Source organism: Vibrio sp. MM46, assembly GCF_027587135.1.
Classification (GTDB): Bacteria; Pseudomonadota; Gammaproteobacteria; order Enterobacterales; family Vibrionaceae; genus Vibrio; species Vibrio harveyi.
This window is the reverse complement of record NZ_JAPPTO010000018.1, coordinates 1-115343: the sequence shown is the minus strand read 5'-3', so window position 1 is coordinate 115343 and position 115343 is coordinate 1. Positions and strand designations below refer to the sequence as shown.

97 protein-coding genes, 4 tRNA genes, 1 pseudogene and 1 other annotated feature (1 of these 103 running past the window's edge) are annotated in these 115343 nt (G+C 44.9%); of the genes and pseudogenes, 49 read left to right on the top strand and 53 right to left on the bottom strand.

Features of this window, described 5'->3' with window-relative positions; all coding sequences use genetic code 11:
* Nucleotides 1–1277: the 5' portion of an ATP-binding protein gene (locus OH459_RS19475; RefSeq protein WP_269988174.1), read on the bottom strand. The gene continues 424 nt to the left of window position 1, outside the view; the window shows 1277 of its 1701 coding nt (coding positions 1–1277); it begins with the start codon at nt 1275–1277; its stop codon lies beyond the left edge, outside the window.
* Nucleotides 1278–1283: 6 nt separating this feature from the next.
* A complete protein-coding gene (locus OH459_RS19470) occupies nt 1284–1823 on the bottom strand; it encodes a heme NO-binding domain-containing protein (protein WP_009698373.1) in 540 nt (179 codons plus the stop codon).
* Between the two features lie 113 nt (nt 1824–1936).
* Here OH459_RS19470 and OH459_RS19465 point away from each other — a divergent pair, with 113 nt between their 5' ends.
* The 5 genes from OH459_RS19465 (at nt 1937) to OH459_RS19445 (ending at nt 8103) form a co-directional block, all read left to right on the top strand.
* Nucleotides 1937–2536, top strand: coding sequence for a CoA pyrophosphatase (locus tag OH459_RS19465; RefSeq protein ID WP_005445194.1), 600 nt, complete (start codon nt 1937–1939; stop codon nt 2534–2536).
* 346 nt (nt 2537–2882) lie between these two features.
* On the top strand, nt 2883–4136 hold the full coding sequence (locus OH459_RS19460) for an aromatic amino acid transport family protein (RefSeq protein WP_005445192.1): 1254 nt from the start codon (nt 2883–2885) through the stop codon (nt 4134–4136).
* Nucleotides 4137–4233: 97 nt separating this feature from the next.
* A complete protein-coding gene (locus OH459_RS19455; protein WP_005445190.1) occupies nt 4234–5595 on the top strand; it encodes an L-serine ammonia-lyase in 1362 nt (453 codons plus the stop codon).
* A 217-nt stretch (nt 5596–5812) separates the two neighbouring features.
* Nucleotides 5813–7528: a cyclic di-GMP phosphodiesterase TpdA gene (tpdA, locus tag OH459_RS19450; protein WP_053052348.1), complete on the top strand. Its 1716-nt coding sequence runs from the start codon at nt 5813–5815 to the stop codon at nt 7526–7528.
* A 107-nt stretch (nt 7529–7635) separates the two neighbouring features.
* Entirely contained in the window at nt 7636–8103 is a 468-nt protein-coding gene (locus OH459_RS19445) for a GNAT family N-acetyltransferase (protein ID WP_005445185.1), read from the top strand.
* A gap of 60 nt (nt 8104–8163) precedes the next feature.
* Here OH459_RS19445 and OH459_RS19440 read toward each other — a convergent pair whose 3' ends face one another.
* The gene (locus OH459_RS19440) at nt 8164–8301 is read right to left on the bottom strand and encodes a hypothetical protein (RefSeq protein WP_005445182.1); all 138 of its coding nucleotides are present in this window, start codon (nt 8299–8301) and stop codon (nt 8164–8166) included.
* Nucleotides 8302–8558: 257 nt separating this feature from the next.
* Here OH459_RS19440 and OH459_RS19435 point away from each other — a divergent pair, with 257 nt between their 5' ends.
* Nucleotides 8559–9347 (top strand): response regulator transcription factor, encoded by a 789-nt coding sequence (locus OH459_RS19435; RefSeq protein WP_005445181.1) that lies wholly within the window; start codon nt 8559–8561, stop codon nt 9345–9347.
* A 77-nt stretch (nt 9348–9424) separates the two neighbouring features.
* Here the strand turns inward: OH459_RS19435 and queD are convergent, their stop codons facing one another.
* Nucleotides 9425–9787, bottom strand: coding sequence for a 6-carboxytetrahydropterin synthase QueD (gene queD / locus OH459_RS19430; protein WP_005376896.1), 363 nt, complete (start codon nt 9785–9787; stop codon nt 9425–9427).
* 362 nt (nt 9788–10149) lie between these two features.
* Here queD and OH459_RS19425 point away from each other — a divergent pair, with 362 nt between their 5' ends.
* The gene (locus tag OH459_RS19425; RefSeq protein WP_172580795.1) at nt 10150–11775 is read left to right on the top strand and encodes a methyl-accepting chemotaxis protein; all 1626 of its coding nucleotides are present in this window, start codon (nt 10150–10152) and stop codon (nt 11773–11775) included.
* Between the two features lie 186 nt (nt 11776–11961).
* Complete coding sequence (gene asnS / locus OH459_RS19420) at nt 11962–13362, top strand: asparagine--tRNA ligase (protein ID WP_005445169.1); 1401 nt, start codon at nt 11962–11964, stop codon at nt 13360–13362.
* Between the two features lie 85 nt (nt 13363–13447).
* Here the strand turns inward: asnS and OH459_RS19415 are convergent, their stop codons facing one another.
* The 3 genes from OH459_RS19415 to OH459_RS19405 form a co-directional block, all read right to left on the bottom strand.
* Nucleotides 13448–13807, bottom strand: coding sequence for a hypothetical protein (locus OH459_RS19415; RefSeq protein ID WP_269988163.1), 360 nt, complete (start codon nt 13805–13807; stop codon nt 13448–13450).
* 31 nt (nt 13808–13838) lie between these two features.
* The gene (locus OH459_RS19410) at nt 13839–14060 is read right to left on the bottom strand and encodes a hypothetical protein (protein ID WP_017817919.1); all 222 of its coding nucleotides are present in this window, start codon (nt 14058–14060) and stop codon (nt 13839–13841) included.
* A 99-nt stretch (nt 14061–14159) separates the two neighbouring features.
* The gene (locus OH459_RS19405; protein ID WP_269988161.1) at nt 14160–15551 is read right to left on the bottom strand and encodes an aminotransferase-like domain-containing protein; all 1392 of its coding nucleotides are present in this window, start codon (nt 15549–15551) and stop codon (nt 14160–14162) included.
* A 177-nt stretch (nt 15552–15728) separates the two neighbouring features.
* Here OH459_RS19405 and OH459_RS19400 point away from each other — a divergent pair, with 177 nt between their 5' ends.
* The 4 genes from OH459_RS19400 to OH459_RS19385 all read left to right on the top strand — a co-directional run bounded on the left by OH459_RS19400 (nt 15729) and on the right by OH459_RS19385 (nt 19986).
* On the top strand, nt 15729–15959 hold the full coding sequence (locus OH459_RS19400; RefSeq protein WP_026000256.1) for a hypothetical protein: 231 nt from the start codon (nt 15729–15731) through the stop codon (nt 15957–15959).
* Nucleotides 15960–16314: 355 nt separating this feature from the next.
* Nucleotides 16315–16614, top strand: coding sequence for a hypothetical protein (locus OH459_RS19395; protein ID WP_005445160.1), 300 nt, complete (start codon nt 16315–16317; stop codon nt 16612–16614).
* Between the two features lie 533 nt (nt 16615–17147).
* Nucleotides 17148–18614, top strand: a complete 1467-nt coding sequence (locus tag OH459_RS19390) for an HD domain-containing phosphohydrolase (protein WP_009698381.1) — start codon at nt 17148–17150, stop codon at nt 18612–18614.
* 181 nt (nt 18615–18795) lie between these two features.
* Nucleotides 18796–19986, top strand: coding sequence for an amino acid aminotransferase (locus OH459_RS19385; RefSeq protein ID WP_009700606.1), 1191 nt, complete (start codon nt 18796–18798; stop codon nt 19984–19986).
* A gap of 105 nt (nt 19987–20091) precedes the next feature.
* Here the strand turns inward: OH459_RS19385 and OH459_RS19380 are convergent, their stop codons facing one another.
* Nucleotides 20092–20733, bottom strand: coding sequence for an outer membrane beta-barrel protein (locus OH459_RS19380; RefSeq protein ID WP_005445156.1), 642 nt, complete (start codon nt 20731–20733; stop codon nt 20092–20094).
* Nucleotides 20734–20953: 220 nt separating this feature from the next.
* On the opposite strand from OH459_RS19380, the gene OH459_RS19375 reads away from it, so the two are divergent.
* Together OH459_RS19375 and OH459_RS19370 are read left to right on the top strand one after the other, a co-directional pair.
* A complete protein-coding gene (locus tag OH459_RS19375; RefSeq protein ID WP_005445155.1) occupies nt 20954–22843 on the top strand; it encodes a DUF294 nucleotidyltransferase-like domain-containing protein in 1890 nt (629 codons plus the stop codon).
* Nucleotides 22844–22854: 11 nt separating this feature from the next.
* Nucleotides 22855–23571 carry a 3'-5' exonuclease gene (locus OH459_RS19370; RefSeq protein WP_033001524.1) on the top strand — a complete coding sequence of 239 codons (717 nt, stop codon included), beginning with the start codon at nt 22855–22857 and terminating at the stop codon, nt 23569–23571.
* A gap of 71 nt (nt 23572–23642) precedes the next feature.
* Here the strand turns inward: OH459_RS19370 and OH459_RS19365 are convergent, their stop codons facing one another.
* Complete coding sequence (locus tag OH459_RS19365) at nt 23643–25526, bottom strand: methyl-accepting chemotaxis protein (protein ID WP_005445153.1); 1884 nt, start codon at nt 25524–25526, stop codon at nt 23643–23645.
* A 228-nt stretch (nt 25527–25754) separates the two neighbouring features.
* Nucleotides 25755–27326 carry a BCCT family transporter gene (locus OH459_RS19360; RefSeq protein WP_005445152.1) on the bottom strand — a complete coding sequence of 524 codons (1572 nt, stop codon included), beginning with the start codon at nt 27324–27326 and terminating at the stop codon, nt 25755–25757.
* Between the two features lie 396 nt (nt 27327–27722).
* On the opposite strand from OH459_RS19360, the gene cosR reads away from it, so the two are divergent.
* The gene (gene cosR, locus OH459_RS19355) at nt 27723–28199 is read left to right on the top strand and encodes a MarR family transcriptional regulator CosR (protein WP_005445149.1); all 477 of its coding nucleotides are present in this window, start codon (nt 27723–27725) and stop codon (nt 28197–28199) included.
* 48 nt (nt 28200–28247) lie between these two features.
* On the opposite strand, the gene OH459_RS19350 is transcribed toward cosR, so the two are convergent.
* The 6 genes from OH459_RS19350 to OH459_RS19325 all read right to left on the bottom strand — a co-directional run bounded on the left by OH459_RS19350 (nt 28248) and on the right by OH459_RS19325 (nt 34279).
* On the bottom strand, nt 28248–28886 hold the full coding sequence (locus OH459_RS19350; protein WP_269988155.1) for a response regulator: 639 nt from the start codon (nt 28884–28886) through the stop codon (nt 28248–28250).
* The gene (locus OH459_RS19345) at nt 28879–30234 is read right to left on the bottom strand and encodes a cache domain-containing protein (protein ID WP_005445145.1); all 1356 of its coding nucleotides are present in this window, start codon (nt 30232–30234) and stop codon (nt 28879–28881) included. The genes OH459_RS19350 and OH459_RS19345 overlap by 8 nt, the downstream gene beginning before the upstream one ends.
* Nucleotides 30235–30393: 159 nt before the next feature.
* Complete coding sequence (locus OH459_RS19340; protein ID WP_269988154.1) at nt 30394–31680, bottom strand: TRAP transporter large permease; 1287 nt, start codon at nt 31678–31680, stop codon at nt 30394–30396.
* A 12-nt stretch (nt 31681–31692) separates the two neighbouring features.
* Nucleotides 31693–32232 carry a TRAP transporter small permease subunit gene (locus OH459_RS19335; protein WP_005445141.1) on the bottom strand — a complete coding sequence of 180 codons (540 nt, stop codon included), beginning with the start codon at nt 32230–32232 and terminating at the stop codon, nt 31693–31695.
* A 132-nt stretch (nt 32233–32364) separates the two neighbouring features.
* Nucleotides 32365–33459, bottom strand: a complete 1095-nt coding sequence (locus OH459_RS19330; protein ID WP_005445140.1) for a TRAP transporter substrate-binding protein — start codon at nt 33457–33459, stop codon at nt 32365–32367.
* Between the two features lie 415 nt (nt 33460–33874).
* Complete coding sequence (locus tag OH459_RS19325; protein WP_005445139.1) at nt 33875–34279, bottom strand: hypothetical protein; 405 nt, start codon at nt 34277–34279, stop codon at nt 33875–33877.
* A gap of 270 nt (nt 34280–34549) precedes the next feature.
* Between OH459_RS19325 and OH459_RS19320 the strand changes: the two genes are divergently transcribed.
* On the top strand, nt 34550–35218 hold the full coding sequence (locus OH459_RS19320; protein ID WP_005445138.1) for a DUF2982 domain-containing protein: 669 nt from the start codon (nt 34550–34552) through the stop codon (nt 35216–35218).
* Nucleotides 35219–35229: 11 nt separating this feature from the next.
* On the opposite strand, the gene OH459_RS19315 is transcribed toward OH459_RS19320, so the two are convergent.
* The 15 genes from OH459_RS19315 to nrfB form a co-directional block, all read right to left on the bottom strand.
* Nucleotides 35230–35886, bottom strand: a complete 657-nt coding sequence (locus OH459_RS19315; RefSeq protein WP_005445137.1) for an MBL fold metallo-hydrolase — start codon at nt 35884–35886, stop codon at nt 35230–35232.
* 130 nt (nt 35887–36016) lie between these two features.
* On the bottom strand, nt 36017–36565 hold the full coding sequence (locus tag OH459_RS19310) for a DUF882 domain-containing protein (protein WP_005445130.1): 549 nt from the start codon (nt 36563–36565) through the stop codon (nt 36017–36019).
* A gap of 173 nt (nt 36566–36738) precedes the next feature.
* On the bottom strand, nt 36739–38331 hold the full coding sequence (locus OH459_RS19305; RefSeq protein WP_017817911.1) for a L,D-transpeptidase family protein: 1593 nt from the start codon (nt 38329–38331) through the stop codon (nt 36739–36741).
* Nucleotides 38332–38435: 104 nt separating this feature from the next.
* Nucleotides 38436–39518: a DUF1513 domain-containing protein gene (locus OH459_RS19300; protein WP_101960959.1), complete on the bottom strand. Its 1083-nt coding sequence runs from the start codon at nt 39516–39518 to the stop codon at nt 38436–38438.
* A complete protein-coding gene (locus OH459_RS19295) occupies nt 39499–40536 on the bottom strand; it encodes an imelysin family protein (RefSeq protein ID WP_269988148.1) in 1038 nt (345 codons plus the stop codon). The genes OH459_RS19300 and OH459_RS19295 overlap by 20 nt, the downstream gene beginning before the upstream one ends.
* A gap of 10 nt (nt 40537–40546) precedes the next feature.
* Nucleotides 40547–41929: a di-heme oxidoreductase family protein gene (locus tag OH459_RS19290; protein WP_029790970.1), complete on the bottom strand. Its 1383-nt coding sequence runs from the start codon at nt 41927–41929 to the stop codon at nt 40547–40549.
* Between the two features lie 92 nt (nt 41930–42021).
* Nucleotides 42022–43284 carry an imelysin family protein gene (locus OH459_RS19285; RefSeq protein ID WP_005445123.1) on the bottom strand — a complete coding sequence of 421 codons (1263 nt, stop codon included), beginning with the start codon at nt 43282–43284 and terminating at the stop codon, nt 42022–42024.
* 175 nt (nt 43285–43459) lie between these two features.
* Entirely contained in the window at nt 43460–44056 is a 597-nt protein-coding gene (locus tag OH459_RS19280) for a GTP cyclohydrolase II (RefSeq protein ID WP_005445121.1), read from the bottom strand.
* A 278-nt stretch (nt 44057–44334) separates the two neighbouring features.
* Entirely contained in the window at nt 44335–44511 is a 177-nt protein-coding gene (locus tag OH459_RS19275) for a hypothetical protein (protein WP_005445119.1), read from the bottom strand.
* Between the two features lie 145 nt (nt 44512–44656).
* Nucleotides 44657–45067, bottom strand: a complete 411-nt coding sequence (gene nrfF / locus OH459_RS19270) for a heme lyase NrfEFG subunit NrfF (RefSeq protein ID WP_269988144.1) — start codon at nt 45065–45067, stop codon at nt 44657–44659.
* Nucleotides 45054–45587, bottom strand: coding sequence for a DsbE family thiol:disulfide interchange protein (locus OH459_RS19265; protein WP_005445115.1), 534 nt, complete (start codon nt 45585–45587; stop codon nt 45054–45056). The genes nrfF and OH459_RS19265 overlap by 14 nt, the downstream gene beginning before the upstream one ends.
* Entirely contained in the window at nt 45565–47472 is a 1908-nt protein-coding gene (locus OH459_RS19260) for a heme lyase CcmF/NrfE family subunit (protein WP_269988141.1), read from the bottom strand. The genes OH459_RS19265 and OH459_RS19260 overlap by 23 nt, the downstream gene beginning before the upstream one ends.
* Nucleotides 47473–47482: 10 nt before the next feature.
* Entirely contained in the window at nt 47483–48454 is a 972-nt protein-coding gene (nrfD, locus tag OH459_RS19255) for a cytochrome c nitrite reductase subunit NrfD (protein ID WP_005445111.1), read from the bottom strand.
* Nucleotides 48451–49137, bottom strand: a complete 687-nt coding sequence (nrfC, locus tag OH459_RS19250) for a cytochrome c nitrite reductase Fe-S protein (RefSeq protein ID WP_017189460.1) — start codon at nt 49135–49137, stop codon at nt 48451–48453. The genes nrfD and nrfC overlap by 4 nt, the downstream gene beginning before the upstream one ends.
* Before the next feature lies 1 nt (nt 49138).
* Nucleotides 49139–49741 carry a cytochrome c nitrite reductase pentaheme subunit gene (gene nrfB, locus OH459_RS19245; RefSeq protein WP_050903323.1) on the bottom strand — a complete coding sequence of 201 codons (603 nt, stop codon included), beginning with the start codon at nt 49739–49741 and terminating at the stop codon, nt 49139–49141.
* Between the two features lie 450 nt (nt 49742–50191).
* On the opposite strand from nrfB, the gene nrfA reads away from it, so the two are divergent.
* Entirely contained in the window at nt 50192–51619 is a 1428-nt protein-coding gene (gene nrfA, locus OH459_RS19240; protein ID WP_005445107.1) for an ammonia-forming nitrite reductase cytochrome c552 subunit, read from the top strand.
* 96 nt (nt 51620–51715) lie between these two features.
* On the opposite strand, the gene OH459_RS19235 is transcribed toward nrfA, so the two are convergent.
* From OH459_RS19235 to gyrA, 3 genes are all read right to left on the bottom strand, one after another.
* Nucleotides 51716–52270 carry a hypothetical protein gene (locus OH459_RS19235; RefSeq protein ID WP_005445106.1) on the bottom strand — a complete coding sequence of 185 codons (555 nt, stop codon included), beginning with the start codon at nt 52268–52270 and terminating at the stop codon, nt 51716–51718.
* 214 nt (nt 52271–52484) lie between these two features.
* The gene (locus OH459_RS19230; RefSeq protein WP_005445105.1) at nt 52485–53108 is read right to left on the bottom strand and encodes a TPR domain-containing protein; all 624 of its coding nucleotides are present in this window, start codon (nt 53106–53108) and stop codon (nt 52485–52487) included.
* Nucleotides 53109–53229: 121 nt separating this feature from the next.
* Complete coding sequence (gyrA, locus tag OH459_RS19225; protein WP_005445103.1) at nt 53230–55869, bottom strand: DNA gyrase subunit A; 2640 nt, start codon at nt 55867–55869, stop codon at nt 53230–53232.
* A gap of 309 nt (nt 55870–56178) precedes the next feature.
* On the opposite strand from gyrA, the gene ubiG reads away from it, so the two are divergent.
* The 4 genes from ubiG (at nt 56179) to yfaE (ending at nt 61151) form a co-directional block, all read left to right on the top strand.
* A complete protein-coding gene (gene ubiG, locus OH459_RS19220) occupies nt 56179–56886 on the top strand; it encodes a bifunctional 2-polyprenyl-6-hydroxyphenol methylase/3-demethylubiquinol 3-O-methyltransferase UbiG (RefSeq protein WP_009698400.1) in 708 nt (235 codons plus the stop codon).
* A gap of 489 nt (nt 56887–57375) precedes the next feature.
* The gene (gene nrdA, locus OH459_RS19215) at nt 57376–59658 is read left to right on the top strand and encodes a class 1a ribonucleoside-diphosphate reductase subunit alpha (protein ID WP_005445098.1); all 2283 of its coding nucleotides are present in this window, start codon (nt 57376–57378) and stop codon (nt 59656–59658) included.
* A gap of 81 nt (nt 59659–59739) precedes the next feature.
* Complete coding sequence (nrdB, locus tag OH459_RS19210; protein ID WP_005445097.1) at nt 59740–60873, top strand: class Ia ribonucleoside-diphosphate reductase subunit beta; 1134 nt, start codon at nt 59740–59742, stop codon at nt 60871–60873.
* The gene (gene yfaE / locus OH459_RS19205) at nt 60873–61151 is read left to right on the top strand and encodes a class I ribonucleotide reductase maintenance protein YfaE (protein ID WP_005445095.1); all 279 of its coding nucleotides are present in this window, start codon (nt 60873–60875) and stop codon (nt 61149–61151) included. The genes nrdB and yfaE overlap by 1 nt, the downstream gene beginning before the upstream one ends.
* Nucleotides 61152–61250: 99 nt before the next feature.
* On the opposite strand, the gene OH459_RS19200 is transcribed toward yfaE, so the two are convergent.
* A complete protein-coding gene (locus OH459_RS19200; protein WP_269988134.1) occupies nt 61251–62483 on the bottom strand; it encodes a CinA family nicotinamide mononucleotide deamidase-related protein in 1233 nt (410 codons plus the stop codon).
* 199 nt (nt 62484–62682) lie between these two features.
* On the opposite strand from OH459_RS19200, the gene OH459_RS19195 reads away from it, so the two are divergent.
* Nucleotides 62683–63585 (top strand): DUF3943 domain-containing protein, encoded by a 903-nt coding sequence (locus tag OH459_RS19195; RefSeq protein ID WP_005445090.1) that lies wholly within the window; start codon nt 62683–62685, stop codon nt 63583–63585.
* Nucleotides 63586–63826: 241 nt separating this feature from the next.
* The gene (locus OH459_RS19190; protein ID WP_005445081.1) at nt 63827–64339 is read left to right on the top strand and encodes a glycine cleavage system protein R; all 513 of its coding nucleotides are present in this window, start codon (nt 63827–63829) and stop codon (nt 64337–64339) included.
* A 96-nt stretch (nt 64340–64435) separates the two neighbouring features.
* Here OH459_RS19190 and nspC read toward each other — a convergent pair whose 3' ends face one another.
* The 10 genes from nspC to uvrY all read right to left on the bottom strand — a co-directional run bounded on the left by nspC (nt 64436) and on the right by uvrY (nt 74605).
* Nucleotides 64436–65569: a carboxynorspermidine decarboxylase gene (gene nspC, locus OH459_RS19185; protein ID WP_017189453.1), complete on the bottom strand. Its 1134-nt coding sequence runs from the start codon at nt 65567–65569 to the stop codon at nt 64436–64438.
* Between the two features lie 204 nt (nt 65570–65773).
* The gene (locus tag OH459_RS19180; protein WP_005445078.1) at nt 65774–67027 is read right to left on the bottom strand and encodes a carboxynorspermidine synthase; all 1254 of its coding nucleotides are present in this window, start codon (nt 67025–67027) and stop codon (nt 65774–65776) included.
* A gap of 18 nt (nt 67028–67045) precedes the next feature.
* Nucleotides 67046–69937 (bottom strand): pyridoxal phosphate-dependent class III aminotransferase, encoded by a 2892-nt coding sequence (locus OH459_RS19175; RefSeq protein ID WP_269988133.1) that lies wholly within the window; start codon nt 69935–69937, stop codon nt 67046–67048.
* 747 nt (nt 69938–70684) lie between these two features.
* A tRNA-Gly gene (locus OH459_RS19170) sits at nt 70685–70760 on the bottom strand.
* Between the two features lie 10 nt (nt 70761–70770).
* Nucleotides 70771–70857: transfer RNA gene (locus OH459_RS19165), tRNA-Leu, on the bottom strand.
* A gap of 78 nt (nt 70858–70935) precedes the next feature.
* A tRNA-Gly gene (locus OH459_RS19160) sits at nt 70936–71011 on the bottom strand.
* A gap of 37 nt (nt 71012–71048) precedes the next feature.
* Nucleotides 71049–71122 (bottom strand) — tRNA-Cys (locus tag OH459_RS19155).
* Nucleotides 71123–71522: 400 nt separating this feature from the next.
* The gene (gene pgsA, locus OH459_RS19150; protein ID WP_005445072.1) at nt 71523–72080 is read right to left on the bottom strand and encodes a CDP-diacylglycerol--glycerol-3-phosphate 3-phosphatidyltransferase; all 558 of its coding nucleotides are present in this window, start codon (nt 72078–72080) and stop codon (nt 71523–71525) included.
* 46 nt (nt 72081–72126) lie between these two features.
* Entirely contained in the window at nt 72127–73959 is a 1833-nt protein-coding gene (uvrC, locus tag OH459_RS19145; protein ID WP_026138235.1) for an excinuclease ABC subunit UvrC, read from the bottom strand.
* A 1-nt stretch (nt 73960) separates the two neighbouring features.
* Entirely contained in the window at nt 73961–74605 is a 645-nt protein-coding gene (gene uvrY / locus OH459_RS19140) for a UvrY/SirA/GacA family response regulator transcription factor (RefSeq protein WP_005434947.1), read from the bottom strand.
* A gap of 431 nt (nt 74606–75036) precedes the next feature.
* Here uvrY and OH459_RS19135 point away from each other — a divergent pair, with 431 nt between their 5' ends.
* A complete protein-coding gene (locus tag OH459_RS19135; protein WP_269988129.1) occupies nt 75037–77400 on the top strand; it encodes a DNA polymerase II in 2364 nt (787 codons plus the stop codon).
* Between the two features lie 39 nt (nt 77401–77439).
* On the opposite strand, the gene OH459_RS19130 is transcribed toward OH459_RS19135, so the two are convergent.
* Complete coding sequence (locus OH459_RS19130) at nt 77440–78207, bottom strand: nucleotidyltransferase domain-containing protein (protein WP_269988127.1); 768 nt, start codon at nt 78205–78207, stop codon at nt 77440–77442.
* Nucleotides 78208–78393: 186 nt separating this feature from the next.
* On the opposite strand from OH459_RS19130, the gene efpL reads away from it, so the two are divergent.
* Together efpL and OH459_RS19120 are read left to right on the top strand one after the other, a co-directional pair.
* Nucleotides 78394–78960, top strand: a complete 567-nt coding sequence (gene efpL, locus OH459_RS19125; protein ID WP_005445063.1) for an elongation factor P-like protein EfpL — start codon at nt 78394–78396, stop codon at nt 78958–78960.
* Nucleotides 78961–78962: 2 nt separating this feature from the next.
* Nucleotides 78963–79283, top strand: a complete 321-nt coding sequence (locus tag OH459_RS19120) for an HI1450 family dsDNA-mimic protein (RefSeq protein ID WP_005431208.1) — start codon at nt 78963–78965, stop codon at nt 79281–79283.
* A 164-nt stretch (nt 79284–79447) separates the two neighbouring features.
* Here OH459_RS19120 and rluB read toward each other — a convergent pair whose 3' ends face one another.
* Nucleotides 79448–80386, bottom strand: coding sequence for a 23S rRNA pseudouridine(2605) synthase RluB (rluB, locus tag OH459_RS19115; RefSeq protein ID WP_269988123.1), 939 nt, complete (start codon nt 80384–80386; stop codon nt 79448–79450).
* A gap of 344 nt (nt 80387–80730) precedes the next feature.
* On the opposite strand from rluB, the gene OH459_RS19110 reads away from it, so the two are divergent.
* Entirely contained in the window at nt 80731–81441 is a 711-nt protein-coding gene (locus OH459_RS19110) for a calcium-binding protein (RefSeq protein ID WP_009698409.1), read from the top strand.
* 86 nt (nt 81442–81527) lie between these two features.
* Here OH459_RS19110 and OH459_RS19105 read toward each other — a convergent pair whose 3' ends face one another.
* Nucleotides 81528–82148 (bottom strand): L-threonylcarbamoyladenylate synthase, encoded by a 621-nt coding sequence (locus tag OH459_RS19105; protein ID WP_005445057.1) that lies wholly within the window; start codon nt 82146–82148, stop codon nt 81528–81530.
* Nucleotides 82149–82209: 61 nt separating this feature from the next.
* Entirely contained in the window at nt 82210–83067 is an 858-nt protein-coding gene (gene rnm / locus OH459_RS19100; protein ID WP_017189446.1) for an RNase RNM, read from the bottom strand.
* A 95-nt stretch (nt 83068–83162) separates the two neighbouring features.
* On the opposite strand from rnm, the gene OH459_RS19095 reads away from it, so the two are divergent.
* From OH459_RS19095 to OH459_RS19025, 15 genes are all read left to right on the top strand, one after another.
* Entirely contained in the window at nt 83163–83288 is a 126-nt protein-coding gene (locus OH459_RS19095) for a hypothetical protein (protein ID WP_005445052.1), read from the top strand.
* Nucleotides 83235–83338, top strand: a sequence feature (Trp leader region). (Overlaps the previous gene by 54 nt.)
* A 126-nt stretch (nt 83339–83464) precedes the next feature.
* Complete coding sequence (locus OH459_RS19090; RefSeq protein WP_269988118.1) at nt 83465–85030, top strand: anthranilate synthase component 1; 1566 nt, start codon at nt 83465–83467, stop codon at nt 85028–85030.
* 16 nt (nt 85031–85046) lie between these two features.
* On the top strand, nt 85047–85655 hold the full coding sequence (locus OH459_RS19085) for an aminodeoxychorismate/anthranilate synthase component II (protein WP_029790941.1): 609 nt from the start codon (nt 85047–85049) through the stop codon (nt 85653–85655).
* Nucleotides 85656–85693: 38 nt separating this feature from the next.
* The gene (gene trpD / locus OH459_RS19080; protein WP_009700797.1) at nt 85694–86704 is read left to right on the top strand and encodes an anthranilate phosphoribosyltransferase; all 1011 of its coding nucleotides are present in this window, start codon (nt 85694–85696) and stop codon (nt 86702–86704) included.
* Between the two features lie 13 nt (nt 86705–86717).
* A complete protein-coding gene (trpCF, locus tag OH459_RS19075; protein WP_047516454.1) occupies nt 86718–88157 on the top strand; it encodes a bifunctional indole-3-glycerol-phosphate synthase TrpC/phosphoribosylanthranilate isomerase TrpF in 1440 nt (479 codons plus the stop codon).
* 64 nt (nt 88158–88221) lie between these two features.
* Nucleotides 88222–89412, top strand: a complete 1191-nt coding sequence (gene trpB / locus OH459_RS19070; RefSeq protein WP_269988114.1) for a tryptophan synthase subunit beta — start codon at nt 88222–88224, stop codon at nt 89410–89412.
* Nucleotides 89412–90218: a tryptophan synthase subunit alpha gene (gene trpA / locus OH459_RS19065; protein WP_009698413.1), complete on the top strand. Its 807-nt coding sequence runs from the start codon at nt 89412–89414 to the stop codon at nt 90216–90218. Before trpB ends, trpA begins: the two co-directional genes overlap by 1 nt.
* Nucleotides 90219–90555: 337 nt before the next feature.
* Nucleotides 90556–91815 (top strand): dicarboxylate/amino acid:cation symporter, encoded by a 1260-nt coding sequence (locus OH459_RS19060; protein ID WP_005445037.1) that lies wholly within the window; start codon nt 90556–90558, stop codon nt 91813–91815.
* 162 nt (nt 91816–91977) lie between these two features.
* Nucleotides 91978–93177, top strand: coding sequence for an acyl-homoserine-lactone synthase (locus tag OH459_RS19055; RefSeq protein WP_017189433.1), 1200 nt, complete (start codon nt 91978–91980; stop codon nt 93175–93177).
* Nucleotides 93170–95719, top strand: a complete 2550-nt coding sequence (luxN, locus tag OH459_RS19050; protein WP_269988110.1) for a quorum-sensing autoinducer 1 sensor kinase/phosphatase LuxN — start codon at nt 93170–93172, stop codon at nt 95717–95719. Before OH459_RS19055 ends, luxN begins: the two co-directional genes overlap by 8 nt.
* A gap of 94 nt (nt 95720–95813) precedes the next feature.
* On the top strand, nt 95814–96056 hold the full coding sequence (locus tag OH459_RS19045; RefSeq protein WP_009698417.1) for a hypothetical protein: 243 nt from the start codon (nt 95814–95816) through the stop codon (nt 96054–96056).
* A gap of 393 nt (nt 96057–96449) precedes the next feature.
* Nucleotides 96450–97022 carry a septation protein A gene (locus tag OH459_RS19040; RefSeq protein ID WP_005445030.1) on the top strand — a complete coding sequence of 191 codons (573 nt, stop codon included), beginning with the start codon at nt 96450–96452 and terminating at the stop codon, nt 97020–97022.
* Nucleotides 97023–97132: 110 nt separating this feature from the next.
* On the top strand, nt 97133–97528 hold the full coding sequence (gene yciA, locus OH459_RS19035; protein ID WP_005445028.1) for an acyl-CoA thioester hydrolase YciA: 396 nt from the start codon (nt 97133–97135) through the stop codon (nt 97526–97528).
* A 120-nt stretch (nt 97529–97648) separates the two neighbouring features.
* Nucleotides 97649–97945 (top strand): YciI family protein, encoded by a 297-nt coding sequence (locus tag OH459_RS19030; RefSeq protein WP_005445027.1) that lies wholly within the window; start codon nt 97649–97651, stop codon nt 97943–97945.
* A gap of 3 nt (nt 97946–97948) precedes the next feature.
* A complete protein-coding gene (locus tag OH459_RS19025; protein WP_005445026.1) occupies nt 97949–98350 on the top strand; it encodes a GspS/AspS pilotin family protein in 402 nt (133 codons plus the stop codon).
* Between the two features lie 89 nt (nt 98351–98439).
* Here OH459_RS19025 and metE read toward each other — a convergent pair whose 3' ends face one another.
* The gene (gene metE, locus OH459_RS19020) at nt 98440–100722 is read right to left on the bottom strand and encodes a 5-methyltetrahydropteroyltriglutamate--homocysteine S-methyltransferase (protein WP_269988105.1); all 2283 of its coding nucleotides are present in this window, start codon (nt 100720–100722) and stop codon (nt 98440–98442) included.
* A gap of 264 nt (nt 100723–100986) precedes the next feature.
* Between metE and metR the strand changes: the two genes are divergently transcribed.
* Nucleotides 100987–101898 carry an HTH-type transcriptional regulator MetR gene (gene metR, locus OH459_RS19015; RefSeq protein ID WP_269988103.1) on the top strand — a complete coding sequence of 304 codons (912 nt, stop codon included), beginning with the start codon at nt 100987–100989 and terminating at the stop codon, nt 101896–101898.
* A 22-nt stretch (nt 101899–101920) separates the two neighbouring features.
* Here metR and OH459_RS19010 read toward each other — a convergent pair whose 3' ends face one another.
* From OH459_RS19010 to OH459_RS19000, 3 genes are all read right to left on the bottom strand, one after another.
* Nucleotides 101921–102121, bottom strand: a complete 201-nt coding sequence (locus OH459_RS19010) for a DUF4250 domain-containing protein (protein ID WP_005445023.1) — start codon at nt 102119–102121, stop codon at nt 101921–101923.
* A 185-nt stretch (nt 102122–102306) separates the two neighbouring features.
* Nucleotides 102307–103017 carry a hypothetical protein gene (locus tag OH459_RS19005; protein WP_017189428.1) on the bottom strand — a complete coding sequence of 237 codons (711 nt, stop codon included), beginning with the start codon at nt 103015–103017 and terminating at the stop codon, nt 102307–102309.
* Nucleotides 103018–103103: 86 nt separating this feature from the next.
* The gene (locus tag OH459_RS19000; protein WP_269988101.1) at nt 103104–105560 is read right to left on the bottom strand and encodes an EAL domain-containing protein; all 2457 of its coding nucleotides are present in this window, start codon (nt 105558–105560) and stop codon (nt 103104–103106) included.
* A 408-nt stretch (nt 105561–105968) separates the two neighbouring features.
* Here OH459_RS19000 and OH459_RS18995 point away from each other — a divergent pair, with 408 nt between their 5' ends.
* From OH459_RS18995 to OH459_RS18970, 6 genes and pseudogenes are all read left to right on the top strand, one after another.
* Nucleotides 105969–108335: a YgiQ family radical SAM protein gene (locus OH459_RS18995; RefSeq protein ID WP_269988099.1), complete on the top strand. Its 2367-nt coding sequence runs from the start codon at nt 105969–105971 to the stop codon at nt 108333–108335.
* Between the two features lie 274 nt (nt 108336–108609).
* A complete protein-coding gene (locus OH459_RS18990; RefSeq protein ID WP_269988097.1) occupies nt 108610–112131 on the top strand; it encodes a T6SS effector BTH_I2691 family protein in 3522 nt (1173 codons plus the stop codon).
* Nucleotides 112132–112134: 3 nt separating this feature from the next.
* Entirely contained in the window at nt 112135–113082 is a 948-nt protein-coding gene (locus OH459_RS18985; RefSeq protein ID WP_005445001.1) for a hypothetical protein, read from the top strand.
* 3 nt (nt 113083–113085) lie between these two features.
* Nucleotides 113086–114030 (top strand): hypothetical protein, encoded by a 945-nt coding sequence (locus OH459_RS18980; protein WP_269988096.1) that lies wholly within the window; start codon nt 113086–113088, stop codon nt 114028–114030.
* Nucleotides 114031–114033: 3 nt separating this feature from the next.
* Entirely contained in the window at nt 114034–114984 is a 951-nt protein-coding gene (locus OH459_RS18975) for a hypothetical protein (RefSeq protein ID WP_269988094.1), read from the top strand.
* 3 nt (nt 114985–114987) lie between these two features.
* Nucleotides 114988–115343: pseudogene (locus tag OH459_RS18970) on the top strand (hypothetical protein); the annotation flags it as partial.

Below are 115343 nucleotides of genomic sequence, written 5' to 3'. Positions count from 1 at the left end.
TTCAGTGGCAATTTGACTTTAAAAATAGTGCCCTTGCGCGGCTCACTGAAAAAGCTGATTTCGCCGTCCATCAAATCGACCAAATTCTTACAAATCGCAAGTCCAAGCCCAGAGCCTTCAAAACTTCGCTTGGTAGAGCGGTCGGCTTGCACAAAGGGGTCAAATAAAGCTTGTTGCGCTTCTAGCGGGATACCAATCCCAGTATCTTCCACTTCAAACAGAGCGTAGCCATCGCTCCATTCGACACGAAGCACCACACCTCCAAGATTGGTAAACTTAATCGCATTACCAATCAAATTGACCAGAATTTGCGTAATACGTTCAAAGTCTCCAATCAAGTACTCAGGAATACCCAACTTCTTATCAATAGAAAAGTGAATGCGCTTTTCCGCAGCTTTGGCTGCAAATACGCCGGTCAAAGCATTTTCTAGGTCTTTCCAAGCAAATACTTTGTTTATGATTTCCATCATACCCGCATTCATCTTACTGAAATCGAGCAAGTCGTTAATAATAACGCGTAGCAAATCGCCTGATTGACTTAGATTACCAAGGTATTGAAGCTGCTCTTCCTCCAAGGGGGTTTTACTTAACAGCTCCGCGCTGCCGAGCACACCATTTAATGGCGTTCGCAACTCATGGTTAATCATGGCAACGAATTCTTTGGTCGCCTTTTCCGATGCTTCGGCACGCTTACGTAATTCAACTTCGCGTTCTAGGCTCAAGTGACGGCTAATAACGCCATGAACTAAATCAGACACTAATACCATTTGCTTGGAAATGAATTCTTGGTCAACTTGTTCAAGATCCACGGAAAACACAAGCTCGCCTAAAATCATTGAATCGATAATAATTGGCAGGTAAAGCTTCTGCGCTTGCCAGCGAGGCTTGGCATCGATGGGCGCATCATGAGCAAGATTAAGATGACCAAATTGATGACGACGCAACGAAGATAAATGCATATCGCTCAAATACAGGTACGCACCCGACACAACCGAATTAGATGTCAGTTGCTCCAAAAAGCTGGCAATCATGGTTTCATCAAAGGTGCTAGAAAGGAAGGTACGACCAAACTTAATCAACGTGGCATCGATTTGCTCTTCAAACTCAAACTTGCGCAAGTCGTGCTCTGACTGCATTTCCAGCTTTTTTAAGGCTACGCTCAGTTGCTGATTCGCCTCGTACAACTCTAAGCTTTTTTGCTCCAGCAGTGTTTCTGCTGCTTTTCGCGATGCCACTTCTCGTTTGAGTTTCCTTTCTAATGAGGAACTTCCTGCCATATTGCCTTATTGAGCCTCCAGCCAAAAACGAACTTGGCTTCCATCTTGCGACTGATTTTGGTGCTTAATGATCACCGTTTCATCAAAGTGGGTGGCACATCCTTTAATTAACCCCACACACACATGCGCCATGCAGCGCGCACTCCGATAATCGAACACCATCTCCGATTGAGTTTCACTGATAAAGTCAAATTGCGGTGGATTGGCATCTGGATAAAGCTTTTTCACTTCCACGTGAATAAAGTCTTCCACATGACGCACAAATTGAAACGTAGTGGAGCATTGCTGCAAGCTGGCATGGTTTGGGATTGATTTGAGCAGGTTTTGAAACACACACTCACCAAACACTTCTTGTAACTGCTCCGGCGGAATGTTGGATATTTTGCTGAGGTTGACAATCAACTTGACCAAATCACGATGATCATAACTGCCGACGGAGGTGTAGATGCCTTCATCATTAGATAAGTCGAGCACTTGGTCCAAAACTTCCAGACCAAACTTCTCTTCCACTAACTCCATGAACTCTGTGAAAATAATCCCTTTCATCGTCTTCAACTAACCTTATAGTGACGCCTTAAAATAAAGAATGGTGTATAAAGGTATAACTTTCAAATTAATATGCTTCAGCACACAGGTGTTTTCGGTAAAAGGATTGAGCATTGGTTATTGATAAATCGACATTACTGCAGAACTTCCAACTGCAAATGCCCACAGGCTATCATCGTGAGTCTTTGGGACGCTTAGCGCACTTAGAATCATTGAAGTTGAGAGAAGCGGCCGTATTGATTGGCTTTGTTGAACGTGAACAAGGTCTGCAAGTGATTTTGACCAAGCGTGCCGAGCACTTAAAGCATCATCCAGGGCAAATCAGTTTTCCTGGGGGCAAATTTGAAGATGACGATCAAGTACTTGTAAATACCGCCCTTAGAGAAGCAGAAGAGGAAATTGGTATTCATCAAACAGATATAAGGGTGTTTGGTCAGTTGCCCAAGCTACCTACTATTAGCCAGTTTAATGTGACGCCATTTTTAGCCTTTGTCTCACCAGACTATTCGACTCAGATCGACCCAAACGAAGTCGCCGAGGTTTTTGAGGTGCCAGCAGATCATATTTTGAATCCCAAAAAGCTTTACAGTACAAAATTCAAACTAAAAAACACCAGTCACCGTGTGTTTGCAATCCCCTATCAACAGCATTTCATTTGGGGAATGACAGCACAAATTATCGAATCGATGCAAAAACACATCATTTCTAACTAACTGTCTTATCAATGATAATCTTGCTTCTATAGCAAACATCATGTGCATCAATATTAATAAAAGGTTATTTTTCAAACATTCGTTCACATTAGTTTAATTTGGATTTTATATCGCAAACGCTTGCGGTGAGATAAATTTATACAATCGCCCCTTCAGATAAGTTTTTCTAATTTTACTCATTAGCAATAATCACGTGTAGCACGCCGTTTTCGTGATAAAAAGCAGGTTTTTGACATATCATTCAATAAGCTCGAGCAATACATGATTTAGATCTAATTTTCCTAGTGCAAAATCTTGCAAAATTGCTCCCGACTTATTTCCTGTTCCCAAAATGAGTAACTCAAAAATGAATACAACTACTTCTGCGGCTTCGACCGCACAATCGTCTAGTAAGTTTTCTTACAAAGACTTCACTTGGTGTCTGTCCCTGTTTGGTACAGCAGTAGGTGCAGGTGTACTTTTCCTTCCTATTAAAGCAGGTGCTGGCGGTTTCTGGCCATTAGTTATCCTAGCGCTAATCGCGGCACCAATGACTTGGTTCGCACACAAATCTCTCGCTCGTTTCGTACTTTCTGCGAAAAACCCTGAAGCGGACATCACTGACACAGTAGAAGAGCACTTCGGTAAAACTGGCGCAAACCTTATTACTTTTGCCTACTTCTTCGCTATCTACCCAATCGTACTTATCTACGGTGTTGGTATCACAAACACAGTTGACTCTTTCCTAGTCAACCAAATGGGTATGGAATCTATTCCTCGCTGGCTACTGTCTGGTGCACTTATCGCAGCAATGACAGCAGGTGTAGTATTTGGTAAAGAACTAATGCTGAAAGCAACATCAGCAATGGTTTACCCACTAGTATTTATCCTACTAGCACTTTCTTTCTACCTAATTCCTGATTGGAATACATCAATGATGGAAGTATCACCAAACTGGGGCGAAATGCCGACCATCGTTTGGCTAGCAATTCCAATCATCGTATTCTCTTTCAACCACAGCCCAATCATTTCTCAGTTCTCTAAAGAACAACGTCGTGTATACGGTGATGACGCAGTGAAGAAAACTGACGCTATCACTGGTGGCGCAGCAATGATGCTTATGGGTTTTGTAATGTTCTTCGTATTCTCTGTAGTACTTTCTCTATCTCCAGAGCAACTAGCATCTGCGCAAGAACAAAACATCTCAGTACTGTCTTACCTAGCTAACGTTCATGAGTCTCCACTTATTTCTTACATGGGTCCTCTAGTAGCGTTTGCAGCGATCACTTCTAGCTACTTTGGTCACTTCCTTGGTGCGCACGAAGGTCTAGTAGGTCTAATCAAATCTCGCTCTCAAACTCCTGTCAGCAAGATTGAAAAAGTATCGCTACTGTTCATCGTAATCACAACTTGGATCGTTGCTATCGTTAACCCAAGCATCCTAGGCATGATTGAAACAATGGGTGCACCGATGATCGCGGCAATCCTATTCTTGATGCCTGTATTCGCAATGCAGAAAGTACCAGCAATGGCGAAGTACAAAACTTCAGCACCTGTACAGATTTTCACAGCAATCTGTGGTCTTGCGGCAATTAGTTCTGTAATCTACGGCGCTCTTTAATCACAGCTGCTTTATTTAGCGTGATTAATCCAAGAATATAACGATAATAAAAAGCCTCCCAACTCCCCTTGGGAGGCTTTGTTCTGAGGTAATCGATATGATTAGTGTTTTTGACATCTATAAAATCGGTGTTGGTCCTTCAAGCTCACACACTGTAGGTCCAATGAAAGCGGGTAAAGAATTTATTGATGATCTTCGTGCAATGGGAAAACTGCGCGACATCACTAAAATCACCGTTGACGTTTATGGTTCACTATCACTGACAGGGAAAGGTCACCACACGGATATCGCGATCATCATGGGTCTTGCAGGCAACTCCCCTGAGAAAGTAGATATCGACTCTATTCCGGGCTTTATCGCTCGCGTAGAAGAAACTGAGCGCCTACCTGTTGGCATGCACTGTCATACAGTATCGTTCCCGAAAGATGGTGGTATGAACTTCCATACCACTAACCTTGAGCTACACGAAAACGGCATGCAGATCCACGCTTGGATCGATGACGAAAAAGTATACTCAAAGACTTACTACTCTATCGGCGGTGGTTTCATCGTTGATGAAGAGAATTTCGGTAAAGAAGTAGAGAACCCTATCAAGGTTCCTTACGAATACACAACGGCAGAAGAGTTAGTTCACCAGTGTAAAGAAAGCGGTCTTTCTATCAGCGCACTTGTGATGAAAAACGAACACTCTCTGCACTCTGATGAAGAGACTCGTACATACTTCGCAAACATCTGGCGCACAATGCGCGAATGTATGGATCGCGGTATGAACGAAGAAGGCATTCTGCCTGGTCCACTACGCGTACCTCGTCGTGCGGCAGCACTTCGTCAGCAACTGCTTACTTCTGAAAAGACAACTAACGATCCAATGTCGGTTGTTGACTGGGTAAACATGTTCGCTTTCGCAGTAAACGAAGAAAACGCTGCCGGTGGTCGCGTTGTTACAGCACCAACGAACGGTGCGTGTGGCATCATCCCAGCGGTACTGGCTTACTACGATAAGTTCATCCAGACAGTAACTGAAAAAGATTACATCCGTTACTTTGCGGCTTCTGGTGCAATCGGTGGTCTTTACAAGCGTAATGCATCTATCTCTGGTGCAGAAGTTGGTTGTCAGGGCGAAGTTGGCGTAGCGTGTTCGATGGCTGCAGCTGGTCTTGCTGAGCTGATGGGTGGTAGCCCTGAGCAAGTATGTATGGCAGCAGAAATTGCGATGGAACACAACCTAGGTCTAACTTGTGACCCTGTAGCGGGTCAGGTTCAGGTTCCATGTATCGAGCGTAACGGCATCGCGGCAGTAAAAGCGATCAACTCAACTCGTATGGCACTACGTCGCTCATCTGCACCTACGGTTTCTCTGGATAAGGTTATCGAAACCATGCTAGAGACCGGTAAGGACATGAACGCAAAATACCGTGAGACATCTCAAGGCGGTCTAGCAATCAAAGTGATTTGCTAATCCTCCCCTCTCAATTGAAAAGCCCGAGCACATTGCTCGGGCTTTTTTTCGTTTCTGCATTCTTAATCCGCCGAAATACAACTAGATTGAGCTTTATAAAAAAATCTAAAATAGTCACTATATCCAGAAGTTTAGGATATGCCCGTAGAAGGTCACATACCTGATACATCAATATTGATAACGTATTCAAAAAATTAATCCTGGAGCGCAATAACACATGATTAGGTTTGAACTCGGAAACCAAATCTGCGTTTGCCTGACCGAAAAAGAACTTTCACTACAGCTCAATCATTCCATCCACTCTTCTATTCCTGTAAACCGAATCGAATATTTGATCCTTAGCACCATCGCCGCTTTTGGCAGCCTAAACGCGCCTATTAGCCAGAGGAAAATCGAAAAGAAGTTATCAGCGCAACATCATTTGATGTTGCCGGAAAATGGATTTAAGAACGCTGTTGCGTCGGTACGAAAGAAGTTCAGGCAACTGACAAAGAATCACGTAGAGGCACCTAAGTCTCTGATCGAAAACATCCACCGAAAGGGATATTTTGTGCCATACGATAGCCAACATGCACAAAAAGACGGACTTCTGCAGCAAGCGCGGATCCATCAACAAGCGACACACAGCATAAGAAGAGCAATAGGCATCTGCTTACGCAGCCGTGCGCTGTACTTGAATCTACTGTTTTTTCTCGTTTTTACTATCATCTTGTATGTTGCGATTTGCTTTTACACAATCAGTACGATTGTCAGGCAAAACTATTTTGATGATGCGATGGACTTTGCCCATGATCTGGCACAGCGTAGCTGCTTTGAGCATGAAGACCGCTTACGTGGTTTGTTCGATAATATCCAACTGGTCGAGTCCGCCTTAATGACGGACAAACACAATATTCGTTGTTTGGTGACACCAGAAGCCGTCGTGCCGGTCAACGAGAGAGACCGCAACCTTTGGCTCTATAACGAAAGTTACACCACGCATTCATTTTTCTTTGACGGCGCAGAAGTGTTGGTGCGAGTGAAAAACATCAATCTAGCGAATAGCATAGAGAGCCACATGTCGCGGATGTTTTTGTCGGGAATGAAAGTGTGTACTAACACCGGTACAGCGCTCGAAATTGGCGATACCCAGGGCAACTCGTTTTTATATAACGTCAATGATAACGGCTACAAAGAGATCTATTACGTATCCGGACCGATCACAAGCATTCTTGTTTTGAGCTTTATACTAATGTTTATTGCCAGGCATAAAAAGCTGCGTTCGCTGGTCTCCTACCTATGGGCAATTCGTCAGTTCACCCTAAAGCTTGAACCTATTCATAACACATCAAATCGGCAAAATATTCACTATGAGGTACTGTCACGTTTTAAAGTTAAAAACACTCAGCGATTTATTGAACGTTTGATTGCCAATGGCTTGCTGATCAATCACACCTTACTGGTGATAAAAACCGTCTATGGCGACGCAAAGTCATTACTCGCCCCCCTCAGCATCAACGTATGTCCTTCTCTTCTCATTGGGCGCAATTTTACGCGTCTTTATCGTCAGTTGTCTCAGTTAGACTGTACACTGCTGACCATTGAGATCACGGAAAATGCCTCGATGTATTACACGCGCGAGATATTTGACAACATCAGTAAGCTCAAACAGCTTGGTTGTAAAATCAGCATTGACGACTTTGGTACTGGGAATAACAATGTTGAGCTGATTAGCCACATTACGCCGAATTACCTGAAAATTGACCGTCTGTTTGTCATGAACTTAAAGCAAGACGACAAAAAGGTTGAAACTCTGCGCCAGCTAATCGCGATGGGACACACGTACCACTGCACAGTGATTGTAGAAGGTGTTGAAACTGCAGAATGCGCGCATCTACTCACCACTCTTGGCGCGCACATCCATCAAGGGTTTTATTACCCATTGTGTCGCTAGCGGCTTCTATTTATTGACAAAATCTGCACATAACCAGATTGCGTACTTTTTATATCCACAACTATAATGGCGGTATCGACTTTACCGCCTCTAAATAGATTCAGCACATGATCGCTATTAAACCAGCCAAGCTGAAAGATTTTGCCAGCTTGATGCAAATGGATGTGCACGACGATCAAAAAGGATTTTTCAAGCCCTTTGAACAGGCTTACCAACAACGCGCCAAATCGGAAGTGTTTTACACCATATTCCACGACTATTTGACTGTGGGGTATTTGGTGATTGATAAAGCATTTGCTCAACACGCGCCTTTTGCTAAACGTCATGAACTTGGGTTGACCTACCTCATGATTGATAAACGCTTTCAGCGTCAAGGGATAGGCAAAGCGACGCTGCAAAAGTTGATGGTGTATGGTTACGCTATTGATGCCGAAAGCAACTCGATATGTGCGACGATCACCAGCACCAACCAAGCGGCGATCAAACTGTTTGAGACAACTGGGTTTGAAAATACGCAAAAGACCATTTACGACGCTCAAGGTAAAGCGCTGATCATGCGCCATGCATTGAGTTAAGTCGAAAACAAACCACCGAAATAAAAAATGGGCAGTCTATATTGGACTGCCCATTTCACTTTAAACTGCCATGACTTCAGCTTGCCAGCCATAGCCAATGTATTCTTTCGCCAATTCTTCGGCAACAAACGTCGATACTACGACTTCCACCCACATGCTATGTGATCCCGCACGATAACGCAGTTTCATCATCTTCATTGTACACCTCTCCGCAAGGTGAAAGAGGCTTAACTTGCTCGCCATTCACCCAAATGATAATAAAAAATGACGGTATCCATGCAGTTGGAGCCCTTTGCCCATACGTGCGTGAACTCTCTCCTTGAGATAAAATGGATACCGTATATGTGATTCGAAAAACTTCGAATTATTGCGGGAGCAATTTTGCAAAATGATAGGGCAAGGGTGTAGAGTAAAAATACTGCATTTATAAAAAACGATAAGATGGGCCAACTTTTATGGGCAGTGATATAGGTAACACCACCAAATCCACCAGTTTTGATGCGTTGATGATACGTCAAGCGAAGCTTTTAACGTCCGCACATGCTGACGAATGTGAAAGCTACCTCAAGCAGTTTATGCTAGAAGCCATGGAATGGTTTGAAATCGATCGTATGACGATGTTTCCCAACTCCATGCTGTTTTTCAATCAAGGGAAAACGCTTTCTGTTGCTCGCGAGCCACACCAAGTTCTGACGACTAAGCAAGTCGGGGTCGAAGATGGCGAACGCTACCTGCGCTTAATTGGTAATTCTGAGAAAACCCAGTTTTTCGATAAAAACGCTTTAGCCAACAGTGATGTAGTGGTATTGCGCATGCTGTCAGCACAAGGCGCGTGTTGCCATTACACTATTCCACTCGTCCAATTTGGTCAGCGCTGGGGTGGTCTCTCTTTTACTCTCTTTGGTAGCAACAGTTGCGGCTTATCCGAAAGCCAGCTTGAACAGGTTAGCTTCATCTCTCATATGTGGCTGTCCTTTTGGCAACATTCAAAGCTACATCGTAGTTTGCACCGTCCAGACATGAAAACCGACCAAGAAAATCACCGCATGCTACGTTTGAGTCACCGTCAATGTGACGTGCTGGGTTTGCTGGCTAAAGGATTATCAGCAAAAGAAATTGCCACAGAACTCAATCTAAGCCCAAGAACGATCGAATCTCATAAATATCGGTTGCTAGACATGCTAGAGCTGGATAGTCATGCAGATTTAGTTCAGTTTGCACTGAGAAATGGCATAGGCTATTAAACGCCCACTAATAAATTCTTGATAAAGAAAAAGGCAAGCCGTTTGGCTTGCCTTTCTTGTATGCATGCAGAAGACGATTACTCACCTTTGTAAATACAACCTGCGGTACACGTCTCTTTGATCTCTACTTTACTAAGCAGAGGTAAGCTTGGCTTAAGTTGTTGCCAAATCCATTTTGCTAGAACTTCGCTGGTTGGGTTTTCCAGACCTTCAATGTCGTTCAAATAGTAATGGTCGAGACGGTTGTAGATAGGTTTGAATGCGGCTTTGATTTCAGCAAAATCTACAACCCAACCTGTATGAGGGTCTACTTCACCTTCTACATAAAGACGAACAAGGAAAGAGTGTCCATGTAAGCGTCCACACTTATGACCTTCAGGTACGTGTGGCAAGTGGTGTGCCGCTTCGAACATAAACTCTTTATACAATTCTGTTTTCATCTTGATTCTCAGGCTTTAAAAAGACACGCAATACTAAGGAATTCACCCTTTAATGACAACCTTTATCAATAGCGCCCGCTATGAATAGCAAGGCAAACGATAAAGCAGTAAATCATGACGTATTGAAATTGAAAACGCAGGCGCCATTATCTAACCAAGTAGAAAATTTTTGGCATTAAAAGATCTTAAAAAACACCGTGCCGTTTTTTTGTCACCACGTCAAAGTTTTGATTACACACTACTTACATCACATTTACATAACCACAAAATGTTTGGGGTCACATTCAGTTAGCCAATTCATCGCTCAAGTGCAACTAACCTCTTAATATTGTGGGGTTCGTTCCAATAACACTTATAAAAATATGCGCTCAACTATTACCTTTAAACTCCTACTCGCCCTGATCGTCGTGTTCACATGTGTTCTTGCCGTGTCCACTGGGTATCAGTACTACCAACAAAAAACACTTATTAATGATGTACTAAGCGAACAGTTACACGACAAAGCCAGTAACTACTTCGACAGCTTAAACATGATGATGCTGACAGGCACGATGTCGCAGAAAGAGACACTACGACAAAAAGCGCTGGCACAGGAAGGCATTGAACAAGTACGCGTGTTGCGTGCCGACGCCGTGTCAAAGTTTTATGGTCAAGGGCAAACCAACCAACAACCTCTCGACGACATCGATGAACGGGCACTGAGCGGGGAATTGGTCATTGAACCCATCAGTGCTGAATGGGGTAAGGGCTTGGTCGTCGCTCTACCAATGAAATCAAGTGAGGACTATCGAGGCACAAATTGCGTGTCCTGCCATATTGCTCCTGAGGGCGAAGTGCTTGGTGCTATTCGTCTTGAATACAACATGAGTCACGTCAACACACTGATTAACAAGCAAGCCGTGTTTGCGATGGGGATCATGTCAGTGATCGCATTTGTTGGCTTCCTCATCACTATGGGACTCATCCGAAAAATCATCGTCCGCCCTATTCAAAATACATCACGCTTTATGTCTAACGTTAGTGCCAGTAAAGATCTCTCCAAGCGTCTGTCGGGCACGCAAAATGATGAAGTCGGTCAATTGTCGGATTCCATCAATTCGTTTATGGATACGGTGTCAGAGAGTTTAGAACGCGTTCGAGATACCTCCCACTCTCTTGCAGGCTCAGCAGGAAGGCTGACTGATGTAGCTCAATCGACCGATGAAGCTGCTGATAATCAACAAGTCGAAACCAATGAAGTGCAAACCAATATTACCGATATGCTTGAGCAACAAAGCGTGGTGGAGCAAGCGACAGTCGATGCGACAACCTTAGTTAACCATACCGTTGACGTTGCAACCACCAGCGCAGGTCAAGCCCATCATGTCAGCGAAGACATCAAGCACCTTGTGACCGATATTGATAAAGTGCGTGAGAATATTGCGACGTTAAACCAACAAACTGATGAAGTATCATCAATTCTTGGCGTGATAAAAGGCATCGCTGAGCAAACCAATTTATTGGCGCTTAACGCCGCTATTGAAGCCGCCCGAGCCGGAGATCAAGGTCGTGGTTTTGCGGTAGTTGCCGATGAAGTGCGCAATCTTGCCTCTCGCACCGCCGAAGCCACCAGTAATATTGAGACGATTATTTCTCAGTTCCAACAAGGCAGCGAAGAGTCGTTAACCTCGGTCGATACAGTGTGCGAGTTTGCTCATCAGCGCTCAGTAGATGTCGAAGCATTGTCACAGACCATGCACAATGTGGTCGATGAGATGCATCAAGTACTTAAACACGCTGAAAATATCCAACATCAGACACTAACAACATCTGGGGTAAGCAAGCACATCCAAAGCAAAGTTGACACCATTACCTTACACGCAAACGAGACCTCACAATCGGCATCGCACACTCGCGAGATCAGTGTCGATCTGGAACATCTTTCAGAGCGTTTGGAGTCATTACTTAGCCAATTTACCCTTTCAGAGAGAGCGCAAGAGAATAAATAAGGAAATTCTCTCCTTCAAATTGAATATAAAGGTTGAAGCTGACGATTTGACAGGTAATATGTTTCGTTGAATCTAAAAAATTCTATCCAACTCAACACTTCGCTTGTTTTTTAAACAATTTTGTTGTGAGACAGGCACTTTTAAGTGTTGAGTTGAATTTTTACCTCAATGGAGAATATTGAAAACATGACTTACGCGCCTGTATCAGACGTTTTGAAAGGTCAGCTAGCAGTAGACAGTGAAGTAACTGTTCGTGGCTGGATCCGTTCACGTCGTGATTCCAAAGCTGGAATCTCTTTCCTTGCCATTTATGACGGCTCTTGTTTCGACCCGATTCAGGCCGTGGTCCCTAATAATCTTAATAATTACGACAACGAAGTACTTAAGCTAACGACTGGCTGCTCTGTTGAAGTAACTGGTAAGATTGTTGCCTCTCCTGCGAAAGGTCAAGACTTCGAACTAGCAGCAACTGACGTTAAAGTTGTTGGCTGGGTTGAAGATGCTGACACTTACCCAATGGCAAAAACTCGTCACTCTATCGAGTACCTACGCGAAGTAGCTCACCTACGTCCACGCACAAACGTGATTGGTGCAGTAGCACGCGTACGTAACTGCCTATCTCAAGCAATCCACCGCTTCTACCACGAGCAAGGTTACTTCTGGGTATCAGCGCCATTGATCACAGCTTCTGACGCAGAAGGTGCTGGTGAAATGTTCCGCGTATCTACGCTAGACATGGAAAACCTGCCTCGCACTGACGATGGTAAAGTTGACTACAACGAAGACTTCTTCGGTAAAGAGACGTTCCTAACGGTATCTGGTCAGCTAAACGCAGAAGCTTACGCTTGTGCACTAAGCAAAGTTTACACGTTTGGTCCTACTTTCCGTGCTGAAAACTCAAACACAAGCCGCCACCTAGCGGAATTCTGGATGGTTGAGCCTGAAGTTGCGTTCGCAGAACTAGACGACGTTGCAAAATTGGCTGAAGACATGCTGAAGTTTGTATTCAAAGCCGTTCTTGAAGAATGTCGTGATGACCTTGAGTTCTTTGCTCAACGTATCGACAAAGAAGCAATTACTCGCCTAGAGCAGTTTGTCTCTTCTGACTTCGCACAAGTTGACTACACAGACGCGATCCAAATCCTGCTTGATTCTGGTCGTGAATTCGAATTCCCAGTTGAATGGGGTATCGATATGTCTTCTGAGCATGAGCGCTTCCTTGCTGAAGAACACTTCAAAGCACCTGTAATCGTTAAGAACTACCCGAAAGACATCAAAGCATTCTACATGCGTGCTAACGATGACGGTAAAACAGTCGCAGCGATGGATGTACTAGCACCAGGCATCGGCGAAATCATCGGTGGTTCTCAACGTGAAGAGCGTCTCGACATCCTAGATGCACGTATGCGTGAAGTGGGTATCGATCCTGAGCACATGAGCTGGTACCGCGACCTACGTCGTTACGGCACAGTGCCACACGCAGGCTTCGGTCTAGGCTTTGAGCGTCTAGTATCTTACGTAACAGGTATGGGCAACGTTCGTGACGTGATCCCATTCCCACGTACTCCTCGCTCTGCGAACTTCTAATCACCTAGAGTGATACAGAATTAAAAAGACCTCCCAAGTGGAGGTCTTTTAGTTTGTGGCAGTTTCATCGTTTCTGTTATTTCAACTATTTCAGCGTCACACTCATTGCATTGTCGTTAACCGCACCAATCATGAGTGGCTTACCTACGTCACCCTCTTTGATTAACACTTGTGTGTTCACACTAGAGCTAGAATGCTGGGTTTTACTTTCTTGCATAGCAACAACATCAACGAGGTAGCCCGACGACTGTTTTCTCACAAAGCCAGAAAAATCAACCTGCTCTTGATCATTGTTGATTTGGGCTTCGAACTGTTCGTTGGCTTGTATTTGAGCAACAAGCTCCGACTTTCCGTAGTGTAAGATCACCGATTCGGGCTCATCACCTTGATTAGCCGTGCAACCAAAAGTGATAGCAGACAGTGCCAGTAGCCATGCACGTTTCATAGTGTTTATTCCTAACTTCTATCTCATGAATCTAAGGCTTATTCTCATCATCTTTATCTGCCTTGGCGGCATACTTAACACCCAGTACGCACAAACCAAACATAATAAAGGGGATCACAGCCGCGGTGTATTCCGTCCACGCCATGTGAGAGAACGATTTCGCCAAAATAAGGTGCGCAAATACCAACAGAAATGCGCTAAAAATGGCAACGGCGATCAATCTTAATTCATGTTTTACCAACTGCTTTTTCATTGTCACTCCAATCATCACAATATTTCTGTATTCGATTGAAGCACAACCCAAGTAAACCACTCTGATACAGTTAGGTCAAAAAAGGATTAAACAGTTTCTTTAGTGAAGTAACTCACCCAATTTCCGCAAAGCCTGACACAGATTGTCATCAATGGGCAGAGAAGTATTCAAACGCAGATAGTCCTGATATTGCTCATCGACCGAGAACAACGCACCATGCGCAACAGTTACCTGCTGTGATAGCAAGGTGTGATGAACCGCTTTACTGCCTATCCCTTGAGGCAACTTAAGCCATAAGAAATAACCGCCAGGAGGAAGATAGTACTCGATAGATTTAGGCAAACACTCTTTCATTGTTTGCACAAACATAGCTTGGCGCTGTTCAAGCCCTTTACGCAACTTTCTTAGATGATTGTCATAGCTGTCATTTTGCAGGTAATGCGCAACTCCCTGTTGAATAGGTGCACTGCCAGATAGCGTCGACATCAGTTGAAGCTTTTGAACACGCTCGTTAAAGCGCTTGGTGATCACCCACCCCAACCGATAGCCAGGACAAAGACTTTTTGAAAGAGAGCCACAATGCAAAACGCGCTCTTGGTCATCATAGGTTTTCAGCGATGTCGGCTTCTTGTCGGAGAAATACAACTCTGCGTAAACATCATCTTCAATCAGATACACATCATGTAGATTGGCAAGCTCAACAACACGTTGCTTTTGTTCGTCACTCAACGAAGTGCCTGTGGGGTTATGAAAGTTACTCATAAGCCAGCAAGCCTTAACATTGTGCTGTGCAAAAGCTTGTTCCATCTGAGCCAAGGAATGCCCTTTCTCGGCATCTACCGAGATCTCAATGGCATTCAACCCTAGTCGTTCAATTGCTTGTAACGCACCATAAAATGTTGGCGACTCAATGACAACCGTATCCCCTGGCTCAGTAACCACTTGCAAACTGAGGTTGAGCGCTTCTAACGCGCCAGAGGTAATAACGATATCATCATGCGTTAAAGTCATGCCTTGCTGTATATAGCGCTGGGCAATCGAGCGGCGTAGAGAAGCACTACCCGGTGGTAGGTTATCTAACAAGGTATCTGGTCCCATTTTTCGCCCGGAACTGGCAAGGTTACGGTTTAGTGCTTCGAGAGGAAAAAGTGCTGGGTCAGGAAACGCGGAGCCTAGCTTTGTCGCGTTTGGCACGGTTTGTTGTTTGAGGAAATCGTACAACTCATCGTTTAGTGAAGTGCGATACGTATTGTTATCAGCACCAGTAGCGTCGAGACGTTCGAGCTCAGCAGTAACAAAGTAACCCGACTGAGGTTTAGCAATCACCCAACCTTGCGCTTCGAGCAATTGATAGGCTTGTAACACAGTTCCTGTACTGACCGAATGGTTGCGGCTAGTGACACGCACGGAGGGCAACTTCTCTCCTGCTCTCCATGTATTTTGTTGAATTTGCGTTTTAAACAGCTCAGCCAGTTGGCGGTATCGGTTCATGCTTCCCTCATTTCTTACTACCGAGCGCACCTTAGCATACTTCACGCCCTGATTCCGATCTTCGACTTATCAAACTCGAAACGTAATTAATCAATCTTAGTGATATCAATTGACGTTACGAAATGAGAGTTTATGTTCCATACTTTCAAAGGTATGAATATTCTACGGGAGGAAATGATGAAAATGTTTACGATGGATGACCTCTCTTATCGAGGCATACACGAAGGAGTTCATAGCTGGGACCACCCAGAAGGCAATAACCCATATTATTGGCACCCAGATTGGTTGCACATCGCTGAGGATGCACTAGGGGTGCACCCAAAAGCAGAGCTCGATGTCCCAGAGGGTGAAGCAGCCACACCTGAGCATGCAAAGGCAGCAATTATCAAACATCTCAATGGGCAATAATATTGATTATACCCAAGTGACTTCAAGATGCGGGATTCAGTGCGCTGTCATTGATTCGAGGTCAAGGAGAACAACCGCTGCGGAATAGTTAGCTCTTTCCAAGTTGTTTGACTCAGAGATCGAATCAACGACACGCTCCCAAAGGGCGAGGTTACTTGGGCATAAATACCTATTTTTCAGGCGGTTATTGCTAGGTGGGATCAACAAATATATCTGAATGAGAGCTGTGCAACGGAATGGATCATTTATCAACAAGATAAATAGATAGCAGTCACATTAATTCCGATGACATCTGTTACATTTATAGAGTAATGGTGACGCACACCTCAACTCATGACTATGAGAGACGATAATAATGACGAAATACAACGAAAACGACATTCAATACAAAGGCGAATCTAATGGTGTTCACTCTTGGAGTACAACATCAGGTCAGCCTTACTACTGGCACCCAGATTGGTTGCACGTTGCTGAAGACGCAACGGGTTCTCATCCTAAACAAAAAATCGAAGTAGAATCCGCTGAAGCACCAACAGAAAAACATGCATTGAAAGCTATCCTTAAGCACATGAACGATTGGGCAACAGGCAAACTGTCTTCTAACCCAGACATCGAAACGAATGCACATGAATCACAAATGGATTTGAAAAAGTAATTCCTACCCTTTTTCATGTCGATGATTGAGACCAAGCCTCGCCATAGCGGGGCTTTTTTGTAAATCCTTCGCTATATCAATGTCACTTCAAGATGCTAGATTCAGAGTATTGTCACTATTCCCTCTTTACCAAAAGACAGCAAGGAAAACAACGAAGCGGAATTGCAAGCTATATCCAAGTTGTTTGACGATGCTATTTAGTTAGCAAAGAACGTACTTCAGTGACAGGCTCCCGAAGGGCGAGTGGCTTTAGTTCACATGCTTCTTTAACAATTTTCGAATTAGCCCCCCTAGATCTTCAAATTGTTGCCTCACCTTCAAACCAAGCCATCCTCGCTGAAGCAAGCATCTCAAGGTTACTTGAGCATATACATAACAAATTTCTATCATTTATAAGAATCTATCGATAAAATTTCAGGTCTCGATTTTACTAGTGACAGATCAATCAACAGACATCAATTCCACAGTACCTCTCTCTTCTTGCTCAACTAAGAGAGAAAACGATGCTGAGATTTGTCCAAAAAAGGATAATCATGGTGAATACTAACTACAATGCACCACTTACATTCCAACTTTACCTAGCTGCGGCGTTCTTTTTCGGCACATACGGTGGACGCGTCTGCCCGATGCTCAGCACGCTGAGCGTATACGAAGTGATCTTACATTGCGCGGTGGTTTTTACGTTCCTCTATCTTGTTCGCCACTTTATTCTTGTCTCACATCCTTTGATTGCACAAAACCGACAAGCCAAGCTTGATACTGTGTTGTTTACCGCTGTAAGTATTCCTTTTGCTGCGTACTATAATCTTCAATATGACTTTACCTTCGACAGCAATGTGAAAGTGTTATTTGGTATGGCGCTCTTTGGCTTTTTAACTGGTTCTATCTTGCAACTGCAAAGCAAGCTGGTTCAATTTGACAGCCTACGTCAACAAAACCAATTTGGCTTTGCGTTATCAGGTCAGCGCCAATCCATGGTGAAACAAATGATAGGCATGATGATCGCCTTGCTCATCACCTTGACCACCATTTTGACCATGGTCGCAGTCAAAGACATTTATTGGTTGGAGCAAAACCCAGAGCAAATCACCAATGGGCTAGGCAAAATCAGCTTCATTAAAGAGTTGGTTTACATCGCACTTGTCGTCGGAGGCTATGTAATCGCGATTATGGTGCTTTGGACTCGCTTGATGCAAAAAATCTTGTTTAGCCAAGAGCAAGCTTTGCTGGAAGTGACACAAGGGAAAATTGCGCAACGTTTACCAGTTTTCCAACATGATGAGCTTGGCTCGATGGCCTGTTTAACTAACCAAATGCTCGACAGTTTGCAAGTTTCGCAAGATGAGGTCAAAGCCACGCGAGATGTTGCCATTGTCAGTTTGTCGGCATTGGCTGAATCACGTGATAATGAAACCGGTGCGCACATTATGCGCACGCAACAATATGTAAAAGTATTGGCTGAACATTTAAGCCAATTTGAACAACATTGTTCATTACTGACTCCAAATTATATCGAACTACTTTACAAATCGGCGCCGCTGCATGACGTCGGAAAAGTCGGTGTGCCAGATAGCGTGTTACTGAAACCGGGAAAACTGACCGATGAAGAGTTTGAGATCATGAAAGGACATGCACAAATTGGTGCCGAAGCGCTGTCAATTGCTGAAAAACAGCTAGGAAGTAGTTCGTTTTTGCGCGTTGCTAAAGAGATTGCCCTAACACACCATGAAAAGTGGGATGGTAGTGGCTATCCAAATCAATTAAGCGGCGAGAACATCCCTTTATCCGGTCGTTTAATGGCATTAGCAGATGTGTATGACGCTCTTATTTCTAAGCGTGTATATAAGCCTGCTTTCAGCCATGACAAGGCGAAAGCCATCATCCTAGAGGGTAAAGGCAAACATTTCGATCCTCAAATCGTCGATGCATTTCTTGCAGTTGAAACTGAATTTCAACATATCGCACATCAATATCAAGATGAGCAAAACATCGCCGCTTAGCCAATTATCCCCCTCTTAAAACGCTTGTTAAGAGGGGTTTTTATATCAAAAGCCTCCGTTATGTTAGATTTCTGTTTCAAATCAAAACTTTTTTAAGTTTTCTTATCACTAACTGTTGTAACGAATATTGCTGAAAGGTATAAATGTCAGCAGACCCCTTCGATTAACATGGATGAAGATTATGTTTGAAAAAGTAGTTGCCGCTCCGGCTGACCCTATTCTTGGACTTACTGAAGAGTTTAAAAAAGATGCTCGCGCCGAAAAAATTAACCTAGGCGTTGGTATTTACAAGAACGAACAAGGTGAAACCCCTGTTCTTGCGACTGTTAAAAAAGCCGAAGCCGCACTGATTGAAACTGAAAAAACCAAATCTTACCTAACAATCGAAGGTACAGCAGAATACGGTCTAGCAGTACAAAAACTGCTTTTCGGTGCAGACGCGGAAATCGTTGCTGGCAAGCGTGCTAAAACAGCACAAGCACCAGGTGGCACAGGTGCTCTACGTGTAGCAGGTGAGTTCATTAAGCGTCAGCTTGGTGATGTGAAGATCTGGATCAGCAACCCTACTTGGGCAAACCACAACGGCGTATTCACTGCAGCTGGTATCGAAACAGCACAATACAGCTACTACAACGCAGAAACCAAAGATAAAGACTTCGCTGCTATGGTTAACGACCTGCAAGGTGCATCTGAAGGTGACGTTGTTCTTCTGCATGGCTGCTGTCACAACCCTACAGGTATCGATCCAACAGCTGAAGAGTGGGAAACGCTGGCTAAGCTGGTTGCAGAGAAAAAACTGCTTCCTCTATTCGACTTCGCATACCAAGGCTTTGCTAAAGGTGTAGAAGAAGATGCAGCAGGTCTTCGTACTTTCGCTAAGTACAACAAAGAAATCCTAGTCGCGAGTTCTTTCTCTAAGAACTTCGGTCTATACAATGAGCGTGTTGGTGCATTCACTCTGGTTGCTGAATCAGAAGACGTTGCAACAACGGCGTTCTCACAAGTAAAAGCCATCATCCGTTCTATCTACTCTAACCCACCAGCGCACGGTAGCGCTGTTGTGACTCACATTCTTGGTGACGCAGACCTGCGCGCAGAATGGGAAGCGGAAGTAGCGGAAATGCGTGACCGAATCCAAGAGATGCGTGAACTATTCGTTGCTACTCTTAAGGCAGAAGGTGTGGATGCTGACTTCAGCTTCATCGAGCGCCAAAACGGTATGTTCTCGTTCTCTGGTCTATCCAAAGAGCAAGTAAACCGTCTAAAAGAAGAGTTCGGTATCTATATCGTAGGCTCAGGTCGTATCAGCGTTGCAGGTATGACAAAAGCAAACATGGGTCCTCTATGTAAAGGCATCGCTGCGGTTCTGTAATCGCGTCGAAAGTCACAAATTAAAAAGGTCAGCACTCGCTGACCTTTTTTGATTCTACCGCTTGTTGAAACGCCACTATACAAGGTGGCGCTACACTCCTATGAACTAATACACAAACTTAAAGCTAATTCCAACTTCATTGATGTGATCTGACGGTTGACCTTGATAATCGGTGTCACGGAACTGGTAATAAAGACCGGTACCAATCACGCGATGCCATTGGTAGTTAAAGGCAATCTTATAGTTGTTCTCGTCGACGATATCACTTCGATTCAAGTGCACTTCTGCCGTCCCCATTAACTTTTCACTAAATAGGTAATTTGCGCCAAACGTGACGCCTTGAATAAACTCGCTATCCGAGGACAGTGTACGGTCGGTTTTATCATCAGTCGCTTTGGCTTTAATTGCGCCAAGCCCATAAATCCCGTAGATATCAAACTTCTCGTTGACGCCATAACGATAACCACCACCGAACAACAAACGGTCAATACGCAAAGTGAAATTGTCTGGGTGGAAAAATTGCGCCGAGTAGTCAACGTTAAACAGCCAGTTATCGGTAAATAGGTAATTACCGCCAAGCCCTAGAGTGGTAGCGTTAGAATTATCGAGCCACTCTTCATTCGTTGTCCCGGCACCAATGTCTAAATTAATGTGCTCGTAACCAAACTTCTCTACCTGTTCTGACTCTGAGGCAACGCTCATTAGTGGTAATGCTACAAGAGGTGCAGCGAATAATAGTCTTACCATTCTACTTCCTTCCATGAGTGTCATCCAAAACTCTTCTTTAATACGCCCATTGTATTGATTTAATTCGGCATCTTGATGACAGCGTAGCCGAATTGATGACGATTTGCCGTGCGACTTGTCCGAATCTTATCATTGCGCACGAAAAACAGTGATCCGATAAGATTCTGTTTTAAAACTAAGTTAAGATTACCCTATCACTTGCAAACCAAAAGGCACCTTAATGGAAGCAGAACTTCTCGAGATATATAACTTTCTCGCCAAGTATCCCCCATTCAACGAGCTTCCGGAAGAAACGCTCACCAAAGTGACCGAGAACATCGAAATCTCATACTATCGTCAAGATACTCCCGTCATTCATTTCGGCGACCAGATCCACGATCTATACATGGTTCGTAGTGGCGTGGTTGAGGTCTATCGACGCAAAGGTGAACTTTACAACCGACTCGACGAGGGTGACCTTTTTGGTCAAATGGGGCTTCTGACCAACAACAAAGTTCGCTTCCCAGTAAAAGCGATAGAAGATTCCCTACTCTACTGCATTCCTCAAGACATTTTCCAAGAACTGTATGATAACTTCGACTCATTCGCTGATTTTGTTGAAGTAGAGAACAGTGCTCGTTTGCGCCAAGCAGTATCAGAAAACAACGATGCCAATGACCTAACCACTTCTAAGGTCAAAACCTTATTAACCCGTGACGCACCGACGATTGAACGTGGACAGACGATCCAAGAAGCCGCGCAATTGATGGCGCAAGACAATGTTTCTTCATTGTTGATTGTGGACCCAGACTTTGTGCTGGACGAAGAAGACCCACAATCTCCGGTGCTAGGTATCATTACCGACCGTGATTTGTGTACCCGAGTTTTAGCCGAAGGCTTATCACCGCAAGACGATGTCTCCACGGTGATGACCACTGAGGTTATCTCACTCGATCATAACGCATACGTATACGAAGCCATGCTGACCATGTTGCGCTACAACGTGCATCATTTGCCTGTGGTTAAAGATCAAATGCCGATTGGTATTATCGAAGCTACCGATATTGTACGTTATGAATCGCAAAACTCACTGTTGCTGGTCAGTAGTATCTTCCAGCAGCAAAGCATCGAAGATTTAGCGATTGTGGCAGAAGAAGTAAAGAGCAGTTTTGTTCGCTTGGTCAACGAAGACGCCAACTCACACATGGTGGGTAGCGCGATGTCGGTGATCGGTCGCAGCTTTAAGCAACGCCTTTTAGAAATGGCAGAAGAAGAACTCGGTCCACCTCCTATCCCTTATTGCTTCCTTGCTCTTGGTTCAATGGGACGCGACGAACAGTTGCTGGTCACTGACCAAGACAATGCAATCATCCTAGACGACACCTACAAAGAAGAGAAACACGGTAAATACTTTGAGGCTCTCGCACAATATGTCAGTGATGGTTTGAACGTATGCGGTTACAAGTACTGTACTGGCGACATTATGGCGACCAACCCGATGTGGCGAATGACCCGCTCACAATGGGAAGAATGCTTTGCCGATTGGATTGATGACCCCAATCCAAAAGCGCTACTCAATGCATCCATCTTCTTTGATTTAGATGGGGTTTACGGCCGCTTAAAATGGGCAGAGCAGCTCACTAGTTTCATCGTACGTCGTGCCCGCAAGAACAATCGCTTCCTAGCCTGCTTGGCACGTAACGCATTAAATCGAACTCCACCACTTGGCTTCTTCAAAGACTTTGTGATGGAAAAAGACGGTCAGCATAAAAACTCAATCAACTTGAAACGCCGTGGTACTGCGCCATTGGTCGATCTGATCCGCGTTCATTCTCTGGCGGTAGGCTCACGTGCACAGAATTCATTTGAGCGTCTCGATGACATCATTGATGCTGGCATCTTACCAAAAGGGCGCGCACAAGATCTTAAAGACGCCATGGAGTTCATCTCAATGGTGCGTATCCGCCACCAAGCAATTGATGTTGAGTTAGGTATTGAGCCAGACAACAACATTGAGCCTGAAAACTTGTCGGATTTTGAACGTCGTAATTTGAAAGATGCGTTCCAGATCCTAAGTAATGGTCAGAACTTCCTTAAGTTCCGCTATCAGGCTAGTAACAAGTTTAAGTGAGGCGTGAAGTGATAAAGAAGTTATTTCAAAAGCCGAGTATTCAGTGGCCAGTGAAGTTTCAGCAGAAACTTGAGCGTGCCACTGATGAACGCTTAGTCGCCTTTTACGGTAAAGCGCTGCCAGCACCTGAGACGCCACTATCCCAAGTGGAGTTCGTTGCGCTTGATTTTGAGACTACCGGTTTGAACCCACAAAAAAACGGCATCATCACCATTGGTTTGGTGCCGTTCGATCTCAATCGAATTTTCCTACGCCAAGCAAAGCACTGGAAGGTGCGACCACAGGAAAAACTCGATGAAGAATCAGTCATCATTCATGGTATCACTCACAGTGAACTGATTGACGCTCCCGATCTGGGTGAAATCCTCGCTCCCTTGCTAGAAAGCTTAGCGGGTAAGATTGTAGTGGTACATTACCGCCGTATCGAGCGTGAGTTTCTCGACCAAGCACTGCGCTCTCGTATTGGTGAAGGTATTGAGTTTCCAGTTCTTGATACGTTGCAAATTGAAGAAAACATTCAACAAAAAGCAGCGGGCGGTCTTTGGAACAAGCTCAAGGGCAATAAGCCAAAATCATTACGCTTAGCCCAGTCTCGCCGTCGTTATGGCTTACCAGACTATACACCGCACCATGCTCTAACCGATGCCATTGCTACAGCAGAGCTGCTGCAAGCCCAAATTGCCCATCATTATAACCCAGAGCAACCTATCAGTAGCCTGTGGTTGTAATTCGGCTTACGTTATCTTTGAGCAACAAAAAAGGAGCCATATGGCTCCTTTTTATTCAAAACAACAAAAGCTTACAGCTTAAAGCGTCTGATCTCTTGTTCTAGCTCGTGAGAAAGCTCAGACAGGTGCGCTGCTTGCTCAGCCGCCTGGTGCGCTTCCACAGAAAGCTCATTCGATACGTCACGAATGCCCTCTGTATTACGAGTAATCTCAGTGGTTACTGACGCTTGCTCTTCTGCTGCTGAAGCAATTTGAGTTGCCATATCACTGATTCGCTCTACCGCAGAGTGAATTTGCGTCAGGCTAACTGCCGCAGAGTTTGCATCATCCACGCTAGTATCTGCTAGACGACGACTGTCATCCATAATACCCACCGCTTTCGCCGTAGTACCTTGCAGCATTTCGATGGTTTCTTGAATCTCTTGCGTTGAAGCGTGAGTACGTTGGCTCAACACACGAACTTCATCCGCAACCACCGCAAAACCGCGACCTTGTTCACCAGCTCGCGCTGCTTCAATCGCCGCATTCAGTGCCAGTAAGTTGGTTTGTTCGGCAATACCTTGAATAGTCGAAAGAATCGTATTAATCGCGTTACCGTGCGCTTCTAGCTCTTGAATCACGTTGGTCGCGACTTGAACTTCTTGCGCTAGGTTTTGGATCGAACCTTGCGTTTGCGTTACTTGACCAGAGCCATGCACACATGCTTGTACCGCTTCTTCCGAGCTTGATGCTGTGTTGTCCGCGTTACCAGCAATCTCTTGTGTTGCTGCCGCCATTTCGTTAACCGCAGTCGCCACCATGTTGATTTCGTCTTGCTGGTAAGAAATACGCTGGCTACGTTCTTCGGCTTGCTGTGCCGTTGTACGAGCTTGCTCAGACAGTGCGGACGATACGTGACTTAGTTTCGTCACCATCGTGTGCATATTGCCGACAAAACGGTTGAAGTTATCAGCCAGCTTGCCGACTTCGTCATCACTGCGCGGTTCTAGACGTTGCGTCAAGTCACCTTCACCAGAAGCAATTTCTTCCAATGCTTGTGAAACACGACCCAAATCGCGGAACAAGAAACCTACTAGCCATGAAACAGCAACAATCACGACGATAGTGATCAACACAGCGGTGATCAGCATTTCTCGTAGCAATTGAGCGTGGCTTGCCTCTTCTGTTGCACGATCCATTTCAATCGCAAACATCCAATGTGTACCAGGCACTTTGCTGAAGTAGTAAAGCTTCTCTTTGCCTTTGATTGTTGCACTTTCAATCGCACCAGAGTTGGCTGCGCGCTCAATAGAATCTTTAGAAAATTCTTTAGAAAGGTCGGTGATTGGCTTAAGCGTTAGGCTCTTATTTGGATGAGCAAGGAAAGTGCCATCGTTCATATCGATCAGCATTGCATGAGCATTGTCACCTGCGTCTAGGCTGATGACGTCATTGATCAACTGGTCAATCAATACATCTGCACCGACAACACCAATGAACTTACCGTTTTTCATTACTGGCTCAGCAATTGTCACCAATAGCGCGTTAGTGATAGCGTCTTGGTAAGCTTCTGTGATGATTTGTTTGCCTGCTGCATTTGCGTCTTTGTACCAAGGACGCGTGCGAGGATCGTAATCAGCACGGTTACGCTCGGGATGAGAACGATACATACCACCTTCTGGTGTACCTAAGAAGATATCGTCAAAGCCACCAGCTTTACGTGCTTGTTGTAGGAAAGGCACAACGTCTTGCTCAGTTGAGTAGTCGTTGAAAGCCGTCGCAATATCTTTACGAATTGCCACCCAGTCAGAAATACCTTCTGAAGCGGCGTTACTTAGGCTTTGTGCTCGTGAATAGACACCTGAACGCGTCTGATCAAGAAGTTGACCAGCCGACAACCAAGTCAGTGCTGTTGCCATCACAACAACAGCAGAGAGGCTTGCGCCAATTAGCTTTTGTTTTAATGATAATTTCATAATTATTATAGAGGTTGGGAGAACAGTTAAGGTGGGTGAATATTACACATTTTTTAATCACTAATCACGAGATTTTACTAATAAAAATAAAACATTAACTCATTGTAAATTAATGACTTATTTCGTCATTATTTTGTCTACCGTCAGAAAAATCACACAAAAAAAGCCAGCAAAACGCTGGCTTTTTTAACTTACTAATATTTAAGTAATATTTATAAATCTTATCAATTATTGACGTTCGGTTCTCATACCCATAAGCAGGCTGACACACATCGCCAATAAAACGACGGTAAATGGCAGTGCAGTAGAGATTGCACCCGCTTGCAGCGCTTGAACAGCTTCAGAACCACCGATCCACAGTAATGCAACCGCAATCGCACCTTCCATGAATGCCCAGAATACACGCTGTAACACTGGTGCGTCGACTTTACCACCAGCGGTGATGCTGTCGATAACCAATGAGCCTGAGTCTGAAGAAGTAATAAAGAATACCAATACGAGTACGACTGCAATGATGGATAGCATGTTACCGAATGGCAATACATCAAACATTTGGAACATCGCAAGGGAAACATCAGTCAAACCATTTGCACCTAGCTCGCCCACATTATTGATCACTTGGTCGATAGCAAGACCACCGAATGTCGACATCCAAATCAAGGTAACTGCTGTCGGTACAATTAGAACCGCAGTGATGAATTCACGAACGGTACGACCGCGTGAAACTCGAGCGATAAACATACCTACAAATGGTGACCATGAGATCCACCAAGCCCAGTAGAATACTGTCCAACCTTGGAACCAAGCTTCATCAGTACGATCAAACGGATTACTCAGTGGAATAATATTCTCAACATAAGCCATCAATGTGGTTGGCACAGAGCCTAGTGTTACCGCCCAGCCGATCAAACCAACAAGGATAAGCAATAAGAAAGCAATCACCATGTTGATGTTACTGATGACTTTTACCCCGCCATCAATACCACGAACAACAGAAACAACCGCCAATAGCGTAACAACGGTGATAACGACAATTTGCAGTCCTAGTCCTGGTTCAACGCCAAAGACATGGTGAATACCACTTGCCGCTTGTTGTGCACCTAGACCTAGAGAAGTCGCCAGACCAAACAAGGTTGCCAATACCGCAAGAATATCCACGATGTGACCAGCCCAACCCCATGCGCGATCGCCCAATAACGGGTAGAAAATCGAGCGCATTGAAAGCGGCAGACCTTTGTTGTAAGTAAAGAAAGCAAGAGATAGTGCCACGACACCGTAAATCGCCCATGGGTGTAGACCCCAGTGGAACATGGTCGCACCTAGTGCTAGCTTCGCGGCTTCTGGTGTGTTTGCTTCTACACCCAACGGGGTTTCATACCAACCAGTGAAGTACGCTACTGGCTCTGCCACACTCCAGAACATCAAACCGATACCCATACCAGCAGCAAACAACATTGCCAGCCAGGACATGAATGAGTAATCAGCGACAGCATCTTTACCACCAAGGCGAATCTTACCCATTGGTGAAACGATGAGAGCTAAACAGAAGATAACGAAGATGTTACCAGAGATAATAAACAGCCAGTCAAAAGAACCGATGATTTTCCACTTAATGCCGTCGAGTGCGGTCTTAGCGGTGTGTGCGTCCAGCACAAGTGCAGCAATAAGAAACAGTGCAATGAAACCAGCACTGATACCAAAAACAGGATTATGTACGTCAAAACCCCATTTCTGGACGTTGTCTTGACCAACCGTATAGTCGGTACTGTCGATACTGTACTTATCTATACCTTTTGTCATTATTCCTCTCTTTTTATGTTCAATCTTCTTAACAAGGCATTAAAAATCATTTGAACACGATACATTTTATTTTCCATGAAAGTGGAAGATCCTACCATTTGAGGCGTTTTTGTCTATCTTTTGCTGATAAAAAATCCAATAACTTACATTTCAATCAGAAAAGTGTAGCTAAAAAAGCGGAAACAACCACAGCAATACTTAGACCACAAACATTTCTTACTATAATAATTCTAGTCGTTGCTTTTTTCCTCGCTCAATGACCTTAAAAACAATAAGGAGAGCCAAGGCAAATTATTGAAAATTGGTGTCGCGATCCCTAACGAAGCCCTTTAAATAACAGCGCATTTGAGTTAGTGTCGCCTCGTTACATGATCCCTTAATGACTGGATTACGAAATTGGAAAAGTACGAAGAAGTTTTGGTCTCGATTCGTCAGATCATCCGCGCTATTGATTTACATTCTAAGAAGTTAAGCAAAGAGTCTGGTTTGACGGCTCCTCAGCTGATCCTGATGCGTGCCATTAGTGAATTAAATAACGTCACTATCAAACAATTGTCTAGCCATACCAACATGAGTCAGGCAACGGCAACCACTATCCTTGACCGCTTAGAGCGCAACCAACTTGTTGAGCGCCGCCGCAGTGTCGAAGACAAGCGTAAAGTTCACGCGGTATTGACGGAGAAAGGACAAGAAGCCTTAAAACAGGCCCCGACGCCATTGCAAGAGCATTTTATTAGCCGCTTCCAAAAGCTGGAAGAGTGGGAACAGAGCTTGCTTTTGTCTTCTGTGCAGCGCATCTCGACCATGATGAATGCAGAAGATATTGATGTTGCCCCTATGCTTGAACTTGGCAGTATTACCAAGCCTGAATAAGTATCCCTTCGAGCGCTCTGATGTATGAAAGCATGAGGGCGCCCCTGCCTACTCTATCAATCCTATTTCAAAAGCGTATTTCGCCAACTCAGCCGTCGAGTGCAAATCCAGTTTGTGTTTGATGTTATGGCGGTGCGTTTCTACCGTTCGATAGCTAATGTCCAACAGCGTCGCAATCTTTTTGCTGCTGTTTCCTTGTGCCACTAACTTAAGCACCGCTTCTTCCCTGCGGCTAAGTGGGTTCGGCTTTTGCGCTGCCGGGACAACATCCTGCGTAAATAAGGTCTGGGTAACGGATTCGCAAAAGTAAGTCGATCCTTGGTTCACCGTTTTTATTGCTTGCACCATTTTCTCTGCTGAAATTTCTTTCAGCATGTAACCTACCGCACCAGCTTGCATCACCTTCATGATGTATTCACGGTTGTCGTGCATGGTGAGCATTAAAATTTTGCTCTCTGGACGCTCTTCCTTAATTACGCCAGTAGCTTCAATGCCATTCATGATTGGCATACTGATATCCATCAAGATGACATCTGGATTGAGAAGCTTTGATACTTCAATTGCCTCAAGCCCATTACTCGCCGTACCAATCACATCAATATCAGGTTCCAGTTCCAAACGCGCCATAAAACCATCAAGCACCACCTGATGGTCATCAACTATCACCACGCTAATTGGTTTATCCATAAACTAATCCATCCAAATCTAACAATACGGTGATTTCCGTCCCCAAACCGGGCTCGCTCATGAGTTCAAACTCGCCTCCGATAAACTCAACACGCTCACGCATGTTCCGCAATCCAATTCCTTGTCGGTGCACTGAAGGGTTGACCATAAAACCCGTACCGTCGTCTCGTATCAGTAATTGCAGCATATTGCCCATTTTTTGCAAAATTACTGTGACCTTTTTTGCTTTGGCGTGCTTCTCAATGTTGTTTAAAGATTCCTGAGCCACACGATACAAGGTTGTAGCCACTTCAGATTTCAACTTCACTTGCTCGGTATCAAAATGGCTATCGATGTCCATACCAGAGTGCGAATGAAAATCTTGCAATAATGTAGAAAGCGCGGCTTCTAAGCCAATATCATCCAAGGCACTTGGTCTCAGTTGGTGAGAAATATGGCGTACTTCATTAATCGCAGTGATCAACGAGCGTTGAGATTTATCTAGGTGAGCTTTGAGCTTTTCATCTTCAATACGATGCGCCATCAAATCAAGGTGACATTTGCTCGAAACCAGCAATTGATTGATGCCATCATGGAGCTCTCTCGCCAGATGTTTTTTCTCATCTTCTTGGAACATCACCGTTTTGTGGGCAAGCTCTTTTAGGTTCTTATCCGCTAAACGATGCTCGTGTAAATTGATGGCAAGTGTCAATACGATGATCACCGCCACCGTAACCACCAGAATAATCACCACGGTGAAAAAGGTAGTCTCGATATTTTGATTGATTGCCGCACGCATATTGGCGACTTCACGGCTCACATCTTCAATATACAACCCAGTGCCAATCATCCAATCCCATTTATCAAGCCATGCCGCATAGCTCAGCTTTGGTACCACCTCCCCCGTAGAGGGCTTTTGCCATAGATATTGATGGAACCCGCCCCCAAGCTGCGCTTGATAAAGCAGAGCCTCAATCAGGTGATCGCCATTTTCATCTTGAATATGCAGTAAATTTTGTCCGACTAAGTCCGGGAGAATGGGATGAACAAGGTTCGTGCCGTGCTTATCGTAGGCAAAGAAATACCCGTCTGAACCGTAACGTAAGCGGTTTAGGATCGCTTTTACGCGCGCTTTCGCGTCAGCCTCTTCAAGCATAGGATCGTTATAGATATGAGAAATGGCATCAAAGGCGAGATCTACGGTATCTTTTAGTGCCGCTTCTTTGGATTGAATTAAGTTCTGATGAAAGATTTCCACCTCACGCTGCCCCAAGGTTTTCGCTTGGTAAATGGAAATCCAACTGATACTGGCTGACACCAAAACCACAGGGATCAGTGCCAACAAGATTAACTTGGCTTTGAGAGGCATCCTTTCCCTCCAATGAAACGCTGATTAGGCTTGGGGCTGTTGACCTTTCGCGATTAAAATCGGTTCGAAACATCAACAGCCCCTGATAGTTAATCAGCTTAACAACTTGTCTCAAAAGGTGAAAATTTTCACATCACAATTCCTTGCTTCTTACTTGCATTAGGACATGCCATAGAATCCTGGGAAAAATAACAATGAAGCAAGTACCACAATCTGAATCGCAATGAATGGCATCACACCACGGTAGACATCCCGAGTGGTCACGCCTGCTGGAGCCACACCTTTTAGGTAGAACAAACTAAAACCAAAAGGCGGTGTTAGGAATGAGGTCTGCAGGTTCATCGCAATCAAAATCGCAAACCAAGTCATGTTGATACCCATCAACTCGGCAACAGGTGCAATGATTGGCACGATAATGAAACAGATTTCTACGAAGTCGATGAAGAACCCAAGGATAAGGATGACTAACATGGTAATGATCAAGAAGCCCCATTTTTCACCCGGAAGTTCCAACATCCACTCTTCAACAAGATAATCCCCCCCAGTGTACGTAAACGCCATTGAGAATGCCGTTGCCCCGAGCAAAATCGCAAAGACCATCGCGGTCACTTTTACGGTCTCTTTCGAAGCTTCATACACCATCGACCAACTAAACTGTTTGTAAAGCAACGACAATACAATTGCACCAGCCCCACCCAGTGCTGCGGACTCTGTTGGGGTAGCAATACCCGCAAAGATAGAGCCGAGAACAACAATAATCAGCGCCAACGGTGGCAGTACGGCTTTCAACGCAGTAATCACTTCTTCTTTACGACTGATAGACTCATCACGCTCGATAGGCTGGGCTGCTTCAGGGTTCAGTTTGGCGTAAATCAAAATGTAGATCACATACGCGCCCACCAGCACCAATCCCGGCCACACTGCGGCTTGGAACAAATCCCCGACTGGTACACCGAGAACATCCCCCAGAAGAATCAAAACTATGGAAGGCGGAATGATTTGACCTAACGTGCCCGACGCACAGATGGTGCCACAAGCCAATCCTTTGTCGTAATTGTACTTAAGCATCACTGGCAAGGAGATCAACCCCATTGCCACTACCGATGCACCGACTACCCCCGTGGATGCGGCAAGCAAGGCACCCACCAACACGGTTGAAATGGCAATACCACCGCGAATACCACCAAACAAACGCCCCATCGACTCAAGCAATTGCTCAGCCAATCGGGTCTTTTGCAACACTAATCCCATGAAGACAAACAGAGGTACTGCCATCAGTACCGTATTCTCCATGATGGATTGAATGCGATAAGGCATGAAAGCAAACATCTCAATGCCTTCTGCCCATACGCCAAAAATTAATGCGATGCCGCCAAAGGTGAAGGCAACAGGAAAACCAAGCAGTAGCGCAAATAACGCCACAAAAAACATCACTATACCGATCATACTGAATTCCTTTTACGACTTACCGTTGTTACCGGCATAGATAAGATGAGGGTTAACAATTTTGTTGATGGAATGAAGCAGTAAACCAACTCCGCTTACCGCCATAAACAAAAACGAAAGTGGAATCATACCTTTAATGATCCATCGGTATGGCAAACCACCCGGATCTCCAGATGTCTCGCCCAGCGCGTAACTCTCTTTGGCAAAGTCGACACCAAACCAAGCAACCAATAGGCAAAAGGGAAACAAAAAAAGTAAGGTGCCTAAAATGTCGATTATGGACTGCGCTTTGTATGACAAGCGCTCATAGAAAATATCTACGCGTACGTGCCCGCCGGATTTAATTGCGTAAGGTACACCAAGTAAAAACACGGCAGAGAAAAGGTGCCATTCCATTTCTTGAAAGGCGATCGAGACGTCATTGAACACGTAGCGCATGACAACGTCGTACACCACATTCGCTAGCAACAAAATAAATAAGATGCTGGATAACCAGCCTAGAAAATCACCGAAGCGGTTAAAGATTCGCTCAATATAAATAAGGCTTCTCATTCCGAACTCCATGGAACGTGGGGGATATTGGCTCCGCTGGTTCGCGGAGCACTTGTTATGACCTTCTCTAAGAGAAGTTTTCTTGGGCTTCATTGGCAGGCTAAATCACTCGAAATAGCCTGCGATACGAAGTTATTGCTGAGCTTGGCTGTTTAGGTAAGCTCGGTGTGAAATGTCAGACCAAGGGCGTACTTGCTCGATGTAGCTTGCTTGTGACTCTTGGATTTCTTTCGCTAGCGCGTCTTTCTCAGCATGCTGTTTTAGCAAACGCTCGTTCGCTTCTCGCAGCGCTGAAATCACCTCTGGTGGGAAGTCTTTAACTTGTACGTCTGGGTATTCTGATTGGATAGATGCCCAGTTCTTACCACTTTCATGTTTAGACTGCGTGTACATATCGTAAGCTGCCGCTTTCATCGCTACTTGCAAGATCGCTTTTAGATCATCCGGTAGGCGTTCCCAAGTACGTTTGTTCACTAGGAACTGCAGTTCGGTACCTGGCTCATGCCAACCTGTATAGTAGTAAGGAGCAATTTTGTGGAAGCCCATACGCAAATCCAGAGATGGTCCTACCCACTCCAATGCATCAATCGTGCGTCGTTCAAGAGAAGTGTATAGCTCACCCGGTGCGATGTTTGTTGGTTTTGCACCCAGCTCTGCGAGAATTTCCCCAGCGAAACCCGGAATACGCATTTTCAGACCTTTTAGATCATCTACTGATTTGATTTCTTTCTGGAACCAACCGCCCATCTGGGTATCGGTGTTACCACCAGGGAAAGACAGCAAGTTATGCGGAGAATAAACCTTCTCCATCAACTCCATGCCACCACCGTAGTAAAACCATGCGTACTGTTCTGTTGGCAACATACCGAAAGGCATAGAGGTGAAGTAAAGGGTGTTTGGTACTTTGCCTTTCCAGTAATAAGAAGCGGAATGTCCCATGTCGTACTGACCGGATTTCACCATATCAAACACGCCAAGCGGCGCTTTATGCTTGTTTGCGGAATCAATACGAATTTGTAGGCGTCCGTTTGACATTTCTTCTGCCATTTTCGCCATGTTCTTTGTTGCATCACCGAAGATAGGGAAATTCGGTCCCCAAGTCTCCGCTAGTTTCAAGCGATACACTTTATCGTCAGCAGCGTTAGCAGAAGTCGCTACAAATGCCATGGTTGCTACCATCGCTGTCGCTTTGAGTACTCGTTTCAAAGATTTTTGGATAAGACTCATCGTTCACGTCCTTTGTCACCAAGGTTATTGTTGTCATCCATTACATAAGGATTCGATATAGAAGATGGGACATTACTTGGAAGTAAGAAATGGGCATGAACACGCAACAAATCGGTGTCTATAAGCTAGGCCTAGTCGTTAGTATTACGTATTTCTGCGTAGGCGATGAGCGATCATCATGAAACAAAGTCGTAAAATCAGAATGTTATCTATTTCATTTGGAGAAAGCAGCATAGAAACCACGTACGTGGTTAACTGCGAAAGAATTTACACAGTATTTAATAAATTGTGACAAATGACGGATTTGTATCGTTAGAATGCTCAATTATGGAAGGGAAAAAGCCGCTCTTAAGGTAAAAAAATACCCCGGTCAATGCCGAGGTATTTAATGCAAAAAACAGAATTACAGCGGTAATTAAACTGCTTTATAGATAACTTTGTTACCTGCTAACTGCTCTTTTTGAACTAGGTTTTCTTCAAGAAGCTTCTTCAGTGCGCCAGTAGCCCATGATGCCGCTTTAGTGTCTTCTTGACCAGCAGCCAGACCGATACCTTTAGGGTTGATACCTTCTGCGTTTGCTACAACGATATCTAGTACTTGTTGCTGCTTAGGAGTAAGTGCAACCTCAACCGTTTTTGCTGCAGCTACTTTCTTCTCAGCTACTGCTTTTTCAGCAACAGCTTTTTTAGCAACGGAAGGTGCTGCTGCTTTCTCAACAACAGGTTTAGCCGCCTTCGGTGCTGCAACTACGTTTGCTACTGTCGCTTTAATGCGTTTTTGCAGTTTCATCTGCACTTTACGCTTATGAGCAAGTCTCATTGAATATTTCTCCAGTTCACTGCATCTCAGCAGGGATGAAAATTTGAAGCGCGTTTTATACCAAAAATCACAAACGATTTGTAGGTTTTAGCGGCGAAACGCGATGAAAAATGCGCTCATTGCATAGAACGTCTACTATTTAATCAGATAAATTGTGAACGGATTTATTGAATACTGGGTATAAAAACAGAGGTTCTTTGTTTCTGATAAGCAAGTAAATGAATATCAAAAACAAGAGCCTCAACACCATTGTTCAATGAGGCTAAAAGCATGGAAACGCGGCATCTCAGCAACTCACATTTCAAATCTGACTCCCCCATCAACAAATTGATCATGTTTATGGTTGTCACGATTACCTTATTTCTGGTTTTAATTGCTCCAGGATGGAAACAAGCCATGTTGTCGGTGATCTTGATGGCACTCATCGTTGGCTTTGCCATTGTAATGATCAAAAAGAGCCAGGTCTCTTTCACGCTCACCGCTTCTCATTTCCAGCAACATCTTTTCAAAGGCGGCTGGGTACTACGTTGGAAAGACATTGATTCAATCGGTATTTGCACCTACGAGCAAGAAGGTTGGCATCAACCTTTACCTTGGATTGGTATTCGCTTGAAGCACTATTCCCCTTATCTCAACTCGATCTGTCCTCGAATCGCAACGGAAATTTTATTAGGGCAACGAGCTTTGCTTTACTTAGGCGCAAGACAAAATAATTGCGAAACAAAATTTGAAGATATGGTGTTAGACCCCGCTCCATACATTAATCAAGAAGGCATGCATTACGAAGGTCTACAAGCCATGCTGGCGAATAGAATGAAGTATCAGAGGCAGTTTTACGGCTATGACGTGTTTATTTCAGCCAGTGACTTAGACCGAGAAGCTGAAGAGTTTGTGGGATTGGCTCGACGTTACTTAGCTGCCGCCGAGCCAGATGCTTAATTCAATGCGCCTTAATATAGAGGCATTTCGTCGGCAACGAATGGGTTTGTCTTGCGTTCATGACCAAACGTCGATTGTGGGCCATGCCCAGGAACGAAAGTTACATCGTTGCCGAGTGGCCACAGCTTTTCTTTGATCGAACTTATCAATGTATTGAAGTCCCCTTGAGGGAAATCTGTACGACCTACACTGCCGTTAAACAAAACATCACCAACGAAAGCAAGACGAGCTTCTTCACTGTAAAGCACAACGTGACCAGGCGTATGTCCAGGCGTATGAATAACATCTAAAGTTTGGTTGCCAAAAGAGACCTTATCGCCCTCATTTAGCCATTGATGTGGTTCAAACGCTTCAGTCAATGGGAACCCAAACATTTGACTCTGACCTTCCAAGCCTTGCAACCAGAAGTTATCCGCTTTGTGTGGCCCAACAATTTCAGTACCACCAAGAAGAGCAGATAATGGTTCAGTGCCGCCCACATGGTCTAAGTGACCGTGTGTCAGAACTAGGTTTACAACCTCAACACCCAACTCTTTGATCAGCATTGCCAGTTGCTTTTCATCACCACCCGGGTCAACCACAATGCCCTTCATGGTTTCATCACACCAGACAATAGAACAGTTTTGAGAGAAAGATGTTACGGGAACAACTTGGTACTTCAGAGCCATAGATAACCTATACCGAATAAATTTTCGTGAAAACTGCGGCAACTATGACACTAAGCCTGAGTGACTTCAAGCGCTGAGCCATGGGTAATTAACGACTTTCTACGTCAATAAATTAAGTCTTAGGCAGGCATTACCAAGAACGTACTGCGCCGGTATCGATATGTACAAAGTTACTGCGTGGGTAATAGCCAACACCACCCGCTTTTAAACTTAATGCGGCATCACGCACGGTCGAAAGCTTGACGCCATCTAAGCGAAAATCGATCGCTTTGCCTTCCATGTGCATGCTTTTCTTTGCCACGCCAGAAGAGTTGTTGCGTAGCGATGCATTCGTTAGAGGCGAACGGTACCCTGAAATCACAATTACCTCTGCATCGGTACCTATCAGTGCTTGGATCTGACTGATTTGATCAAATAAGCGGCGGTCCATTGGATGGATTTCGTTGCGACGATGGTCACGACAAAACTTATCAAGCCGTTTAAGTTCCTCGTCCACATAAGTACTACCGTTGAAGTAGCATGACTCCAAAAGCTCACCAGTATTGAGATTATTCATCGCAAGCACACGAGGTTCATCAGGCAATGAAGCCCAAGACAAACTTGGCATCGCCGAGGCGACCACAACACCACCAGCGGTCATTTTAAGAAAATCACGACGGGAAAAATTACGACTTACCATGACAAATATACTGCTCAATTACTGTACGAGCAGCGGACATTACCGAAACCTATTTAACGCGTCAAATGCATAAACCGGTCCGGCTTGTCGCTTTTAGGCTGGATTTTTTGCTTACTTATTGAACAAAAAACAGATTTTCTTAATTGTAAATTTTCTTAAATTAAGTGTGCCCTTTACCCTTGGTCGTCGTATTGATAAATATCATCACGGTAGTAGAGCGTGCCTTCTTCTAACCACGCGGTTTGATAAATGATGTGCACTTGAATTCGCTCACTCAAAGGGACTGAGGTGTTGGAGCGACGTCCACTTTGACGTTTTTTCGCTAACCGTTCTTCAAGACCTTGCGTTTTAAAGAGCAACTCAGCAAGTTGATCAGCATGCTCAACGCGAACACACCCTGAGCTGAACGCTCTCCGATCTTGATCGAACAAGTTTTTGCTTGGAGTATCGTGTAGATAGATTGCTTGTGGGTTCGGCATATTAAACTTGTACAACCCTAAAGCATTGTGCGAACCCGATGACTGTCTCATCCGGTAAGGAAAGCTTCTTGGGTTGACCGTTGCCCAGTTAATTGTGGTTGGGTCAATGATCTCTTGCGAGGTCCATGATCGGATGATCTGGATATTATGCTCGATCAGATACATGGGATTACGCTTCACCTTAGGGATGATGTCCTTAACCATGATCTTCCAAGGAACATTCCAAGTTGGGTTTAAGATAACGGAATCGAGCGTGCCCGTCATGATTGGGGTCTTGCGTGATGCTCTCCCTACCACTACCTTGGATTCAAACAGTGCTTGTCCTTGATGCCAGTAGGTCACTTCGTAGCCGGGGACATTGACAAACACCACGTTGTCACGCTCTTTTGCCCAAATCCGCGAGCGCTCTGCGTTAAGTGCTAGAGAGTGCAATCGTTGCTCAGGAGAGAAGTTGATCCAGCGAATCGTATTGGGGCCGATGATACCGTCTTGCTTCAAGCCATGAATACGTTGAAACTCCATCACCGCCAGTTCTAGGTTTTCATCATAACGTGTGGTCTCTGTGTCTAAATGACCGACTTCAACGCCCACGATTTGCATCCGCGCTATCAGGCTCGATTTATCAAATAGCTCGTCTCCGACTCTCGCCAATCTCTGCTCTTGCTGATACAAAGGGAACTCAAACTGCGCGTAAGTCGATAATGAAGCAAAGGCGGTATTAAATGATGCATCCATTTGTAGGGGGGAGCGAAGTTCGGCAAGAAACTGGTCAAGTTTGCCTACCGTGATTTCATTACTCAACAACGACAGCGTTTCGATACTTGGCGCAGGCAGTTTAACGTGAACTTTATTTGCAAATAGCCAATTGATGCCTTCTTGTGGAACTTGTTCAAGGTAGGACAAATACATGAGGAGTGAATCACTCATCACCAGATCAAAGTCAAGCTCATCACCTTGTTCGCGTACTTGTTCAATACGTCGCAGTTGGTCATCAAATTCAGAGGTCACATCCGCCAATGCCACCAGCTCAATTTGAAAGATGAGTTGATCAACATCAGTTTCATTTTCCCAGTTGAGACGGTAGTTGGTGCTTTGGTAGAGCTGATCGATGACATCTGGATAGTGGATCATCTTCTCCACAGACAACTGATCAACCGCGCCCTCTTGCTCTGTTTGTGCAGATGCATCGGGAGAAACCACGGTTGAAAAGCTGCAAAACGGCACCAAAAGTGCCGTTATCATTATGAGTCTAGCAATCACTGAAACGATCCCTTCGTTACGTGCCATAAAAAAAGTATGGCAAATATCTCACGGGTTGCCGCTTTAAAATTAAGAATCTGCAAACGAAAATGCCAACAAGATCCTCAATAAGATGTTACTTAATGATCTTTCTAGACAATTCTCGCCCAGTGGTTATCCCATTGAACGCCGCTAGCAAAAGTATTCTTTGACTCTGTAGGTCTTTGTTCGACCACTCTCCCTGCGCCAGAGCTGACGCGAAACTCATCACCGTAAGTGACGACACCAGAAGCATCTGGTAGTGCATTCAATTCAACCAACTGTCCGGTGGATTTCGACCAAATACCGTAACAACTTCCCGGAGGTGATGTTGCTAATATCCAATCTTCTGTCGCAGCAATGCTTGCCACATAATGATTAAAACGCGCCCACTGCTCCGGTTCAGCTTGCAAATCTTGCATCTCACCACCACGCGTATGCATGGCGATCAAAGCTGGGTATTCATCCGGCTCACCACGATATTGCTGACCGCAAAGCACTGTCTCAACACCATCATGTGCAAGGTGACGAATACTCAGCTTATGATCGGGTAAAGACACTTGGTCTAACAATTTTCCTTCTTGCGAAAGATAGCTCAGACTTGGCGTCATGGTATTTAGATTAAGCGGCTCGCGTCCATTCGTGTGGACGCCACCAACACCAATGGCTAAAGCGCCGTCAGGCATCATGATGACTTCATGAGGTCCGAGACCAAATCCGCTCAATTCATCAATTTTTTGATACTGCCTTTGCGCATCATAAACTCCGATGATCCCTCGGCTTGTTCCCCTTTCCCCCTCAGTAGCAAATAAGTAATGACCATCATGGGAGTAAACACCATGCCCATAGAAATGGCGGTCCGCTTTTGCTAACTCCAGTTTGACCATTTGCTCCGAACGATAGTCAAACACCATAAAAAAGGTGCCGGGACGACGACCAAAGACAACCGCATGACCTTGCGGGTTGGTCGCCACGCCATGACCCCGTTCAGGGATTGGCAGCGAAGACAGCGGCATGCCATGTTCATCGGCAACTACGGCAGCGTATTTGTCGCGTCCAATGATAGAGCAGCCAATCAAAGCTGGCTCGCGTGTGTTTGTTGAAGTGCAACCGAACGGCAGAACAGGGGCAGCCGCTCCAAACAAAGCGGCTTTCAGTAAGGTTCGGCGAGTTTGATCAGTCACCATCGGTTGCATTGAATCCTATAACGACACCAAGTTCGATAGCCACCTCTTCGTGGATCAGATACTTCAGTTGCTCAAGCTTGTTGTATTGTGCGAGAACCATTCGATAACCGTCTTTGGTTTGCAGCGCGGCAAACAAACTTTTATCTTCAGGCCACGTATCCAATGCCATATCAAATTGATGAACAACACGATCAGCTAATTCACTATGCCCCTGATCACGAAGCAATGCATCTAAACCAGAGCCGTTAGCAAGATAGAGAGCCTGTAACGCTTCAAGGTTAGCCTTCAAGTTAGACAATGAAGTTTGTGAACGCCATGATTCTGAGAAATAAGGACGCGGTTTGCCTATTTTGGCCAATGGGCGGCTCAGCTTCTTCATGCTGTATTCTAATTGATTAGACAGCAACGAAATGTACTCAGACTCCCACTCCGTCATGTCTAATGACTTCCATGGGTTTTGTGCCCATGAATCTGCAATGATGCTTGCTTTGTTATTAAGGTTTTCTGCAATCGCAACACTGGTAGCACACGTATTGCTATTAGTAGATAAACTCGACGCCTTGTCGTAAAGCAACCATTCCAGCGCACCCAACCCTTGTACTGTTACGCTTTGAGTCGAAATATCCTCTGCGCTCCAAATTTGGTCAGACTTCGTTAAGACCGACATTTTTCGTCCAGTCGTGTTCTTCTTGTCTGGCCAAAATTGCACATTCCAGCTCTGCTCTAATGCAGTCGCAGGTCCACGCTCTTGCCCTTGTAATGCCATCCACGCCAACATGGTTTGATGCCATTGTTGCTTAATTTGTGCGTCGGCTTTCATATGTGAAGCACAGTATTCTGTGAGGCTCAGCTCTAACTTGGTTGTCTGAGTTACAAACGCCTGTGCCGCGTTAAACTCCACCTCGTATACGTTTTGTGAAATATGGCTTGTACTCTCGGGCTCAACAGAGCTTGACCCGTTTGTCGATTGGCAGCCAGCCAAACTTAACGTTGCGGCAATCGCACTCACTAACAAAGTTTTTTTCATGGTTGGCTCCTTATAGAGAATTCAGGAATGCGATCAATGCGTCGCGTTCTTTCTTGTTGAGCGCTAAAACGTTTTGCTTAGCCGTTTCTGCCTCGCCGCCGTGCCACAATACGGCTTCCATTAAGTTACGTGCACGACCGTCATGTAAGAAGTAAGTATGACCATTTACCTCTTCGGTATAACCAATTCCCCATAACGGCGCGGTTCGCCATTCACGGCCATTCGCTAGGTACTCAGGACGGTTATCTGCCAAGCCATCACCCATGTCATGCAGAAGCATATCGGTATAAGGGTGAATAAGTTGCTCAGAAAGAGCCGGTAATTCCGGTCGCTTAGCGGTTTTTACGCTCGTCTTGTGGCAACTTTCGCAGCCAGAAGACGCAAAAATCTGCTGACCAAGCTGAACCTCGGGATCATTGATATTTCGACGTGCCGGTACTGCGAGATGTTGACTATAGAACTCAACAAAATCGAGGATATTTTTACTCACCTCTGGTTTGCCGCCATTAGGCATGTCATCACAAATCGTCTGCTTAGAAGTGCAGTTTTCGTTCGGGAACAAATGACTAGTCAGACCCACATCGCCGTTAAATGCAGCGGCGTTTTGTTGCATGAGCGTCGGTTGCCCTGCTTTCCAGCCAAATCGACCAATTGAGAAATCGTCTTTTTCGATGTCCCACACTTTATTCACTTTGCCAGAGATACCATCTTTGTTTGTATCTTGCTCGTCAGCCCAAGCCAGCAACGTTTTATCGGGAATGCTCTCCAGCAAACCAAGACCGATCATTGGCGGAGCAACACGCGCAGAGAACTCTGTATCAGGGTGCATCGCCCCATAACCTAAATCCGTAATTTGCAGCACTGGCTTTCTGAGTACGACCTTGGTGCCATCTTTAAAAGTAACTGGCACGTCGGTGTAACTGATATTGATTTTGCCTTCCGGCGTTTGATCTTGCAGTGCAAAATCTTGTAGCTGCCCACCGTAAGTTGGCTCAGGGATACCGCCATCTTTGATGTACGCTTTTTTCTGCTCCGGAGTCATTGCTGGAATACTGAGGCGCACTAGCATAGAGACCGCATGCAAATCGTCTTTTTCCGGCGGATGACCACGCCCATCTTTGATATGGCAGTTTTGGCAACCATTCGTGTTAAACAAAGGTCCCAGTCCATCGCGAGCGTCTGTTGATGCAGGCGCTTGTACCCAAGGGTTACGGAAGAAACTGTTGCCGACACTAAAGTCCAGCCGTTTGCTCATCGGCAGGTTGGCAGCAGGAAGAGAATACGCGTTAGCGCCGTCTTTTTTGACGCTGGTTTTGCCACCAGACTTAACATCATAAGCCATGGCAGAAGAAGAAAGGAGCGCGACTAGCGCAGAATATAGGTATGGCTTCATATCATTGCTCTACTAATACGACAGGTGTGATAACAACGAGCTCAAACGGCAAAAGGGCTCACAAAGAGCCCTTATTTATTATGGTTTTCTTATTAAAACTCGTGATCAGCAGTATCAGGGCTTAAGCTGTCGATACCGACGATGTTCGCCGCTCGCTCAATCGCACCTGTTTGAGCTACCAATGACATGATCGTGTCATTGACTAGCGCATTGCCTTGCGTATTACCAGCTGCGATCAACTGGTCAAAGTGTTGGTTATTCTTCTCTGCAGAAGTAACCAGCTCGCCCACTTGGCTACGTGTTGTATCAAACTGCTTTTGGATCTCTTTTGCCGCTTGTTTGTCTTTTTGAGCGACTAAATCCGCAATACTTGGACCAGACAGTTCTTTTCCGTCAACACCTTTGTACGTACCTGTGTAAACGTTGTAGATGCCTTGCTCATTGTAGTAATGAGAGTTATGCGTGTTGTCTGAGAAACAATCGTGCTCATCTTCAGTAGAGTTTGCCTCTAGCGCTACTTTCATACGTTCGCCCGCTAGTTCACCTAGAGACAGAGAGCCCATGCCGAACAACATCTTACGAAGACCATTATCTGCAGATTCGCTTAGAAGCTCTTCACGGTAATTACCTTTTACTTCCGAAGACCACTGCTTCTCCATCCACTCAAGATCCTGAACCAACAGATCTGCAGCCGCTTTTAGGTACTCACCACGACGGTCACAATGATCATTCGTACATTCAGAACCAACCACAAAGTCAGTATAAGCACGCTGACCCGCACCCGCATTTGTGCCATTTAGATCTTGGCCCCAAAGTAGGAATTCAATCGCGTGGTAACCAGAAGCAACGTTTGCTTCAGAGCCACCCACTTCGTTTAGATCCGCTAGCAACTCTGGTGTAATTTTTGAAACGTCTAGCTTAGACGCACCAATTTGTAGGCTTGTGTTTGCGATGATATTTGCTGCAGCACCTTCGTTACCAAGCTCATATTGGTAATCAGAAGCGACATAGTCAATCAGACCTTCATCGAGCGGCCATGCGTTAAGCTGACCTTCCCAATCATCGACGATTGCGTTACCAAAACGGAAAACTTCAGACTGTTGGTATGGTACGCGAGCGTCAAGCCAAGCTTGTTTAACTTCTTCAAGCTTTTTCGCTGATGGGGATTCAAGAAACTCATCGATTTTTACGTCGAGTGTTTTCGCTGTAGTCACAGAATCAGCGAACACGGCGTGTGCCACGTCAGCATAATGTTCGACCACTTGTTGTTTAGTTACTGTCGCAGCAACCGTAGAACCACTGGCAATGAGGAGTGATGCAGCAATAGATTGGACTAATACTGTTTTTGCATTCATCTGAAGCATCCTTGTTGAGCATTTTAATTATCGTATTGGTAGTGCTAATTATTCTTATTTGCACTTTTGTCCCGAGATAATACAAATTTACAATTTATTTGCAACTCCAGATACAAAAAAAGCCTCATAAAAATGAGGCCTTTAACAGTCATTATTGTCAAATTTATCTTTAAGATTAAACCTTTAGGTGGTGTTTCCCGTGTGAAACCTTTGCTTTAAGATAATTTTCATTGCCATCTTTAATGTGCGCTGAAGTGTTGACAACCTCTGTAATTTCAATTCCGTATTCCGATAACTCACGGATTTTTTTAGGGTTATTAGTTACGAGACGGATTTTTCCAACCCCTAACGCCTCAAGCATTTGTGCCGCCTCGGTGAAATCGCGCAAGTCATCATCAAAGCCTAGATGGTTGTTTGCTTCATATGTGTTCATACCCTGGCTTTGTAAACGGTACGCATCAATTTTGTTGTACAAACCGATCCCGCGACCTTCTTGGCGAAGATATAAGATAATGCCACCTGACTCACCCATTCGGTTGATGGTTTCTTCCAATTGCTCGCCACAGTCACAGCGTGAAGAGTGGAACACATCACCAGTCAGACACTCAGAGTGCATGCGCACTAAAGGCATGTCTTGTGTTTGGTCTGCTTGCTTAAAGATAATTGCTACATGCTCTTTATCCGTCTTCAGACCGCGAAAAGACAGGATTTCGGCATCAATGTTACTGTTAGCCCCGACTTTAAAATCTACTCTGGCACGTACTTCCGCCATATCTACACTCACTCGATTTATTGCTTGATGCATGTTCGTTATTGCATTCATGGGATTGTTCTCATTTGCTCTTCAACTATGGGGATTGATACCGCATTTTTCAATGTTGAGATCACAACGAGCCCTATTCTTATGTGTGACAAGCTTGGAAATCCTATCGGAATAACACCCGCTAGCCGACTTTACAATTGTTATAATATAACATTTATGACGAACTACAATAAAAAAACCCCAGACATATTTGCCGGGGTTTAGAAAGAGTTATTAAAATCTGGCATTCAATGCGTTTGGCTTCGCTTCCACACGGCGAGCTCAATCCAGACCGCTTCGAGTTCTTGAATTTCCTCGTCGGTCAACACCGCGAGAGATGAAGTGACTTGAGGCAGTTTCGGTGACTGCAATGCACGAATCTGCGAATAAAAGTCCTTTTTTAATTGCGTTATAACTGAATCCACTGCGTACACCTATTCATTCTTTATTACTCTTCCAGCTCAATTTATATCGTTTGCTATTCGCTGAAGCATTCATAAATTCGAGAAAATGATAACATTCTGTTTGTTATGTGCACAATTTATTTTTAATAGTGGAATAACGGTCACATTAATCACGCCTTATCATTCGGATCGAATATAGGACAAAAAAGATCAAAAATAACGCCGGAAGGATCCACAGCATGGCAGTATAATAATTAAATGGTGGTTTATATAGAACGATATTCCCATAACGAGTCACCAAATAATCTTTCACTTCTTGATCTGAATGGCCTTCATTCACCATGGTATACACTTTCAAACGCAGGTCTTTTGCAGCCTGCGCGTTTGACTCAACTAAGTTTTGGTTCTGACACTGCGGACAGCGTAATGTCTTGGCTAATCTCGTTGCGCGTTGTTGCAGTTCAATAGAATGAAACTCAAACAGATCAACATTCTGCACAATTTCTTCACTCTTTAGCGAAGAAGAAAATAACGCAAACGTGACTAGCATGAGAAATAGATAATTAAATCGAAACATTCAAATAACCTGAAAATATATCGTTCCATTTATCCGAAGTTAACTCACCTCGATATTTGATCAACACCCTGCCATTTTGATCAATCAAATACGTTTCTGGTGTTCCAATAACCCCTAGCTCAACTGCAAGCCTACCATTTGGATCACTGATCACCTCTGTGTATGGATTTCGTTTAGAGCTCAAATATTCACGAGCAGCTTGATCGTTGTCTCGATAATTCAGTCCAATAATAACGACACCAAGCTCAGCAAGTTGCAATAATTCTTCATGTTCACGCTTGCATATGCCGCACCAAGATGCCCAAACATTCAGTAATTTATACTGTTCCTTTTTAAAAACTTGCTGAGTGACGTCATTACCCGAAAGCAAAGACGTGGCGGTAAATTCAGGGATGGATAAATTGCGCTGCTGAGACAATTCGACATTCGGTCTATCTGATAACGCGATAGTCGCTACAACAGCAAATGCAATCACACTCGCGACTAACCCTGCTAGTTTAAGCGTATTTCTCGGTCGCATTGAATGCCTCTTTTCTTTTCGTCATTAATGTCGTGCACATACCTAGCACCGCTAGAATGCCGCCGATCCAGATCCACCAGATCCCAGCCCGATACTGCACTTTAATCGCATAAGCATGAATATCGACTTTATCACCTAACGTCACATAGTAATCCCCATACCACCGCGAGCGAATCGCTGGTTCGGTCATATTCATCACTCGCACAGGGTAATGGCGTTTCTCTGGCGTAAAGTTGAGACGGCTACCGTCCTCAAGATGCAGCTCGATCATTCCTTGCTCGGCAGTGTAGTTTGGACCTACTCGCCACTCTATCCCATGATAGTCGATGCTAATATCAGCTCTTTGAGACGTAGTACCCGGTTCTACACGCAGATTATATTCATATGAATAGTCACTATTAAACACAGCTCCACAACATGCTACCGCAAAGCCAATATGCGCAAACACCATTGGTAACCGCAAACGTCTATTTTCTGTTTTAAATAGCATTAAGGCATGTGACACTCCGACCCACGTTGACAATACTAGCGTGATAAGGCTTGTCAGATGAATAACGTCGACAGTAAAGATAAAAGCACACCCGACAACAAACGAGATCGCGCCTGCAGTTCCGGTTTGGGAAGCCATCGTCTGATTGATGCCTTTACTCCATTTCAGGATGGGCATTAGCACAAGAGCAACGAGCGCTAGCAGGCTTAAAGGGAAGATAAGGCTGTTAAAATACGGTGCTCCTACTGAAATATTCCCCAACCCCAAGAGTTGATAAAGCATAGGGTAAAAGGTGCCGAGAAAGACGATTGCTGTCGTCATAACGAGCAATCCAATTGCAAAATAAACGGTGTAGGCTCGGCTGGTTAATGTGCGAAGTTGAAAACGGGCGATATGTTCGCCTTTGGTGATAAGCAAAGCAAAAGTCACAATCACTAGCAGACACAGCACGCTAAGCAGTACAAGACCTTTGGTTGGATCTACAGCAAATGCATGCACCGAAGTGAGCACACCAGAACGCACCACAAATGTGCCGAGAATACTCAAGCTGAATGTTGCAAAAGCTAACGCATAAGTGCTCCAAATTGCCCCCTTGTTTCTCGTCGCAATGACCCCACTATGAAGTAACGCACTACCAGTTAGCCAAGGAAGCAACGACGCATTTTCTACTGGGTCCCAGAACCACCAGCCACCCCATCCAAGTTCGTTATAAGCCCACCAAGACCCAACGATGATACCCAACGTGAGAGTGCCCCAAGCAAAAAGTACTGGACCACGTGCTGCGTTATACCATTCATGAATTGGTCGCGGGCCTAACAGCGCCGCTAGAGCAAATGCCAAAATTGCCGCATAACCAACGTAGCCCAAATACAGCAAAGGTGGATGAATAATCAGCCCTACGTCTTGCAACATCGGATTCAAATCCCGCCCTTGTGTAGCCAACTCTTGCGCGTATTCAAATGGATTAGAAGTAAGGAGTGTAAACCACGCAAACACCGCAATCAGAATATTCATAATACCTAAACAATCAGCGGTGTATTGCCCACTAATAGGTAACTTGCGTGCTATGTAGGAAGCCCAAAGACTTAACGTGACCACCCAAAACAACATCGAGCCTTGGTGTCCTCCCCATGCGGCAGCAATTTTAAACGCCATGGGCAATTGGCTATTAGAATGAGTGACCACGTACTCTAAGGCGAAGTTGTCCTGAATAAAACTGATGATCAATAGGGTTAAACAAACTAAAGAGGCTAAGCTGATGATGTGTGACATCGCTATTTGATGGGGCAATACCACCTTCTTATTCATGGCGCGCCTCATCCAATGCAATAATGCCGTACAAGTCGATGCGACACCGACCAGTATCAATAAGAAAAATCCCAGCTCAGCCTCCATTTTTCCTCCTTTATACGATGGTCATTTGACCGGCATAGAGAATGAAGGTACGAAGCATCAATACCCCAACCAAACTCAAAGAAGTCACCACGAACACATAGCCACCTTTGTGACGAACTTCGGCAGGCGTCAACCAATTGAGCGTCAAAGGCATTAACATGCCGATGAGGATCACGCCTCCCCAGAACCATTGTGCCCAAAAACCCGTCGATATCGCATTCCAAGCCGCGACTTCGTTCTGACCACCGCTGAAGATCAGTCCGGTAAAGAAGGTAACTAGGACAAACAACTCAAACAATACTACTGGGCGTTCAAATCCGTGTACCCATGACACACTAGGACTGCTGGTTGGTTCTTTAAATACCAAGATACCAAACATCAAACTGGCCGCAGCACCGGAAGACAAACTTGAAAATAGGAACAAGATTGGTAGCACTGGGTTGTTGAGCATTGGGTAAGTCTTGAGTGCAGACAATAAGAAGCCTGTGTATGCAGCGAGTACAATCGCCAAGAAACCTAAGAACAATTCTACGGCATTATTCGCTTTACCTGCTTTGATCAAGACAGTATCCGCCAAATCGAGCAATTTGCTCGGCAATTTTCCTTCACAAAAACGGATGATTTGATGACGGAAAATAGTGCCAATCCACACGAACAAAACAATCATATAGACTTGGAACAGGATGACGCCCATCGACATAACTGACGTCGGGTTGTAGTAAATCATGATCTTCCAAAACTCGAGAGGTTTGGTTAAGTGGAAAATCAAAATCACTAAGCCCGAGATAATGCCAAATGGTGCTAGCCAAGCCATTGCTTTCATGATGCCATTATTCGCCGGATCACCTTCAATGACTTTGCGCTTAAGATAGAGCGCGATCATCACAGCTCCTGCCGACATGCCCGCTAAGAATAAGTAAATCGCGATGATCCAATCCCAGACTAACGAGTCAAAATGGAAAGCACTTTCAAAGCCGTTCATGATGATACCTCCCCTTTACTATGCGGAATTTTGTACAGCTTAGGTTGCGTACCCAAATGTGATTTATCGCGGTACACCACGTGGCTTTCTATCGCTTTACTCACGTCACTCGTTGGATCGTTCAGATCGCCAAATATCAGCGCTTTAGTTGGGCAAGATTCAACACAAGCTGGTTGTTTACCTTGCGCTAAATTGGTGTCTCTACAGAAGTTACATTTGTCCGCAGAATGGTCGACGGGATTAAAGAAACGCACTTGATAAGGACAAGCAGCAAGACAGTAACCACAACCGACACACTTTTCCTTGTGTACATCGACAATACCAGTCGCTTCATCTTTATAGGCAGCCCCTGTTGGGCATACATATACACAAGGAGGGTTATCACAATGCTGGCAGGACTCTCGAGTGAACTGATACTCCACGTCAGGAAATTCACCAATCGGTTCACCACGGTGAATTTTAAGGCGTGTCACGCCATCAGGCACCTTATTTACTTCTCTACAGGCATCAGTACAGGCGGTACACCCAATACAAGCGTTCTCATCATGCACCATACCTAAACGTTTACCTTGTTCACTGTCGCTGGCATAAAGAGAGGAGCTCACAACAGAGGTGCCTGCAACGCCCGTGGTCAATATCAATGCGCCGCTGCCGGCTAAAAAGTTTCTTCTCGAACATTTCATGCTATCTCTCCTCTTCTTTTGCGAGCTCAGGTTTGACGGCAAATTCAGAGTGACAATCCACACACTGTTTGATCAGTTGCTTTCTGTCGTACGACAGCGCTTTAGTTTTGGCGGCGTGTACATCATGACAATTTGAACAAGTGAGATTTTTAGCATGCACATCATGTGTCCAGTGGCTTTCTCTTAGCTTTGTTGGTGTATGACAATCCACACACTGGCTGTTCGCTTTGAGGATCAAGCTTGGGTCTAGGAACACTTTGTCGTGCACCGCTTTCGATTGAGCCGCTGAAAACTTGATTACATTAGGCGCGCCTTCTCGATGGTCAGGACCGATATTACTATGGCAGTTGGTGCAATTAAGCTGTTTACCCTGACTGAGCAACGCTTGAGGATCATGCGAAAGGTTCAGAGTCTCTTTGGCATCCTTGTGACATTGCAGACATTTATAGTCTCTGTCACGGATCAACTCGACTTGATGACGCTCAGATTGAGCTCCATCAATTGGCTCTGAAGAAGTCGCATGGGCGGCGATGGTAAAACCATAGATGGCAAGGATGAAGAGAAATTTCAGCATTGTCTCTATGGTCAATTTTATATTGCCCATATTTTTCTTTCCTTAGCTCGATAATAATTGATAACTATTCTCAACTATTTATTTGAGCGACAATTAATTTCCTCTGAAGATATTTTCCAAATCTTCAAATGACATCAATTCTTATTTCGGAAAGCCACAACGCTAAACCTATATTTATAATACCTCTATTATTCATAAGGGGTAGAAACACCTGTTCAAAAAGCGAACTAAATCACCCTATTTTTAAAATGGTTAAAAAGCCAACCCCTTATCAAACAAGACATTAACCACTACCCCTTTAGGGGTATATAAATCTAAATATGATTGAGATCACTGGTGTAAATTGATCTAAAACAAGACAAGTTTCGCTCACTATTTCATCTCCTTAATTAACTAATAATATTAACTTTAGATCTCCGATTCTTATTTGGAATAGCTCCTCACAACGCTGCTAATAAAAACGAATATGGAGATAACACCGTGAGCATAAAACACTGGATGAGCGCACCAATCGCGGTTGCGACCTTATTCGCCAGCCAATTATTTTTGGCCGGCGCTCCGTTGGCAGCAGAAGAGAAAGGTCTCATGGACCCTCGCAATGATGCCTTTGAGCAACAACACCCTGACCAATACCACTCATGGAAAGCCACCTCTGAGAGCGAACATATTGAAGATGCCCTAGGCGAAGATCCGAACATGGTAATCTTATGGGCAGGCTATGGATTCGCGAAAGACTACAACAAGGCACGCGGTCACTTTTACGCACTCGATGATGTTCGCCAAACTCTACGTACCGGTGCACCTAGCGATGAGAAGTCCGGTCCCATGCCAATGGCGTGTTGGAGCTGTAAAAGCCCAGATGTGGCGCGTGTGATTGAAGAGCGAGGTGAAGACGGTTATTTCGAAGGGAAATGGGCACGTTTAGGCTCAGAAATCGTCAACCCGATCGGTTGTTCTGACTGTCATGACACACGCTCTGAAGAGTTTAAGAAAGGTGAGCCTGCTTTAGCATTGACCCGTCCATACGTAGAACGTGCATTCGATACAATAGGCAAAAACTTTGATCAGCAATCTCGCCTAGATAAACAAGCATCAGTATGTGCGCAATGTCACGTAGAGTACTACTTTACGGGTCCGACGAAAGCCGTCAAATTCCCATGGGACATGGGCACTACCGTTAATGACATGGAGAAATACTACGACGCGCTAAATTTCAAAGATTGGACGCATGCAGTCTCCAAGGCACCAATGTTGAAAGCACAGCACCCGGGTTACGAAACGTGGCGTGATGGTATCCATGGCAAAAACAAAGTGGTCTGCGTGGACTGTCACATGCCTAAAGTAACCAAAGAAGACGGCACAGTTTACACCGATCACAAAGTGGGTAACCCATTTGATCGTTTCGAAGACACGTGTGCGCAATGTCATACCCAAACCAAAGAACAGCTGCAAGGCATCGTTTCGACTCGCAAAGCGCAAGTACTGAACATGAAGCTCACTGCCGAGAAGCAAATCGTGGCAGCGCACTTTGAGGCAGGAGCTGCATGGAAAGCCGGGGCAACAGAAGAAGAGATGCAACCTATCCTTCAAGATATCCGCCATGCACAATGGCGTTGGGATTACGCAATTGCCTCTCATGGCGTTCATATGCACGCGCCTGAAGTGGCACTTGAAGTACTGGGTACTGCAGTCGACCGCGCAGCAGACGCCCGTACTAAGCTGGTTCGTTTACTAGCGACGAAAGGCATTACTGACCCAGTACAGATCCCTGATATTTCAACTAAGGCCAAAGCACAACAAGCTCTTGGGATGGATATGGAAAAAATGAACGCGGACAAGAAACACTTCTTAGAGACCGTGGTTCCAGATTGGGATAAAGCAGCAGCGGAGCGCGAAGCAACGTACTAATCAACTAAGATAACACCATGCAAAGTACAGGGCGCACAATGCGCCCTTTTTGTTTGATCGTAGGAAAAGACGAACTAAACCCAGCTCGCCTTATAATTAACGGCGAGGAAGTCTCGGTCTGGGCTGTATATTTGGACGTGTTTTAGGCATTTGAATGCTAGGTTTTGCTACCGGGCGTTGAACTTTTGTCTCTGGTCGCGTTTCTCTTTGTTGCACTTTTTCTTTCAATGCTTTGTCTTGCATCAACGCTGGTTCGATGCGTTCCGGACGATTCTCCCATTTAGTTTGAATCTCCTGCTTTTGTTCTTCTGGTAGCGATTGCCAGTGATCGTCAAGCTGACGTTTCATGGTGCCGATGTTGGCGGACATATCATCGTCTTTCCAATCTTCAACTTTGTCTTTGATGGATTGTTGTTGTTCTTCATCCAAACCGTTCCACCACGCTTCCAACTTCTCTTTATACTCGTCATCGTTATCACAACAACCTGGGTAGTAGTAAATCCAATAATCATCATGATCGTACCACCATGGGTCGTAGTAACCAGAAGCGTAATAAGCCGAAGATGAGGAACCGGAATGATCGGAAGAGGTACAACCCGCCAACACGGAACCGCATAGCACCGCTAATATCCCTAACGCTTTATTGTTCATTCATCACCCACTTTCCTTTTACTGCTCCAGAGGCTGTTTATCTTTCGCGGTTAATTTTAGACGCCCCTTTGTGGTAGCGTTTATTGGTCACTTCTACTGCGTTTTTGGCTTCTCATAAAGACGAACTGCACATCAAAACCTCTCCTTTGTGTAAAGGCCCAACAATTCGCTGCAGAAATCAGCACGAAGGGTCAACAGCCCCCTAATTATATGCTTACAACAACTCTTTCGCTTTGTTGATTGAGTTTATGATTTGTACACGATCCAAATTAGGATCATTGGAATCTAATAATAGTACCCAGGTATCAATGGCTTCTTGAAAACGAAATGACAAAAAGTGGTCATTTGCAATCAAAGACAAAGCGGCTTCATTGTGCGGCTCGAGCTGTAAGGCTTGCTCAAGTAGCAGAGTGACTTCTTCCGTCATGGATTGTTGGTGGAGGTAATATAGTGTGGTGGCTTTCGCGGCAAGTTGGGTGGCACTAACAACGTCACTAAGTTGAATAGCATAATCAAAACAAATCAATGCTCCATCAAGCTCCCCTTCAACAAGATAGCCCTGCCCTAATTGAAACCACAATGCTGCATTATTTGGGTCTTCGCGCAACTGGTCTTGGATCTCTTGCATGATATCCCGTGCATTGGTCATACGTGACATCTCGGCTTGCATTGTTGGCGGTGGCGTTTGTCGCAAGAGTAAAAAGCTTGCACTAGTAACAACCAAAACTAAAGTACAAAGCCCAAACCATTGAGCCGGTTTGACCTTTGAAGCGCTGAGCGATAACACCACGACGAATAATCCCATCAGAGTGATAGCAACGAAGAACCAAGCAGACATAATGTACCCCACAAGCAAATATTGGTTTAGTTTACTGACTTCCTCTCAATATTGCGTTGATACAGATACAAAAAAGCCGAGCGTAATGCTCGGCTTTCAAACTTAGATGTAAAGGAAAAGATTACTCTTCTTCAGAACCTTCTGCTGCATCATCTGCTGCTGGTGCTTCAGGCGTTTGACCTTCTGCATTTGCCTCTGTTGCTTCCGCTTCTTCGCCTTCTGGCAGTTCTACTTCTTCAACTTCATCAATGCGCTGCAAACCAACCACTGACTCATCTTCAGCTGTACGGATAAGCGTTACACCTTGAGTGTTACGACCAACTTGGCTAACTTCCGCAACACGTGTACGTACTAGAGTACCAGCGTCGGTGATCATCATCATCTCGTCGCCTTCTTCTACTTGTACCGCGCCAACTACTGGACCGTTACGCTCAGAAACCTTGATAGACACAACGCCCTGAGTTGCACGACCTTTCGTTGGGTATTCTGCTAGTTCAGTACGTTTACCATAACCGTTTTGAGTAACCGTTAGGATATCGCCTTCGTTTGATGGAACGATCAAAGAAACCACTTGATCATCATCTGCTAGCTTCATACCGCGAACACCTGCCGCTGTACGACCCATTGCACGTACTTTGTCTTCGCTAAAGCGAACCACTTTACCTGCTTTAGAGAACAGCATGATATCGCTGGAACCTGTAGTGATATCAACGCCGATCAAAGAGTCATCATCACGTAGGTTAACTGCGATCAGACCGTTTGAACGTACGTTAGCAAACTGGTTCAGAGGAGTCTTCTTAACCGTACCGTCACCCGTAGCCATGAAGATAAACTTCTCTGGAGAGAACTCATCTACCGGAAGGATTGCCGTGATACGTTCACCTTCCTCAAGTGGAAGGATGTTTACGATTGGCTTACCACGTGCAGTACGAGTTGCATGAGGTAATTGGTAAACTTTCAGACGGTAAGTCTTACCACGAGTTGAGAAACACAGAATGTTATCGTGAGTATTTGCAACAAGTAGACGCTCGATGAAGTCTTCATCTTTCATCTTCGTTGCACTCTTACCTTTACCACCACGACGCTGAGCTTCGTAGTCGCTTAGGATTTGGTACTTAACATAACCTTCGTGAGACAGAGTTACTACTACGTCTTCACGAGCGATCAGCTCTTCCATGTCAATGTCATGGCTAGCTGCTGTAATTTCTGTACGACGCTCATCGCCGTAACCATCGCGAACCGCTTCAAGTTCTTCACGGATCACTTCCATCAAACGCTCAGTGCTTGCAAGGATGTGCATTAGCTCTGCAATTTCGTCCAATAGCGCTTTGTATTCATCAAGAATCTTCTCATGCTCTAGACCAGTTAGACGGTGTAGGCGAAGTTCTAGAATCGCTTGAGCTTGAGTTTCTGTTAGGTAGTACAGACCATCACGGATACCGTATTGATCTTCTAGCCATTCAGGACGTGCAGCGTCAGTACCAGCACGCTCTAGCATTGATGCTACGTTACCAAGATCCCAACCACGCGATACCAAGCCAACTTTTGCTTCAGCTGGAGTTGGTGCGTTTTTGATGAGTTCGATAACTTCGTCAATGTTCGCAAGAGCAAGAGAAAGTGCTTCAAGGATATGCGCACGTTCACGCGCTTTACGCAATTCGAAAATAGTACGACGAGTCACAACTTCACGACGGTGATCAACGAAGCACTTCAACATGTCTTTTAGGTTGAATAGCTGAGGTTGGCCGTTGTTTAGCGCAACCATGTTGATACCGAAAGTGGTTTGAAGCTGAGTTTGCGCGTAAAGGTTGTTTAGAACAACTTCACCCACTGCATCGCGCTTACATTCAATTACGATACGCATACCATCTTTATCAGACTCGTCACGTAGCGCACTAATGCCTTCTACTTTCTTATCTTTTACTAGCTCAGCGATCTTCTCGATCAAACGAGCTTTGTTCACCTGGTAAGGGATTTCAGTGACGATGATGGTTTCTTTACCATTCTTCTCCACTTCGATTTCCGCTTTTGAACGCATGTAGATTTTGCCGCGACCTGTTTTGTACGCGTCTACAATACCTTTACGACCGCTGATAAGCGCCGCAGTTGGGAAATCAGGACCAGGAATGTAATCCATTAGCTCATCAATAGTGATTTCTTCATTATTGATGTATGCAAGACAGCCATCGATCACTTCGCCAAGGTTATGTGGCGGGATGTTGGTTGCCATACCTACCGCGATACCGGAAGAACCGTTTACCAATAGGTTAGGAATTTTAGTAGGAAGAACTGCAGGAATTTGCTCCGTACCATCGTAGTTAGGTACGTAGTCCACAGTTTCTTTGTCTAGGTCAGCCAGAAGTTCGTGGGCCATTTTCGCCATACGTACTTCGGTATAACGCATTGCCGCAGCAGAGTCGCCATCGATCGAGCCAAAGTTACCTTGACCATCGACCAGCATGTAACGAAGTGAGAACGGCTGAGCCATACGTACGATTGTGTCGTACACAGCACTATCACCGTGTGGGTGATATTTACCGATTACGTCGCCGACAACACGGGCTGATTTTTTATATGGTTTGTTCCAATCGTTGCCTAGTACGTTCATCGCGAATAAAACGCGGCGGTGTACTGGTTTTAGGCCATCACGCACATCTGGAAGAGCACGACCCACGATGACAGACATCGCGTAGTCTAGATATGAACCTCTAAGCTCATCTTCAATGTTTACGGGCGTGATCTCTTTAGCTAAATCGCTCATAGAGCCATTATCCCTCTATTATCTGATCGTAATTACGATACGTGTAAGGTGCAAAAATATAACACACAATTCATCAACGGGGCATCACTTTCCCACTCGTTTTATCAGGTTGTGAGCTTGGTTATGGGTTAAATGAAGAGAATTTGCACATTCATCCCATATCTTTATGAAAACTGACTATATTTCCACCAACATCAGTCAAAAATCTCTCCTGTAGCGATTGTGAGAAAAGAACCAGTTTTAACGTATCGTACCATTGGAGTATAATCTCGCCTTCCAAAGGACTATTAGCGAAGCGATATAACAATCATGACTAAAGCACAAAACGTCGACCCAAGTGAAATTAAGAAATTCGAAGAGATGGCTTCTCGTTGGTGGGATTTAGAAGGCGAGTTCAAGCCACTTCATCAAATTAACCCGCTTCGCTTGAACTATGTCCTAGAGAAAGCAGACGGCTTATTTGGTAAAAAAGTGCTCGATGTTGGCTGTGGTGGTGGCATCCTAGCTGAGAGCATGGCTAAAGAAGGTGCAGTAGTTACTGGTTTGGATATGGGTAAAGAGCCTCTTGAGGTCGCTCGCCTGCATGCACTTGAGACTGGCACTAAGTTGACTTACATCCAAAGCACGATTGAAGACCACGCAGCAGAAAATGCAGGAACCTATGACGTTGTCACTTGCATGGAAATGCTTGAACACGTTCCAGATCCACTTTCAGTGATTCGTTCTTGTGCTGCATTGGTCAAACCTGGCGGTCACGTTTTCTTCTCTACCTTGAACCGTAATATCAAATCTTACCTATTTGCCATTGTGGGTGCAGAGAAGTTACTTAAGATTGTGCCAGAAGGTACACACGATCATGAGAAGTTCATCAAACCTGGTGAAATGATGAAGATGATTGACCAGACAGACCTTACCGAGATGGGTATCACAGGCTTACATTACAACCCACTCAACGATAGCTACAAACTTGGTCGTAATGTGGATGTAAACTACATCGTTCATACTACAAAATATTGATGGTTCGATTGACGCTTGAGCGACAAACGAGCATCAAGATTGAGAAAAAGCGGTAGCATAGATGCGCCGCTTTTTTTGTCAATTTCTGTCGAAAAAAAGTGCTCTAGATTCCATTTTGACCAAACTATTTTTAACAAACAAAAACTGTCAAAGATCAAGGAAAATATTTTTACATGCGGTTATTTATGAACCGATTTAAAAAACGTATTTTTCCCCATTCAAGTCAGCCCTTTTCTCATCGGTTAGTGTTCACTTACTGTTTTTTTTTATTTTGTTAGTTATCCACAAGTCATCCCAAACCTGTGCCTTGAAAAATTGGGGTAACAGCACTATCTTGTAACTCGCAAACAAATGAACCCCTATATCTTGTGTTTCGACTACAATATATAGATAGACTTTGATCACAAAGCCGCCGCAAATTTTACAAGTTTTGCACATAAACAAACAAAAATACGGCTTTTATCAGTTTTCTTAGGGAAATAAAGCAGAATGAACCAACAACTTACCGTCACTAAACGTGATGGCCGCAAAGAAACTATCGATCTGGAGAAAATCCATCGCGTTATTACTTGGGCTGCAGAAGGTCTGAACAACGTATCGGTATCACAAGTAGAACTACGTGCTCACATCCAGTTTTACGACGGCATTACGACGACAGATATCCACGAGACTATCATCAAGTCTGCTGCAGATTTGATTTCAGAAGAAACACCGGATTACCAATACCTAGCTGCTCGCCTAGCGGTATTCCACCTACGTAAGAAAGCATACGGTCAATATGAGCCGCCAACGCTTTACAACCACGTAGCTCGTCTTGTTGATATGGGTAAGTACGACCAACACATCCTAGAAGACTACACAAAAGCTGAATTGGACGAGCTTGATGCGTACATCGATCACAAGCGCGACCTTGATTTCTCTTACGCTGCTGTAAAACAACTAGAAGGTAAGTACTTCGTTCAAAACCGTGTATCGGGTGAAATCTACGAAAGTGCTCAGTTCCTTTACATTCTAGTGTCTGCTTGCTTGTTCGCTAACTACCCGAAAGAAACGCGTCTTGACTACATCAAACGTTTCTACGATGCGACATCGACATTTAAGATTTCTCTACCTACACCAATCATGTCTGGTGTACGTACCCCTACTCGTCAGTTCAGCTCATGTGTGCTGATTGAGTGTGGTGATAGCCTAGATTCTATCAACGCAACAGCAAGTTCAATCGTACGTTACGTTTCTCAACGTGCTGGTATCGGTATCAACGCTGGTCGTATCCGTGCACTAGGTTCTGAGATCCGTGGTGGTGAAGCATTCCATACAGGTTGTATCCCGTTCTACAAATACTTCCAAACAGCAGTTAAGTGCTGTTCTCAAGGTGGTGTTCGTGGTGGTGCAGCAACTGTGTTCTACCCACTATGGCACGGTGAAGCGCGCTCGCTAATGGTTCTTAAGAACAACCGTGGTGTTGAAGAGAACCGTGTTCGTCATATGGACTACGGTGTTCAGTTGAACAAACTGATGTATCAACGCCTAGTGGAAGGTGGCAACATCACGCTATTCTCGCCATCTGACGTACCAGGTCTGTACGACGCATTCTTTGAAAATCAAGAAGAATTCGAGCGTCTATACGTGAAATACGAAAACGATCCTTCAATCAAGAAAGAGACCGTTAAAGCGATTGAAATGTTCACTCTTCTAATGCAAGAGCGCGCATCAACTGGTCGTATTTACATTCAGAACGTAGACCACTGTAATACGCACAGCCCGTTCGATTCAGAAGTAGCACCAGTTCGTCAATCAAACCTATGTTTGGAAATCGCGCTGCCAACCAAGCCATTAACTAACGTTGAAGATGACTCGGGTGAAATCGCGCTATGTACACTGTCTGCGTTTAACCTTGGTGCAATCAAGTCTCTGGATGACTTCGAAGAACTGTCTGAGCTTGTTGTTCGTGCGCTAGATGCACTGCTTGATTACCAAGATTACCCACTACCAGCTGCATACAAATCGACAATGAACCGTCGTACGCTGGGTGTTGGTGTTATCAACTTCGCATACTACCTAGCGAAGAATGGCGTTAAGTACTCTGACGGCAGCGCAAACGGTCTAACTCACCGTACATTTGAAGCGATTCAATACTACCTATTGAAAGCCTCTGTTGCGCTTGCGAAAGAGCAAGGTAAGTGTCCTTCGTTTAACGAAACGAACTACGCGAAAGGTCTACTGCCTATCGACACTTACAAGAAAGACGTTGACCTAATTTGTGACGAAGAGCTGCACTACGATTGGGACAGCCTACGTCAAGAAATCATGGAACACGGTCTGCGTAACTCAACACTGACTGCGCTAATGCCTTCTGAGACATCTTCTCAGATCTCTAACGCAACAAACGGTATTGAGCCGCCACGTGGTTTCGTGTCTGTTAAAGCGTCGAAAGACGGTATCTTGAAACAAGTTGTGCCAGATTTCGCTGAGCTTAAAGACAACTATGAACTGCTTTGGAACATCGGTTCTAACGACGGTTACCTACACCTTGTGGGCATTATGCAGAAGTTCGTTGACCAAGCGATCTCTGCGAACACAAACTACGATCCTTCTGGTTATGAGAGCGGTAAGGTGCCAATGAAGAAACTTCTTCAAGACCTTCTGACTGCTTACAAGTTTGGTGTGAAGACGCTTTACTACCATAACACCCGTGACGGTGCGAAAGACGACCAGAAAGACGCAGTTCAACCACAAGATGACGATTGTGCAGGCGGCGGTTGTAAGATTTAATCTCCCCCACTTAAACAATTCGTAGTAACAAACAATCGAACGCCTCCCCGCTTGGGGAGGTCTAAAAGGAATTGAGGCATTATGGCTTACAGTACTTTTAACCAGAACAAAAATGACCAACTGAAGGAACCAATGTTCCTTGGTCAATCAGTGAACGTAGCTCGTTACGACCAGCAAAAATTCGAGATCTTCGAAAAGCTTATCGAAAAGCAATTGTCTTTCTTCTGGCGTCCAGAAGAAGTTGATGTATCTAGCGACCGTATTGATTACAACAAGCTACCTGACCATGAGAAGCACATCTTCATCTCAAACCTGAAGTACCAAACGCTGCTTGACTCAATTCAAGGTCGTAGCCCGAACGTTGCGCTACTTCCTCTGGTTTCTCTACCTGAGCTAGAAACTTGGATCGAGACTTGGTCGTTCTCTGAGACGATCCACTCTCGTTCTTACACGCACATCATCCGTAATATCGTGAATGATCCAAGTGTTGTATTCGATGACATCGTAGAAAACGAGCACATCCTTAAGCGTGCGAAAGACATCGCGCATTACTACGATGACCTGATCCAAGCGACAAACGACTATCACCGCTACGGTGAAGGCGAACACGTTCTTAACGGTGAAACGGTTAAAGTTAGCCTGTACGATCTGAAGAAGAAATTGTACGTCTGTTTGATGTCAGTGAACGCACTAGAAGCAATCCGCTTCTACGTAAGTTTCGCATGTTCATTTGCTTTCGCTGAACGTGAGCTTATGGAAGGTAACGCGAAAATCATCAAGCTCATCGCTCGTGATGAAGCGCTTCACTTGAACGGTACTCAGCATATGATCAACCTGCTACGTAACGGTCAAGATGACTTCTCTTTCATGCAAATCGCTGAAGAAGCAAAACAAGACTGTTTTGACCTATTCAAAGAAGCGGCAGAGCAAGAGAAAGAATGGGCTGAATACCTATTTAAAGATGGTTCAATGATTGGTCTAAATAAAGATATCCTTAGCCAATACGTTGAATACATTACAAACATTCGTATGCAAGCGGTAGGTCTACCAGCAGCATACCCTGAAGCAACTTCAAACCCTATCCCATGGATTAACGCTTGGTTGTCATCGGATAACGTTCAAGTTGCACCGCAGGAAGCAGAAATCTCTTCTTACCTTGTTGGTCAGATTGACAATGAAGTAAGTGCAGACGACTTCGAAGGATTTGAGCTGTAATGCCAAGCATCAAAATCAACAAACTCGTTAGCATTGAGTCTAATCCATCTAACACAATTTTGGAGACGATGGAGCAAGCGGGCTTACTACCTGAATACAATTGCCGTGACGGACACTGTGGTGCATGTCGCTGTAAATTGGAATCAGGTGACGTGGAGTATGTTGGTTTTGCAATGGCGTATACTCAGCCAGACGAAATTCTGCCTTGTATTTGCAAAGCGAAATCCGAAATTTCGCTCAGTGGTGTGAATTACGCGATGAAAGAAAAACGCGCATAAACGCCACCAGCCAGTACAAAAAAGCCAAGGCAATCGCCTTGGCTTTTTACTATTTATTTTTACTGTCTACTTTTACTATCTAAACAGCTCGACATCCTTTTAAAGAGCACTGCTCGGAATGTGCATTTCTTTAATCTTTTCCAAGAATGCGTATTGAGCCGACATCGGCTTGCGTTCTAGATAACGGCGTAGCATATCCAGTGCCGCAGCACTGATGACTTTAACCTGATCATCTTGCTGATATTTTCTTGAAAGTTTGTATAGGGCGCCCCACTCTCCTGTTGACGTGGAAAGAGCAACAGAGAAAATGCCTTCTTCAATTTTTCCCGTAACTAAAGCCAAGTCGGTGGCGCACTTTTCACGTGTCGCACCAGCTAGAGCAAACGTCGCTGCTAGTGGGTCCCCTTCATCTGCAATGGTTTGATTGTTTCCTGATAGAAACCAACCGTGACCGAATTGCTCAGCGACTTTTTCATCACTATTTAGCCAATACGTTAAATACCCTGCACTGCTTTTCTCCGACACCGATAGTGTCAGCGCTTTATCTGTTAGTAGCTGACCGACATGTTCAACCATAGGTACATCGACACTTACAGAATTGGTTTCAAGGTGCTTATGGATCATCTGCATCAACTTCATGCGTTGCTCAATATGCTGAGATGGACCAAACAGTTTCACTTCGATAAAGGGTAAGTAAGAGCGATAACCCAGCTCATAACCAGGCGGAAGCTTCATTTGGTCAAGCTTGTCCGATATACCAGATTCAGACAGACCAAACGTATAAATTCGGCTACAAGATGCACTTTCTACTTCAGGGAAGAGTTTTTTCAAATCTGGCAGAATTTGCGTCTCTGCCATTAACTTAAATTCACTTGGTACACCTGGGGTGAAATAGAACACCGCATCATTGATCAGCATTTTAAAGCCACAAGCCGTGCCAATCGGATTATCAACAATTTGTGCCGTTTCCGGTAGCATAGCTTGCTTGAGATTGCTATCCGGCATTGGGATACCACGACGGGCATACATCGCCTCTAGGTGTGCTAACCAGTCTTTAAATAACACTAATTTGCAATCTGCTGCTTTCGCTGCTGCCGCTGCGCTCATGTCATCTGTGGTTGGTCCTAAACCACCATTCACGATCACCACGTCATTATTGAAGCTGAGCATCAAAAACTCTTCAATCAAACTCGATTGTTTATCACCAACGGTCGAGCGCTTCGTTAAGCCAAATCCATGTTGATAAAATAAGCTCGACAGCCAAGCTGCATTTGTATCAACAATATCACCGTGAAGGACCTCTTCACCGGTACTTAGCATAGCAATTTTCACAACTGACTCCTGAAAATAGGCAAAATCCACATTTTTTCGACATTGTGCCTATATCGTTTTCATTTTATTGGACTAATCTCATAGTTAATTTGTTGAGATTAAATGTAGGTCAAGTATTTAAATGGCTGTTCTTTTAAGGGATAATTGTGAGCCCGATCATCAAACCAACAACTCGGAGACCTTCGTGTCAAAATCATCCATGTTCAAGAAAACTCTAAGTGGTCTTGTTCTGACGGCATCTGCTACCGCAAATGCAAGCCAGTACGATATGAGTAACCATATTGAGTTCTCTTACACGCCTGATTGCCTGTCAGGTTACTGCGAAACGACCACTCTGTATAGCTTCGAGCCACAAAATCGTCGCTTTGCGATGGGACTTGATAACGATGATTCTTTAAATCTCGACGCAGGCCTTCAACCGAAGCATATGATCGTGCCAAAAGACAAAGATTGGGACTATCTTATGGGTCAAACTTACACCATTCTTGGTTTGAGTGTGGCTACGGTAGGTTTGATGACTTTATTGCCTGAGAGCATTACAAAATGGGACGAAGAAGATCGTGACATGAGTAAGCTAGGCAGCAAGTGGAAAGACAACGTTTCAAGCGGTCCAGTATGGGACCGAGATGAGCACTTTCTAAACTACGTCATGCACCCTTACTTCGGTGGTGTTTACTATACGGCTGCGCGCCACGCTGGCTATAACGAATTTGAATCCTTCTTGTATTCTGCGACCATGTCGACGTTCTTCTGGGAATACGGTGTAGAAGCTTTTGCTGAAATCCCATCATGGCAGGACTTGTTTATTACTCCATTCTTTGGTGCTGTAGTGGGTGAAATGATGCTAACAGCGGAACAAGACATCGTTGCCAATGGTGGTGAAGTAATGGGCTCAGAAACCGTTGGGGACGTTTCTCTATTCTTCCTCAATCCAGTCGGACACATTCACTACTGGGTATCAGATGCATGGGGCGGTAGCGCAGAATTCCAATTCAGTTCATCACCTTGGTTTGGCAACCAAGACGCAGCGAAGTTTGCGATGGATTCCGGCGCAAGCTACGATAACGTCTTCTACGGTTTTGAAATGAAGGTCACCTTCTAAAACCAAACTGTTAAATAGCAGCCTGAGGGCTGCTTTTTTTGTGCCCCAAGCATAGTTTTTATTATTTGCATCACGAATTAGCGTCAAAAATTGACCTTTATCAAACCTAACCCTCCTCCAGCACCTACACTGAATTTAAGGACTAATTCCAATAACTTAAGTTTTAAACCTTAAGCTCAAATAACTATAGCGATACGTCTAACCGTGCCGCGTCCAAACCTTATTCCGGGAGGGGACCATTATGAACACTGTGTTTATCGTTAATTTCGTCGGTCAGGCATCACCAGCGACCATCAAACAGCTTGCAGCGGTTACCCATGAAAACGAAGGCAAATGGCTGATCAGTAAAGTGAACTTTATTGAGGATCAGGTTGCCGGCGTGATCAAAATCGAGCTACCAGAGGAAAATGCCAACACAGTGAAAGAGGCGTTCTCTGCTTGCCAAACCCTCATCGTAAAATTCGTTGATTCCGAGCCTCACTCTCACCGCGAAGATACGGTCTTTCAGCTTCGTCTGGACGCCAATGATCGTGCAGGCATCGTCAACGAAATCACCCACGTGCTCGATGGACAAGGCATTTCGATTTTAGACATGGATTGTCAACGAGTGTTTATCGCCGGTGGCGGAGGTGTAAGTTCAAGCTTGTTTAGCGCTAAGATGGCAATCAAGTTGCCGAGTGAACTGGAAATTGATGATGTAGCGAATGAGTTAGAATCGCTCAGCGAAGATACTCGTGTGATTGTCGAAAGCTGATCTTAAGCCCAAAGCACTCGGTAAACCTAAGCAATGCATAATAAAAAAGAGCAGCTCATCGCTGCTCTTTTTACGTTCAATCAAATGAAAAGGTGATTACTTCACTGTCCATTGAGACAGAGAACGTTTGAAGTCTGAATAATCAAATTCGTTCAGCTTTTGAATTTCACCATTTGAACGTTCACAGTATACCGACGGCATACGTAGACCGTTAAACCAGTTCAGTTTCACCATGGTGTAACCCGCACTATCTAGAATGTGCAGACGCTGTCCGATCTCCAGTGGTTGCTCAAAGTTCGCCACACAGAACTGATCACCAGCTAAACAAGAGCACGAGCCAATGACGTATTCATGTGCACCATTTTCTGCTGCTTCAAGAATCGATGCTGGCTCGTTATAAATCAAAGTATCTAAGCGGTGTGCTTCAGTTGCTGAATCCACAATCGCAGTCTTCTTCACGTTCTCAACAATGTCTACCACAGTCACGACAAGATCCGTCGTTTTAGTGATGATTGCCTCACCCGGCTCTAGGTACATTTGTACGCCGTGCTTTTCAGAGAAAGCTTTCAGTGCAAGCCCCAGCTTTTCGATATCGTAGCCCGGCCACGTAAAGAACACGCCGCCGCCCATGCTAACCCAATCCAGCTTATCGAGATACTCGCCAAACTGCTCAGAGATCGAATCCAGCAGACCGATGAATGCGTCCACATCTTTGTTCTCACAGTTCATGTGGAACATCACACCATCAATGCCATCGAAAATTTCCGGCTTGATGTGGTCAGCTTGTACGCCTAGACGAGAAAACTGACGTGCAGGGTTCGCCAAGTCTTGACCTGCATAGCTTACACCCGGGTTTAGACGCAAACCAATCGACGCTTTACCTTCAACAATATGGCGGTAAGCTGCTAACTGCGACTGAGAGTTAAAAATCATCTTGTCGCAGATATCTGCTACTTCACGTACGTCATCCTCGCTGTAGCCAACACTGTAAGCATGAGTCTCTCCACCAAAGGTTTCATAACCAAGCTTCACTTCAAAAGGACCAGAGCTGGTTGTACCGTCTAAGTAAGGCTTGATAATGTCGAATACGCCCCATGTCGAGAAACACTTCAGTGCCAACACTAACTTCACACCAGAGATATCTTTTAGCTGTTTTGCCTTCTCTAGATTCTCAATCAATTTGTCTTCATTGATCATGAAGTATGGGGTTTTAAGTTCGTTTTGTTGCATGTTAATACCTTAGATCCCCTCATAAAAATGAAGGAACTATAAAACCGAACAAAGCCGATGCGATCGCACCGGCTTAGATTGATGATTAAAATAAGCGCAGCTTGCACTGAAACTTCTAATCGAGTTTAGGATGCACGCGTTGTTTGTAACAATTAACGCGCACACCTCAAAACACGATAAAAAGAAATCGTTAGTGTAAGTGCCTTACTTGTTCAGTTCGTGGATAACTGGAAGCCCCTGACCTGCTTCTAATTCCTGAACATGCCAATCTAGACCAATTGTTGGCATTGTTTCTAGGAACGGATCTGGGTCTAGCTGTTCCATGTTGAACACGCCTTTGTCAGCCCATTTACCACGGAAGAACTGCAGCGCTGCTGTAATCGCAGGAACACCCGTCGTGTAAGAGATCGCTTGATGTTCAACGTCTTCGTACGCGACTTCATGATCTGCGTTGTTGTAGATAAACACGCTACGCTCTTTGCCATCTTTCTTACCTTGAACCCAAGTACCGATACACGTTAGACCTGTGTAGCCCGGTGCTAGAGATGTTGGGTCTGGCAATAGCGCTTTTAGTACATGCAGAGGTTGAACGACTGTACCATCGTGCAGCGTTAGTGGATCTGGGCTTAGTAGACCAATATCTCGCATTACATTGAAGTAGTTTAGGTAACGATCACCGAAACCCATCCAGAATTCAATGCGTTTTGCTGGGATGAATTCTTTCATCGAACGAACTTCATCGTGCGCCATTGAGTACACTTTGTGAGAACCACAGTTCGGGAAATCGAACTCTAGCATACGAGAGTGACAAGGTACTTGTTTCCACTCTTCGTTTTCCCAGTAGAATGAATCACCTTGGATCTCTAGCATGTTCGTTTCTGGGTCAAAGTTGGTCGCGAACTTCTTACCGTGGTCACCCGCGTTAACATCCATTACATCAATCGTATCGATTTCGTCAAACAGATGCTTCACAGCGTACGCTGCAAATACCGAGACTACACCTGGATCGAAACCAGCGCCCAGGATACCTGTGATGCCCGCTTCCTCGAACTTCTCACGGTAACCCCATTGCCAATCGTAAGCTTGTGGTACTTGCTGACCTTCAGAACATAGGTCAACCGCTACTGATGTGTCTAGGTATGAAACTTTTGCTCGGTAACACGCTTCCATGATTGGCATGTTAACCCACGGAGGACCCGCGTTGATGACAAGATCCGGTTTTACTTCTTCAATAAGAGCAACCAGAGAATCTACGTCGTCAGCGTTCACTGCACGCGCTTCTAGTTTCTTAGCTGAATCTTTCAGGTTGTTTTTCTTCTGAATCGACTCGATGATCTTCTCACACTTACCAATAGTACGTGATGCGATTGTGATATCACCCAGAACGTCGTTATTTTGTGCTGCTTTATGTGCAACAACCCAGCCAACGCCGCCTGCACCAATCTGTAGAACTGCCATAGTTTTCCGTTACCTTTATTAAACTAGCTCAACTGCTAGCGTGTTGATTTTCAAGAGCAAAGATTCAAAGTCCGCTGTCGTCAGACAAGGATTCAAAATCGTAAATTTAAGAGCGGTCTTACCATCAACGATGGTTTCACCGAGAACTGCGATACCGCGAGTCAACGCTTCAAGACGCAACGCTTTGTTTAGTTCATCTAAATCTGCAGATGCGTTGTTTGTGCGTACATTGGTTGCGCGGAATAGAACCGTAGAAAGTGCCGGCTCAGCCAAAAGCTCAAACTGATCGTGTGCACGAATCATCTCGGCAACATCTTGAGTTTGTACCAACAGGTGATCGTACATATCGCCCAGCGCTTTAGGACCCACGTTTTGCATCGTCATGAACACTTTCAATGCATCAAAGCGCTTCGTGGTTGCAATAGATTTGTCTACCAAGTTTGGTAGCTCATCGTGTTCTCGATTCAGATAGTCAGCATGATGAAGTAGGAACTTAAAGTTCGACTTGTCGTTCACCAGCAACGCGCCACAACTGATTGTTTGGTAGAACAATTTGTGGAAATCGACACTAATAGAGTGCGCACGCTCTACACCTTTCAGGCGAGATTTGTGACTGCTTAGAATCAGTGCGCCACCGTAAGCGCCATCAACGTGCATCCACATCTCGTGCTTCGCTGCCATATCAGCAATGAAATCAAGGTCATCAATTGCGCCGTGGTCAGTCGTACCCGCCGTGCCAACAATGGCGAATGGGATCAGACCTTCTGATTTCGCCTGTGTTAGAACCTGATCTAACTGAGTAACGTCCATTGTACCGTCGGCGTTCGCAGCGACGGTCATCACTGCTTTCTCACCCAGTCCCATCCAAGATGCTGACTTTTGAACCGTGAAGTGTGATTTCTTAGAACACACAATGCGCAGTTTGTCTGCGTAATCAGGAAGACCCAGCTTTTGGATTGAGTGACCACTTAGCTTGTGTGCAATCCAGTCACGCGCCAACATTAGCCCCATTTGGTTGCTTTGCGTACCACCACTGGTGAAGATGCCGTCGCCCTTCTCACCCAACTCATACTTGTCACACAACCAATTAATCACTTTTTGCTCTACGTAAGTCGCAGAGGAAGCTTGATCCCATGAATCCATAGATTGGTTTAGCGCCGCAATCATGGCTTCTGCCGCAACCGCTGGCATGAGAGGAGGGGTATGTAGATGCGCAATACAATCTGGGTGCTGGGTGAAAATCGCATTCTTCGCAACAAGCTCAGCAGCTTCATCGATGACAGACTTTAACGACGCATTTTTGTTGTCTAGATCGACTGCATTAATCGCCGCTTCCAGCAACTGAGGGTTCATACCAGAGTATGGTGCGTTCACTTGTTCGAACACCGATTTCATTACAGCGGTAGTGTGATTCATAACCGACGCGAATTCGGCACCACCAAGTTCACCAGTTTGAATAAAGTGCTTTTTCCATTCTTCTTGTGGTGCAGTTTCAATATGACTGCCACCCGCTGCAATAATCGCTTCTTCGAGTACGCGAAGCGCAAAGTCGATTTGCTCAAAAGAGATAATAAGAGGTGGAAGGAAGCGAATTACAGAGCCTTCACGACCGCCCTTTTCAACCATCAAGCCGCGCTCAAGCGCCGCACGTTGAATAGCAAGTGTCAATTGACCATCAGCTAGAGGCTCACCAAATTTGTTCAACTCGCCATTTGGATGCTTAATCTCAACACCAAGCATCAAACCTTTGCCACGAACATCCGCGATACAGTTAACGCGTTTTTGAATGCTCTCAAGACCAAAGCGTAAATACTGACCAGCGACGTTCGCATGTTCAACAAGGTTGTCGCGCTGGATGATTTCTAGTGCTTTTGCACCTGAGACCATTGCCAATTGGTTACCACGGAAAGTACCGGTGTGCTCACCTGGCTTCCATGTATCGTGTTGTTTGTTGATCACCAGTAGTGACATAGGTAAGCCACCACCGATTGCTTTAGACAAACATAAAATATCAGGAACAATGCCCGCTTCTTCGAATGCGAAGTTGTAACCTGACTTACCAACACCGCATTGAATTTCATCGAAGATCAACAAGATACCGTGATCATCACAAATACGGCGTAGTTCACGTAGCCAGAATGCAGGCGCAGGAATAACACCACCCTCACCTTGGACTGGCTCCACAATGATCGCTGCCGGCTTCATGATACCCGCTTCATCGTCGTTCAAGAGACGCTCGATATAGCGGATGCTCGCTTTCGCACCCTCATCACCGCCAAGCCCAAATGGGCAGCGTAGGCTGTATGGGAATGGCATAAAGTGCACATCTGACATCAATCCAGTACGGCGAGCTTTGGTACTCAAGTTCCCCATCATACCCATGGTGCCATTTGTCATACCGTGGTAGGCTCCGCGGAAAGCAAACATGGTGTTACGACCCGTGGTTTGCTTCGCTAATTTAATAGCCGCTTCAACGGCATCCGCACCCGAAGGACCACAGAACTGAATCACGCAGTTGTCGCTTAGCTCTTGAGGAAGGAAGCCTTTAACAGACTTAATAAAATGTGTTTTCGCAGACGTTGCGATATCCAGAGTCTGGTACGGCAAACCAGAATCTAACTGCTCTTTTAACGCTTGGTTGATTTCCGGGTGATTGTAACCCAGAGCCAACGTACCCGCCCCAGCAAGACAGTCTAGAAAGATTTGACCACGCGTATCTTCAACCAAACAGCCGTAAGCTTGTTTAATTGCGATTGGCAAGCGACGTGGGTAAGAACGTACTTCCGATTCATGCTCTGCTTGTTCGATAAGAACTTGATCAGGCGTTAAATCATACGTTCCTTCAACAACTGGAACCTGAGACGAAAAGTAATTTGCGATAGTGTTATCGACTTCAAAGGCAGTGCTCATACTACATAATCCCTTGAATTATAAAGATTCTCTTTCCTGTATTTATTCTCGTTAGTATTAAATAACAGGATATACAGATACACCTCCGCATTCGTCATTTTCTAAACGACAAATACAGATAACCCGTCACGACAAGCGCGACTTTTTATTTTGATTGGAGAGTAATCAAGGTTCCGTAATGCACCCGTTTTGTAAAACAGGACATTTCGGCAGTATGAAGCTGATTAGTGTGTGTTTGTTTAAAGGTTTCAATGTTGGGTTTCCCATTAACATGCTGTTTCTTACAGCACTAGTATCCCGTCTATCGACAAATGGCTTTGCCGATACCTACCCTACGTAGTGTCACAATCAGCTTGAATGGTCACTACGCGTATCCCCCAGAGAATCAAAGTCGTAATAATACGCTCCGAGATTGCGCGCGAATTTATCACAAAATAAAATCTTCTGGCAATATCTTTTCACAGGTTGCATATTGACTGAGATCACAATCACAGCAAACGTTTACTGGACTAATTTACCTCAACATTGATGTGCATCGCAGAAGGTCTTCTTAACCTCGACAGAAAAGTAAACGCATGAAGGTGATTAGTTGAGGCTGTATTTCGTGCGTAGAAAGAGCAAGGAAATTCAGGATAAATAAAGTACGCGGCAGAGGTATCTATGCCAGCATGGAAGGAAAGAAGAAGCTCAGAGAAAAGAAAACAACAGAAATGAAAAAGCCCAGCATTTATGCTGGGCTTTAAAATCTGGAGCGACACACGAGGTTCGAACTCGTGACCTCAACCTTGGCAAGGTTGCGCTCTACCAACTGAGCTAGTGTCGCAGATTTGAGATGGTGCCCCGGGCCGGACTTGAACCGGCACAACGCGAACGTCGAGGGATTTTAAATCCCTTGTGTCTACCAATTCCACCACCAGGGCACACAAATATTCTTTGTGATGCCTTTACAGAAAAGTAAAACACCATCTGATACCGCTAATTGCCATATCATTTTAATTTGGAGCGACACACGAGGTTCGAACTCGTGACCTCAACCTTGGCAAGGTTGCGCTCTACCAACTGAGCTAGTGTCGCATTTATTCTCGAAAGTCATTCACTCTCAAAAGAATAATGGAGGCGCCTCCCGGAGTCGAACCGAGGTCCACGGATTTGCAATCCGCTGCATAGCCACTCTGCCAAGGCGCCTCATTTGTGAAGAAAGCTTAACTTTTCTCACCACCCTTTCAAGCTTTGCTCTCTTGGGTACGGGATGCATTCTACGGATTCGAGCGATCGAGTCAACACTATTTTTATTTTTTTAAATCGTTTGACCAGAATTTGTGCGAAAGACGGTAAATTGATTAGTTTTGATACTGAAACCACACCAAATACACTTGTTTATCATGAATATTGGGCTTCTCCACCGCCCTATCTCTTTGGGGGATTTTCTATTTCAAGTGTTGATAATCAAAGCCATAAACCATCGCCAAGTGCTGACAGAACAAAAACAAGACTTAGATCACATAAAATTCACTCATAAAATCGAGATAGAAAAAAAGCAGGCGATAGAGCCTGCTTTTTAAAATGCTATTTGTGATGGATTGTTTTAATGATGTTCTTCATTAAGGAGATCATCTTTCGCCGCAGCTAAGTACTGAACCATTGACCAGTACGTCAGGAAGGTTGCTACATATAAAGCACCAAAGCCAAGCCACACCATCCAATCATCGTAACGCCAAATCAGTACCCATAAAGCGAACATTTGCGATACCGTTTTTACTTTACCAACCCAAGAAACTGCGACGCTGGCTCGTTTCCCGATTTCTGCCATCCATTCACGCAATGCAGAGATAATGATTTCACGCGCTATCATTGTTACAGCTGGGATAGTCACCCAAATGGTGTGGTAATGCTCCGTGATCAAAATCAACGCTGTTGCTACCAGAACCTTATCTGCTACTGGGTCAATGAAAGCGCCAAAACGCGATGTTTGACCTAGCTTACGAGCCAACATACCGTCGAGCCAATCAGTAAAACCTGCGACCCAGAAAACCATTGCTGCTGCAAACGGCGCCCAAGAGTAAGGTAGATAGAAAACAACCACGAAAACTGGGATTAGGAACAGTCTTAGTAGAGATAGAATGTTCGGGATATTCAAACGCATTTTATTATTCTCTTACACATTGCGGCTTAATGTTGCGGGATTTTCCTTATTGTTTCAATGCTTGGAAAATAATTTCTGCCAAAGAGTGACTAATTCCCGGTACTTTGGCGATTTCTTCGACACTTGCACGCTTTAATTCTTGTAAACCACCCATGTATTTGAGCAAAGCTTGACGGCGTTTTGGTCCAACCCCTTCAATTCCCTCTAAAGCACTGGTACGACGCGTTTTTCCACGTTTCGCTCTGTGCCCTGCAATGGCATGGTTATGGCTCTCATCTCGGATGTGTTGAATGAGGTGCAATGCTGGAGCATCGCTTGGCAAGTTAAATTCATCACCATCTACGGTAATTAAGGTTTCAAGACCTGGCTTACGGGTTACCCCTTTCGCAATACCGATCATGGTCGGACGCTTAGGCCAATCACCCCAATATTGAGCAATGATTTCGTGCGCTCGATTCAACTGCCCTTTACCACCATCGATAAAGATAATGTCAGGAATCTTCTCTACATCGAGTTGCTTCGAATAACGACGCTCCAATGCTTGCCCCATCGCTGCGTAGTCATCACCACCAGTAATTCCGGTGATGTTGTAACGACGATACTCTTGCTTAACTGGACCTTCACTGTTGAAAACCACACAGGAAGCAATAGTGCTCTCACCCATCGTATGCGAGATATCGAAACACTCCATTCGAGCAATAGTTTCCATCCCCAAAACTTCCCGCAGCGCTTTGAAGCGTTGGTTAATGGTCATCTTGTGATTAATTTTGGTCGTAATGGCAGTAAGCGCATTGGTATTGGAAAGTTTTAGATAACGACCCCGTGACCCCGTCGGAGAGGTATGGAACTGAACCTTACGACCTGCCACTTCACTCAGAGCTTGTTGGATAGGCTCTATATCGCCACCCAATTCTTGATTCAAAATAATACGAGAAGGAATGGTACGTGCCTCGTTATGGCTCAGATAATACTGAGTAAGGAAGCTATCAAACACTTCTTGTTGACTTGTATTTTGTGGAATCTTTGGGAAATGGCTGCGACTGCCTAGCACCTTACCCTGACGAATCATCAAAATATGGATACAAGCAATACCGTTTTCTTGGGCAAAGCCAAGTACATCCATATCATCCATGCTGTCTTCTGAAACGTACTGTTGTTCTTGTACACGTCGAATCGCTTGGATCTGGTCACGGAATTTGGCTGCGTCTTCAAAACGAAGCTGTTGGCTTGCCACTTCCATCTTTTCAATAAGCTGCTCAAGTACCTGTTTATCTTTACCCTGCAAAAACAAACGAACAAACCCCACCAGCTCGTCGTATTCTTCATCAGAAATAATCGTGCTCACGCACGGACCTGCACAGCGACCAATTTGATACATCAAACATGGGCGCGTTCGGTTGGAATACACGGTGTCTTCACACTGTCGAACAGGAAGCGTTTTCTGCAATAAGTGCAAGGTTTCTCGTACTGCGCCCGAATCCGGATACGGTCCAAAGTATTCACCTTTGCGTTTTTTCGCACCACGATGCATAGAAAGTCGCGGATGTTTGTGACCGCTGATAAAAATGTACGGGTACGATTTATCGTCACGCAGAAGTACGTTGTATTTCGGTAGATATTGCTTGATATAGTTGTGCTCAAGGATGAGCGCTTCCGTCTCGGTATGGGTCACCGTGACGTCAATCTTGGCAATATTACTGACGAGTGCACGTGTCTTCTCACTGTCGACTTTCTTGCGAAAATAACTGGAGAGACGCTTTTTGAGGTCTTTGGCTTTGCCGACATAAATAACAACAGCCTCGGCGTTGTACATTCTGTAAACGCCGGGCTGATGAGTTACTGTCTTGAGAAAGGAAGCCGAATCGAAGGGTTGATTCACACTAAAGGGTCTCGGTGTCCAGCATTCCGTGGCGGATCGCTAAGTGTGTTAACTCAACGTCACCATTGATGTCCAATTTGCTAAACAGACGGTAGCGGTAGCTGTTGACTGTTTTTGGACTTAAATTCAGTTGTTCAGAAATATCCGTAACTTTCTGCCCTTTGGTGATCATCATCATGATCTGCAGTTCGCGTTCAGATAGGTCTTTGAATGGGTTTTCTGAGGCTGGTGAGAATTGACTCAATGCCATCTGTTGCGCGATCTCAGGCGAGATGTAACGCTGCCCACTGTTAACCACACGAATTGCGTTAACCATTTCATCAGGACCTGCACCTTTGGTTAGGTAACCAGAAGCACCCGCCTGCATCACTTTAGTTGGGAACGGATTTTCCGTATGAACGGTTAATACGATGATTTTTACATCAGGATTCACGCGAAGAATCTTTTTAGTGGCTTCCAAGCCGCCAATTCCTGGCATGTTCATATCCATTAAAACGACGTCTGCATGATTACTGCGACACCATTTTACTGCTTCTTCACCGCTGTCAGCTTCTCCTGCTACGTTCATTCCACGGACGTCTTCAATAATACGTCGTATCCCTGTGCGAACCAGCTCGTGATCATCTACAAGGAAAACATTTATCAAACTTGTATCTCCACACTTTTATTGGCTCTGCACCCACATAACTTTGGTCAATGTGGATATCAGTATGAGTGCCTATATACTAACGCATAAGACAAAAAATTGCTTTCTATGAATATGTGCTTAAACGCAAAGTTTGGCAAGAACTTATTCATAAACCACTCTATTATTTGAGTGTGCTCTGTGCAAAGCCGAATTTTAAGACAAGCTAATTAACAACATAAACTCCAATAAATCAAGCAACTAGATTTCACTTTGCTCAGCGAAACGCAATATCACCTATAAATGGTTATTCCATAAGCGGGTTATCTCTGCTTTTGTACTCCCGCAACACGTCCTTTTAACCTGCGAAATACAACCACTCTATTTCACTGGTTATTTTTACAGTTCTTAATGATAGAATACGTGCTTCATTGATTTACAAGGTTTCTCTATTGAATATCCAACAAGGCTTCCTTCTCACTCGACAAGCCCGAGACATCAAAGGTCAAACTCAAATTGAGCTTTGGCTTTCGACCGAGAATGGTCCGACCCAATTGTTGATTCAAGGAGAAAGACCGGTCTTCTTTATCGAGCAAGCACAAATAGAGCAAACGAAGCGATTTGCCACTTCTAAGCAAATTGCTGTCGACATACGCTCGCTTGAGTTAAAGAACTTCCAACTAACTCCTTTAGCCGCGTGTTATACCCAGACCACGAAAGACGCATTCGCTCTACAAGATGAACTGAAGCAAAACGACATCGTCCATTTCGAGGGCGATGTACGACTTGCCGATCGTTATCTGATGGAACGCTTTATCAAAGGCAGTATGGAGTTTACCGGTAACCAACAATCACTAAACGGCTTCCAACGCATTCAAAATGCAAAGTGTCGCACAGGTGAATACCAACCTAAGCTGCATGTGGTCTCTCTAGATTTGGAATGCTCAGAGAAAGGCATTCTCTACTCGATTGGTTTAGATAGCCCTGTTGATTCACGCGTGATTATGATTGGCGAACCGGAACAAGCAGAGACGCCAATTCAATGGGTAAAAGATGAGAAGGCTTTGCTCGATGCTTTAATTGCGTGGTTTAAGCAATTTGACCCAGATGTGATTGTTGGTTGGAACGTTATCGACTTCGATTTCCGTCTGCTGCATAAGCGCGCAGAGTGGCATAACATGAAGCTGATATTAGGTCGTGCAGACCAGCCAAGTTTCTTCCGCAGCTCAGCACAAAGCCAACAGGGCTTTATCTCTATTCCTGGTCGTGTTGTGCTGGATGGTATCGATACGCTCAAAACCGCGACCTACCATTTCCGTTCTTGGTCACTTGAGTCTGTTTCACAAGAACTCCTTGGCGAAGGTAAAGAAATTCATAACGTGCATGACAGAATGGATGAAATCAATCGCATGTACCGTTCAGACAAGCCGTCTCTCGCTAAATACAACTTGCAAGATTGTGTGTTGGTTAACAAGATTTTTGACCACACTCACCTACTCGACTTCGCGATAGAACGCTCCCGCCTAACAGGTGTGGAATTAGACCGGGTTGGGGGGTCAGTGGCCGCATTTACCAATTTGTATCTGCCGCAAATCCACCGAGCAGGCTATGTTGCCCCAAACCTGAATCCAGAAAACTGGATCGCCAGCCCAGGGGGCTATGTGATGGACTCTATCCCGAACCTTTACGATTCCGTATTGGTGCTCGATTTTAAGAGTCTTTACCCCTCTATTATTCGCTCATTCTTGATTGACCCTATGGGTTTGGTCGAGGGCTTACAGCTTGAAATCGGCAAAGCAGAAGATGAAGCGGTACCGGGATTTCGTGGTGGTCAGTTCCATCGCTCGAAACACTTTCTACCCGAGATGATCGAAAAGCTCTGGGCAGCCCGCGACGTCGCAAAGAAGAACAATGAGAAAGCCTTCTCGCAAGCTATCAAAATCATCATGAACTCTTTCTATGGCGTGCTTGGTTCTTCCGGTTGTCGTTTCTTTGATACCCGCCTTGCTTCAAGCATCACCATGCGTGGGCACGAAATTATGAAGCAAACCAAGGTGCTGATCGAAGCCAAAGGCTATCAAGTGATTTATGGCGATACCGATTCAACTTTTGTGTCGTTAAATGGTCCGTATAGCCAAGCAGATGCCGATAAGATTGGTATTGAACTGGTCGAATACATTAATCAATGGTGGGGTGATCACCTTCGTGATGAATACAATCTCAATTCGATTCTTGAGCTAGAATACGAAACCCATTATCGCAAGTTCTTGATGCCGACCATTCGAGGCGCAGAAACTGGCTCAAAGAAACGCTACGCTGGTCTAATTGGTGAAGGTGAAAAAGAACGTATCATCTTTAAAGGGTTAGAGAGCGCACGCACCGACTGGACACCGCTGGCGCAGCGTTTCCAAAACACCTTGTACCAAATGATTTTCCATGGTGAAGATCCGAGTGATTACGTACGAGAGATGGTTGAAAAAACCAATAGTGGCGAGTTTGATGATCAATTGGTTTATCAAAAGCGCTTACGTCGCAAGCTGCACGAATACCAAAAGAACATTCCGCCACAAGTACGCGCTGCGCGCTTAGCCGATGACATCAATGCTAAATTAGGCAGACCACTGCAGTATCAAAACCGTGGTCGAATTGAATATTTGATCACTGTTAACGGACCAGAACCGCATGAGTACCGTAATAGCCCTATCGACTATCAGCATTATATTGATAAACAGCTAAAACCGATCGCGGACGCTATTTTGCCGTTCATTGGCACAGACTTCGAGCAGTTATCTGCACCACAGATGGGGCTGTTCTAAATCAGATTCGAAATTGGAAAGGCGCTAACGCAGTTGGCGTTAACCAATGCGGAATTCGGTTTTCTGATATTGCTTTACTAACCAATCGCCAAAACCGTCCAATAACCCAACCACAGAGCGTCTAGGGATAGGACGTCCAGAGAGCAGAATACCAAGGCGTTCTATCTCAAGTTGCTTTTCTGGGTGATACTGCAAAAACACTTCGCCACATTTAAGCGGGTCGTCAAACCAACGTTTATCACGATACATGATTAAAGAATACGAAGCGCGAAGCAGTTTCTTGGCGATAATAACTTGAGCACTGACCAGCTCTTCAACACTTTGTGCTTGTACAATCTTGGTACGATACACCGACAGCCAATCTTCCACATCCATGTTCCAGTGCTTGGCAATCTCCCAACTTGGTACATAATCACCAAAGCAATCTGCCAGATCATCACCATAAACACACACACAGCAATGCTTGAGCATAAAACCCCAAGTAAAAATGCTATCGAGATTGGCTACTTCATTGACCAACGCCGTGCGAATCGACACCCCTTTCACGTGAGGATACCCTTGCTGTGCTCGCCATTTGATGGTGTTTAGTAACGTGGCGCGGTTGTTTTCAAAGTCCGCCTTTGTCACAACCACCATATCAAGATTCGATCTACCTGCGACCGCAGACTTACGGGCCACGCTACCGTAGACGTAAACACTGTGCAAGTTGGCGCCAAGCCCACCTTTTAGGCATGCGAGAACTTCTCTGAGCAGAGGTTCGAATTCAGGTTGGAAAGGATGTTTTGGATCGATAATAGGGAGAGACATTGAAGAAAACGCGATCTCAAGCTTTTAACGGACGAAGGGCTATATGATCCACCAGCATTACGTTTGGATCAAGCCTATTCATCTCCTTATTAATGTTCAAATTACTGAGTGGAATTTTAATGCCAGACAAAGAACTTAGCGCTATAATCACCAAGTTTTGCTTAATAAGTGTAATAGGAAAATACAATGCCAAAGGCAAGTGAAATCAAAAAAGGCTTCGCAATCGAGTCTAATGGTAAAACTCTTCTAGTTAAAGACATCGAAGTAACGACTCCTGGCGGTCGTGGCGGCGCTAAAATCTACAAAATGCGTTGTACAGATCTGAACACTGGTGCTCGTGTAGACGAGCGTTACAAGTCTGATGATGTTGTTGAAACAGTAGAAATGAACAAACGTGCAGTTGTGTACTCATACGCTGACGGCGATGAGCACATCTTCATGGACAACGAAGACTACTCACAATACACATTCAAGCACAATGAAGTTGAAGACGACATGCTGTTCATCAACGAAGACACACAAGGTATCCACATTATCCTTGTGAACGGTGCTGCTGTGGGTATCGAACTACCATCTTCTGTTGAGCTAGTGATTGAAGAAACTGACCCTTCAATCAAAGGTGCTTCTGCATCTGCACGTACTAAACCAGCACGCTTTGCTTCAGGTCTTGTAATCCAAGTTCCTGAATACATCGCAACTGGTGACCGTGTTATCATTAACACGACTGAACGTAAATACATGAGCCGAGCATAAGCATGTCTGATTTGATTTCTTACGACGACGTTATCGACGCTGCGTACGACATCTTCCTTGAGATGGCTCCAGATAACCTAGAGCCCGCTGATGTCATTCTGTTTACTGCGCAATTTGAAGATCGTGGTGCCGCAGAACTTGTTGAAACTGGTGATGACTGGGTTGAACACGTTGGCTTCGATATCGACAAAGAAGTGTATGCAGAAGTTCGAATCGGCTTAGTAAACGAGGAAAATGACGTGCTTGATGACGTTTTTGCTCGTATGCTAATCAGTCGAGACCCAGAACATAAGTTCTGTCATATGCTTTGGAAACGTGACTAACGCTTTCCCTATCATGATCAAAAACACCAGCCTCATGCTGGTGTTTTTTTATGTTTATTAATTGCACAAGCATGATTGAAAGACATGAAAGCTCATAAGCTCGAAAGGCTCGATAAGAAAAAGGCTTGCCGATTTGGCAAGCCTTTCTGATTTTCTGCTATCGATTAACGATGCTTGTTACGTGCACCTTGGTCACCTGCAGTCTTCTTCGGCTTACGACGAGAAGGATTGTTGCTGCGACCTTTTGGTGTGTTAACACGCTCTTCGTGACGCTTAACTGCGCGACGGATTTTTTGGCTACGAGCACGGTCACGCTTACGTGATGTGTTGTCTTTGTTCAGATCAAGCATGGTTTCTTTCTCTGGACGAAGTTCTACAAGCTCACGCAGGTAGTTCACTTCTTTCAGGTCAAGTTCCATCCAACCACCACGAGGTAGTTTCTTGTCTAGGAAGATATCACCGTAACGAACACGTTTTAGACGGCTAACCGTACATTCTTGAGATTCCCACAAACGACGAACCTCACGGTTACGACCTTCGTTAATTACCACGTAGAACGTGTGGTTCATACCTTCACCACCCGCGTGTACTACGTCTTCAAAACGAGCCATACCATCTTCAAGTTCTACACCACTTACTAGGTTACGAACTTTTTTCTCGTTCACTTCACCAAACACACGCACTAGGTATTCACGCTCAACCTGACGGCTTGGGTGCATTAGGCGGTTTGCCAATTCACCATCAGTTGTGAAAAGCAGTAGGCCAGATGTGTTCGCATCAAGACGACCAACTGAAATCCAACGAGAGCCACGAATTTTTGGCAGACGATCGAAAACAGTGCGACGACCTTCAGGATCGTGACGAGTACATAGTTCACCTTCTGGCTTGTAGTAAGCCAATACACGACAGATCACTTCTTCTTGTGCCTTTGCAGACACAATGTGACCATCGATACGAACTACGCTGTTCTCATCTTCTAGTCTTTCACCAAGTTTAGCTACGATTCCGTTCACGCTAACGCGACCAGATTTAATTAACGATTCGATCTCACGACGAGAACCGTGTCCAGCACGTGCTAATACTTTTTGTAACTTTTCGCTCATTTATCTACCTATGTGTCGTCTTCACAGACGTCGAGACCAGAATTGGTCTTCATTGTGCAAGTTACCCAACCTATTGGGATTTTTTCGGTCGGACATTATACGAGATTCTACGACTTAATGTAAGCGAAATCGTCGACATTGGCGTAGCAAAATATCGGTCATAAACTCACACTTCCCTCATCAATTTGTCCAACTTAGTACCAGACAAAGACCATCGAGAACCGCACTATTATAGGTCGCCTTTCACCTCTAAAAACCTGACCTACCTGATAAAATTATCAGAGTGGTAACAAAGAAAACCCAATAGCTTGCTAGCTCCCTCAAACAAAACAAAGGAATAATAAATGTCTCATACAAATCTTGACCTGAATTGGATATTTGGTACGGCAGCAGATGACGATCTAACGGGCACATTAGGTTCGAACACGACCGATATTTTTGTTGGCTTCGGCGGCGATGATAAGTTTGTTGGTTACGGCGGTAATGACTATGTCTATGGGGGTCGTGGTGACGATCACCTGTTAGGTGGTCGAGGTAATGATCTCATCTCAGGTGGCTCTGGTGATGATTTTCTGTCTGGCGGTCTAGGCAACGACCTGTTGTTTGGTGGTTGTGGCGACGATACGATTTTTGACTACTCAGGTAACAACTTTATCAACGCTGGTTGGGGCGATGATACCGTCGTGGTCGGTGACGGTCATTCGGTGATCGCTGGAGGTTGCGGTGATGACACTTTCGTAATGACCAATCGCCTTGCCATCGGTGTGCCAGACCAACCCGTCTCATCAAACGACATTGAAGTAAAAGCAGAAATTCTCGACTTTAATATTTGCCACGACAAGTTGGTCTTTGATATGGGTCTAGACACCAATGACGACGGCATTCGCGATACATTCTTGGATTCCGCCGACGATCTGACTCTGTCTTACAATGATTTCGGTTGGGCTGTCTTCTCAAGCGATCAGTTCAATGTTGAAGTCACACTAAAAGGCATTGATGCGGGATACATGAACTACGTCGAACACCACGGCATTGATATCTTCGATTTCGCATAAGCTAAATGCTCAGCGATAGGCTTTATTAAAAATAAAAAGGGAGGCTTCTGTGCCTCCCTTTCTTATTTCATTACCAATAGAGCGAACTATTCAAATGGTGCAGGATCACCCGAACCAACACGTGCTACAACAGCATCGCCTTCACTGAAATCAATCACTGTCGTTGGTTGCTCACCAAGATAACCGCCATTAAGGATCACATCTACCGCATGCTCAAGCTTATCGCGGATGTCTTCAGGATCTGACTCAGTAACATCACTACCCGGTAAGATCAGCGACGTCGACATCATTGGCTCGCCTAACGCTTCAAGCAGATCAAGTGCGATACGGTTATCTGGAACACGGATACCAATGGTCTTACGTTTCGCGTTCATCAAACGACGCGGCACTTCTTTTGTGCCTTTGAAGATAAAAGTGTAAGGACCAGGAGTGTTATTTTTCAGAAGTCGGAATGCGGCGTTATCAACACGCGCATACAGAGATAACTCCGACAAATCACGACATAACAAAGTAAAGTTATGCTTGTCATCCAGACGACGAATCTGACAGATGCGTTCTAACGCCTGCTTGTTCTCCAATTGACAGCCTAGTGCATAACCGGAATCGGTCGGATACACCACAACACCGCCGTTACGAATGATTGCTACTGCTTGATTGATCAAGCGAGCCTGTGGGTTTTCTGGATGAACGTAAAAAAACTGGCTCATTGTAATTCCTCATTATCGAACCTCTCGGCTCTATATTTTTTTATGGAGTCTAGACTCCGTCTTATTCAGCGCTTTCTAGAGAAGGGTCAATTCCCCAATCTTTCCAAACTGGCTCTACGCCCGAAGGTAACCAAAGGTTTCTTCCCAACTCCATCCACGGTGATGGATAGTGAAAATCACTGCCTTGAGACGCTAATAGTTTGTATTGTATAGCATAATCCGCCAAGTTGCGTCTTTCTTGTTGCGCTTGTTGGGGTTGCGCCACTTCCATAGCGTCTCCACCAGCATCAACAAACGCGGCTAATAAGCGTTTTACCCACTTTGCCGTCAGTTGGTAACGCCCCGGATGCGCGAGTACCGCTTGACCACCCGCGGCATGAATAGCATCTACCGCATCTTTCATTGAACACCAGTTTGGTGGGACATAACCCGGATTGGTGCGCGTCAGAAACTTCTTAAACACCATCTGCATGGTCTTGGCGTAACCGTTGTCGACCAACCACTTAGCAAAGTGCGCACGGGTAATAGGCGCATTACCAGCTATTTGCTGCACTTCTTCCAGCACACCTTCACGGGTCGCCTTCTGTAAACGTTCCGCAATAAGCTCTGCACGTGTAACGCGATGCTTTTTTTGTTGCTCGATTAACTCAACCAACGCTGGGCTGTCCGGGTCAATATTTAACCCAACAATATGAATATCTTTATTCTGCCAAACCGTGGAAATCTCGATACCGTTGATGATTTTTATCGGAAGATTATTTTCTTCAACGTATTGCTTGGCCGGAGCTAAGCCGTCAACCGTATCATGATCCGTGATCGCCAAAACCTCGATATCAAAACTCAATGCCCTGTCTACTAGATCATGTGGTGCAAAGCGACCATCTGATGCAGTGGTGTGGCTGTGTAAATCAATTCTCATTTTTTTGTCGTTTTAATGCTGTTTTAGGGTTGACTTTTTATCTCTGCACTAGTTAACTAGTACACAAATACGAAGTACCTAATTTAAGGCTCACCATGTTACAAGAATTTAACCAAAACCAGGAAGCGAAAGTTGCAGATCGTCTTAATAAGATGAATTCTGTTGATCTAGCTTGGTGGCGCACTTGGACAAGTTCTTGGTGGGCGAACGTGTACTTCTAGTTTAACGAATGAAATGTCACAAAGCCCGCTACTTCAGCGGGCTTTTTGTTTTGCCGTCTACCTCACAGTTAACTGCTCAAACATTCATCGGATATGACCAAAACTAGATTGGGTGAACGTTTGCTTTATGCGACTATGTACGGCAGGAAGATATAAAACAGCTATAAGGAGGTCTTGTGAACAAGGCCATTGAAATTAAGAAACTTGGACAGCTTGAAGTACTGACGGCTTCCGTCCCTTATACTCAAGACCCGACTCGCTTGTTCCACACATTATGTGAGAACAAAACTGACAGTCTGTTGCTGGAATCTGCTGAGATCGATTCAAAGCAAGATTTGAAGTCGCTGTTGATTGTTGATTCAGCCGTACGCATCGTTTGTTACGGTCACACTGTCAAGATGCAAGCGTTGACCAATAACGGTAAGAACCTACTAACTCACTTAAACAAAAACATCCGTGGTGATGTCGAGAGTGAGCTCGATGGCGAAACACTGACTTTAGATTTCACCCACCCGTGCGACACGCTAGATGAAGACTCTCGACTGCGTGAAGCCTCTTCATTTGATGCGCTGCGTTTGGTTCAGCACAGCTTCGATATCTCGGACCAAGACAAACACGCGATTTTCCTTGGTGGTTTGTTTGCCTACGACTTGGTCGCTAACTTCGAACCACTGGGCAATGCAGAAGCCACAAACCAATGCCCAGATTACGTTTTCTACGTCGCCGAAACACTGCTGGTTGTGGACCACCAAACAGAATCTTGTCAGCTGCAAGCAACTTTATTTGTTGATGATTCAGAAAAAACAGCGCTAGAAACTCGCATCTCAGAAATCAGTGCACAATGCGCAGCACCAAAACTACTGCCAAGTGCAGAGCAAATCGCGGATGTGACAGTTAGACCAAGCGTGTCTGACGATGACTTCTGCCAAATCGTTCGTGACCTAAAAGAGTTCGTCGTAAAAGGGGATGTATTCCAAGTCGTACCGTCTCGCCGATTTACGCTACCTTGCCCTTCTCCATTGACAGCTTATAAAGAGCTAAAACAGAGCAACCCAAGCCCTTACATGTTCTACATGCAAGACGAGCTGTTCACTCTATTCGGAGCATCACCAGAGAGTGCGCTCAAGTACGAAACAGACACTAACCAAATTGAAATCTACCCAATCGCAGGGACTCGCCGCCGTGGCAAACGTCCAAACGGTGATATCGATTTTGACTTGGATAGCCGTATCGAACTCGAATTGCGCACTGACATGAAAGAAAACGCTGAGCACATGATGCTAGTCGACTTAGCACGAAATGACGTCGCACGTATTGCTCAAGCTGGAACTCGCCACGTCGCAGACTTACTCAAAGTCGACCGCTACAGCCACGTAATGCACTTGGTATCTCGTGTCGTTGGGCAACTACGTAACGATCTAGACGCCCTGCACGCTTACCAAGCTTGTATGAACATGGGCACACTAACTGGCGCACCAAAGATTCGTGCAATGCAGTTGATTCGTGATGTAGAGGGCGCACGCCGCGGTAGCTACGGAGGCGCAGTAGGTTACCTTACCGGCGAAGGTACATTAGATACTTGTATCGTGATCCGCTCAGCTTATGTTGAGAACGGCATTGCTCAAGTTCAAGCTGGCGCAGGTGTGGTGTTTGATTCTGATCCACAAGCAGAAGCAGACGAAACACGCGGGAAAGCCCAAGCGGTAATTTCTGCTATTCAAGCAGCACATAAGTCACAATAAGGAATAGGGTTCAGAGATGGCTAATATCATTTTTATCGATAACTTTGACTCGTTCACCTACAACCTTGTGGATCAGTTCCGCTCGCTAGGTCACTCAGTCAAGATTTACCGAAACAACATTCCAGCAAAAACCATTGAACAAGCAGTGAATGAGCTTGAGAACCCTGTGGTACTGCTATCGCCAGGTCCTGGTGCGCCGTCTGAAGCAGGCTCAATGCCAGAGCTAATTCAATTGCTGAAAGGCAAAGTTCCTATGATTGGTATTTGTCTTGGTCACCAAGCAATTGTTGAAGCTTACGGCGGTACCGTTGCTGGTGCAGGCGAAATCATTCACGGTAAGGTCTCTATGATGGAGCACCAAAACCATGCGATTTACCAAAACCTACCATCACCACTTGCAATTGCACGTTACCACTCGTTAGTTGCAACCAAGGTTCCTGAGAGCCTAACCATCACAGCAGAAGTGGATGATTTGGTCATGTCTGTTGTACATGAAGAAGATAAAGTTTGCGGGTTCCAGTTCCACCCGGAATCTATTATGACGACCTACGGAGCGACACTGTTGGCCAATGCCATTGAATGGGCACTCGAAGCACAAACTTCAGTGAATCCCCTCACTGCTTAAAAAAGCGCTTGGCACATAAGAAATTTAGGAGAGGAAATATGGAAGCAATCATCAACCCTATTATTACCAAGTTGTACGAGCAAGAGTCACTGACTCAGGAAGAGAGCCAACAACTGTTCGACATCATCATCCGTGGTGAACTCGATCCGATTTTGATGGCATCAGCACTGACTGCACTAAAAATCAAAGGCGAAACACCGGATGAAATTGCGGGTGCGGCAAAAGCACTGCTGGCAAACGCAAACCCATTTCCTCGCCCAGATTACGATTTCGCAGATATCGTAGGTACTGGTGGAGACGGTCACAACACCATCAATATTTCAACCACCGCGGCATTTGTTGCTGCAGCATGTGGTCTAAAAGTGGCAAAACACGGCAACCGCAGCGTTTCAAGCAAATCGGGTTCTTCTGACCTTCTTGATTCATTTGGTATCAACCTAGCCATGAGCGCAGAAGATACGCGCAAAGCGGTCGACGATATCGGTGTTGCTTTCCTATTTGCACCTCAATACCACGGTGGTGTGCGCCATGCGATGCCTGTGCGTCAAACTATGAAAACACGCACCATCTTTAACATTCTTGGTCCGCTGATTAACCCAGCTCGTCCAAACATCGAATTGATGGGTGTTTACAGTGAAGAACTGGTTCGTCCTATCGCGGAAACCATGCTACAAATGGGTATGAAGCGCGCCGCAGTGGTACACGGAAGTGGTTTGGACGAAGTCGCGATTCATGGCGAAACAACGGTTGCAGAAATCAAAGACGGCAAGATCACCGAGTACACGCTAACACCAGCAGACTTCGGCCTAGAAGCGCACCCGTTAGAAGCAATCAAAGGTGGCGATCCTGAAGAAAACAAGGCGATCATTACCAATATCCTGACGGGTAAAGGTACAGACGCACAATTGGGTGCAGTGGCGGTGAACGTTGCTCTGCTAATGCGTCTATTCGGTCACGAAGATTTAAAAGCCAACACGCAACAAGCGATTGAGGCAATGAATTCAGGCAAGGCATACCAATTGGTACAACAACTTGCCGCACACGCTTAAGGAATTGAAGAACATGACTGACTTCAACACTCAGCAAGCTGACAACCTGTCTGAACACGTTTCTAAAAAAGAAGCAGAAATGGCAGAAGTACTGGCGAAAATTGTCCGCGACAAATATCAATGGGTAGCAGACCGTAAGGTGTCTCAACCGCTAAGCACATTTCAGTCTGATTTGCTGCCATCGGACCGCAGCTTCTACGATGCTCTGAGTGGCGAAAAGACGGCATTCATCACCGAATGTAAGAAGGCATCTCCTTCTAAAGGTTTGATTCGTGATCACTTCGACTTGGATTACATTGCATCGGTTTATAACAACCATGCTGATGCCATTTCAGTATTAACAGACGAAAAATACTTCCAAGGTAACTTTGATTTTCTTCCTCAAGTGCGTGGTCAAGTCAAACAACCCGTTCTGTGCAAAGACTTTATGGTAGATACCTACCAAGTTTACCTAGCGCGTCATTACAGCGCCGATGCCGTATTGCTGATGCTTTCAGTCCTGAATGACGAAGAGTACAAAGCGCTAGAAGAAGCGGCACACAGTTTAAACATGGGTATTCTGACTGAAGTTAGCAACGAAGAAGAGCTTCATCGCGCGGTTAAGTTAGGAGCGCGTGTTATCGGAATCAATAATCGTAACTTGCGCGACCTAAGTACTGATTTGAATCGTACTAAAGAACTGGCACCAACAATTCGCGAATTAGCACCAAACGCAACCGTGATTTCAGAGTCTGGCATTTATACGCATCAACAAGTTCGTGATTTAGTGGAATACGCAGACGGGTTCTTGATTGGTAGCTCGCTGATGGCAGAAGACAACCTAGAGCTTGCGGTTCGTAAAGTGACGTTGGGTGAAAACAAGGTGTGTGGCTTAACTCATCCTGATGATGCTGCAAAGGCATACCAAGCTGGCTCAGTGTTTGGCGGTCTAATTTTTGTTGAAAAGTCAGAGCGTGCTGTGGATCTGGAAAGTGCTCGTCTAACGATGAGTGGCGCACCTCTTCATTATGTAGGAGTGTTCCAAAACCACGACATCGACTTTGTAGCTTCAATGGTGACCTCTCTGGGGTTAAAAGCAGTCCAACTGCACGGTCAAGAAGATCAAGCTTACGTCAACCAACTCAAAGCAGAGCTGCCATCAGGTGTTGAAATCTGGAAAGCTTACGGCGTTACTGATGCCAAGCCAGAACTGCTTGTAGATAACATAGACCGCCACCTTTTGGATGCTCAAGTTGGCACTCAAACAGGCGGAACAGGTCACGTGTTTGATTGGTCACTGATCGGCGACCCAAGTCAAATTATGCTGGCTGGCGGGTTGTCGCCAGAGAATGCAAGACAAGCAGCAAATTTGGGCTGCTTGGGACTAGATTTAAATTCTGGTGTAGAAAGCGCACCAGGTAAGAAAGATTCACAGAAGTTGCTCGCGGCATTCAATGCAATTCGCAACTACTAAAGCTGTTTGTAGCTAAAAATTTAAAGCTATTCGTAGCGAAAAAAATACGAGAAGGAATATCACGATGGCAAAACTGAATGCCTACTTTGGCGAATACGGCGGTCAGTACGTTCCGCAAATTCTAGTTCCAGCCTTAGAGCAACTAGAGCAAGCGTTTATCGACGCACAAGAAGATCCAGAATTCCGCAGTGAATTCATGACGCTTCTTCAAGAGTATGCGGGGCGTCCAACAGCTCTGACTCTAACTCGTAACCTAACTAAAGGTACGAAAACCAAACTGTACCTCAAGCGTGAAGATCTACTTCATGGTGGCGCACACAAAACTAACCAAGTGTTAGGTCAAGCGCTGCTTGCGAAACGCATGGGTAAAAACGAAATCATCGCAGAAACCGGCGCAGGTCAACACGGCGTAGCAACTGCACTAGCGTGTGCGCTACTTGGTCTGAAATGTCGTGTTTATATGGGTGCAAAAGACGTTGAACGTCAAAGCCCGAACGTATTCCGTATGAAACTCATGGGTGCTGAAGTAATTCCGGTTCACTCAGGTTCAGCAACACTTAAAGACGCATGTAACGAAGCGCTACGCGACTGGTCTGCAACTTATGAAGACGCGCACTACCTACTAGGTACAGCTGCAGGTCCTCACCCATTCCCAACGATCGTTCGTGATTTCCAGAGAATGATTGGTGAAGAAACGAAGAATCAGGTTTTGGCACGTGAAGGTCGTCTTCCTGACGCCGTTATCGCGTGTGTCGGTGGCGGCTCAAACGCGATTGGTATGTTTGCTGACTTTATCGAAGAAGAAAGCGTTCGCCTAATTGGTGTAGAACCTGCGGGTAAAGGCATCGATACAGACCAACATGGTGCACCACTTAAGCACGGTAAAACGGGTATCTTCTTTGGTATGAAAGCACCTTTGATGCAAGATCCAAACGGTCAGGTAGAAGAGTCTTACTCTGTTTCTGCGGGTCTAGACTTCCCATCTGTAGGTCCACAGCATGCGCATCTTAACGCTATTGGTCGTGCCGAATATGACAACGTCACCGATGATGAAGCACTAGAAGCATTTCAAGAAATTGCGCGTCATGAAGGTATTATTCCTGCTCTCGAATCTTCTCATGCACTGGCACACGCCCTGCGTATGGCTCGAGAGAACCCAGAAAAAGAGCAATTGTTAGTTGTAAACCTATCAGGTCGTGGTGATAAAGATATCTTCACTGTGCACGCCATCCTAGAAGAAAAAGGAGCGATCTAATGAGCCGTTATGCAAAGATGTTTGAGCGCCTAAACGAGAAAAACCAAGGCGCGTTTGTACCGTTCGTAACGGTTTGCGATCCAAACGCTGAACAGTCCTACCAAATCATGGAAACGCTCGTGGAGTCCGGTGCAGATGCTTTAGAGCTGGGTATCCCATTCTCTGATCCACTGGCAGATGGTCCGACAATTCAAGGGGCGAACATTCGTGCTCTAGAATCTGGTGCTACGCCTGATATCTGCTTCGAGCAAATTGGTAAGATCCGAGCGAAATACCCCGAGCTACCAATTGGTCTTCTGATGTACGCAAACCTTGTTTACTCACGTGGTATCGAGAACTTCTATGAGCGTTGTGCAAAAGCGGGCATCGATTCTGTTCTGATTGCAGACGTACCAACCAACGAAAGTGCAGAGTTTGTCGCAGCCGCTGAGAAGTTTGGTATTCACCCAATCTTTATCGCGCCACCTACAGCCAGTGACGAAACACTTAAGCAAGTATCAGAGCTTGGCGGTGGGTATACTTATCTACTCTCTCGTGCCGGCGTTACTGGTGCAGAAACCAAAGCAAACATGCCAGTTGGTCATATGCTAGATAAGCTGAACCAATTCAATGCGCCACCAGCGTTACTCGGTTTTGGTATCTCAGAGCCAGCTCAAGTAAAAGAAGCACTAGAATCAGGTGCTGCAGGTGCTATCTCTGGTTCGGCTGTTGTGAAGATCATTGAAGCAAACGTAGAGCAACCGCAAACCATGCTCAACAAGCTTGGCGAGTTTGTATCAGCAATGAAAGCTGCAACACAAAAATAACGTATTACTGATTTGTGGAATATGAGATCGATTCCTTATTAACCATTCGGAATCGATCTTTTTTTTAACATCCATTCTCTAAATTCTCCTCTTCCTTACCATCTATTTTATAAACATCACCCAGTAAAAATATCACTACGATCGATAGCAATCGTTTGCCTCTGATTAAAAAACTATCATTCATCAATAAATTCCCAGTTAGTTGGTCAGTTTGTACGGAAATTGTATTGCTAATTGTGAATGATAAGTGTAAAAAGCAAGGCGATATAATTATCCAAATAACAACTTTAGATTGGTGGGTAATTTTAGGATTTTACATATTATTAGCACAGAGGTTATGGAAGTGTTAAAACAAAAGAGTTTGCTAAACAACATTGGCGTGCAAGTCGTCATTGCAATGATCGTGGGTACTGCCGTTGGTGCCTTCATGGGTCAAAGTGCGACTGTATTCGCGCCGCTTGGTGCTATCTTTATCAACCTGATCAAAATGCTTGTGATCCCTTTGGTTGCAGTGGCGCTGATCTCAGGTGCGGCTGGTCTAGGTAACAGCCAATCTGCAGGTAAAGTGGGGTTAGTAACCCTAGGTTACTTCGGTCTAACGTCAGCGCTCGCTGTTGCACTAGCGCTGTTTATGGGTGAAGTATTCCAACCGGGCATGGGTATCGACGTTTCTGGCGTTGAAGGCATGTTTTCTGCTGAGTACGCTTCAAAAGGTGAACTACCTACTTTCTGGGCTACCATCACTGGTATGATTCCAACGAACGTTTTCCAATCACTAAACGAAGCGAACATCCTTCAGATCCTTGTGTTCTGTATGTTCTTCGGTATTGCGATTTCAAAACAAGAAAAAGCACGCCGTGAACCAATCATCAATGGCGTAAACTGCATCGTTGACGCAATGGTTTGGATGATCAACAAGGTCATGATTATTGCCCCTATTGGTGTATTCGGTCTTATGGCTGAAGCTGTGGGTACGTTCGGGTTTGGCGCTCTAATGGTAGTGTTCAAGCTTTTCGTTGTTTACGTTGCAGCAATCCTTGTCTTCGGTTTCGTTGTGTACCCAGCAATGGTGCACATCTTCACTAAGACATCGGCGAAAAAGTTCGTATCTGCAATGAAGAAGCCACAAGCGGTTGCCCTGTCTACAGCTTCATCGATGGCGACACTGCCAGTTACAATGGATACGTGTGAGAAAGAGCTGGGCGTTAAAAACTCAACAGCATCCTTTGTTCTTCCTCTTGGCGCAACCATCAACATGTCCGGTAACGCAATTTACTATGGTCTGGTTGCAATTTTCTTCGCGCAACTGTTCAACATCGACTTAGGCATGGGCGCGTACATCGCTATCATCGTGACTTCAACGTTAGGTGCAGTAGGTCAAGCTGGTGTTCCAGGCCCGTCATTCCTAGTCGTTGCAGTACTGCTTGCTGCAGGTATTCCAATCGAAGGTCTGCCACTATTGTTCGCTCTAGACCGTATCTTCGATATGATTCGTACCGCACTAAACATCACCGGTGACGCTGCATGTGCAGTTATCGTAGATGCTTTAGTTGAAGAAGAAGCGGCACAAGTTGAGCTTCAAAAGCAAGAAGCATAAGCCTGAACGCATTTTAAACAAGCCGCTCAAAAGAGCGGCTTTTTTTGTACTTAACATTGCAGTAAGTAACCATTTAAATAGAAACCAATGGCATATTTTTTCTCAAGTGATATAAGGGAGCCATAAACATAAAAAATCAATAAACCTAGGCTAGGTTGAACCATGAAATTTACGTCGTCTTTAGGCTCACTGTCGACGAGCTGTCTGCCTATCGAAACAAAACAGCAAGCATTGCTTGAACTCGTCATCAACGCATATCAACCTCATGAGCGCGCTGCTCTATTTCAGACTATTACTGATTATCGCAGAAACCAATTAGTCTCTATCTTCCCTGAACATCAGGACAACAGCTTTTCTGTGCTGTTCGAATTGATGGACTATCGAGATCTTGTGCAACGTTACCCAAGCACACTTTCAGCCGATATTGCTTTGCTAGAAAAAGTCGTCGGTCAATGTTACATGCATTGGCTCGAGTTTTGGTGCGCGTGCGAAATTGCCGCGATCAAAGCCAAAGCTCCATTCACAACGTCTGCCCCTACTTCGCCCTCCTTGCCATTTAAGGACAGCGCGTACTACGGCGCATTGATTGAGCGAATAGAAGATGCGCAACTTGCGGTACAAATCCCCAGCCATCCGCATGCAATGTCAATCAGTGATGCAATTACATTGAGTAATCTTGAGCTTTTTATACAAGGTGAAAAGTGGTACGAAATGTTGCCTTTACTCTTTCTATCTCAAGTCGGTAAGCACTTCATCTTACTCAAGCACCCTGATGAGGAATCGTGTCCAACGCTCGTTGCTTCAGCTTTGATTCAGGATTGGCAGATACACAATACATGGCTAAGTTATGCGCCGCAGTTTAGCAATGCAAAGTGGCATTATTGCTTACCAGAGCACGCGGAAGAGACCCTAGCTCGCTTACAGCTGTTTACATCGCCAACACTGTCAAAGTGTTACTCTCTCCAAGAATTTGATAACGAATTCAAGTTACAATTGTCTGATAAAAAATCGGTATGCGAAGTATTGCGACTGACGGTAAGTGGAAATGCTCAACAAAAGCTCTACTATCTCTATCTTGCTCAAAAAGAATTAATGAGTGTTTTGCACCAAGCAGGTTACAAAGTCGGCTTCACAATCATTGAGCAACCTTTCATGCTCAACTTTTATAAAGCAATTGATAAAGAAGCGTATTTCCATTCGGGATATTGCGACCTAAACAATGACGGTAAACAGACTTACCGTGGATTTTGGAATTTTGAAATGATGGTCAAAGCCTTCAATAACATCGATTTTCGCCACTACAAACGCACCGTAAGTGCGATAAGAAAAGGCAAATCGGTCGAAAGGGACGAACATGTTTGATCTCAGCTTAGAGGCAATCGTTTACACCAAAGCCATCACGTTACTTGCGACAGTGGCGGTGGTGATGATCTGGTTAAGCTATTACTGCTATCGACTCAAACAAAAGAACGAAGTGATCTTTGGTACACACCATGCGCCCTACATTGCGTATTCACTGTGTATCATTGCGTGGATCAGCAGTAACGCTTACTTCCATACTAATCTCTTGCCTGAGCTTGGTGCTTCGGCGGGTATCTTTATGGCGAAGTTTGCTAACTTAGCATCCTTTTTTGCTTTCGCCTTTGCTTACTATTTTTCTTGCCAGCTTGCGGCAGAGCAACGCAAAGGCAAAGTGCATTTGTGGCAGCAAGGTATCTTTGTCACCTTGACGGTGTATTCACTGTTTATCAATTTGCGTCCAGATTTGACAGTCGAACACGTCGATATTGAAGGTCCTAGCCAGTTTGTTATCGAATTTGGCTCACACACGTCCTATTTCTTTATTGGTTTGGTCAGTTTCGTTGTGCTCACTTTGGTCAACCTCGTCGCCATGCGAGCAAACAGCAGCAAACTTACGCTAGCAAAAACCAACTACATGATCGCGGGCATTTTAGTATTCATGCTCTCTACCGCGACCATTCATCTTGGTATGACCTACTTCTTGGGTGATTTCTCTCTGACATGGTTGCCACCCGCGCTGTCGATCAGTGAGATGCTCTTTGTCGGATATGCACTGCTGACCTCGCGCTTCTACAGCGTGAAGTACCTAGCGTACATGACGTTAAGTGCCTTATTGGTATGTGCTATTTTCGTGCTTCCATTGGGGGCTATCTTTATCCCGATGACCGACAATAACCAATGGTTAATTGCCACGCCGATCTGCGCTTTAATCGGGATCACTTGGGGCTTGCTATACAAACGCGTAAGCCGTTACGCCTCTTTCCTGATTTACGGTGATAAAAAGACACCTGTCCAACAAATATTGGCGCTAGAAGAGGACTTTAAACTCTCAATTGATGATGCAATGCGCCGCTTAGGAACACTGCTGCAGATTCCTAATGACAAGCTGCGCCTGGTCACCAGTAACTACAATGAAACATTCTACGAAGATTACCTTTCATCAAACAATTCAGTGCTTGTCTTTGATGAGCTTTCTGAAGAACTTGAATACAAAGTTCCAGCTAAGCGCTCAATGAAAGCGCTTTACGATAAGATGAGTTCGAACAATACAGCATTGGTGATGCCGCTGTTTGGTCAGGGTAAATCTGTCACACACCTATTGGTCTCGCCGCATAAAATCAACAATCAGATGTTCTCTAACGAGGAAATCTCCGCCTTGCAGACGCTGCTTACTCGAGTACAAAGCACGATCGAAGCAGATCGCCGTATTCGCCAAAGCCGAGCACTTGCCAATTCGATTGCTCACGAGATGCGCAACCCACTCGCCCAAGTGCAGTTGCAATTTGAAGCCTTAAAGCAGCACATCGAATCTCAAGCACCGACCGAACAGATCTTGGTTGATATTGAGAATGGACAAACAGCGATCCAACGCGGCCGCCAATTAATCGATATCATTTTGCGCGAGGTCAGTGATAGCTCACCTGAGCACGAGCCGATAGCCATGACCTCTATCCATAAGGCTGTAGACCAAGCCGTAAGTCGCTACGGTTTTGAAAATGAGAAGATTATTGAACGAATCCGCTTACCGCAACACGCTGACTTTGTGGCAAAACTTAATGAAACCTTATTCAACTTTGTCATTTTCAATCTCATTCGCAACGCAATTTACTATTTTGACTCTTATCCAGACAGTCAAATTGAGATCAGCACCAAAACCGGTTCTTACGAGAACGTACTGATCTTTCGAGATACAGGTCCAGGCATCGACGAAACCATTTCTCATAAAATTTTTGATGACTTTTTCTCACATCAAAAGAGTGGCGGCAGTGGCTTAGGATTGGGCTATTGTCAACGCGTTATGCGATCGTTTGGTGGACGAATTGAATGTGTATCGAAGCGCGGTGAGTTTACCGAGTTCCATCTGTATTTCCCTGTAGTGCCCAACGCACCGAAAGCAGAAACACTGCGGACTCCGTATTTCAATGACTGGAAACAAAACCAGCCACGCACTGAACAAAACGTCGTTGACAACGTATCAATAGATAAAGATGCACCAACAGTACTCATTGTTGATGACAAAGAGGTGCAACGTGCGTTGGTGAAGATGTATTTAAACCAACTCGGCGTGAATAGTCTGCAAGCCAACAACGGTGAGAATGCCGTTGAAATGTTTAAAAACCACTCCGTGGATTTGGTTCTAATGGATGTGCAGATGCCTGTGATGAATGGCTTTGAAGCGAGTAAGCACATCAAAGCAATGTCCGCTTATACCCCTATCATCGCTTTATCTGGAGAGTCCGGAGAACGTGAACTGGAGATGATTAGTAAGCTCATGGATGGACGGTTAGAGAAGCCCACCACCTTGGCTGCTCTACGTCATGTTCTCAAAGAGTGGCTAGATAAGGACGCGGCTTCGCACACTTTTGAAACACAGAGCGAATAGTTGGCACCTGATATGCATTACTGAAGTACAAATCGAATTATCCATTGATTCAAGCCCTCAACAACAAGGAAGAGTCGCTTGATAAGGAGTGAACATGATGCTTCATAGACACACATATTACGGCTTGATACACCACGGCATCAAAACCTTATTGCTTGACCGTGTTGGACATTACACCGAAGAAGAGTATCACCAGTACCTGAATTTAATGACCGGCAAATCAACATGTTTCACCATGAGTCATGACGAGCTTGAAGCGACCGTCGACAACCTACTACGCGAAGGTTATCTAGAGGACGTGAAAACGCTCATTACTCGATATCAAGAGGTCGCCTAACCTACTTGTTACCTCAAATTGCCGCTTCTTGAGCGGCAATTTTATTTTCCTTTCGACCTATACCCAAGTAACCTCGAGATGCTAGGTTCAGCGAGAATGACTTGGTTTGTAGACGCGGCGGCGATTTAAAGGTTTAGTGGGCCTAAATCAAGAATCGGCAACAAAGTATACAAGCCAAGACAACTCGCCCTTTGGGAGCGTGTCATTGACCCGATTACTGCGTCAAACAACTTGGAAAGAGGTGGCTATTACACTGCGTTGTTTTCCTTGTTCTCGAATCAATGACAACGCTCTGAATCCTGCATCTTGAAGTCACTTGGGTATATAGATGTTCACTTTGCCTCAGATTTCGCTAGACTGTCCTCAACTCAACAACTAGGTAGTATTTGCCATATGAAGCAAATCCTTGATTTTATCCCTCTGATTATCTTTTTTGCCCTATACAAGATGTACGACATTTATGTGGCGACAGGCGCATTGATTGTCGCAACGGCAATCCAGTTGGTTGTGACATTTGCCTTGTACAAAAAAGTGGAAAAGATGCAACTGGTCACTTTCATTATGGTGGCGGTCTTCGGTGGTATGACCATCTTCCTGCATGACGACAACTTTATTAAATGGAAAGTAACCATCGTTTACGTCATGTTTGCCGTTGGCTTAACGGTAAGTCACGCCATGGGGAAATCCGCTATAAAAGGCATGTTAGGCAAAGAATTAACGCTACCTGACGCCGTCTGGAACAAAATAAACTGGGCTTGGGTTGGCTTTTTCTCCTTCTTCGCCGTATTCAATCTCTACATCGCGTATACCTTACCGCTTGATGTATGGGTTAACTTTAAGGTGTTTGGCTTATTGATTGCGACAGTGGTTTATATGATTGCAACAGGCTTTTATATCTACAAACATCTACCAAAAGACGACAAAGAGCAGAAAGAAAACTCATCCGATGTATCGGTTGATGATTAAAAACTCAGTTTTGCTATAATCCGCGCACATTGATTATTCGCAGCGACCCAAGGGTCGCTGTTTTGTTGTTTGCTCCATTTTTTGCATATTAGAAATATTAGGATGTCATCATGAGTGAAGAAGGTCATTCACCTAAAGGGCAATTACTGCTTCGTACTTTGGCAATGCCGGCCGACACCAATGCCAACGGCGATATCTTCGGCGGTTGGATCATGTCTCAGTTGGACTTAGCTGGCGCAATCTTGGCCAAAGAAATATCTTCAGGTCGCGTTGTTACTGTGTCAGTTTCCAGCATTACCTTTAAAAAGCCTGTTAGCGTTGGGGACGTTGTATGTTGCTACGGCGTATGCAGTAAAATTGGTCGCACTTCGATGAGCGTTGATCTAGAGGTTTGGGTAAAACCAGTCAAAGTCGATGGTGTTGAAGACCGCTTCATGGTTTGTGATGCCACCTTTAACTATGTCGCTATCGACAGTGATGGTAAGCCTCGCCCAATTCTGAAGTAACAAAGCACCCGAAAGGGACCAAATGCTAGGAAGAAGCTCACAATTTCTTATGTTGACTTGTGAGAGGCACAAAAAAGGCGTTAAATTAAGGCTTTACCCCACCGATTAAGGAACTATGCTATGTGGTACGTCATCTTTTCTCAGGACGTCGAGAATTCATTGGAAAAGCGTCTGAGTGTTCGCCCTCAACATCTTGAGCGCTTGCAACAGCTTCATGACGAAGGTCGCTTGTTGACCGCCGGTCCAATGCCAGCTATCGATTCTGACAATCCAGGTGAAGCGGGCTTTACTGGCTCGACCGTAATCGCCGAGTTCGCATCTTTGGAAGATGCGCAAGCTTGGGCTGATGCGGATCCTTATATTGCGGCGGGTGTTTACGAAAACGTGATCGTAAAACCGTTCAAAAAAGTGTTTTAAGTTATGAAAAAATTACTGTGTCTCTTCCTCGCATTAGGTGCCTTGGCGGGTTGTTCATCGAATGATGATAAGCAGCGTCAACTTGAATTGATGGCATCTAATCGTGCAGGCGTTCTCTCTGCGGGTTTACCGCTCGAATACGGTCCACTCAAGATCCTACGCGTATCATCCAACAAAAATGTGGTTGAGATGATGATGATCTATAACGACGATGCACTCGGTGCAAAACCACTAAATCAAGTACTGAACACCAGTATCTATACTTACTGCAACACACCAACAGTGCGTGAACAGATCGATATGGGCTTGATGTACCGCATTAAAATTAGAAATTCTCGTGGTCAGTTGATGGCAGACGAGTTGGTTTCAGAACAAACCTGTACGGCGAGTCAAAAGCCACAGTAAAGGTTGGAATGATTAGCTTAATCCAATCACAAACAAGCAAAAGCGAGGGGCTATCCCCTCGCTTTTTCGTTTCTACTCAATCTTCACGACTAAACCAGCTCCGCTCGTAGCTTTTTCGCCGCGGAGACTAGATTCGCTAACGCAGCTTCTGTTTCTGACCAGTTACGCGTCTTTAATCCACAATCAGGATTTACCCACAGACGCTGTGCCGGAATCTTCTCTGCCGCTTTCTTGATTAGCTCTTCGATCCATTCTTCCGATGGAATGTTCGGCGAGTGAATATCGTAAACGCCCGGACCGATTTCGTTAGGGTAATTGAAGTCTTCGAACGCTTTGAGCAATTCCATGTTCGAGCGCGAAGTTTCAATGGTAATCACATCTGCATCTAACGCGGCAACAGAATCAATGATTTCATTAAACTCGCTATAACACATGTGCGTATGAATTTGCGTTTCTGGTTTAGCGCTTGCCGCCGCGATCTTGAATGCATCGACAGCCCATTGCAGATACGCTTTATGGTCACGTTTTTTCAGTGGCAAACCTTCACGGATAGCAGGTTCATCAATTTGAATGATATTGATGCCAGCCTGTTGTAAATCAGACACTTCATCGCGCAGTGCCAAAGCAAGTTGGTCAGCAATTGCTTTACGAGTGATATCTTCACGAGGGAAAGTCCAACATAGAATTGTCACTGGTCCTGTCAGCATCCCTTTCATTTGCTTATTCGTTAAAGACTGAGCATAAGTTGACCATTCAACCGTGATTGGTTTTTCACGTTCAATATCTGCGACAACAATAGCAGGCTTAACGCAACGAGAACCGTAGCTTTGAACCCAGCCAAACTTCGTCGTCTGGAACCCTGCTAAGTTTTCTGCAAAGTACTCCACCATATCGTTACGCTCTGCTTCACCGTGCACGAATACATCAAGATCGAGGGCTTCTTGACGTCTAACCGCATCTGCAATGTGCCCTTTTAGCGCTTGGTGATAGTCATCCGTCGAAAGTTGACCACTACGAAACGCACTGCGCTGAACACGAATCTCACTGGTTTGAGGGAAGGAACCAATCGTCGTCGTCGGTAGTAGAGGTAACCCTAACACTTCCGCTTGATGCGCAGCTCGCTCTGCATAGGGTGCGCTGCGCTCAGTTAAGGATGCTGAGATGCTATTCAAGCGGGCTTGTACATGTGGCTTGTTGACATGAGCAGCCGTTTTGCGATCTTTAATTGGTTGGCTATATGTATCACACGCCAATATCGCGTTGTGATCACCATCGAGCGCACGACCAAGTAACGCAACTTCCGTGACTTTTTGTTTGGCAAACGCAAACCAACTTTTAACTTCATCACTGAGCGCTGGCTCAAGATCCAAATCCACAGGGCTGTGTAACAGTGAGCAAGAGCTGGCTACCCATAGATTGTCACCAAGTTTATCCTTAACGGGTTGCAAACGTTCACGCTGCGCACTCAAGTCAGAGCGCCATACATTACGACCATTCACCACACCCGCAGAAAGTACCCAGCCTTGTGGCAGTTTTTCCACCACCTCATCAAGCTGCTCAGGCGACGCGGATAAATCGATATGAAGGCCATCAACTGGCAATTCGACAATCTTATCTAACGTGTCACTCACCGAATCAAAATAGGTAGTAAGTAGAACTTTGACATCGCTACGAATGACTTGATATGCCAATTTGAATGCGTCGCCCCACTTCTCTTCAAGCTCCAGAGAAAGAATCGGCTCATCGATTTGGACCCATTCGACGCCTTGATTTGCTAATTTGGACAGAATCGCTTGATAAGCGGTTAGCAATCTTGGCAATAAGGTGAGGCGATCAAAATCTTCTTCGATTTCTTTTCCTAAATACAGGTAGCTCAATGGCCCCAACAAAACGGGTTTCACGTTATGACCCAGTTTTATGGCATCGTTCACCTCTTCGAACAATTGAGGCCAACTGACTTCAAAACTATCGTCTTTGCTGAACTCCGGCACAATGTAGTGATAGTTGGTATTAAACCACTTGGTCATATCAGACGCAGCCGCCCCAGAACAACCGCAACCCGCTTTAGATTGCCCACGCCCGACTTTGAATAGTGTGTCTAAATCCGGAAAGCCATTAGCGTGGCGCTTTGGTGTGTGCCCTAGCAGCAGAGTGGTGGTCAATACATGATCATACCAAGCAAAATCGCCAGCCGTCGCGAAGCTCAATCCTGCTTCAGCTTGAGTAGCCCAGTTCTTTTCACGAAGTGTCGCCCCTACTTGTTTAAGCTCAGTTTGTTCAATTTCTCCTCGCCAGTATTTCTCCTGTGCAAACTTCAGCTCGCGCTTTTCGCCAATGCGTGGGTATCCAAGAATATGCGTTGTCGTTGTCATGTCCGTATTCCTTTTTCAGTGTCTGATGTTTGAGTCAGTACATCGAGATTAAATTTCACCAAGATGTCTGGATGGCTAAAACTATCTCTCTGAGGGGCTAATTGAACAACATCCAATTATTCAACTTGTTTATTAGGAAAATTCATAATGAGAGCGCTCACTCGTAATCTCCCAAAACAAATAGACGTCTAGACGTTTACATATCCAATTTTTATCGGTAAGTTAATAAAGCTCATGGTAGAAACACAAGGATGAATGGGATTCATGATAGAGTTGAAACACTTACGCACTCTGACCTCGTTACGAGACACAGGGTCACTCACGGCCACAGCGACAGCACTGCACCTGACGCAATCCGCTCTTTCTCACCAAATCAAAGATCTTGAATCTCGCATCGGTGGTCAGTTGTTTTTGCGTAAAACACGCCCAGTGAAGTTCACATCCGAAGGTGAAATATTACTTCGTCTTGCCGATGATGTTTTACCCAAACTCGCCCGAGCAGAGAATGAACTCGCGAGCTTGAAAGAAGATGTCAATGGACGTTTACATATGGCTATCGAGTGCCATTCTTGCTTTCAATGGCTGATGCCTGCGTTGAAGGAATACCAAGTTACCTGGCCAAGTGTCACGCTCGACTTCTCTTCCGGTTTTGGTTTTGAACCTCTCCCTGCGTTGCTTGCCGGAGAGCTTGACTTGGTGATCACATCCGACATTCAACCACGCTCAGAAGTACACTATGAGCCGCTGTTTGATTTCGAAATGCGTTTGATCACGTCCACCAGCCATCCGCTTGCCAATAAAGACATCATTGAACCAGAAGATCTTGCCGATCAAACCATGCTCTCCTACCCGGTTCAGAAACAGAGATTAGATGTCGTGAAACACTTTTTGCAGCCAGCGGGGATTGAACCTGCGAAGTGGAAGCAAGCAGATAATACTTTGATGTTAGTGCAAATGGTGTCAGCAGGATTAGGTGTTGCCGCACTGCCTAATTGGGCGATTTCAGAGTTTTCGCGCCAAGGGCTCATCACCAGTAAGCCTTTTGGTAATGGGTTATGGCGTCGTTTGTTTGCCGCAACACGAAATTCAGAAAAGGAGAAGCGCTATCTACAAGCATTCTTTGCCACGGCACGCCAACAATGCAAAAGCCACCTTGATGGCATCAAGATGACTTAATGATTCAGATATAGAGACAAGATTAGCGTTCGTAAGATTTGAACTGATTGGTAAGTGGGTCATATTGATAGCCGAGCATATCAAGCTTGCCCACTACCGATTCAACATCCATCTCGTACATAGAAACCAGCTCTTCGAAACTGTCGCATTCTAAGCGCAGCTTTTCATTGACGATACCCAGCAAAATAATGCTGTCCCAGTTACTCACATTGCTTAAGTCCATAGCGACACTCCTCTAAGACAAGGTATTTAGCCTCAGGGTTTTGTTGAGCACATGCGTCTAGGCGCGCTCTAAACAAATAGAGGCTATAACTAAAGCGTAGACTTAATCGAATGATTTGAAAGTGAGCTCGGTCTAAATCCCGAGCTCATTTGTGAAATTGTATGGGGAAAGGATAACCCAGCAGCTTACGCGCCAAGTAGAAACAGGCCTTGGAGACTTGTCATGGATGCCAAAGCAAGCAGCAGCGCTGCAGCAAGCTGAGCCTTATTCGGTGCTTTGTGCGTAAAGATGTGCCAACACCAAACCACAATCGCTATGATCAACATGGCTAGCGACGCCAAGATATGCTGTGTGACTGAGTTCAGTGTTGCTTCATCAAGTTGATATGCAGAAAACAAGGTCAGCACGACTAGCAACATACCCGATACAACACCAGCCACAGGTAAAATGCGGTGGAAAGCTTGCAAACGACTGCGCGCGATAACGAGAAGCAACTGAGCAAATACTGCCCCCAAAAAGAAAATCATGACAGCCATTGACGCAGAAGCCGCCCAATGCGCTTGCTCGAATACTTGGATACTCACATACGCAAACGCTAAGCCATTCGCTAGATGCAACGCCCATAGCGGACCTTTCTCACGTGTCTTCTTAGTTTGAACTTGAGAGTAGAAGTAGAAAATCGCGAATACGATCATGAATGCTTCAATACGAAGCGACGCTACTGCCAACCAAAGAATACCTATAGATGGCAGCATCTTGTGCAGACGACCACGTTGACCAGGACAAATATCACCTTTGATCAAAAGCAACGTCAACAGCGCTTGAGCGCCAAACAGCATTGGAGGAAAAGTTAACAGCAGTTGTTGAATCATGTTGAATACAAACTCAAAAGTCATTTTGGGGTGGCGATAATAGCAAATCGCCTATCGCCAAACCACCTAAACCCAACATGCTACTGTGCTTTATTACGGCCAAGCCACGACTAGAGCGTGGCTAGATACGTCAATACATCTTCTTGGGTCAATAAACCGCGGTATTCATTTTGCGAGTTACATAAAATCCAAGGAAATTTTTTGCCTGTTTTGACCAACTCGCGAACTTGTGAAACTGAAATACTCGCATCTATTTGCTCAAATTCCGTGTTCATAATTTGGTTTACCGGACGTTTCCAAATGCGGTTTTCTCTTTCTGACTCCAAATCAGTCCCCATTGCAGGCGTCAAATGCAAGTTCACCTGCTCTTTGGTGATCAGTCCGACACAGCGTTTTTCATTCACGACTACGAGCGGCGCATCCGGGCTCAAGTTCATAAATTCAACCGCTAACGACAATGGCTCACCCGGGTCTAAGCGACGAACGTCACGATGACTCAATGACAACAAAGGAGCGTCGTGAGTTGGCTTAACCTTGACGTCCTTAAAGCGTTTCTGATGGCATTGCGGCTTATCTAGTAACACCAATGGCACCGCCTGAGAAAACAAAAAGCCTTGCATGTAATCCACACCCACATTCGCAAGCACTTGTAATTCCTGTTCCGATTCAACGCCTTCGGCAACGACTTTAACGCCAAGTTTGTGTGCCAGTTCCGTAATCATCTTCACGATGTTGTATTTAGTGCTCCCCTCTTCGATATCTTTGACAAACTTACGATCGATTTTAAGCAGATCAAACTGCCCCTTTTCCAGATAAGAAAATGAAGAGTACCCCGTACCAAAGTCATCAATGGCGATCTTAATACCCTGCCCTCGTAGCTCTTCAAGGGCAGTGGTGTGTTCTTGGTCTTGTTCAAAGTAAGCCGTTTCAGTGAGCTCAATAGTGATTCGACTTGGATCTACTCCACTTTCAGCGATCAAATCAAACGAGCTTTGCAATACTTGCAACGAATCCAATTTGGTATTTAATGAACGATTAATAGTTAAACCAATATCCTCACCATACACTTTTTGAATATGAGGCAATTGCTTCAGCGCCGTTCGGCATACCACATCATCCAAAGCGGCGACCAACTCCAAGTCTTCGACTACAGAAATCATTTCTTGCGTGTCATAGGTTTTGTTATGGTGGTAAAAGCGCGCCAAAGCTTCGAACTTCACCACCTTTCCGCTACGAGTTTCAATGATCGGTTGGTAATACACATCAACCAACTGACTCTCAATTTGCGTTCTTAAAAACGCCTCTAAATGATGACGCTTAACCAACTCATCGTGCAGTTCACTGTTGTAAAAATTGAAGTAGCTCTTATCCCCAGAAGATGAGGAAACCATCGCTTGAGCAGCGTGTACTAGTGCCTGTCTTGGATTATTAGTATCGTAGCCTAGGACTGACACCCCCATTTGTCCCTCTACAATCACATCATGCATACTGGTTCCTAATTCATTTCTTAGTTCAACAAAGAAGCCTCTTAGTGCAATTTGGATCAGACGTAGAGGGCTTAACCACTGACAGTGCGGAGTTTGCAAACACACCACAAACACATCTTTTGACAATTGACCGGCAATACTCGCGTGTCGGCTGCGCATCACAAAATCAGCAAGACCGAGTTGTTGTTCGAGTATGGTTTTTGGTAAGAAATTAGGACGCAGAGTCATAACGATATTAAGCTCTTTGTTACCAGTTTCTTGTACTAGCTTGGCAAGTCGAGATTCGAACTCTTCACGTGGAGGCAGGAAAGCAGACCATTGTTGGGGTTGTTCTCCGGCTTTCTTCATCCACAATAACGATGCAGAAATATCCGTCGAAAAACCAAGAAAGAGCGTTCGACCCGAAGTGAAGTTCAAACGATAAATACATAAATGATGCGCTTGATTGCTACCGTTGGCAGTGCGGCTCAATAGGTTCCCATTCCAGAAACCTTCTTGATCAATCTGTTCCCAGATATCGTCATAAAAAGCTTTGCTGTGATGGTCCGAGCTAAAAATGTAGGTTTTCAAACCAACAATATCACGATTTTCATACCCCATTTGCTGCTCAAAGGCTCGATTACAGCCAAGAATTCTTGTTTCCTGATCGGCGACTAAGATGCCAACGTTTGGCAAATCAAAAATCGTTTCGAGAATTTTTGCCAGCTCTTCACAACCTGTAATACTGAGTTGGGGGATAACCATACCTTGAACCACATGATCATTAAGACGTTCAAAACTCAAATCAACGTGAACCAGCATGGATTCGTTAGGCATTAAACAGCAAGACAAACTGCCATGCCCGCCATTAAGCTCTACTTGAGAGACTTTCTCCCTCGCAGCCCCCTGTTGACCCAGCAGCATGTGGTCAAACAAATCATCCAACCCTTTTAATGGCTCTTTTAAGCCGAATATGGACATCATCCCTCGTTGGTCACATTCAAACTCTCGAGTATAGATATCATAAGACCACTCGATGATTTGATGCTGACCGGACGCTGGGTGCACTTCTCCTTGTGCAATAGACAATACTTCACTCATTACCTAGCCCCCTATTTTTAGCCTTTCACTCTGTCTAATGATTTCCCATCGTGTCGCCGCGTTTTGCTGTTTTTTTATGATTGCAAAGTGGTCAAAACACAATCTGGAATGTCTACGCATTCAGTCATTATTTGGAGTCAAAATGACTTATGCATTTGTATGCACTAGTTAAATTATAGGAAGAGTTTTACATAAGCACACTATTGCGTAACGATAATTTTTAATCTTAGACAAAGGCAATAACCACAAGGGCTAGAAGGAGATAACACAAGAAAACCCACCTCTAATTGCGAGTCATTTTCATCTAGAAATAAAAGTGGCTGAACTAAGCTTGATTAAGAGAGTTGGGTATAGATACCTGATCATCAAATCGCTATAATTCGCGCTCCTTGGAACAGAGAGCAAAATATGACCAACGACATTACTCCTATTCATGAGTACAAAAAATACTGGGCTGAGTGTTTTGGTACGGCACCTTTCTTGCCGACCAGTCGCAAAGAAATGGATGCCCTAGGATGGGATAGTTGTGACATTATCATTGTCACGGGTGACGCGTATGTGGACCACCCGAGCTTTGGTATGGCAATCATCGGTCGTCTTTTGGAGGCACAAGGATTCCGCGTCGGTATCATTGCTCAACCAGAATGGAACAACAAAGACGCTTTCATGCAGCTTGGGAAGCCAAATCTGTTCTTCGGAATCACCGCGGGTAACATGGACTCCATGATCAACCGTTACACGGCGGACAAAAAACTTCGTCATGATGATGCTTACACGCCAAACAACGAAGGCGGAAAACGCCCAGATCGTGCAACGTTGGTGTACTCGCAACGTTGTCGTGAAGCTTATAAAGGCACACCTATCGTTCTTGGTGGTATCGAAGCTAGCTTACGTCGCGTAGCTCACTACGATTATTGGTCAGATAAAGTGCGCCGCTCTGTTCTGTTCGATGCAAAAGCTGACATCCTTCTTTTTGGTAACGCAGAACGTGCCCTAGTGGAAGTGGCTCACCGTCTTGCTGATGGCGAAGATATTTCTACCATGACCAATATTCGCGGTACGGCAGTTAACCTACCAGCTGAACCAGAAGGTTACACCGTTATCGATTCTTCTCGTATTGAGAAACCTCGTAAAGAAGCGTTCGTACCAAAGAACCCATACGAAGTGGAAACTCAGTGCGATACCAAAAAAGAAGAGCCTGTTGCACAGCCAATCACGATTCGTCCATCACGTCATGATGCAGCGAACACAGCGGTGCGCCTACCAGCCTTCGAAAAATTGCACAACGACCGCATTCTTTATGCCCATGCCAGCCGTGTTCTGCACTTAGAGACCAACCCATATTCGGGTCGTGCTCTATTGCAACGTCATGGCGACCGTGAGCTTTGGGTAAACCAAGCGCCAATTCCTTTGACGACAGAAGAAATGGATTACGTATTCGGCCTATCGTACGCGCGTGTTCCTCACCCTATGTATGGCAAAGCAAAGATCCCGGCTTACGACATGATCAAAACTTCGGTTAACATCATGCGTGGCTGTTTTGGTGGCTGTTCTTTCTGTTCAATTACCGAACACGAAGGTCGTATCATCCAAAACCGTTCGCAAGAGTCCATCATTAATGAGTTGGAAGAGATCCGCGACAAAGTTCCAGGCTTTACGGGCACAATCTCTGACTTGGGTGGCCCAACAGCAAACATGTACCGTCTTGGTTGTAGCGATCCGAAAGCAGAAGCAAACTGTCGTCGTCCTTCTTGCGTGTTCCCGGGCATCTGTAACAAGCTAAACACAGACCATAAACACACCATCGATCTTTACCGCGCCGCGCGTAAAGTAGAAGGTGTGAAGAAAGTCATGATCGCATCTGGCGTACGTTACGACCTTGCAATTGAATCACCAGAATACGTCAAAGAGCTTGTGACTCATCACGTCGGTGGTTACCTGAAAATTGCACCAGAGCACACAGAGAAAGGTCCACTGGATCTGATGATGAAGCCGGGCATGGGTACTTACGACCGCTTTAAAGAGATGTTTGAGAAGTACAGCGCGGAAGCGGGTAAAAAACAATACCTGATCCCTTACTTCATCTCGGCGCACCCAGGTACTGAAGATGAAGACATGCTGAACTTGGCACTATGGCTGAAGAAGAACAACTTCGAGTGTGACCAAGTACAGAACTTCTACCCATCACCAATGTGTAACGCAACGTCGATGTACTACTCAGAGACAAACCCTCTGAAACGCGTGAAATACAAGCAACGTGAAGATGTGCCAGTGGCGAAAGGTGAACGTCAACGTCGCCTACATAAAGCCCTACTTCGCTACCACGATCCAGCTAACTGGCCGATGATCCGTGAAGCACTGATCAGCATGGGTAAAAAGCACTTGATTGGTGACAAGCCAACCTGTCTAGTCCCTGCAGAAGACATTGATGCACAGACACCAGCACAACGTCGTAAGTCTGGTCGCCACGGCGCAAATCGTTTTGCAACCAAACACACTAAGAACCAACCAGGCTTCGGTGGTCACTTGAACAAGCGCTCTGAAGGTGGCTCACGTGATGGCAAGCCATCTGGTCACCGCAACGGTTCAGGCAAAGCACAAGGCGGCTCAAATGGACAAGGTCGTGGAAACCAAAACCGTGGCAATGGCGGCGCTAATGGTCAACGTCCAAATTCTGGCTCACGCCCTGGTAGCAACAACCAAAATCGCTCAAACGGTACGGGTTCGCAAGGTCAAGGTCGCCCTCAAGGTCAACGCAAACCAAAACGTCGTTAATTCAATAGAACTTGAATGCTAAAAAAGGGCTCCAGAGGCAACTCTGGAGCTTTTTTTTTGTCTGGATAATCATTGCTCTTTAGAACAAGCTCTTTCAAACCACACTTGGTCTCTTTCGATACAAAAAATGGTCTACGCCAACCAACTTCTTGGAAAAACAAACAACTTTTTGGTTAAAGCAGAGTTGTAGAACACCTAACATGCTGATTTATAGTTGTTTTATTTTGGTGCGATATTTGCCTAATGGAGTAAAACTCTTAAACATAGGCTGACGATGAGTAATCCACTTCCTCCAAAAACTTCGATGTTTTGGCACGACAACAGCTATACCCACAAAGAAGCTGTTCAGGCATTTGAAAGCGATGGTACGTTGAAATCTCTGAATACCGTTCCAACCACCGCATCCGATGACATGGCTGGCTCACCTCCTGAGCGCAGTATGTTTTGGGAGGGAGAAACCAAAAAAATCGATCCGCCACCGCCGTCTGAACCAGAACCTCTCAATTTAAAAACCGAGAAAGAACCAACGGAGGCTTTACCAGCACACTTCATCCCTGTCCGCTACGCCATCGATCAGCTAGAAACAGAAGAAACACAACCTTTTGGTTTGCCTGAAGAATGGAAAGGCCAAGGTCCAGCCAAACTCAATACCGTTGGCTACACCTTGCGTCAGCTTCGTGATGGTTGGTTGTATGTCTATGATGCAATCAACAAAAGCCTAGACGAATACGAAATCAAAGGAACGCAATTCACGCTCTACAAGCTGGGAGAATCGGAAAGCCCAGAATCCGAACAGCGTGGTACCCCAGAAGGCGCAAAACCTTTTCTTACTTACGAAGATGGGAGCGTGCTGTCGATTTGTTACTCTGAACACCGCTGGACATGGAACATGTTCATGCGCGTCCTTAACAATCCGAGTAATCATATCGATCGCATGCAGACTGTTGTTCTGTCTGCAAACGAGAGTCAGCACAACATTGCACCAATCGATAAGTTAACTCAAGTGGCTGATATTGAACCTTCTGCCGTTGATGATGGGCGTTTTGCAGATTCTGGCATCGCCACCAAAGCTGACGAAGATGGTTCTACCTTTAAACCTGTCGCAGCCGAGAGTGATTTGACCTCTGCGATTCCAGAAGAAGAATCGGGCTACTTCGTCGCGATAAAAGATTACGCCGCAGACATTCAAGATATATCACTGCATTTTGTTGGTACCGCAAGCCCATACCGCCTTTTCACTGACCAGTTTTCAAACCAGTGGAACTTGATGCAGACCGCTATGCAGCTATGTATGTTTGGTGCAAGTGACGAGATAGACATGCCAGCTAGTGTTAAGCGTAATGGCGAAGAGCTGTCGTTTTATACCGACATGGCTGAGTATTATGATTCCTCTCACCAACTTGATTTGGCAGGGCAAAACAAAAGCTCAGTTCAATCTGGCTATCCTGCCAAATTTTCCGCTGGAGCGATTGAATCACACCAACATACTCAAAGTGACATTGCCAAAACGATACAGGACAAATATCGAATTTCCGCAAACCGATTTGGTAAATACGAGCAATGGATAGCGACTGAGCGTTGGCGCAAGCAGCTCAACTGGAAGCAAATGCTGAGTGAGATGCAGGAGCTGTCAGAGCAAAAAGAAACCATGCTTGCCGAAGTTGTCTCGGTAAAACGAGATTTTATAGCAATCATGGAGTCCTTAACGCCCCATCACCTCGAAAGAACCTTCGACCTATACAGTGAAGACACGCAGTACAGCTTGTATCAACTCCATAAACAAGCGGTTGAGTCATTTACTCTGGTGATGCAAGAAGAAGACCGCCAATGGGCTGAAAGCCAATGGGAGAAACCAACCAGTTTACTTGCACTCTACACTTCCGGGTTTAGTCGTAGTCTCTTTAAACAAGTGGAGAAGTTAATTCCTGAACAAGTTTCAAATCAGGTAGGTGAAGTAGACGTCGCCCAAAATGCTCCAGACACTGACAGCTCAGACAAACAGTTTATGGACTACGTTTCGGCAGCAAGTAACCGTGTGGGTATGTATGCAAAAGTCATGGACTTTATTTCTAACCCAAATACTGCAGAAACCGAGTTTCTAAGAGATATAGCAAAAGGATTCGATGGGCTAGATACCATATTCAAAGCGACGAACAGCGCTTTATTGAAGGGGGCAATAGAGGTTGGTGTTAGCCTTACAGCCCAAGCGTCTATCTTAATGATATCTCTATTGTCAAAACCGCTCACCCGAACAAGTTTTTACATAAGAGCTGCCGTTGTAGAGCGTTTGTCGATGGATACTCCACTCAATGTCAACAAAGGCTACGCACAAAATTTTGGTTCTTGGAAATCCAATCATGATAAAAAACTTATCGCATCCAACCAAAACAAGGAAGTGTTAGCAGCCTTCAACAAGGGTGATAAAACTATATCAAACACGCAGTATAAGAAGGCTCTCCAGCAACAGCGGCACCTTCAAAAAAGCTTAGCCGTTGCGACGTTTGAATACCCACAGTACGTAGAGCTTCCAGATGACGTACTTGAGGCAACAATTCAAATGCGTAAAGACATATGGGATAACAGATTAAACAACCTTAATAAACGGTTTGAAAATGTAGGCGGTCTAGGCTTCTTAGCTCTGATTTTCAACTGCCTCGCACTTGCTGATGCAATGAACAGTATTCAAGAAACAGGGTTAATGTCACAAGATGATTTCTTGGATATTCAGCAAAAACTATTTTACACGGCCGGTGCTTGGACGGGTATTCGGACGGGTAAATTATGGGATAATGTTAAAGGGAATGAGAAACTAAGAAAGCACTCACTGAAAACTCTTAAAAATTTAGTCGATCGAAATGCCAATGGCTTTGAAAACCTGATTCTTGATGACTTAAAAGTATTTAATAAATGGCTCGCGATTACAGGGGCTTTAGGTGCGTTAGCTTCAGGTATAGAGGCTTACCGTTCTTGGCAACGAGAGGATGAGTTGTATGGTCGAGAGTTAGTGTTTCAAAGGTTGAGTACAGCTAGTTTAAGCGTAACAAGCGCTATCGCCACGTTGCAATTGGGAGGCGCATTAACAGGGTGGCTCTCACCTAACATAACATTTGGTGCTCCAGTTATGGCTGCTTTAGTTGTAGTAACAATTATTACTTTAGTTGCCAATCACGTTCTGAGTAAAGTAAAACAAGATGATTACCAAAAGTGGTTAGATAAACTGCCTTGGGGTTATCACCCTGCTCGCACTCAGTGGAGCCAATCTGCAAGCTTGCCCGAAAGAGAGAAGCATAATTCAGCATTAGTGCAGCAAGCACTGTTTGACCTGCAATCCATTATTCAGCAGCCAACGGTATACCATCAGCCTATTGAAAAAATACAGGCTTATCCAGGCTATACACATCGTGAGTTAGTTGGTTTGGAAGTGCATGTTCAGCTTCCACGACGAGCTGCAACAAATGGTGTTACAGTGAGTACCAACACCAAGACAACAGAAGATGATTTAACGTCAGGCTCGTGGCATCAGAACGCAGATTTGGTCACGCTACAAACTCAGAGCCAAGCTAACAAAGAGTTATTGGTGTATAAGGTAACATTGCCAATTAAAGAGGCCGATCAATACCTTGCTATGCAAGTAGCTTATGATGTGGAAGATGACGCCCCAGCTAAGCGTGAGTATTGGTTCCAAAACGGCATAAAACAGAGTGCAACTTATGGCGCGATTTCAGACAATACCAAACAAGACATCATTAAAAAAACACTCACCCCCGTTGTTGGCACATTAGTTTTTCAGGAGTAACCCTTGGCATATTCACCATTTTATATCACCCCAGAAGAGTTGGCAGTTTATCAAGAGGCGCAAGAGCAAGAAATTCTCACAGGGGACAATATAACAACGTGGCGTAAGTACGATATTGAAGAACCAAATCGATACCTTTATTTGTTCATTTCGATTGTGGCAATGTTGCCGATAATTGTATTTTTCTACTTCCTTGGCTTTTGGTCTAGAGGGTGGGTTAATGATGCCATATCGGTACTTGTCACATTTTTTGTGTACTCGCTAAGCTACTACATGTATGGACGAGACTATCGCTATGACTACATTTTTTCAGATAAAGGCTTTGTGATGAAAAAGCGTCGCAATATGCCTAAATGGATAAATACCGCTACGCAAGCTGTTGGCTGGATAGGCGCAGTGGTATGTGTGGTAATGGTAGCGGTGGTAGGCCCGATGGCATTAGCGGGAGCTGGTGCTCTTATTTTATTCTCATTCGGTATGTTAAAACGCCAGCCTGATGAACCAACAGAAGTGAGAGTTGGAGAGCGAGAAGATTGGCTCTTTGCTGATTACAATAAGAAAAGAAAAGTACTCCAATTCTATTTTAAGTATGATAGGTGCGAATACCAAGATACTGCTCATAAGACTATCTTTCGCTCACAAGATCGATTCGATTGTTACGTTTTCTTTAAAACTGAAGCAGATTTAGAATCCATGGTCGCGCAACTGTCAAAGGTCTACAAACTGAATTGTACAGAGGTCGAGGACCACAAAAAGCTGTTTGAAGCAAAGCCAGAATCAAGACTGTTTAGTATTCCTGTTTGTAGTCGAGAATATAAAACCGATGAGGTGTTTGATTTAAGGGCTTCGAAAGCCCCACTCCCAGAGTGTAAGTATCTTTACAACGGTAAGTGGCAAACTGAATCTGAGATTGAAAAATCTGAATCTGAACTAACAACAGCCAAGGAGTAACCTTTGGCTTATTTACCTTTTTACATCACGCCAGACGAGCTTTCGGCTTATCAAGAAGAACAAGAGCAACAAATTCTAAGGGGGAAAGATCTCACAACCTGGCACAAGCACGATATTGAAGAGCCTTTTCGATACTTATACCTATCGATTGCTATAGCCGCTGTCAGTCCATTATTTTTCCTTACCTATTTCCTACATGATAGTAGTGAAATGATCTTAACTTACATTTTATCGGGGCTGACGATAATCATGTCTGGTGTATCTTATCTGACATTTGGTTTGGACAATCGTTATGATTACACCTTGTCCGATCGCGGGTTGGTTATAAAAAAACGACGTAATTTACCGAATTGGGTAAACTCTGCAACTCAAGTCATGGGCTGGATTGGCGCAATAGTTTGTGTTTTGATGGTTGGGGCTGCTGGACCGGTGACACTTGTCGGAGCCGGTGGCTTTATATTGGTTTCATTTCGCATGCTTAAACGCCAACCGGATGAACCAACAGACATTAAAATCGGAGAGCGTGAAGATTGGCTATTTGCTTATTACAACAAACAACGCAAGGTTATTACTCTCTATCATAAGTATGACGATTGCGATTACAGAGATGTAGCGAAAACGACCGTTAATCGATGCCATAATCGCGGTAGGAGTTTTCTATTTTTTAAGTCAACCAATGACTTAAAGAGAGTACTGGAAAAGCTCTCTGAAGAGTATCAACTTAAATGTACCGAATTCGAGGATATCAAAGCCTTGTTCAATGCTTATTCACCTGACGAATTGCTCTCGGAACCCGCAAGAAGCCTAGAGTTCCCTTTGGATGATACGTTTGAACTTAGAGCTCAAAACGCACCTATCCCTGAATGGGAATACCTTTACAACGGCAAATGGCAAACCGAATCTGAGATTGAAAAATCTAAATCTGAACTAACAACAGCCAAGGAGTAACCCTTGGCTTATTTACCATTTTATATCACCCCAGAAGAGCTTACTGCTTACCAAGAGGCACAAGAGCATGAGATTTCTTCTGGTCAAGGCTTTAAAAACTGGCAAACAAAAAATGTCGAAGAAGCTTCTAGATACATTTATTTGAAGATGACTTCGATTCCTGCGGCTATCTTCATTATTCTCTTTTTCGTACTTGCTGATTTAAACAATTTATCATCCGTACTAACTCTAGCTAGCGGGTTTTGTTTATCCACGTCAGTTATCTATTTTCTTTTGAGACTCAACTTTGTCAAAAGGTATACTTATACCTTATCTGATAAAGGCTTTGTCATTAAGTCACAAAGTACTGTACCGCGTTGGATGAACAATGCTACACAAGCTGTCGGTTGGATTGGTGCTATCGTATGTATATTAATGGTACTACTTGTTGGTCCAATGGCGTTAGCAGGCGCTGGTGCCTTTATATTGGTTTCCTTTAAAAGGCTTAAACGCCAACCAGATGAAGTAGCCGAAATTAAAGTTGGCGAACGTGAAGATTGGCTGTTCGCCTACTACAACAAAAAGCGTAAAGTGATTCGCTTCTACCACAAGTATGACGAGTGTTCCAAATGGAATCTAGAGAAGCACACCGTCTTCAGAGCTCAAACTCGTGGTTATAGCTACATATTCTTTAAGACTGTTCAAGACCTAGACGCAATTCTAGAAACCCTTTCATACAAGTACGGCATTGAATGTATTGATTTTCCAGACCATAAAGCGTTTTTTGAAGGAAGACCTGAACCTCGAATTGAAGATATCCCGTCTCGCAGCCTTGAATTTCCGGTAGCTGATACCTTTGACCTTAGGGCTCAAAATGCCCCGCTTCCTGAATGGCGACGTATATACAACGACAAGTGGCGAACCGAGTCTGAGATTGAAAAATCTAAATCTGAACTAACAACAGCCAAGGAGTAACCCTTGGCATATTCACCATTTTATATCACCCCAGAAGAGTTGGCGGTTTATCAAGAGGCGCAAGAGCAAGAAATTCTCACAGGGGACAATATAACAACGTGGCGTAAGTACGATATTGAAGAACCAAATCGATACCTTTATTTGTTCATTTCGATTGTGGCAATGTTGCCGATAATTGTATTTTTCTACTTCCTTGGCTTTTGGTCTAGAGGGTGGGTTAATGATGCCATATCGGTACTTGTCACATTTTTTGTGTACTCGCTAAGCTACTACATGTATGGACGAGACTATCGCTATGACTACATTTTTTCAGATAAAGGCTTTGTGATGAAAAAGCGTCGCAATATGCCTAAATGGAT

Coding starts and splice junctions, on each gene's coding strand:
- OH459_RS19095 (WP_005445052.1), top strand. CDS start 83,163: ATGTTACAAGAATTTAACCAAAACCAGGAAGCGAAAGTTGCAGATCGT.
- nrfD (WP_005445111.1), bottom strand. CDS start 48,454: ATGAACGGCTTTGAAAGTGCTTTCCATTTTGACTCGTTAGTCTGGGAT.
- OH459_RS19285 (WP_005445123.1), bottom strand. CDS start 43,284: ATGAATGCAAAAACAGTATTAGTCCAATCTATTGCTGCATCACTCCTC.
- OH459_RS19455 (WP_005445190.1), top strand. CDS start 4,234: ATGATTAGTGTTTTTGACATCTATAAAATCGGTGTTGGTCCTTCAAGC.
- OH459_RS19380 (WP_005445156.1), bottom strand. CDS start 20,733: ATGGTAAGACTATTATTCGCTGCACCTCTTGTAGCATTACCACTAATG.
- trpCF (WP_047516454.1), top strand. CDS start 86,718: ATGACTGACTTCAACACTCAGCAAGCTGACAACCTGTCTGAACACGTT.
- OH459_RS19435 (WP_005445181.1), top strand. CDS start 8,559: ATGGGCAGTGATATAGGTAACACCACCAAATCCACCAGTTTTGATGCG.
- OH459_RS19405 (WP_269988161.1), bottom strand. CDS start 15,551: ATGAACCGATACCGCCAACTGGCTGAGCTGTTTAAAACGCAAATTCAA.
- nrdA (WP_005445098.1), top strand. CDS start 57,376: ATGAACCAACAACTTACCGTCACTAAACGTGATGGCCGCAAAGAAACT.
- yciA (WP_005445028.1), top strand. CDS start 97,133: ATGAGTGAAGAAGGTCATTCACCTAAAGGGCAATTACTGCTTCGTACT.
- OH459_RS19315 (WP_005445137.1), bottom strand. CDS start 35,886: ATGGCTCTGAAGTACCAAGTTGTTCCCGTAACATCTTTCTCTCAAAAC.
- OH459_RS19190 (WP_005445081.1), top strand. CDS start 63,827: ATGAACACTGTGTTTATCGTTAATTTCGTCGGTCAGGCATCACCAGCG.
- OH459_RS19300 (WP_101960959.1), bottom strand. CDS start 39,518: ATGCAACCGATGGTGACTGATCAAACTCGCCGAACCTTACTGAAAGCC.
- OH459_RS19335 (WP_005445141.1), bottom strand. CDS start 32,232: ATGAGAAGCCTTATTTATATTGAGCGAATCTTTAACCGCTTCGGTGAT.
- OH459_RS18995 (WP_269988099.1), top strand. CDS start 105,969: ATGACCAACGACATTACTCCTATTCATGAGTACAAAAAATACTGGGCT.
- OH459_RS19045 (WP_009698417.1), top strand. CDS start 95,814: ATGATGCTTCATAGACACACATATTACGGCTTGATACACCACGGCATC.
- OH459_RS19010 (WP_005445023.1), bottom strand. CDS start 102,121: ATGGACTTAAGCAATGTGAGTAACTGGGACAGCATTATTTTGCTGGGT.
- OH459_RS19320 (WP_005445138.1), top strand. CDS start 34,550: ATGGAAACGCGGCATCTCAGCAACTCACATTTCAAATCTGACTCCCCC.
- OH459_RS19280 (WP_005445121.1), bottom strand. CDS start 44,056: ATGGCGGAAGTACGTGCCAGAGTAGATTTTAAAGTCGGGGCTAACAGT.
- OH459_RS19085 (WP_029790941.1), top strand. CDS start 85,047: ATGGCTAATATCATTTTTATCGATAACTTTGACTCGTTCACCTACAAC.
- rluB (WP_269988123.1), bottom strand. CDS start 80,386: ATGAGCGAAAAGTTACAAAAAGTATTAGCACGTGCTGGACACGGTTCT.
- OH459_RS19305 (WP_017817911.1), bottom strand. CDS start 38,331: ATGGCACGTAACGAAGGGATCGTTTCAGTGATTGCTAGACTCATAATG.
- OH459_RS19235 (WP_005445106.1), bottom strand. CDS start 52,270: ATGAACAATAAAGCGTTAGGGATATTAGCGGTGCTATGCGGTTCCGTG.
- OH459_RS19395 (WP_005445160.1), top strand. CDS start 16,315: ATGACGAAATACAACGAAAACGACATTCAATACAAAGGCGAATCTAAT.
- OH459_RS19400 (WP_026000256.1), top strand. CDS start 15,729: ATGAAAATGTTTACGATGGATGACCTCTCTTATCGAGGCATACACGAA.
- OH459_RS19120 (WP_005431208.1), top strand. CDS start 78,963: ATGTCTGATTTGATTTCTTACGACGACGTTATCGACGCTGCGTACGAC.
- efpL (WP_005445063.1), top strand. CDS start 78,394: ATGCCAAAGGCAAGTGAAATCAAAAAAGGCTTCGCAATCGAGTCTAAT.
- OH459_RS19415 (WP_269988163.1), bottom strand. CDS start 13,807: ATGAAACGTGCATGGCTACTGGCACTGTCTGCTATCACTTTTGGTTGC.
- OH459_RS19175 (WP_269988133.1), bottom strand. CDS start 69,937: ATGAGCACTGCCTTTGAAGTCGATAACACTATCGCAAATTACTTTTCG.
- OH459_RS19325 (WP_005445139.1), bottom strand. CDS start 34,279: ATGAGACTTGCTCATAAGCGTAAAGTGCAGATGAAACTGCAAAAACGC.
- ubiG (WP_009698400.1), top strand. CDS start 56,179: ATGACTAAAGCACAAAACGTCGACCCAAGTGAAATTAAGAAATTCGAA.
- queD (WP_005376896.1), bottom strand. CDS start 9,787: ATGAAAACAGAATTGTATAAAGAGTTTATGTTCGAAGCGGCACACCAC.
- OH459_RS19425 (WP_172580795.1), top strand. CDS start 10,150: ATGCGCTCAACTATTACCTTTAAACTCCTACTCGCCCTGATCGTCGTG.
- OH459_RS19365 (WP_005445153.1), bottom strand. CDS start 25,526: ATGAAATTATCATTAAAACAAAAGCTAATTGGCGCAAGCCTCTCTGCT.
- trpB (WP_269988114.1), top strand. CDS start 88,222: ATGGCAAAACTGAATGCCTACTTTGGCGAATACGGCGGTCAGTACGTT.
- OH459_RS19330 (WP_005445140.1), bottom strand. CDS start 33,459: ATGAGTCTTATCCAAAAATCTTTGAAACGAGTACTCAAAGCGACAGCG.
- OH459_RS19260 (WP_269988141.1), bottom strand. CDS start 47,472: ATGGAGGCTGAGCTGGGATTTTTCTTATTGATACTGGTCGGTGTCGCA.
- OH459_RS19105 (WP_005445057.1), bottom strand. CDS start 82,148: ATGAGCCAGTTTTTTTACGTTCATCCAGAAAACCCACAGGCTCGCTTG.
- OH459_RS19360 (WP_005445152.1), bottom strand. CDS start 27,326: ATGACAAAAGGTATAGATAAGTACAGTATCGACAGTACCGACTATACG.
- OH459_RS19230 (WP_005445105.1), bottom strand. CDS start 53,108: ATGTCTGCTTGGTTCTTCGTTGCTATCACTCTGATGGGATTATTCGTC.
- trpA (WP_009698413.1), top strand. CDS start 89,412: ATGAGCCGTTATGCAAAGATGTTTGAGCGCCTAAACGAGAAAAACCAA.
- yfaE (WP_005445095.1), top strand. CDS start 60,873: ATGCCAAGCATCAAAATCAACAAACTCGTTAGCATTGAGTCTAATCCA.
- metR (WP_269988103.1), top strand. CDS start 100,987: ATGATAGAGTTGAAACACTTACGCACTCTGACCTCGTTACGAGACACA.
- OH459_RS19470 (WP_009698373.1), bottom strand. CDS start 1,823: ATGAAAGGGATTATTTTCACAGAGTTCATGGAGTTAGTGGAAGAGAAG.
- OH459_RS19295 (WP_269988148.1), bottom strand. CDS start 40,536: ATGAAAAAAACTTTGTTAGTGAGTGCGATTGCCGCAACGTTAAGTTTG.
- nrfF (WP_269988144.1), bottom strand. CDS start 45,067: ATGTTTCGATTTAATTATCTATTTCTCATGCTAGTCACGTTTGCGTTA.
- OH459_RS19390 (WP_009698381.1), top strand. CDS start 17,148: ATGGTGAATACTAACTACAATGCACCACTTACATTCCAACTTTACCTA.
- OH459_RS19265 (WP_005445115.1), bottom strand. CDS start 45,587: ATGCGACCGAGAAATACGCTTAAACTAGCAGGGTTAGTCGCGAGTGTG.
- OH459_RS19030 (WP_005445027.1), top strand. CDS start 97,649: ATGTGGTACGTCATCTTTTCTCAGGACGTCGAGAATTCATTGGAAAAG.
- OH459_RS19345 (WP_005445145.1), bottom strand. CDS start 30,234: ATGCCTCTCAAAGCCAAGTTAATCTTGTTGGCACTGATCCCTGTGGTT.
- OH459_RS19055 (WP_017189433.1), top strand. CDS start 91,978: ATGAAATTTACGTCGTCTTTAGGCTCACTGTCGACGAGCTGTCTGCCT.
- nrdB (WP_005445097.1), top strand. CDS start 59,740: ATGGCTTACAGTACTTTTAACCAGAACAAAAATGACCAACTGAAGGAA.
- nrfC (WP_017189460.1), bottom strand. CDS start 49,137: ATGAAATGTTCGAGAAGAAACTTTTTAGCCGGCAGCGGCGCATTGATA.
- OH459_RS19340 (WP_269988154.1), bottom strand. CDS start 31,680: ATGATCGGTATAGTGATGTTTTTTGTGGCGTTATTTGCGCTACTGCTT.
- OH459_RS19130 (WP_269988127.1), bottom strand. CDS start 78,207: ATGTCTCTCCCTATTATCGATCCAAAACATCCTTTCCAACCTGAATTC.
- asnS (WP_005445169.1), top strand. CDS start 11,962: ATGACTTACGCGCCTGTATCAGACGTTTTGAAAGGTCAGCTAGCAGTA.
- nrfB (WP_050903323.1), bottom strand. CDS start 49,741: ATGGGCAATATAAAATTGACCATAGAGACAATGCTGAAATTTCTCTTC.
- OH459_RS19385 (WP_009700606.1), top strand. CDS start 18,796: ATGTTTGAAAAAGTAGTTGCCGCTCCGGCTGACCCTATTCTTGGACTT.
- OH459_RS19445 (WP_005445185.1), top strand. CDS start 7,636: ATGATCGCTATTAAACCAGCCAAGCTGAAAGATTTTGCCAGCTTGATG.
- OH459_RS19410 (WP_017817919.1), bottom strand. CDS start 14,060: ATGAAAAAGCAGTTGGTAAAACATGAATTAAGATTGATCGCCGTTGCC.
- OH459_RS19375 (WP_005445155.1), top strand. CDS start 20,954: ATGGAAGCAGAACTTCTCGAGATATATAACTTTCTCGCCAAGTATCCC.
- OH459_RS19180 (WP_005445078.1), bottom strand. CDS start 67,027: ATGGCAGTTCTACAGATTGGTGCAGGCGGCGTTGGCTGGGTTGTTGCA.
- metE (WP_269988105.1), bottom strand. CDS start 100,722: ATGACAACGACAACGCATATTCTTGGATACCCACGCATTGGCGAAAAG.
- nspC (WP_017189453.1), bottom strand. CDS start 65,569: ATGCAACAAAACGAACTTAAAACCCCATACTTCATGATCAATGAAGAC.
- gyrA (WP_005445103.1), bottom strand. CDS start 55,869: ATGAGCGATTTAGCTAAAGAGATCACGCCCGTAAACATTGAAGATGAG.
- OH459_RS19310 (WP_005445130.1), bottom strand. CDS start 36,565: ATGGTAAGTCGTAATTTTTCCCGTCGTGATTTTCTTAAAATGACCGCT.
- OH459_RS19110 (WP_009698409.1), top strand. CDS start 80,731: ATGTCTCATACAAATCTTGACCTGAATTGGATATTTGGTACGGCAGCA.
- luxN (WP_269988110.1), top strand. CDS start 93,170: ATGTTTGATCTCAGCTTAGAGGCAATCGTTTACACCAAAGCCATCACG.
- OH459_RS19040 (WP_005445030.1), top strand. CDS start 96,450: ATGAAGCAAATCCTTGATTTTATCCCTCTGATTATCTTTTTTGCCCTA.
- OH459_RS18990 (WP_269988097.1), top strand. CDS start 108,610: ATGAGTAATCCACTTCCTCCAAAAACTTCGATGTTTTGGCACGACAAC.
- pgsA (WP_005445072.1), bottom strand. CDS start 72,080: ATGCGTTTGAATATCCCGAACATTCTATCTCTACTAAGACTGTTCCTA.
- OH459_RS19025 (WP_005445026.1), top strand. CDS start 97,949: ATGAAAAAATTACTGTGTCTCTTCCTCGCATTAGGTGCCTTGGCGGGT.
- rnm (WP_017189446.1), bottom strand. CDS start 83,067: ATGAGAATTGATTTACACAGCCACACCACTGCATCAGATGGTCGCTTT.
- OH459_RS19350 (WP_269988155.1), bottom strand. CDS start 28,886: ATGGATAAACCAATTAGCGTGGTGATAGTTGATGACCATCAGGTGGTG.
- OH459_RS19290 (WP_029790970.1), bottom strand. CDS start 41,929: ATGAAGCCATACCTATATTCTGCGCTAGTCGCGCTCCTTTCTTCTTCT.
- OH459_RS19000 (WP_269988101.1), bottom strand. CDS start 105,560: ATGAGTGAAGTATTGTCTATTGCACAAGGAGAAGTGCACCCAGCGTCC.
- OH459_RS19195 (WP_005445090.1), top strand. CDS start 62,683: ATGTTCAAGAAAACTCTAAGTGGTCTTGTTCTGACGGCATCTGCTACC.
- OH459_RS19060 (WP_005445037.1), top strand. CDS start 90,556: ATGGAAGTGTTAAAACAAAAGAGTTTGCTAAACAACATTGGCGTGCAA.
- OH459_RS19005 (WP_017189428.1), bottom strand. CDS start 103,017: ATGACTTTTGAGTTTGTATTCAACATGATTCAACAACTGCTGTTAACT.
- OH459_RS19440 (WP_005445182.1), bottom strand. CDS start 8,301: ATGAAGATGATGAAACTGCGTTATCGTGCGGGATCACATAGCATGTGG.
- trpD (WP_009700797.1), top strand. CDS start 85,694: ATGGAAGCAATCATCAACCCTATTATTACCAAGTTGTACGAGCAAGAG.
- OH459_RS19460 (WP_005445192.1), top strand. CDS start 2,883: ATGAATACAACTACTTCTGCGGCTTCGACCGCACAATCGTCTAGTAAG.
- tpdA (WP_053052348.1), top strand. CDS start 5,813: ATGATTAGGTTTGAACTCGGAAACCAAATCTGCGTTTGCCTGACCGAA.